Source organism: Stenotrophomonas sp. YJH_SMC_4 (assembly GCF_059371575.1).
The window spans coordinates 104,640-217,509 of record NZ_JCAFUR010000001.1 but is presented as its reverse complement, the minus strand read 5'-3'; the positions used below and the strand labels follow the sequence as shown (position 1 = coordinate 217,509).

At 67.4% G+C, this 112,870-nt stretch carries 95 protein-coding genes, 3 tRNA genes and 3 pseudogenes (2 of these 101 only partly in view); 42 read left to right on the top strand and 59 right to left on the bottom strand.

The window, feature by feature from the left end; all coding sequences use genetic code 11:
• The 9 genes from pyrH to AC5P9F_RS01090 form a co-directional block, all read right to left on the bottom strand.
• Positions 1-659: the 5' portion of a UMP kinase gene (gene pyrH, locus AC5P9F_RS01130; protein WP_005408745.1), read on the bottom strand. The gene continues 70 nt to the left of window position 1, outside the view; the window shows 659 of its 729 coding nt (coding positions 1-659); it begins with the start codon at positions 657-659; its stop codon lies beyond the left edge, outside the window.
• A 121-nt stretch (positions 660-780) separates the two neighbouring features.
• Complete coding sequence (locus AC5P9F_RS01125) at positions 781-2,319, bottom strand: GGDEF domain-containing protein (protein WP_005412741.1); 1,539 nt, start codon at positions 2,317-2,319, stop codon at positions 781-783.
• A gap of 224 nt (positions 2,320-2,543) precedes the next feature.
• Complete coding sequence (gene tsf / locus AC5P9F_RS01120) at positions 2,544-3,419, bottom strand: translation elongation factor Ts (RefSeq protein ID WP_005408747.1); 876 nt, start codon at positions 3,417-3,419, stop codon at positions 2,544-2,546.
• A 125-nt stretch (positions 3,420-3,544) separates the two neighbouring features.
• On the bottom strand, positions 3,545-4,351 hold the full coding sequence (rpsB, locus tag AC5P9F_RS01115; RefSeq protein ID WP_005408748.1) for a 30S ribosomal protein S2: 807 nt from the start codon (positions 4,349-4,351) through the stop codon (positions 3,545-3,547).
• 220 nt (positions 4,352-4,571) lie between these two features.
• Positions 4,572-5,270: a fimbrial biogenesis chaperone gene (locus AC5P9F_RS01110; protein WP_062607492.1), complete on the bottom strand. Its 699-nt coding sequence runs from the start codon at positions 5,268-5,270 to the stop codon at positions 4,572-4,574.
• 416 nt (positions 5,271-5,686) lie between these two features.
• Positions 5,687-6,721, bottom strand: coding sequence for a Csu type fimbrial protein (locus AC5P9F_RS01105; RefSeq protein ID WP_005408750.1), 1,035 nt, complete (start codon positions 6,719-6,721; stop codon positions 5,687-5,689).
• Positions 6,718-9,096, bottom strand: coding sequence for a fimbria/pilus outer membrane usher protein (locus AC5P9F_RS01100; protein WP_262101699.1), 2,379 nt, complete (start codon positions 9,094-9,096; stop codon positions 6,718-6,720). The genes AC5P9F_RS01105 and AC5P9F_RS01100 overlap by 4 nt, the downstream gene beginning before the upstream one ends.
• 7 nt (positions 9,097-9,103) lie before the next feature.
• A complete protein-coding gene (locus tag AC5P9F_RS01095; RefSeq protein WP_005412746.1) occupies positions 9,104-9,853 on the bottom strand; it encodes a fimbrial biogenesis chaperone in 750 nt (249 codons plus the stop codon).
• On the bottom strand, positions 9,853-10,383 hold the full coding sequence (locus AC5P9F_RS01090) for a Csu type fimbrial protein (RefSeq protein ID WP_005412747.1): 531 nt from the start codon (positions 10,381-10,383) through the stop codon (positions 9,853-9,855). The genes AC5P9F_RS01095 and AC5P9F_RS01090 overlap by 1 nt, the downstream gene beginning before the upstream one ends.
• 239 nt (positions 10,384-10,622) lie before the next feature.
• Here AC5P9F_RS01090 and map point away from each other — a divergent pair, with 239 nt between their 5' ends.
• The 8 genes and pseudogenes from map to AC5P9F_RS01050 all read left to right on the top strand — a co-directional run bounded on the left by map (position 10,623) and on the right by AC5P9F_RS01050 (position 20,725).
• A complete protein-coding gene (map, locus tag AC5P9F_RS01085; RefSeq protein WP_010486307.1) occupies positions 10,623-11,399 on the top strand; it encodes a type I methionyl aminopeptidase in 777 nt (258 codons plus the stop codon).
• A 20-nt stretch (positions 11,400-11,419) separates the two neighbouring features.
• Positions 11,420-14,029: a [protein-PII] uridylyltransferase gene (locus AC5P9F_RS01080; protein ID WP_448177696.1), complete on the top strand. Its 2,610-nt coding sequence runs from the start codon at positions 11,420-11,422 to the stop codon at positions 14,027-14,029.
• Positions 14,029-15,090, top strand: coding sequence for a 2,3,4,5-tetrahydropyridine-2,6-dicarboxylate N-succinyltransferase (dapD, locus tag AC5P9F_RS01075; protein ID WP_005408756.1), 1,062 nt, complete (start codon positions 14,029-14,031; stop codon positions 15,088-15,090). Before AC5P9F_RS01080 ends, dapD begins: the two co-directional genes overlap by 1 nt.
• A gap of 124 nt (positions 15,091-15,214) precedes the next feature.
• A pseudogene (locus AC5P9F_RS01070) lies at positions 15,215-15,481 on the top strand (hypothetical protein); the annotation flags it as partial.
• 31 nt (positions 15,482-15,512) lie between these two features.
• Positions 15,513-15,884, top strand: coding sequence for an arsenate reductase (locus AC5P9F_RS01065; protein WP_172711779.1), 372 nt, complete (start codon positions 15,513-15,515; stop codon positions 15,882-15,884).
• Positions 15,881-17,008: a succinyl-diaminopimelate desuccinylase gene (dapE, locus tag AC5P9F_RS01060; RefSeq protein ID WP_495231876.1), complete on the top strand. Its 1,128-nt coding sequence runs from the start codon at positions 15,881-15,883 to the stop codon at positions 17,006-17,008. Before AC5P9F_RS01065 ends, dapE begins: the two co-directional genes overlap by 4 nt.
• A 537-nt stretch (positions 17,009-17,545) precedes the next feature.
• Positions 17,546-19,237, top strand: a complete 1,692-nt coding sequence (asnB, locus tag AC5P9F_RS01055) for an asparagine synthase B (protein WP_043034866.1) — start codon at positions 17,546-17,548, stop codon at positions 19,235-19,237.
• 99 nt (positions 19,238-19,336) lie between these two features.
• Entirely contained in the window at positions 19,337-20,725 is a 1,389-nt protein-coding gene (locus tag AC5P9F_RS01050; protein WP_262101697.1) for a cation:proton antiporter domain-containing protein, read from the top strand.
• Between the two features lie 82 nt (positions 20,726-20,807).
• Here the strand turns inward: AC5P9F_RS01050 and AC5P9F_RS01045 are convergent, their stop codons facing one another.
• Positions 20,808-23,135, bottom strand: coding sequence for a penicillin acylase family protein (locus tag AC5P9F_RS01045; RefSeq protein ID WP_262101696.1), 2,328 nt, complete (start codon positions 23,133-23,135; stop codon positions 20,808-20,810).
• A 123-nt stretch (positions 23,136-23,258) separates the two neighbouring features.
• On the opposite strand from AC5P9F_RS01045, the gene bfr reads away from it, so the two are divergent.
• A complete protein-coding gene (gene bfr, locus AC5P9F_RS01040; RefSeq protein ID WP_005408763.1) occupies positions 23,259-23,747 on the top strand; it encodes a bacterioferritin in 489 nt (162 codons plus the stop codon).
• A 321-nt stretch (positions 23,748-24,068) separates the two neighbouring features.
• Here the strand turns inward: bfr and parC are convergent, their stop codons facing one another.
• Positions 24,069-26,312 carry a DNA topoisomerase IV subunit A gene (parC, locus tag AC5P9F_RS01035; protein WP_024957854.1) on the bottom strand — a complete coding sequence of 748 codons (2,244 nt, stop codon included), beginning with the start codon at positions 26,310-26,312 and terminating at the stop codon, positions 24,069-24,071.
• Between the two features lie 59 nt (positions 26,313-26,371).
• Complete coding sequence (locus tag AC5P9F_RS01030) at positions 26,372-27,253, bottom strand: helix-turn-helix domain-containing protein (RefSeq protein ID WP_005408765.1); 882 nt, start codon at positions 27,251-27,253, stop codon at positions 26,372-26,374.
• Positions 27,254-27,425: 172 nt separating this feature from the next.
• Between AC5P9F_RS01030 and emrR the strand changes: the two genes are divergently transcribed.
• From emrR to emrB, 4 genes are read left to right on the top strand one after another with little or no spacing between them, the layout of a single operon-like run.
• Positions 27,426-27,869, top strand: a complete 444-nt coding sequence (gene emrR, locus AC5P9F_RS01025) for a multidrug efflux system transcriptional regulator EmrR (protein ID WP_005408766.1) — start codon at positions 27,426-27,428, stop codon at positions 27,867-27,869.
• The gene (gene emrC, locus AC5P9F_RS01020) at positions 27,866-29,359 is read left to right on the top strand and encodes a multidrug efflux transporter outer membrane subunit EmrC (protein WP_043034872.1); all 1,494 of its coding nucleotides are present in this window, start codon (positions 27,866-27,868) and stop codon (positions 29,357-29,359) included. Before emrR ends, emrC begins: the two co-directional genes overlap by 4 nt.
• An 11-nt stretch (positions 29,360-29,370) precedes the next feature.
• Positions 29,371-30,552, top strand: coding sequence for a multidrug efflux MFS transporter periplasmic adaptor subunit EmrA (gene emrA, locus AC5P9F_RS01015; RefSeq protein WP_005408768.1), 1,182 nt, complete (start codon positions 29,371-29,373; stop codon positions 30,550-30,552).
• Positions 30,553-30,559: 7 nt separating this feature from the next.
• Positions 30,560-32,146, top strand: a complete 1,587-nt coding sequence (gene emrB, locus AC5P9F_RS01010; protein WP_005408769.1) for a multidrug efflux MFS transporter permease subunit EmrB — start codon at positions 30,560-30,562, stop codon at positions 32,144-32,146.
• 111 nt (positions 32,147-32,257) lie between these two features.
• Here emrB and AC5P9F_RS01005 read toward each other — a convergent pair whose 3' ends face one another.
• The 3 genes from AC5P9F_RS01005 to AC5P9F_RS00995 all read right to left on the bottom strand — a co-directional run bounded on the left by AC5P9F_RS01005 (position 32,258) and on the right by AC5P9F_RS00995 (position 33,895).
• The gene (locus AC5P9F_RS01005; protein WP_111173804.1) at positions 32,258-32,536 is read right to left on the bottom strand and encodes a hypothetical protein; all 279 of its coding nucleotides are present in this window, start codon (positions 32,534-32,536) and stop codon (positions 32,258-32,260) included.
• A 324-nt stretch (positions 32,537-32,860) separates the two neighbouring features.
• Positions 32,861-32,945: transfer RNA gene (locus AC5P9F_RS01000), tRNA-Leu, on the bottom strand.
• A gap of 50 nt (positions 32,946-32,995) precedes the next feature.
• Complete coding sequence (locus AC5P9F_RS00995) at positions 32,996-33,895, bottom strand: LysR family transcriptional regulator (protein WP_114618486.1); 900 nt, start codon at positions 33,893-33,895, stop codon at positions 32,996-32,998.
• A 99-nt stretch (positions 33,896-33,994) separates the two neighbouring features.
• Here AC5P9F_RS00995 and AC5P9F_RS00990 point away from each other — a divergent pair, with 99 nt between their 5' ends.
• Positions 33,995-34,741 carry a sulfite exporter TauE/SafE family protein gene (locus AC5P9F_RS00990; RefSeq protein ID WP_005408772.1) on the top strand — a complete coding sequence of 249 codons (747 nt, stop codon included), beginning with the start codon at positions 33,995-33,997 and terminating at the stop codon, positions 34,739-34,741.
• A 56-nt stretch (positions 34,742-34,797) separates the two neighbouring features.
• Here the strand turns inward: AC5P9F_RS00990 and AC5P9F_RS00985 are convergent.
• Positions 34,798-34,882, bottom strand: a tRNA-Leu gene (locus tag AC5P9F_RS00985).
• Positions 34,883-35,087: 205 nt separating this feature from the next.
• Positions 35,088-35,172: transfer RNA gene (locus tag AC5P9F_RS00980), tRNA-Leu, on the bottom strand.
• Between the two features lie 359 nt (positions 35,173-35,531).
• Here AC5P9F_RS00980 and rnr point away from each other — a divergent pair.
• From rnr to rlmB, 3 genes and pseudogenes are all read left to right on the top strand, one after another.
• Positions 35,532-37,760: pseudogene (gene rnr, locus AC5P9F_RS00975) on the top strand (ribonuclease R); the annotation flags it as partial.
• A 94-nt stretch (positions 37,761-37,854) separates the two neighbouring features.
• On the top strand, positions 37,855-38,337 hold the full coding sequence (locus tag AC5P9F_RS00970) for a GFA family protein (protein WP_043034876.1): 483 nt from the start codon (positions 37,855-37,857) through the stop codon (positions 38,335-38,337).
• A gap of 151 nt (positions 38,338-38,488) precedes the next feature.
• Complete coding sequence (rlmB, locus tag AC5P9F_RS00965; protein ID WP_005408775.1) at positions 38,489-39,232, top strand: 23S rRNA (guanosine(2251)-2'-O)-methyltransferase RlmB; 744 nt, start codon at positions 38,489-38,491, stop codon at positions 39,230-39,232.
• Between the two features lie 127 nt (positions 39,233-39,359).
• Here rlmB and AC5P9F_RS00960 read toward each other — a convergent pair whose 3' ends face one another.
• From AC5P9F_RS00960 to AC5P9F_RS00950, 3 genes are read right to left on the bottom strand one after another with little or no spacing between them, the layout of a single operon-like run.
• Positions 39,360-40,799: an efflux transporter outer membrane subunit gene (locus AC5P9F_RS00960; protein ID WP_005408776.1), complete on the bottom strand. Its 1,440-nt coding sequence runs from the start codon at positions 40,797-40,799 to the stop codon at positions 39,360-39,362.
• Positions 40,796-42,754, bottom strand: a complete 1,959-nt coding sequence (locus tag AC5P9F_RS00955; RefSeq protein ID WP_308680325.1) for a MacB family efflux pump subunit — start codon at positions 42,752-42,754, stop codon at positions 40,796-40,798. The genes AC5P9F_RS00960 and AC5P9F_RS00955 overlap by 4 nt, the downstream gene beginning before the upstream one ends.
• Complete coding sequence (locus AC5P9F_RS00950; RefSeq protein ID WP_087803304.1) at positions 42,751-43,995, bottom strand: efflux RND transporter periplasmic adaptor subunit; 1,245 nt, start codon at positions 43,993-43,995, stop codon at positions 42,751-42,753. The genes AC5P9F_RS00955 and AC5P9F_RS00950 overlap by 4 nt, the downstream gene beginning before the upstream one ends.
• 204 nt (positions 43,996-44,199) lie before the next feature.
• Between AC5P9F_RS00950 and AC5P9F_RS00945 the strand changes: the two genes are divergently transcribed.
• The 3 genes from AC5P9F_RS00945 to AC5P9F_RS00935 all read left to right on the top strand — a co-directional run bounded on the left by AC5P9F_RS00945 (position 44,200) and on the right by AC5P9F_RS00935 (position 49,548).
• Positions 44,200-44,928, top strand: coding sequence for a response regulator (locus AC5P9F_RS00945; RefSeq protein WP_005408779.1), 729 nt, complete (start codon positions 44,200-44,202; stop codon positions 44,926-44,928).
• A 6-nt stretch (positions 44,929-44,934) separates the two neighbouring features.
• Positions 44,935-46,344: an ATP-binding protein gene (locus AC5P9F_RS00940; RefSeq protein ID WP_005408780.1), complete on the top strand. Its 1,410-nt coding sequence runs from the start codon at positions 44,935-44,937 to the stop codon at positions 46,342-46,344.
• Between the two features lie 177 nt (positions 46,345-46,521).
• Positions 46,522-49,548 (top strand): ligand-binding sensor domain-containing diguanylate cyclase, encoded by a 3,027-nt coding sequence (locus tag AC5P9F_RS00935; RefSeq protein WP_308680329.1) that lies wholly within the window; start codon positions 46,522-46,524, stop codon positions 49,546-49,548.
• Positions 49,549-49,739: 191 nt separating this feature from the next.
• Here AC5P9F_RS00935 and rnt read toward each other — a convergent pair whose 3' ends face one another.
• The 15 genes from rnt to AC5P9F_RS00860 all read right to left on the bottom strand — a co-directional run bounded on the left by rnt (position 49,740) and on the right by AC5P9F_RS00860 (position 63,126).
• On the bottom strand, positions 49,740-50,390 hold the full coding sequence (gene rnt / locus AC5P9F_RS00930) for a ribonuclease T (protein ID WP_032965690.1): 651 nt from the start codon (positions 50,388-50,390) through the stop codon (positions 49,740-49,742).
• A gap of 169 nt (positions 50,391-50,559) precedes the next feature.
• The gene (locus AC5P9F_RS00925; protein ID WP_099474812.1) at positions 50,560-51,081 is read right to left on the bottom strand and encodes an HvfX family Cu-binding RiPP maturation protein; all 522 of its coding nucleotides are present in this window, start codon (positions 51,079-51,081) and stop codon (positions 50,560-50,562) included.
• 26 nt (positions 51,082-51,107) lie between these two features.
• Positions 51,108-51,863 (bottom strand): HvfC family RiPP maturation protein, encoded by a 756-nt coding sequence (locus AC5P9F_RS00920; RefSeq protein ID WP_111193296.1) that lies wholly within the window; start codon positions 51,861-51,863, stop codon positions 51,108-51,110.
• Positions 51,856-52,731: an HvfB family MNIO-type RiPP peptide maturase gene (locus AC5P9F_RS00915; protein WP_099474816.1), complete on the bottom strand. Its 876-nt coding sequence runs from the start codon at positions 52,729-52,731 to the stop codon at positions 51,856-51,858. The genes AC5P9F_RS00920 and AC5P9F_RS00915 overlap by 8 nt, the downstream gene beginning before the upstream one ends.
• Entirely contained in the window at positions 52,718-53,074 is a 357-nt protein-coding gene (locus AC5P9F_RS00910; RefSeq protein WP_005408786.1) for an HvfA family oxazolone/thioamide-modified RiPP metallophore, read from the bottom strand. The genes AC5P9F_RS00915 and AC5P9F_RS00910 overlap by 14 nt, the downstream gene beginning before the upstream one ends.
• Before the next feature lie 259 nt (positions 53,075-53,333).
• Positions 53,334-54,041: a phosphate signaling complex protein PhoU gene (phoU, locus tag AC5P9F_RS00905; protein WP_005408787.1), complete on the bottom strand. Its 708-nt coding sequence runs from the start codon at positions 54,039-54,041 to the stop codon at positions 53,334-53,336.
• A 65-nt stretch (positions 54,042-54,106) separates the two neighbouring features.
• Positions 54,107-54,937, bottom strand: a complete 831-nt coding sequence (gene pstB / locus AC5P9F_RS00900) for a phosphate ABC transporter ATP-binding protein PstB (RefSeq protein WP_005408788.1) — start codon at positions 54,935-54,937, stop codon at positions 54,107-54,109.
• A 19-nt stretch (positions 54,938-54,956) separates the two neighbouring features.
• Positions 54,957-55,820 (bottom strand): phosphate ABC transporter permease PstA, encoded by an 864-nt coding sequence (gene pstA / locus AC5P9F_RS00895; RefSeq protein ID WP_005408789.1) that lies wholly within the window; start codon positions 55,818-55,820, stop codon positions 54,957-54,959.
• On the bottom strand, positions 55,820-56,788 hold the full coding sequence (gene pstC / locus AC5P9F_RS00890) for a phosphate ABC transporter permease subunit PstC (RefSeq protein ID WP_005412771.1): 969 nt from the start codon (positions 56,786-56,788) through the stop codon (positions 55,820-55,822). Before pstC ends, pstA begins: the two co-directional genes overlap by 1 nt.
• A gap of 82 nt (positions 56,789-56,870) precedes the next feature.
• Entirely contained in the window at positions 56,871-57,959 is a 1,089-nt protein-coding gene (pstS, locus tag AC5P9F_RS00885) for a phosphate ABC transporter substrate-binding protein PstS (RefSeq protein ID WP_005408791.1), read from the bottom strand.
• A 690-nt stretch (positions 57,960-58,649) separates the two neighbouring features.
• Complete coding sequence (gene pstS, locus AC5P9F_RS00880; RefSeq protein ID WP_005408792.1) at positions 58,650-59,666, bottom strand: phosphate ABC transporter substrate-binding protein PstS; 1,017 nt, start codon at positions 59,664-59,666, stop codon at positions 58,650-58,652.
• Positions 59,667-59,888: 222 nt separating this feature from the next.
• Positions 59,889-61,100, bottom strand: coding sequence for an OprO/OprP family phosphate-selective porin (locus AC5P9F_RS00875; RefSeq protein ID WP_005408793.1), 1,212 nt, complete (start codon positions 61,098-61,100; stop codon positions 59,889-59,891).
• A gap of 196 nt (positions 61,101-61,296) precedes the next feature.
• Entirely contained in the window at positions 61,297-61,986 is a 690-nt protein-coding gene (gene nth, locus AC5P9F_RS00870; RefSeq protein ID WP_005412772.1) for an endonuclease III, read from the bottom strand.
• Positions 61,986-62,339: a hypothetical protein gene (locus tag AC5P9F_RS00865; RefSeq protein ID WP_005408795.1), complete on the bottom strand. Its 354-nt coding sequence runs from the start codon at positions 62,337-62,339 to the stop codon at positions 61,986-61,988. The genes nth and AC5P9F_RS00865 overlap by 1 nt, the downstream gene beginning before the upstream one ends.
• Before the next feature lie 4 nt (positions 62,340-62,343).
• Positions 62,344-63,126, bottom strand: a complete 783-nt coding sequence (locus AC5P9F_RS00860; protein WP_012479639.1) for an enoyl-CoA hydratase/isomerase family protein — start codon at positions 63,124-63,126, stop codon at positions 62,344-62,346.
• A 167-nt stretch (positions 63,127-63,293) separates the two neighbouring features.
• Here AC5P9F_RS00860 and AC5P9F_RS00855 point away from each other — a divergent pair, with 167 nt between their 5' ends.
• The 3 genes from AC5P9F_RS00855 (at position 63,294) to AC5P9F_RS00845 (ending at position 65,915) form a co-directional block, all read left to right on the top strand.
• Positions 63,294-63,995 carry an FKBP-type peptidyl-prolyl cis-trans isomerase gene (locus AC5P9F_RS00855; RefSeq protein ID WP_005408797.1) on the top strand — a complete coding sequence of 234 codons (702 nt, stop codon included), beginning with the start codon at positions 63,294-63,296 and terminating at the stop codon, positions 63,993-63,995.
• Between the two features lie 217 nt (positions 63,996-64,212).
• Positions 64,213-65,016 (top strand): CoA pyrophosphatase, encoded by an 804-nt coding sequence (locus AC5P9F_RS00850; RefSeq protein ID WP_049395294.1) that lies wholly within the window; start codon positions 64,213-64,215, stop codon positions 65,014-65,016.
• Positions 65,013-65,915 (top strand): sulfurtransferase, encoded by a 903-nt coding sequence (locus AC5P9F_RS00845; RefSeq protein ID WP_076739118.1) that lies wholly within the window; start codon positions 65,013-65,015, stop codon positions 65,913-65,915. The genes AC5P9F_RS00850 and AC5P9F_RS00845 overlap by 4 nt, the downstream gene beginning before the upstream one ends.
• A 270-nt stretch (positions 65,916-66,185) precedes the next feature.
• On the opposite strand, the gene AC5P9F_RS00840 is transcribed toward AC5P9F_RS00845, so the two are convergent.
• On the bottom strand, positions 66,186-66,752 hold the full coding sequence (locus tag AC5P9F_RS00840; protein ID WP_005412776.1) for an N-acetylmuramoyl-L-alanine amidase: 567 nt from the start codon (positions 66,750-66,752) through the stop codon (positions 66,186-66,188).
• 72 nt (positions 66,753-66,824) lie between these two features.
• On the opposite strand from AC5P9F_RS00840, the gene AC5P9F_RS00835 reads away from it, so the two are divergent.
• Positions 66,825-67,352: an alpha/beta hydrolase gene (locus AC5P9F_RS00835; protein WP_005412777.1), complete on the top strand. Its 528-nt coding sequence runs from the start codon at positions 66,825-66,827 to the stop codon at positions 67,350-67,352.
• Between the two features lie 145 nt (positions 67,353-67,497).
• Entirely contained in the window at positions 67,498-69,636 is a 2,139-nt protein-coding gene (gene rlmKL / locus AC5P9F_RS00830; RefSeq protein ID WP_005412778.1) for a bifunctional 23S rRNA (guanine(2069)-N(7))-methyltransferase RlmK/23S rRNA (guanine(2445)-N(2))-methyltransferase RlmL, read from the top strand.
• A gap of 120 nt (positions 69,637-69,756) precedes the next feature.
• Here rlmKL and AC5P9F_RS00825 read toward each other — a convergent pair whose 3' ends face one another.
• From AC5P9F_RS00825 to aptA, 6 genes are all read right to left on the bottom strand, one after another.
• Positions 69,757-70,086 carry a DUF3325 domain-containing protein gene (locus AC5P9F_RS00825; RefSeq protein ID WP_043034395.1) on the bottom strand — a complete coding sequence of 110 codons (330 nt, stop codon included), beginning with the start codon at positions 70,084-70,086 and terminating at the stop codon, positions 69,757-69,759.
• On the bottom strand, positions 70,083-71,720 hold the full coding sequence (locus tag AC5P9F_RS00820) for a PepSY-associated TM helix domain-containing protein (protein WP_005412780.1): 1,638 nt from the start codon (positions 71,718-71,720) through the stop codon (positions 70,083-70,085). The genes AC5P9F_RS00825 and AC5P9F_RS00820 overlap by 4 nt, the downstream gene beginning before the upstream one ends.
• A complete protein-coding gene (locus AC5P9F_RS00815) occupies positions 71,717-72,031 on the bottom strand; it encodes a DUF3649 domain-containing protein (RefSeq protein WP_005412781.1) in 315 nt (104 codons plus the stop codon). Before AC5P9F_RS00815 ends, AC5P9F_RS00820 begins: the two co-directional genes overlap by 4 nt.
• 246 nt (positions 72,032-72,277) lie before the next feature.
• Positions 72,278-73,564 (bottom strand): DUF445 domain-containing protein, encoded by a 1,287-nt coding sequence (locus AC5P9F_RS00810; RefSeq protein ID WP_005412782.1) that lies wholly within the window; start codon positions 73,562-73,564, stop codon positions 72,278-72,280.
• Positions 73,565-73,682: 118 nt separating this feature from the next.
• Positions 73,683-74,561 (bottom strand): hypothetical protein, encoded by an 879-nt coding sequence (locus AC5P9F_RS00805; protein WP_005408807.1) that lies wholly within the window; start codon positions 74,559-74,561, stop codon positions 73,683-73,685.
• A 63-nt stretch (positions 74,562-74,624) separates the two neighbouring features.
• Positions 74,625-75,977, bottom strand: coding sequence for an omega-aminotransferase AptA (gene aptA / locus AC5P9F_RS00800; protein WP_005412783.1), 1,353 nt, complete (start codon positions 75,975-75,977; stop codon positions 74,625-74,627).
• Positions 75,978-76,033: 56 nt separating this feature from the next.
• Here aptA and AC5P9F_RS00795 point away from each other — a divergent pair.
• A pseudogene (locus tag AC5P9F_RS00795) lies at positions 76,034-77,323 on the top strand (aldehyde dehydrogenase family protein); the annotation flags it as partial.
• A gap of 80 nt (positions 77,324-77,403) precedes the next feature.
• On the opposite strand, the gene AC5P9F_RS00790 reads toward AC5P9F_RS00795, so the two are convergent.
• Positions 77,404-78,045 (bottom strand): hypothetical protein, encoded by a 642-nt coding sequence (locus tag AC5P9F_RS00790; protein WP_005408810.1) that lies wholly within the window; start codon positions 78,043-78,045, stop codon positions 77,404-77,406.
• A 156-nt stretch (positions 78,046-78,201) separates the two neighbouring features.
• Here AC5P9F_RS00790 and AC5P9F_RS00785 point away from each other — a divergent pair, with 156 nt between their 5' ends.
• The gene (locus tag AC5P9F_RS00785; RefSeq protein ID WP_174842179.1) at positions 78,202-79,494 is read left to right on the top strand and encodes an MFS transporter; all 1,293 of its coding nucleotides are present in this window, start codon (positions 78,202-78,204) and stop codon (positions 79,492-79,494) included.
• On the opposite strand, the gene AC5P9F_RS00780 is transcribed toward AC5P9F_RS00785, so the two are convergent.
• The 5 genes from AC5P9F_RS00780 to AC5P9F_RS00760 all read right to left on the bottom strand — a co-directional run bounded on the left by AC5P9F_RS00780 (position 79,475) and on the right by AC5P9F_RS00760 (position 86,146).
• Positions 79,475-79,936 (bottom strand): bacteriohemerythrin, encoded by a 462-nt coding sequence (locus tag AC5P9F_RS00780; RefSeq protein WP_004151683.1) that lies wholly within the window; start codon positions 79,934-79,936, stop codon positions 79,475-79,477. The two genes, AC5P9F_RS00785 and AC5P9F_RS00780, sit on opposite strands and share 20 nt — an antisense overlap.
• Positions 79,937-80,021: 85 nt before the next feature.
• A complete protein-coding gene (locus tag AC5P9F_RS00775) occupies positions 80,022-81,365 on the bottom strand; it encodes a diguanylate cyclase (RefSeq protein WP_005408813.1) in 1,344 nt (447 codons plus the stop codon).
• Positions 81,366-81,461: 96 nt separating this feature from the next.
• Positions 81,462-83,015 carry an MASE1 domain-containing protein gene (locus AC5P9F_RS00770; RefSeq protein WP_043034387.1) on the bottom strand — a complete coding sequence of 518 codons (1,554 nt, stop codon included), beginning with the start codon at positions 83,013-83,015 and terminating at the stop codon, positions 81,462-81,464.
• Positions 83,016-83,213: 198 nt separating this feature from the next.
• Positions 83,214-84,818 (bottom strand): MASE1 domain-containing protein, encoded by a 1,605-nt coding sequence (locus tag AC5P9F_RS00765; protein ID WP_005412787.1) that lies wholly within the window; start codon positions 84,816-84,818, stop codon positions 83,214-83,216.
• Between the two features lie 50 nt (positions 84,819-84,868).
• A complete protein-coding gene (locus AC5P9F_RS00760; RefSeq protein WP_005412788.1) occupies positions 84,869-86,146 on the bottom strand; it encodes an NAD(P)/FAD-dependent oxidoreductase in 1,278 nt (425 codons plus the stop codon).
• 161 nt (positions 86,147-86,307) lie between these two features.
• Between AC5P9F_RS00760 and AC5P9F_RS00755 the strand changes: the two genes are divergently transcribed.
• The 3 genes from AC5P9F_RS00755 (at position 86,308) to AC5P9F_RS00745 (ending at position 89,664) form a co-directional block, all read left to right on the top strand.
• Entirely contained in the window at positions 86,308-87,069 is a 762-nt protein-coding gene (locus AC5P9F_RS00755) for a gamma-glutamyl-gamma-aminobutyrate hydrolase family protein (protein WP_005412789.1), read from the top strand.
• Entirely contained in the window at positions 87,066-88,463 is a 1,398-nt protein-coding gene (locus AC5P9F_RS00750) for a glutamine synthetase family protein (RefSeq protein ID WP_005408818.1), read from the top strand. Before AC5P9F_RS00755 ends, AC5P9F_RS00750 begins: the two co-directional genes overlap by 4 nt.
• A 91-nt stretch (positions 88,464-88,554) precedes the next feature.
• Positions 88,555-89,664, top strand: coding sequence for a polyamine ABC transporter substrate-binding protein (locus AC5P9F_RS00745; protein WP_005408819.1), 1,110 nt, complete (start codon positions 88,555-88,557; stop codon positions 89,662-89,664).
• Between the two features lie 38 nt (positions 89,665-89,702).
• Here AC5P9F_RS00745 and AC5P9F_RS00740 read toward each other — a convergent pair whose 3' ends face one another.
• Positions 89,703-91,103 carry a flavin-containing monooxygenase gene (locus AC5P9F_RS00740; protein WP_005412790.1) on the bottom strand — a complete coding sequence of 467 codons (1,401 nt, stop codon included), beginning with the start codon at positions 91,101-91,103 and terminating at the stop codon, positions 89,703-89,705.
• A gap of 273 nt (positions 91,104-91,376) precedes the next feature.
• Between AC5P9F_RS00740 and AC5P9F_RS00735 the strand changes: the two genes are divergently transcribed.
• From AC5P9F_RS00735 to AC5P9F_RS00720, 4 genes are all read left to right on the top strand, one after another.
• Positions 91,377-92,513, top strand: a complete 1,137-nt coding sequence (locus tag AC5P9F_RS00735) for an ABC transporter ATP-binding protein (protein ID WP_005412791.1) — start codon at positions 91,377-91,379, stop codon at positions 92,511-92,513.
• On the top strand, positions 92,510-93,442 hold the full coding sequence (locus AC5P9F_RS00730; protein ID WP_005408822.1) for an ABC transporter permease subunit: 933 nt from the start codon (positions 92,510-92,512) through the stop codon (positions 93,440-93,442). The genes AC5P9F_RS00735 and AC5P9F_RS00730 overlap by 4 nt, the downstream gene beginning before the upstream one ends.
• Positions 93,439-94,281: an ABC transporter permease subunit gene (locus AC5P9F_RS00725; RefSeq protein WP_005408823.1), complete on the top strand. Its 843-nt coding sequence runs from the start codon at positions 93,439-93,441 to the stop codon at positions 94,279-94,281. Before AC5P9F_RS00730 ends, AC5P9F_RS00725 begins: the two co-directional genes overlap by 4 nt.
• A gap of 83 nt (positions 94,282-94,364) precedes the next feature.
• On the top strand, positions 94,365-95,729 hold the full coding sequence (locus AC5P9F_RS00720; protein ID WP_049417555.1) for an NAD-dependent succinate-semialdehyde dehydrogenase: 1,365 nt from the start codon (positions 94,365-94,367) through the stop codon (positions 95,727-95,729).
• 206 nt (positions 95,730-95,935) lie between these two features.
• Here AC5P9F_RS00720 and AC5P9F_RS00715 read toward each other — a convergent pair whose 3' ends face one another.
• The 8 genes from AC5P9F_RS00715 to AC5P9F_RS00680 all read right to left on the bottom strand — a co-directional run bounded on the left by AC5P9F_RS00715 (position 95,936) and on the right by AC5P9F_RS00680 (position 102,553).
• The gene (locus tag AC5P9F_RS00715; protein ID WP_005408825.1) at positions 95,936-96,958 is read right to left on the bottom strand and encodes a magnesium and cobalt transport protein CorA; all 1,023 of its coding nucleotides are present in this window, start codon (positions 96,956-96,958) and stop codon (positions 95,936-95,938) included.
• Between the two features lie 6 nt (positions 96,959-96,964).
• Positions 96,965-98,215: a lipoprotein N-acyltransferase Lnb domain-containing protein gene (locus AC5P9F_RS00710; protein ID WP_005412793.1), complete on the bottom strand. Its 1,251-nt coding sequence runs from the start codon at positions 98,213-98,215 to the stop codon at positions 96,965-96,967.
• Entirely contained in the window at positions 98,212-99,093 is an 882-nt protein-coding gene (locus AC5P9F_RS00705) for a CorC family transporter (protein ID WP_005412794.1), read from the bottom strand. Before AC5P9F_RS00705 ends, AC5P9F_RS00710 begins: the two co-directional genes overlap by 4 nt.
• Positions 99,094-99,157: 64 nt before the next feature.
• A complete protein-coding gene (locus AC5P9F_RS00700) occupies positions 99,158-99,745 on the bottom strand; it encodes a hypothetical protein (protein ID WP_172798061.1) in 588 nt (195 codons plus the stop codon).
• Complete coding sequence (locus AC5P9F_RS00695) at positions 99,745-100,353, bottom strand: hypothetical protein (RefSeq protein WP_005412796.1); 609 nt, start codon at positions 100,351-100,353, stop codon at positions 99,745-99,747. Before AC5P9F_RS00695 ends, AC5P9F_RS00700 begins: the two co-directional genes overlap by 1 nt.
• 74 nt (positions 100,354-100,427) lie before the next feature.
• Positions 100,428-101,036: a hypothetical protein gene (locus tag AC5P9F_RS00690; protein ID WP_005412797.1), complete on the bottom strand. Its 609-nt coding sequence runs from the start codon at positions 101,034-101,036 to the stop codon at positions 100,428-100,430.
• Positions 101,037-101,084: 48 nt separating this feature from the next.
• Positions 101,085-101,570 carry an rRNA maturation RNase YbeY gene (ybeY, locus tag AC5P9F_RS00685; protein ID WP_032966554.1) on the bottom strand — a complete coding sequence of 162 codons (486 nt, stop codon included), beginning with the start codon at positions 101,568-101,570 and terminating at the stop codon, positions 101,085-101,087.
• On the bottom strand, positions 101,567-102,553 hold the full coding sequence (locus AC5P9F_RS00680) for a PhoH family protein (RefSeq protein WP_033834734.1): 987 nt from the start codon (positions 102,551-102,553) through the stop codon (positions 101,567-101,569). Before AC5P9F_RS00680 ends, ybeY begins: the two co-directional genes overlap by 4 nt.
• A 481-nt stretch (positions 102,554-103,034) precedes the next feature.
• Between AC5P9F_RS00680 and AC5P9F_RS00675 the strand changes: the two genes are divergently transcribed.
• Genes AC5P9F_RS00675 through AC5P9F_RS00665 form a run of 3 tightly spaced genes read left to right on the top strand, consistent with a single transcriptional unit; the run spans position 103,035 to position 106,044 of the window.
• On the top strand, positions 103,035-103,991 hold the full coding sequence (locus AC5P9F_RS00675; RefSeq protein ID WP_005412799.1) for an HlyD family secretion protein: 957 nt from the start codon (positions 103,035-103,037) through the stop codon (positions 103,989-103,991).
• A gap of 20 nt (positions 103,992-104,011) precedes the next feature.
• Positions 104,012-104,935 carry an ABC transporter ATP-binding protein gene (locus tag AC5P9F_RS00670; RefSeq protein ID WP_005412800.1) on the top strand — a complete coding sequence of 308 codons (924 nt, stop codon included), beginning with the start codon at positions 104,012-104,014 and terminating at the stop codon, positions 104,933-104,935.
• Positions 104,932-106,044, top strand: coding sequence for an ABC transporter permease (locus tag AC5P9F_RS00665; protein ID WP_164173235.1), 1,113 nt, complete (start codon positions 104,932-104,934; stop codon positions 106,042-106,044). Before AC5P9F_RS00670 ends, AC5P9F_RS00665 begins: the two co-directional genes overlap by 4 nt.
• 157 nt (positions 106,045-106,201) lie before the next feature.
• Here the strand turns inward: AC5P9F_RS00665 and miaB are convergent, their stop codons facing one another.
• Both miaB and AC5P9F_RS00655 read right to left on the bottom strand, forming a co-directional pair.
• On the bottom strand, positions 106,202-107,620 hold the full coding sequence (miaB, locus tag AC5P9F_RS00660; protein WP_005412802.1) for a tRNA (N6-isopentenyl adenosine(37)-C2)-methylthiotransferase MiaB: 1,419 nt from the start codon (positions 107,618-107,620) through the stop codon (positions 106,202-106,204).
• A gap of 148 nt (positions 107,621-107,768) precedes the next feature.
• Positions 107,769-108,389 carry a glutathione S-transferase family protein gene (locus AC5P9F_RS00655; protein ID WP_005408837.1) on the bottom strand — a complete coding sequence of 207 codons (621 nt, stop codon included), beginning with the start codon at positions 108,387-108,389 and terminating at the stop codon, positions 107,769-107,771.
• Positions 108,390-108,469: 80 nt separating this feature from the next.
• On the opposite strand from AC5P9F_RS00655, the gene AC5P9F_RS00650 reads away from it, so the two are divergent.
• The 5 genes from AC5P9F_RS00650 to AC5P9F_RS00630 form a co-directional block, all read left to right on the top strand.
• Positions 108,470-109,438, top strand: coding sequence for a helix-turn-helix transcriptional regulator (locus tag AC5P9F_RS00650; RefSeq protein ID WP_005412803.1), 969 nt, complete (start codon positions 108,470-108,472; stop codon positions 109,436-109,438).
• 46 nt (positions 109,439-109,484) lie between these two features.
• Positions 109,485-110,405, top strand: coding sequence for a lytic transglycosylase domain-containing protein (locus tag AC5P9F_RS00645; RefSeq protein WP_005412804.1), 921 nt, complete (start codon positions 109,485-109,487; stop codon positions 110,403-110,405).
• 229 nt (positions 110,406-110,634) lie between these two features.
• On the top strand, positions 110,635-111,255 hold the full coding sequence (petA, locus tag AC5P9F_RS00640; RefSeq protein WP_004151998.1) for a ubiquinol-cytochrome c reductase iron-sulfur subunit: 621 nt from the start codon (positions 110,635-110,637) through the stop codon (positions 111,253-111,255).
• Positions 111,255-112,514: a cytochrome b gene (locus AC5P9F_RS00635; protein WP_005408840.1), complete on the top strand. Its 1,260-nt coding sequence runs from the start codon at positions 111,255-111,257 to the stop codon at positions 112,512-112,514. Before petA ends, AC5P9F_RS00635 begins: the two co-directional genes overlap by 1 nt.
• On the top strand, positions 112,507-112,870 hold the beginning of the coding sequence (locus AC5P9F_RS00630) for a cytochrome c1 (protein ID WP_005408841.1). 386 nt of this gene lie beyond the right edge of the window; 364 of the gene's 750 nt are visible here — the first part of the coding sequence; the start codon lies at positions 112,507-112,509; its stop codon lies beyond the right edge, outside the window. The genes AC5P9F_RS00635 and AC5P9F_RS00630 overlap by 8 nt, the downstream gene beginning before the upstream one ends.

Here is a 112,870-nt window from a genome sequence, read left to right as displayed (position 1 = left end):
GGCTGGCCCATGTCGAACACGCGCATCGGCAGGTCGCTGTCGCGGGCCAGTGCGAAGGCGGCGGTATCCATCACTTCCAGGCCGCGGCGGATCACTTCGTCATAGCTCAGGCTGTCGAAGCGGACCGCATCGCTGTGCTTGTTCGGGTCCTTGTCGTACACGCCATCGACCTTGGTGGCCTTCAGCAGCAGGTCGGCGCCGATCTCGATCGCGCGCAGGGCGGCGCCGGAGTCGGTGGTGAAGAACGGGCTGCCGACGCCGGCGGCGAAGATCACCAGGCGGCCCTTTTCCAGGTGGCGGATGGCGCGGCGGCGGATGTAGTCCTCGCACACGTCGTTGATCTTGATCGCGCTCATCACGCGCGCCTTGGCGCCCAGCTTCTCCAGGGCGTCCTGCATGGCCAGGGCGTTGATGACCGTGGCCAGCATGCCCATCTGGTCGCCGGTGACCCGGTCCATGCCGCCTGCGGCCAGGCCGGCGCCGCGGAAGATGTTGCCGCCGCCGATCACCAGCGCCACTTCGGCACCGGCCTGCTGGGCTTCGATGACCTCACGGGCCAGGCGGTTGATGATCTTCGGGTCGATGCCGTAGTCCTCATCTCCCATCAGCGCCTCCCCGGACAGTTTCAGAAGGATGCGGCGATAGGCGAGCTTGGACATGGGGACCTCGGGTGCGTGGAAATCGCGGGCGATTCTACGCGCATGCGGCGTCGGGCCATAGTGTTTTGTGCACTGCGGCGTAAAATCCTGGCGTTCGCCCTGGTCATCCGGGGCTTCCGGTTCAGCCCAGCTCGGCGCCCGCGGTCGCTGACAGCTCGTCGTGGCCGAGGGCGCCGGGGGAGCGCGCGATCACCCGGTTGCGGCCGAGGTTCTTGGAGCGGTACAGCACGTCGTCGGCGGCGCGCAGCAGGTCCTGCACGTCGGCGAAGCGTTCGTAGCCGCCCTGGGTGGCCACGCCGGCGGAGAAGGTGACGAACAGCGGGCCGCCTTCCAGTTCGGCCATCGGCGTGGCAACGATGTTGGCCAGTACCCGGCGGATCACGTCCAGTGCTACCGTTTCGCTGGTGTTGGGCAGCAGCGCGACGAACTCCTCGCCGCCGAAGCGGGCCACGGTGTCGCTGTGGCGCAGCTGGCCCTGCAGTTTGCCGGCAAAGGCCCGCAGCACCTCGTCGCCGGTCAGGTGGCCATGGGCGTCGTTGATCTTCTTGAAGTCGTCCAGGTCGATGAAGGCCACCGACAGCGGCCAGCCCTGGCGACCGGCGCGCAGGAATTCCTGCTCCAGCACGGCTTCCAGCTGGCGCCGGTTGAGCACGCCGGTGAGGGCATCTCGATGGGCCTGGTCGGCCAGGCGCTTGGCCCGGGCTTCGAATTCGTCAGCGCGGCGACGGGCCTGGTCGGCATCCTGCAGTTCGCGCAGGTTGCGCAGGGTGGCCAGCTCCTGCGCGTGGTCGATCAGCTCGCGCACCCGCGAGGGGGAATTCAGGCCGGCCTCGAACAGGCTGGCGATGTCCGGCAGGGCCTCGCTGATGCGGGTCAGGACCTGGTCGAAACGGGCGCTGTCCAGTTCAAGGCGGTCATGCACCTGCTGCAGGGCGCGCTCGCGGGCGGCATCGGCGTCATCGTCCAGCCAGATGTCGGCCACGGCACCGGACAGCTGCACGCAGGCCTGGAACGGCGACTCCGCGGCGTCCAGGTCTTCGCTGTGGCTGATGCTCTCCACCAGGTAGCGCGGCAGGCCCCACTGCTCGGCCACCCAGGCGCCGACCTCGGCGTGGCTGCAGCCCAGTTCGTCGCGCTCGCGCGCGACCAGATCGATGTTGTCGCGTGCTTCGCGCAGCAGCGGCAGGTAGCGCTCCGATTCGGCCTGGGCCAGGCACAGTACGCCCAGGTCCTGCAGCAGGCCGGCCAGCATCAGTTCTTCCAGCCGGCGCAGGCCGCGTGCCTGGCCCAGCTGGCTGGCGGCCAGCGCGCTGAGGATGCTGCGCTTCCAGGCGCGTTGGCGCAGGTCGTGGTCGGCGCCGGTGCCGCCGGTCAGTCCCTGGGTGACGGTGAAGCCGAGGGCCAGGCTGATCGTGGCATTCAGGCCGAGCATGGTCAGTGCCTGGCCGAGGTTCTCGATCCGACGGCGGCTGGCGTACAGCGGCGAATTGGCGATGCGCAGCATGCGAGCGCTCAGCGCCATGTCGATGGCGATGATGTCGGCGGCGGTGGCGATATCCGCTTCCGGGTCCTGTGCCAGTTCGATGATGCGCAGGGCAATACCGGGTGGCGAGGGCAGGTTGCGGCAGAGCGCCAGGGCAGCTGTCAGCTCGGGAGGCATGTCGGGTCGTTCAATTCCATTGGGACAAGAATACCTAGGAATGCATCACAGTCCGCGATTTTCGTTCCTGCTAAATGACTGTTGATTCCCTGTGCCGAGTATCGGCTTGATTCGCGCGCAACGCAAAGGTGCCGCTGTGCGCACCCCACAGGGCCGCCGGCATAAAAAAAGAGCCGCGGTCTCCCGCGGCTCCTTCTGGTTGCTTCACAGCCGGAAGGCTGGAATCAGACCTGCATCGCCTTGGCAACTTCGGCGGCGTAGTCTTCCACCACCTTCTCGATGCCTTCGCCGACGATCAGCAGCTTGAAGCCAGCAACATCGGCGCCAGCGGCCTTGACCACCTGCTCGACGGTGGTGTCGCCCAGCACGTAGGTCTGGCCGTACAGGGTCACGTCGCTGACGATCTTGTTGATCTTGCCGCTGATGATCTTTTCCAGGATGTCGGCCGGCTTGGCCTTGTCCTTTTCGGACATCTTGGCCAGCTCGATTTCCTTTTCCTTCTCGACGAAGTCGGCCGGAACGTCCGCAGCCTTGTTGTGCGGCGGCTTCAGCGCAGCCACGTGCATGGCCAGGCCACGGGCCAGCTCGACGTCGCCGCCGATCAGATCGACCAGCACGCCGACCTTGCCGTTGGTGTGGACATACGCACCGATGTTGCCGGTGGTGTCGACATTCACCATGCGACGGATCTGGATGTTCTCACCCAGGGTCTGCACGGCGGTGGCGCGGGCTTCTTCAACGGTGCGGCCATCGGCCAGCTTGGCAGCCTTCACGGCTTCGACGTCGGTGGCGCCCGATGCCAGGGCGGCAGCGGCAACGGCATTGACGAAGGACTTGAAGTTGTCATCGTTGGCGACGAAGTCGGTTTCCGAGTTGACTTCGACCAGCACGGCCTTGCCGCCATCCTGGGCCAGGCCCAGACGGCCTTCGGCGGCCACGCGGTCAGCCTTCTTGTCGGCCTTGGCGGCGCCGGACTTGCGCATGGCTTCAGCAGCAGCGTCGATGTCGCCGTTGGCTTCGGTGAGCGCCTTCTTGCATTCCATCATGCCGGCGCCGGTGCGCTCGCGCAGTTCCTTGACCAGGGAAGCAGTGATTTCCACGGGATTACCTCACGAAAGAAAGGGGTTGGGCCGGCATGGTGGCCGGCCCGTGTGACACGGTCCTGTCACGCGCCAAAGGCTGCGCGCAGGGAGGGTGGACGCCGGGCGTCCACCCCGGGCCTGGATCAGGCCTGGGCGTCGTCGCCCTTCTTGGCAGCCTTCTTGGCCGGAGCGCGGCGGGCCGGCTTCTCTTCGCCTTCAGCAGCGGCTTCAGCGAACTCTTCCTCACGCACCGAAGCAGCGTGCGGAGCAGCAGCCTTGCCTTCCAGCACGGCGTCGGCAGCGGCGCGGGCGTACAGCTGCACAGCGCGGATGGCGTCGTCGTTGCCCGGGATGGCGTAGTCCACCAGTTCCGGGTTGTAGTTGGTGTCGACCACGGCGATGACCGGGATGCCCAGCTTCTTGGCTTCCTTGATCGCGATGTCTTCGTGGCCGATGTCGATCACGAAGATGGCGTCCGGCAGGCGGTTCATGTCCTTGATGCCGCCCAGCGAGGCTTCCAGCTTGTCGCGCTCGCGACGCAGGCCCAGCACTTCGTGCTTGACCAGCTTCTCGAAGGTGCCGTCGGTTTCACCGGCTTCCAGTTCCTTCAGGCGGGCAACCGACTGCTTGACGGTACGGAAGTTGGTCAGGGTGCCGCCCAGCCAGCGCTGGTTCATGAACGGCATGCCGCAACGCTCGGCTTCTTCCTTGATGGTTTCGCGGGCGCTGCGCTTGGTGCCCAGGAACAGGACGGTGCCGCGCTTCTGGGCAACCGACGAGATGAAGTTCATCGCGTCGTTGAACAGCGGGACGGTCTTTTCCAGGTTGATGATGTGGATCTTGCCGCGGGCGCCGAAGATGTACGGAGCCATCTTGGGGTTCCAGTAGCGGGTCTGGTGGCCGAAGTGGACGCCGGCTTCCAGCATCTGACGCATGGTGACCTGGGGCATTGCAATACTCCTGATATGGAACCAGCGATTCCGCCCGCAGGGATAGGTATGCGGGACGCGTGGAAGCGCGATCGGTTCCGGGGTTGGGCTTCCCTGTTGCCTCCGTGGCCGAACTCCTTGCGGAGCACCCCGGCACGGATGGGGGCAGCAGGTGTGGATTCACCGGTGACGTCCGGTGTGGACGGGTTCCCGCGCACGCAGGCGGCAGGAATCCGGTCGATTATAGCCCGCTCGGTGCGCTGGCTGCAATTGCCGGGCCTGGAGCGACCAGATCGATCACGCGGCCATCCTGCAGCCGGGCCTGGAAATGACCGCCGGCGTAGCCATCAGCGCGGGCGGGCAGGGCCCAGCGGCGCTCATGGCCGGCCAGCAGATACCCGGCCAGGCCGGGCAGCAGCAGGGTGCGCTGACCGCCGCTGGTGATGTAGGCGAGATCGTTCAGGCGTGCGTGCAGGGTACCGGTGTTGCTCAGTCGCAGGAAGGTATGTGACTGGCCGGGTTCGATCCCTGCATGCAGCCGCGATTGGGTCATTGGCGTGGCGTGCCCGCGGAACAACGGCAGCGAATAGCGCTGCAGGCCTGGCGTAGTGGGGGCCAGGACGACCCGATAGGCCTGTTCGCCGACAGCGGATGCCGGCTGGCGTGGCAGCAGCCAGATGCGCTGTCGGACGCCGGGCGGGATGTCGAGCAGGGTGGGGCTGGCGAGCACCTGGTCGGTGGGACGCAGCATGTCCGCGTCGGTCTGCTGGTCCCACGCAAGGATCTGTACCCGGCCCTGCCAGCGGCCGGGACCGGGGTTGAAGAGCCAAAGTTCGCCCTGGCCACCTTCGGCGGGCAGCTGCAGTGTGGTCGGCAACAGGTCCAATGCCGCGGCAGGCAACGCCAGCAGCATCGCCAGCAGGGTCAGAAGTGCCCGCATCAGTAGATGACGGTCACGGCGGACGTCGTGTCTTCGCCGTCGGCGGGAGGCGCGAGCTCGCGGACCTGGGGCGGAAGTTGCGGTGTGTCGCTGCGCTGGTGGGGGGCGGGGCAGTGGGTGCTGCCGGGGTCATCGCGGCAGGCTTCGACCACGGTCAGGCGGATCTGCAGGTTGCTGGGGCCGGGTTCGGCCCACGCCGATGTGCTGGCGAACAGTATCGCCCCTATCAGAAATGCGCGAGCCACCTGGCAACCACCGTGCTGAAAGATCTCGCTGCGCGGTATCGGCTGGATCGGCCGAATCTGTAGCGTCGACTGTCAGTCGACTGCTCCTGGCACAGGAATGATGCGCGCATCCACGCATGACGTGGATGTGCCGAACCCCCGGTGGGTGTCGACCGTTGGTCGGCATGCAGGTCAATAGGTGATGGTCACCTGCACCACATCGTTGTAGATGCCGGCCGGGGGCTGGCCGGTGACCGGCGGCACCCGGCCATAGATGGTCAGCTGCTGCGCGCTGCCACTTCCGGTGCCGCCAACGGTATCGACGTTGAGGGTGTTGCCCCAGCGCAGGCTGCGCGCGGCATTGCGGTACAGCTCGTAGGTGAGGTAGTAGGTGCTGCCGCCGATGGTGGTGGCCATGCGCCGCGTGCTGGTGGCGGAGGGGTTGTTCTGGCCGTTGTTGAGGCTGACCTGGTAGGCCGTGTTCTTCAGGCAGGTCAGGGTCAAGGTGGCGGTCCGGTCGATGTTGGCGGGAATGCCGCCGGTGACGTTGCCGAAGTCCATGTTGGTGGTGACGTAGCTGCCGCACTGCGGCAGCACGTTGGCGGTGGCGGTGAAGCTGAAGGCGTTGCTGATGCTGTTGGTGCCGGTGGCGCCGCCGTTGCAGTTGGCGGGCACCGTGGCATTGCCGAGCAGGACCTCGTTCCAGGCCCAGGTCAGCACCACGTTGGCGCCGTTGAAGGTGCTGCTGTAGGCGCCTGACGCCAGGATCTGATTGGCGGGGATCTGTGCGGACAGCTGCGTGGTCTGCGTGCCGCTGCCGCCGGTCAGGGGCACGTTGTAGGTCAGGGTCAGCTCCTGCGCCGGCGGCGAGCCGCGCGGGGTCAACCCGGTCACCTGGCTGAAGTTGGAGGTGTTGTAGAGCTGGAAGTTCATGCTGTCGCTGGTGCTGGTCTTCATCGTCCGCCAGCTGGAGCTGCTGCCGCCGCCACTGCCGGCGCCGATGCCCACGCAGACCCGCACGCCGGTAGTGGCCAGCACGCTCAGCGCGGCAGTGGTGCAGGTCACGGTGATGTTGAGCGTGCCGGTGGTTGCGCCGGGGGCATTGCTGTTGACGTTGCCAAACGGCAGCGTCGGGTCGGCGACGGCGGCGCACACCGCGACGGCGCGGGCCGGTGCCGCCGCCAGCAGGCCGGCGACCAGCAGCAGGCCGAGCAGCAACGTCCTCATGGCGCTACCTCCGGGATGCACGCCAGCGGTGCCGGCTTCGGCCGCGCGCCGGAAGCCACCACCTTGGGCACGTCCGGTACCTTCACCCTGCATTGCCCGCGGCTGGTGGTGATGTACAGCACGCTGCCGGCGGACACGTCTTCCAGGTACAGCAGCCCGTCATAGCCCACCAGCGCCTGTCGCCCGTCCGGCAGCTGCACCTCGCTGCCGACCTCCAGCGGTTGCCCGTCCATGCCGTGCAGGGTCAGGTTCAACGACGGCCGCGAACGCAGCGCGAAGGTCACGCGGGTGCCGGCGCGTTGGCGGGGTGTCACCCAGTCTTCGATGCGATCGGCGCGCATGTCCTCGGGCAGGTCCAGGGTGTCGATGGAGACGCGATTGCGCTGCCAGGACAGCAGTGGGCTGACCAGCAGCAGGCCGCGATCATCGGTCACGCCGATCAGCCGGTTTTCCAGCCGCACCGGCACGCCGCCCACGCCGTTGGTGCTGATGACTGCGAACGCGTCGGAGACTTCGCGGGTGGCGAAGGCATGCCCGCCCATCCACACCAGGCTGCCACTGGCGCTGGCGTAGGCATAGTTCAGGCCGCCCTGGCGCGAGGCGCCGAATGAGTAGCGACCGACGTCATTGAGGATGCCGACTTCGGCCAGGCCGCCATTGCCGTCCTCGCCATGGCGCACCTGCGCGCGCCAACCGACGCCGCCGGCGCTGCCGTCGCCGGGTACCGGCTGGGTCACGTCCGCTACCCAGCTCTGGCTGTCGCCGTTGCGCTGGCTGGAGAGGCTGGCCTGGCGGTTGTTGCCCAGGCTGGCGGTGACCGACAGGTAGATGCTGCGGTCATCGCTCTTGTCCAGGTTCTGGTTCACCGACAGGTAGGCCGACCACCGCTGGCTCCAGGTGCGTGACCAGAACAGGCTGGCGTAGCGGTTGTCGTCTCCGTCGGGATAGCGCAGGCGCAGGTAGCTGGCGCTGAGCGTGCCCAGCCGCAGCAGATCGGCGCCGACCGTGGCCTGTTCACTGATGCTCGGCGGCAGGTTGCCCTGCAGTGCGCCCAGGTCGCGGTAATCGCCATGGCTGCGCACGCTGCGCAGATTGAAATTGAGCCGGCGGTTGTTCCAGCTGTAGCCCAGTGCCCATTGCCCGCCCCGCAGGCCGTGATAGTCACTGTGCGCATAGGCGGCGTTGAACACGCCCGCGCCGCCGAGCAGCCACCAGCCGCCGATGCCGGCCTGGGCCAGGCCGCCGCCGCCTTCGGCATGTGCTTCGCCGGTAAAGGTGTCGCTGATACCGCCTCGCCAGCTGGCACTGGCCACGGTGCGATCGTCGTAGGCGAAGGAACGCTGGCCGAAATCCTCACGCAGGCGGCCAACGCCGGCCGACCAGTCCGACAGGCCCTTGGCCAGCAGCTGCTGGGTGCCGTAGAAACTGAAATCCAGCGTCTGCATGCGCCCGAATGCATCGGTCACCACCACCTGTGCGCTGCCGGTGCCGCTGATGCCGGGTTGCGCGGCCAGCTGGAACGGACCGACCGGCACCTGCCCGCTGTACTGGCGCAGGCCATCGACGTACAGCTCGACCGTGGACGGCACCACCGCCTGGCCGAGGAAGCTGGGCGTGGGGGTGAGTACGCGATACGGCTGCAGGCCGTAGTTGCGGCCGATCTGCAGGCCGCCCAGGCGCACCGGACGGGTCCAGTCGACGAAGCCGCTGTAGAAATCGCCGACCTCCAGCGTCATCGCCTTGCCGGGGAAATCCAGGCTCCAGCGCGTATCCAGGCGCACGCTCTCACCGCGCCAGCGACGATCGCCGGGCTGCTGGTAGCGCCGGCTGATCGCTGTGTTCTCGATGGTGCCGTTGCCGATCCCGAACAGGCGCAGCTCCGAGCTGAGGCTGAGGTTGCCGAGCATGTCGACCCGGCTGCCATACATGTCGTAGTTCAGCAGCAGGCCGGGCGAGGCGGTGCTGGCCGGTGCCCGGGTCTGCGGCTGGCTGAGCACGGTGGTCGGCAGGGTCAGCTGGTCCAGCGGCACGTCCAGGGCCAGGGTCTGCATATGCGCGTCGTAGCGCACAACGGCCCCGCTGATCTGGTCCAGATAGACCGGCGCATCGCCGCGGGCGCTGAAGCCGAGCTGGCGCAGCACTTCCGGACTGGCCTGCAGCCGGCCACGGGTTTCAGTGAACGGCAGCAGGCCGCGGGGCGTGCTGTTGAGCGAGACGTCCAGGTACAGGGTCTGGCTGGCGGTCAGGGGCGTGGGGGCGGGCAGGATCGCGTCGGCCGACACCCCGGAGACGTCCGCAGCCCCGGCGGCAGCCACGCCGGACACATCGGCGGCTTCGGTCGCCGCAGGAGCCAGGGCAGCAAACAGCGCGCCCATCAACGCCTCAGCGAGCCGGTGGTGGCGACAGCGGCGTCTGTTCCGACTCGCCATTGAGCTTGGCCGTGATCTGGTCGTTGTCGCGGTCGATGGCCGTGCGCTCGATCGGCCAGCGCATCACCTGCCCGGGCAGTACATAGCCCAGCAGACCGGGGTGCACGATGCGCGGGCGCTGGACGCTGCCCAGCGCCAGGTCGGCGATCTGTGCATAGCTGTTGCCGGTGTTGGCCACCTCCACGCCGTTGCGTCCGTCCTGCAGCCGCACCAGGCTGGCCTGCAGGCGCGGCGCCAGCTTGCCGCCCGAGGGTTGCACGAACACCGGAATCGAATAGCGCAGCACGAACTGCATGCCGTTGGCGCGGGTCGCCAGATCAGGCACCTCGTCGACGATCAGCCGGTAGTACTGCTGTGCCGCAGGCGGTTCGTGGTTCGGGCGCATGACCCGTACCAGCTGCTGCTGGCCCGCGCCCAGTTCCTGCATCGGAGGGGTGGCCAGCAGTTCCTCGGTGGGCAGCAGTTGTTCCTGGCCATCCTGCTGTACCCAGCGGAAGACCCGCACCTGCAGCCTGACCGGCGAGGTGCCACTGTTGGTCAGCCACAGTTCGCCAGCGCGCTGGCGGGCCTCAAGCTGCAGGCTGGTGGGGGCGACCTGGAGGCTGGTGGCACCGGCAGGGGCTGCGGCCAGCAGGGAGAGGGCGAGCAGCGCCACGCCGGTGGCGCGCCACGGGCGGGGTCCGGCCATGCGGGCGTGCTCCATCAATAGGTGATCGTGGCGGTGACCGTATCCAGGTAGTTGCCGGTGGCCGGGTTGTTGGTGCTCAGGTTCAGGATCTGGCCGTAGACGATGTAGGGCACGGCCAGGCCAGTGCCGATGCCGGCCTGGGTGTTGGTGCCCGAGGTCGCACCCCAGACCAGGGTATGTGCGGCGTCCTGGTAGAGCTGGTAGCCAACGAAGTTGTTGGCGGTCACCGCGGCGTTGGTGTTCTTCATCCGGCGGGTGGTGACGTCGTTGGCGGTGCTGGCATTGGCGCCAGCGTTCAGCGAAATCGTGTACGGGGTCAGGGCCGAGCATTGGGCGGTCACCGTGCCCTGGCCCAGGGTGGGGGTCGCCGTGGTCGAGGCCGCCGTGCCGAAGTCAACGTTGGTGGCCGCCGCCGCCGTGATGGTGCAGGCCTTGGTGACCACCAGGGTCACGTTGAAGGTCGTGGTGTCGGCGGCCAGTGCGGGGCCGGCCAGCAACAGTCCGGTCAGGACCCAGGCGAGCGGTGAGCGGAACGTGGATCGCATGGACAACCTCCCTGACCCGAAGGTCTGTTGAACAAGGCGAAGGCGGCAGGTTCGGGCCGCTTTGACAACGGTCGTGGCCAGCTTCTGCGGGTAAGTGTCTGTAATCCGTGATAAACAGGCGTGCGAAAGGGTGGAGATCGTCACGCTTTCACTTTCCTTGCCGGAACCGTGCATGCCCCCGGATCGCCAGTTGGGTGGCGTTCGTTCAGATTGCAGCGGGATCGGCGATAATGGGCGCCATGAGCGTGAATCTGAAAACCCCGCAGGAAATCGAGATGATGCGCATCGCCGGCCGCCTGGCCAGCGAAGTGCTCGACATCGTCACCCCCCACGTCAAGCCCGGTGTCACCACTGAGGAGCTGGACCGCATCTGCCACGACCACATCGTGAACGTGCAGGGCGCGATTCCGGCCAACGTCGGCTACCGCGGCTTCCCGAAGACCGTGTGCACCTCGGTCAACAACGTCATCTGCCACGGTATTCCCAGCGAAGGGAAGGTGCTGAAGGATGGCGACATCATCAATATCGACGTTACCGTCATCAAGGACGGCTGGCACGGCGACACCAGCCGCATGTACTTCGTCGGCACGCCGTCGGTGATGGCCCGCCGCCTGGTGGAAACCACCTACGAAGCGATGTGGCGCGGCATCCGTGCGGTGCGTCCGGGCGCAACCCTGGGCGACATCGGCCATGCCATCCAGAGCTATGCCGAAGGCGAGCGTTTCAGCGTGGTGCGCGAGTACTGCGGCCACGGCATCGGCAAGGTCTACCATGACGAGCCGCAGGTGGTGCATTACGGCCGCCCGGGCCAGGGCCTGGTGCTGCAGCCGGGCATGACCTTCACCATCGAACCGATGATCAACGAGGGCACCCGTTACAACAAGGTGCTGCCGGATGGCTGGACCGTGGTGACCAAGGACCGCAAGCTGTCGGCGCAGTGGGAGCACATGATCGCGGTCACCGAGACCGGCGTCGACGTGCTGACGCTGTCGCCGGGCGAGTCGCAGGTCTCCTGAGGATGCTGCCGGCGAGTTCGCTGCTGGACACGCCGGCCGCGTCGCTCAACGACCCGGACTGGGCTGCTGCCGCGCGCCAGGCGCTGCAGCAGGCTGACGCGCGCCTGTACCGCCGTTTCGACCAGGGCGACAACATCGAGCGCCTGCTGGCGTTGCGCGCGCGTGCCGCCGACCATCTGATCCGCCTGGCGTGGCAGCGCTGCCTGCCAGTCGATAGTGGCCTGTCGCTGTTCGCGGTGGGCGGCTATGGGCGCGGTGAGCTGTTCCCGCGCTCGGACATCGACCTGCTGGTGTTCGGCGGCCCGCCGGCACAGCTGGCGCACGAAGCGGCACTGGCGCGCCTGTTTGCGCTGCTGTGGGATTGCGGGCTGGCGGTCAGCCATGCGGTGCGTTCTGCATCCCAGTGCCGCGAGGCGGCGACGGACCAGACCGTGCTGACCGCGCTGATCGAGGCGCGCCCGATCCTGGCTGATGATGCAGCGCGCCGCGCGCTGCGCGAGGCCACCGACGACCGCGAGCTTTGGCCGGCACGCACCTTTTTCCTGGCCAAGCTGGAAGAGCTGCGCAACCGCCACCAGCGCTTCGGCGATACCGCCGACAACCTGGAGCCGGACCTGAAGGATGGCCCCGGTGGCCTGCGCGATCTCAATACGCTGGGCTGGATGGCGCTGCGCGCCTTTGGCGTGCGCGACCTGGAAGCCCTGGTCGGGCTCGGCCATCTGGGTGCCGACGAAGCCGCGGCGCTCAAGCGCGAACGTGCGGTGCTGGCGCGGTTGCGCTTCGGCCTGCACCTGGTAGCACGTCGCCCGGAAGAGCGCCTGCGTTTCGATTACCAGAAGACCCTGGCCGCGCGCCTGGGCTTCGAAGACGACGCCGAGAACCTCGGTGTCGAGAAAATGATGCAGGGCTTCTACCGCGCCGCGCTGGTGGTGCGGCGGATCAGCGACCGCCTGCTGCAGCGCTTCGAGGAACAGTTCGATGGCGAAGCGCAGCCGGAACCGCTGACCGTGGGCTTCTCCCTGCGCCGCGGCTACCTGGCCGCCAACGAGGCCGACTGGCCGCGTGGCGATATCGGCCAGGTGTTTGCGCTGTTCTCCAGCTGGGCCAACAATCCGCAGGTACGCGGCCTGCATTCGCTGACCGCGCGCGCGCTGGCCGAAGCGCTGCCGCTGCTGCCGGCCTACGACCAGGCCGATACCGACGCGCGCGAGCAGTTCATGACCCTGCTGCGTGGCCAACGCCCGGTCGATACGCTTTCGCGCATGGCGCGGCTGGGCGTGCTCGGCCAGTGGATTCCCGCGTTCGCCCAGGTCAGCGGGCGCATGCAGTTCGACCTGTTCCATGTCTATACCGTCGACCAGCACACGCTGATGGTCCTGCGCAACATCGGCCTGTTCGCCAGCAGCCGTGCCGACGAACGCTTCTCGATCGCCCATGAAGTCTGGCCGCGCCTGCGCAAGCCGGAGCTGCTGCTGCTGGCCGGCCTGTTCCATGACATTGCCAAGGGCCGCGGCGGCGACCATTCCGAACTGGGCGCGGTCGATGCGCGCGCGTTCTGCCAGGCGCATGCGCTGAGCACGTCCGATACCGAACTGGTAGCGTGGCTGGTCGAACAGCACCTGCGCATGTCGGTGACCGCGCAGAAGCAGGACATCGCCGACCCGGTGGTGATCCATCGCTTCGCCACCCTGGTGGGCAGCCGCGACCGCCTCGACTATCTGTACCTGCTGACCTGTGCCGACATCGCCGGCACCAGCCCGAAACTGTGGAATGCCTGGAAGGATCGCCTGCTGGCCGACCTGTACTTTGCCACCCGGCGTGCGCTGCGCGAGGGGTTGGAGCATCCGGTACCGGCCGCCGAGCGCGTGGCCGAGGCGCGTGACAGCGTGCGCGCACTGGTGCGCGAGCAGGGTTACGACGACGCCACCATCGACCGCCAGTTCGCCGTGATGCCGGATGAGGGCTTCATTCGCCTGCGCCCCGAGCAGCTGGCCTGGCAGGCCGCGGCGCTGGTACCGGTGAAACAGGGCCAGACGCTGGTGAAGGTGCGCCGCATCAGTGTCGACGACCCGGCACTGGAAGTGTTCGTGCATTCGCCGGACCGCGACGGACTGTTTGCCGCCATCGTGATGACCCTGGACCGCAAGGGCTACGGGATCCATCGCGCGCGCGTGCTGGATGGCCCGGCCGACACCATTTTCGATACCTTCGAAGTGAATCCGGCCGACAGCTTCGCCGATGGCAGCAGCGCCAACCTGGAGGCCGCGCTGCGCGAGGCACTCAGTGGTGACCTGTCGCGCCTGCGCCCGTCGCGTCGGGTGGTGCCACGCCAGCTGCGCCATTTCCGCTTCGCGCCGCGCATCGAGTTCCGCGATGAACCGGGCGCAACCCGTTTTGCCCTGGTCGCACCCGACCGCCCCGGCCTGCTGGCCGACGTGGCGTTCGTGCTGCGCAACCAGGGCCTGCGCGTGCATGATGCACGCATTGCCACGTTCGGCGAACGCGCCGAAGACACCTTCGTGATCAGTGACGAACACGACCTACCCCTGACTGAACCTGCCCGGCAGCAGCTGCATGACGCGATGCTGGCCTGCCTGGACCCTGATCGAAACGCCGGAGACCCCGCCTGATGGCCACCAAGCCTGTTAAGAAGACTGCTGCCACCGCCAAGAGCGCAGCGGCCAAGAAAACTGCCGCCGTGCCGGCCGCGAAGAAGGCTGCCGCGCCGAAGAAAGCCGCGGTGGTGAAGGCGCCGGCGAAGAAGGTGGCAGCACCGAAGAAGGCCCCGGCCAAGAGCGCAGAAGCCGCACGCGCCGAAACCATCGCCCGCAAGTCGCTGCGCAAGCCGGCCGCGCCGGGCGTGGAAGAACTGAAGTTCGGCATCGAAAGTGCCTTCGAACGCCGCGCCACGCTGACCCTTCACGAACTGGAAGGCTCGACCAGGCCGCTGGTCAACCGTGTGATCGACGGCCTGGAAAGCGGCGAATTCCGCGTTGCCGAACCGGACGGCCACGGTGGCTGGAAGGTCAACGAGTGGCTGAAGAAGGCCGTGCTGTTGTACTTCCGCGTCAACGACATGGCCGTGGTCGACGCACGTCCGGCGCCGTTCTGGGACAAGGTCGAATCGCGTTTTGCCGGTTATGACGAAGCGAAGTTCCGCCGTGGTGGCGTGCGCGTGGTGCCGGGCGCCATTGCCCGCCGCGGTACGTACTTCGGCAAGGACGTGGTGCTGATGCCGAGCTTCACCAACATCGGTGCCTATGTCGGTGAAGGCACCATGGTCGATACCTGGGCCACCGTGGGTTCGTGCGCGCAGATCGGCCAGCACTGCCACCTGTCCGGCGGTGCCGGCATTGGCGGCGTGCTGGAACCCCTGCAGGCCAGCCCGACCATCATTGAAGACCACTGCTTCATCGGTGCGCGTTCGGAAGTGGTGGAAGGCGTGGTGGTCGGTCACCACAGCGTGATCGGCATGGGCGTGTTCCTCAGCCAGAGCACCCGCATCTACAACCGTGCCACCGGCGAGATCACCTACGGCTACATCCCGCCGTACAGCGTGGTGGTGTCCGGCTCGCTGCCGAGCAAGGACGGTACGCATTCGCTGTACTGCGCGGTGATCGTCAAGCAGGTTGATGCCAGGACCCGCAGCAAGACCAGCGTCAACGACCTGCTGCGCGGCCTGGCCGACTGAAGGTGGCTGCGCCGGAGGATCTGGCGCAGTCCGCGATCTACCGGCATCCGTCCGACACCCTGTTGGGGCGGATGCTGTACGCCCCGCGCTGGACCCGGCTGGGCCGCGCGCTGTCGCGGCGCTGGCCGATGCCGGCGCCGCCTTCGGTGGCCATCAGGCCCCCCTGCGTTTCCTCACCTGCCAGGACGAGGCCATCGCCCGCACCTGCGACTGTCGCTGGGCCAGCACCCGCATCGCGCTGCCGGTAGACCTCGACAGCCTGCAGCCGCTGCGCCTGGAACGCGAGCTGCAGTGCCCGCGCCTGCAGGCGATGGGCGTGGCGCTTGCATCGGGCCTGGCCTTCCGCTTGCCGAGAGTGCCGTTCCGGGTCGTGTCCGAGCGCCTGTTGTGAGATTCTGGCCCTCTGTTTTCCAGCATCACAGATGGCCATGAGCACCACTGTCTACGGTTTGAAGAACTGCGATACCTGCAAGAAGGCGACCAAGTGGCTGGACCGCTTCGGCGTGCCGTACACCTTCGTCGACTACCGCGACAACAAGCCCAGCCCGGAAATGCTGCTGGAATGGGCCGCGCAGCTGGGGGGGCTGGCGGCGATGGTCAACAAGTCCTCCACCACCTGGCGGCAGCTGCCGGACAATCGCAAGGCCGCGGACTCCGAGGCCGAATGGAAGCTGCTGCTGCGCGAGTATCCGCAGCTGATCAAGCGCCCGCTGGTGGTTACCGCCGACGGCACGGTCAGCCAGGGTTTCAGTGACAACGGCTTCAAGGCCCGCTTCGGCGTGGGTGCTGCGTGAGCGCGGTCCTCGACCTGACCTGCGAGCTGATTGCGCGACCTTCGGTAACGCCGGACGATGCTGGTTGCCAGGCGCTGTTGGCGGCGCGGCTGAAGCAGGCCGGATTCCAGTGCGATCATCTGCGTCTGGGCGACGTTGACAATCTATGGGCGACCCATGGCCAGGGCGCGCCGGTGCTGGTTCTGCTGGGCCACACTGACGTGGTGCCCACCGGCCCGCGCGAGTCCTGGACCAGCGACCCGTTCACGCCGCAGATCCGCGATGGCGTGCTGTATGGGCGCGGTGCCGCCGACATGAAAGGCAGCGTGGCGGCGTTCGCGGTGGCCGCCGAGCAGTTCGTCGCCGACCATCCCGACCATCCCGGCACGCTGGCGGTACTGCTGACCAGCGACGAGGAGGGCGATGCCATCGATGGCGTGCGCCACGTTGCACGCCTGTTCGCCGCACGCGGGCAGCGCATCGACTGGTGCATCACCGGTGAGCCGTCGTCGACCGCGACGCTGGGCGATCTGCTGCGCGTGGGGCGTCGTGGCAGCCTGTCGGCCAAACTGCGCGTCCACGGCGTACAGGGCCATGTGGCGTATCCGGAGAAGGCACGCAACCCGATCCACCAGGCGGCGCCGGCCCTGGCCGAGCTGAGTGCGCGGCGCTGGGACGAAGGCTACGAGAGTTTCCCGGCGACCAGCCTGCAGATCTCCAACATCCACGCCGGCACCGGTGCCAACAACGTGATTCCCGGCGAACTCGAGGTGGATTTCAACATCCGCTACAACCCGCACTGGGATGCGCCGAAGCTGGAAGCGGAGATCACCGCGCTGCTGGAACGGCATGGCCTGCAGTACACGCTGAAGTGGCATCGCAGCGGCGAGCCGTTCTACACCCCGGAAGGCACGCTGCGCGCCGCCGCGCGTGCGGTGCTGGCCGAACACATCGGCCGCGCGCCAGAAGAAAGCACCGGCGGCGGCACCTCCGATGCACGCTTCATCGCGCCATTGGGCGCGCAATGCATCGAAGTGGGCCCGGTCAATGCCAGCATCCACCAGGTGGACGAGAACGTGCGCGTGGACGATCTGGAAGCGTTGCCGGGGCTGTACCAGCGGCTGGTGGAACGGCTGCTGGTGTGAGGATGGTGGATGCCGATCGTCGGTCGGCACACCTTCCGCAGGACTGCAGCCGGGCCCTGGTCCGAAAAGATGAGTAACGGCGGCATGATCGCCTTTTCCCAGTAGCTTGGCGCGGCCATGTAGGAGCGCTGCGCCTGGGGCCTGGCGAACAAGCCGGCCGCCGCTGGCAGGGCCGAAGGCGGGTGAGGGTCTGGCAGGCGCCAGGCCCAGGCAGGGCAGGGCAGGGCAGCCAGTGCCCCGGTGCCTCGGTTGCCGACGCAACTGTTGCGCCGCGCTGGAAACCGGGGTAGGGTCGATGCCATGTCGATCCGCCAAGCCACCGCCGTCAACAACAACCGCAATAATCTGCGCGCGAATAATCGTGCGCGGCCGATGCGGGACTGCGCCCTGGGTAGATAGACAGCAACACACGCCCGGACACCAGAAAACCCGCATCAGCCGATGCGGGTTTTTTTGTGCCCGGGCGCAGCCTGCCCGGGCCTGGATGGCCGGTCGAACACCTTCCCACCCGTGAAATTCCCCAACAGGAGCTCCCCCATGTGTTCGATCTTCGGAATCTTCGGCCTGCAGGCCGGTGACGATCTTCCCACCCTGCGCCGCCACGCGCTGGAACTGTCGCAACGCCAGCGCCACCGTGGCCCGGACTGGAGCGGCGTGTACCTCGACGAAGGTGCGCTGCTGGTCCATGAACGGCTGGCCATCGTCGATCCGGCCGGTGGTTCGCAACCGCTGCTGTCGGCCGATGGCCAGCTGGCGCTGGCGGTGAACGGCGAGATCTACAACCACCAGGCGTTGAAGGCGGCGCTGACCACCCCCTACGACTTCCAGACCGGCTCGGACTGCGAGGTGATCAACGCGCTGTACCGCCAGGGCGGCGCGCCGGCGCAGTGGCTGGAACAGCTCAACGGCATCTTCGCCTTCGCGCTGTGGGACCGTGACAGTGGACGCGTGCTGGTGGCGCGCGACCCGGTCGGTGTGGTGCCGCTGTACTGGGGCCACGACGCCCAGGGGCGCTTGCGCGTGGCCTCGGAAATGAAGGCGCTGGTCGATACCTGTGCCGATGTCGCGCAGTTCCCGCCGGGCCACTATTTCGACAGTGCCAGCGGTGAACTGGTGCGCTACTACCAGCAACCGTGGCGTGACTATGCCGACGTGCAGGGTCGCCAGGCCGATCTGGCCGAACTGCGCCAGGCCTTCGAGCACGCGGTGGAACGCCAGTTGATGAGCGACGTGCCGTACGGCGTGCTGCTGTCCGGTGGCCTGGACTCGTCGCTGGTGGCGGCGGTAGCCGCGCGCTATGCACGTCGCCGCATCGAGGATGGCGGGCAGACCGAAGCCTGGTGGCCGCGCCTGCATTCGTTCGCGATCGGCTTGAAGGGCTCGCCCGATCTGGCTGCCGCTGCCATTGCTGCCGAAGCGCTGGGCACCGTGCATCACGGCTTCGAATACACCTTCGAGGAAGGCCTCGATGCGCTGCCGGAAGTGATCCGCCACATCGAAACCTACGACGTCACCACCATCCGCGCCTCCACGCCGATGTTCCTGCTGGCGCGGCGGATCAAGGCGATGGGGGTGAAGATGGTGCTCTCCGGCGAGGGCAGCGATGAGATCTTTGGTGGCTACCTGTATTTCCACAAGGCACCGGATGCGCGTGAGTTCCACGAGGAGCTGGTGCGCAAGCTCGACGCGCTGTACAACTACGACTGCCTGCGTGCCAACAAGTCGATGATGGCCTGGGGCGTGGAGCCGCGCGTGCCGTTCCTGGATCGTGAATTCCTCGACGTGGCGATGCGCTTCGATGCCGCGCACAAGATGGTGGGCGCCGGCTTTGGCGGTCGCCGCATCGAAAAGGCGGTGCTGCGCGAGGCGTTCGACGGCTACCTGCCGGACAGCATCCTGTGGCGTCAGAAGGAGCAGTTCAGCGATGGCGTCGGCTATGGATGGATCGACGGCCTGAAGGCGCATGCCGAGGCGCAGGTGAGTGACCGCGTGCTGGCGGCGGCCGACAAGCGCTTCCCGCACAACCCGCCGCAGACCAAGGAGGCGTATTACTACCGCCACCTGTTCGAGCAGTTCTTCCCCAGCCGTGCGGCCGCGGAGACCGTGCCGGGCGGCAAGTCCATCGCCTGCTCCTCGCCGGCGGCCATTGCCTGGGACGCCAGCTTCGCCGCCGCTGCCGACCCTTCGGGACGCGCGATCGCCGGCGTGCACGAGCAGGCACTGGCCTAAGCCCCCAAAAGGGGACGGAGGGGATTAAGTCGTAAGTGGCACAAACGACTTAATCCCCTCCGTCCCCTTTTTGTATGATCGCCCCCTGCGCATTGGGGAATGTTCATGGACGTACAGGCAGGCGGCAACGCGCCGCCCACGAAATGGGGATGGCGTTATCTGGCGTGGGCCGGGGTGCCGTTGCTGGCCGGCGTGCTGCTGGCGCGGTATGCCGGGCCGGCGGCGCCCGAGATGGTCGCCCGTGCCACGGTTGCTGCCGAAGGCAGCTGGGCGCAGCATCTGGCGTCACCGCTGGGCCTCTTCCTGCTGCAGCTGCTGGTGCTGTTGCTGGTAGCCAAGGGCGCCGGTGCATTGCTGAAGCGGCTGGGCCAGCCGGCGGTGATTGGCGAGATGGCGGCCGGCCTGATGATGGGCCCGCTGGTGCTCGGCAGCCTGCTGCCGCAGTTGCATGGTGCGCTGTTCCCGGCCAGTTCGCTGGGCCCGCTGGGCATGCTCAGCCAGCTGGGCGTGCTGATGTTCCTGCTGGTGGCCGGTGCCGAGCTGGACCTGGCGGCACTGCGCGGCCGCCGGCGTTTCGCCTTCACGGTCAGCCATGCCGGCATCGCGGTGCCGTTCGTGCTCGGCGTCGCGTTGGCGATCTGGCTGTATCCGCAGCACGGCCCGCAGGGCGTGGGCTTCACTGCCTTCGCACTTTTCGTCGGTATTTCGATGAGCATCACCGCGTTCCCGGTGCTGCTGCGCATCCTTGCCGACCGCGGCATCGCGCAGACGTCGCTGGGGCAGACCGCCATCGCGTGCGCGGCATTGGGCGATGCCACCGCATGGTGCCTGCTGGCACTGATCGTGGCGGCTGCACAGGCCAGTGGATGGCTGTCGGCCAGCCTCAACCTGCTGTGCGTGGTCGCCTTCGTGGCGCTGATGCTGGGGCTGGTGAAGCCGTGGTTCGCCCGCCAGCAGATCGCGCCGGGCCGTGAGGGGCGCTGGCTGCTCGGCATCCTGCTGCTGTCGTTGGGTAGTGCCCTGATCACCGAAATGCTGGGCATCCACGCGCTGTTCGGTGCCTTCGCGGCGGGCGTGGCGGTATCGTCCAACGCGCAGCTGCGCGACCTGTTGATGGCCCGCGTCGAACCGTTCGCGGTGACGCTGCTGCTGCCGTTGTTCTTCGCCATGACCGGGTTGCGCATGCGCGCCGATGCGCTGCAGGCCAGCGACATCGTGCTGTGCGTAGTGGTGATCGCGGTGGCCACGACCGGCAAGCTGCTGGGCACCTTCAGTGCCGCGCGCAGTGCCGGCATGCCCACGCGCGAGGCGTGGCGGTTGGGCGCGCTGATGAACACCCGCGGCCTGATGGAGCTGATCGTGCTCAACCTGGGTTACGAACTGGGCCTGCTCGGCGACCGCCTGTTCGCGGTGCTGGTGATCATGGCGCTGGTGACCACGGCGATGACCGGGCCGCTGCTGAACCTGATCGAGCGTCGCAGGGCTTGAGCGTTGAACGGTGGTGCCGGCCGCTGGCCGGCAACCTCATGATGCTGGACACACCTGCATGGATGCCGGCCAATGGCCGGCACTACCGCGCCGGCACCAGCGTCATCGTGTGCTGTGCCTTGCCGGGCAGGAAGGGCGTCGGCCGTCCATGCACCCAGTCCTCGTGGCCGGCGCCCCAATAAGGTGACAGTGGATGGCCGCTCTGGCCGCCCGGCATGTGCACGATGCCGTCGGCCTCGTGGCCGGGCGAGACCACCATGCGCTCGGAAGCACCGAAGTTCGGCGTCTGCACGCGTGGCATGTCACGGTCGCCGGGCAGCTGGTCGGCGGGCATGCACAGCCAGCGCTTGGCGATGCCCGGCAGCGCCCGTGCGATGGGGTGGCAGATCGCCGCAGTGTTGCGTTCGCCCCAGCTGCGCTTGGACAGCGGTCCCGGCTTGGCCAGCTCGCTCTCGGTACGGCGTGCCGCGTCGATCAGCAGCGCATCCCAGCTGTCGAAGGCCGGTGGCAGCAGATGGGCCGGACGCTGTTGCAGCATCGGCCAGGCCACGCCTTCCAGCTGCGCCAGTCGCGGGTCGAGGTAGTCATCACCCAGCTGCGCATTGGCCGGTGCCAGCAGTGCATCGGACAACGTCTCCATCACCTGGGTGCGGAATTCACGTACTACCCGGTAGCTGACCGAACTGGCCGCGGCACGACCGCCCCATTGATGGCTGACTTCCTTCAAACGCTTCAGTGCAGGGTCGTCACTGCGCTCGATGACGTCGTGCAGCAGGGCCCACCAGCGCTGCAGGAACACCGCGCGATCGTCGAGCTGGATCGCCAGCAGGTCGTGCTCGTCGAAACGGTCCTGGATGGCGAGCAGATCACGGATCTGCCGCGCGCGGGCGCCAAGGTCATAACCACCGTTGCCGACATTGGCCAGTGCCTCGCCGTCGAGGACGCGGCCGTTGGCGGTCCACAGGCGATGGTTCGGTGGGTCGATCAATGCCGGCGAGGCGTCGCTGCGGATCGGCCAGGGGGCGCAGTCCTGGTTGTTGGCGGCGGTGAAGCCGGCCGGTGCACAGCCCGGACCGCGGTCGGGGCGGGCGCCGATCAGGCGCCAGGCGATGCGTCCGCTGCGGTCGCCGACCACCAGGTTCTGTGCGGGGATGCCGGCGTGGTCGGCGAAGCGCAGGGCAGCGTCCAGGTCACCGGCGCGCGCCAGGTCACCGAAGTCCAGCCGCACCGCGCCGGGCAGGTGGGCGACCCAACGCAGCGCATCGCCACTGCCATCGGCATGCGTGTGCAGGATCGGCCCCCAGGCGGTTTCGCGTACCGGGAACCGCACATCGCCCTGGCCGGCCACGGCGATGCGTTCTTCATGCACGGTCACCGTGGCGTTGGCTGGTTCAGTGCGGTAATCGGCGGTGTCTATGTAACTGTTGGTGAAGCCCCAGGCGACGTGGCCATTGCTGCCGACGATCACCGCCGGCAGGCCAGGCAGCGAGAAGCCGGTGACGTCGACCTGGCCGCCAGCGGCCTGTGGATCGGGGTAGCGCAGGCGCACGCGGAACCACAGGCCCGGCGCGCGCAGGCCCAGGTGCATGTCGTCGGCGACGATCGCGCGACCGTCCGCGGTAAGCGCACCGGCCACCGCGAAGTTGTTGCTGCCGACGGCGTCGACCTCTTCCTGCGCGGTGCCGGATTTTCCCTTCAATGTGCGCAGGTCGAGCTGGCTGGCATCGGGCAGGGCGGCGTTGCCGGTGGGTTCGCCGAACAGCGGTGCATCCCATTCGGTGCCGTCGTGGGCGATCAATGTGTACAGCGCCGGCGGCACCACTGCGCGGATGCGGCTCAGTGCAAGCTCGGTCTGGTTGCCGGGGTCCTGCAGGTCGGCGTACATGGCCAGCCCGGTCAGCACGCTGTCGCTGGCCTGCCACGGTTGCGGCGACTGCCGCAGCAGCAGGTAGGCCCATGGCCGCACGGAGAGGCCGGCCAGGCCCTCATTGACCCCACCGACATAGGCGCTCACGGCGTCGACGTTGTCGCCCAGCGCAGCCTGCATGTTCGCCTCGGTGCGCGCGCGCAGCCGATGCACGCGCATGCGCTTGTCGGCATCGATCGCCTTCGGGCCAAACAGTGCGGACAGTTCGCCGGCCGCGCTGCGGCGCATCAGGTCCATCTCGAAATAGCGTTCCTGCGCATGCACGCGGCCCAATGCGCGCATCGCGTCGGCCTGGCTGGTGGCGGTGATGGTGACCACGCCCAGCGCATCGCGCTCGATGGTGACCGGCCTGGCCAGGCCGGGCAGCGCATGCTCGCCGTCCAGGTCGGCCAGGCTGCCGCGCAGCAGCAGCCACAGGACCAGTGCGGTGACCAGCACGATGGCGACCAACACGCCCAGCACCCAACGCCATGTACGTCGCATCGCACGTCCTTTCCGAACTCGTGGGCCGATTGTAGCCGCAGGCGCAACTGCGACTGATTCCGATTAGATCACCGTATTTTGAAATGCGGCACCCTATGCCGCATCGATTCACAGGAGCCCCCCATGAAAGGCAATCCGGACGTCATCGCCTGCCTGAAGGAACTGCTGCGCGGCGAGCTTGCTGCCCGCGACCAGTACTTCATCCATTCCCGCCGCTACGAGGACCAGGGCCTGTTCGCGCTGTACGAACGCCTGAACCACGAGATGGAAGAGGAAACCCAGCACGCCGATGCGCTGCTGCGCCGGATCCTGTTCCTGGGCGGCGACCCGGACATGCGCCCGCATGCCACCGAGCCGGGCAAGACCGTGGAAGAGATGCTGCAGAAGGATCTCGACACTGAATACGCGGTTCGGAACAATCTCGCCGCCGGCATGAAGCTGTGCGAGGAGAAGGGTGACTACGTGAGCCGCGACATCCTGTTGGCCCAGCTGAAGGACACCGAGGAAGACCACGCCTGGTGGCTGGAGCAGCAGCTGGGCCTGATCAAGCGCATCGGCCTGGAGCTGTACCAGCTGAGCAAGATCGACGGCAACGGCGCCCCGGCGCACTGAGCCGGAGGTGGCGCCGGGCAATTCCCGGCGACCACCCGGTAGAGCCGACCGCTGGTCGGCTGCTTTTCGGTAGAGCAGCCGACTGACAGTCGGCTCTACCAGGAGCAAAAGGCAGCCGACCAGCGGTCGGCTCTACCGGCAGCACAGCGTTCTGTCGCCCGCCAGCACCGGAGCACCGCCAGCCAGCCTTCGCCAGCCAGCCGCTCCACCGCCCGCCAGCCGACAACGAAAAAGCCGGGGAATGCCCCGGCTTTTTCGTGTCTGATCTCCCGCAAGGCGTGTCAACCAAGGTTGACACCCGCCAGGGGCAGGGCCCAGCCCTTATTCCACCGACAGCCCTTCCACCTTCTGCCAGCCGCGCGGCAGCAGGTGGCCGCGGGTGGCGCGGGCGCCGAGGTAGGCGTCGAGCTCGTTGAACTTCAGCCCCATCGTGCGCTGACCGCTGCGCACCTGCAGGGTCTGCCCCGGGCTGATCGCCACGATGGCGACCACGCGTTCAGTGGCGAGCTTGGCCTTCGGGATCTCGATGATCTTGTTGCCCTTGCCCTTGTCCAGTTCCGGCAGGTCGTTGGCGGCGATGGCCAGCAGGTTGCCGGAACTGGTCACCGCCACGATGCGGTCGGTGGCCACGTTGGCGACCATCGACGGGGTGAGCACCGACGAGCCGGACGACAGGTTCAGCATCGCCTTGCCGGCCTTGTTGCGACCGATCAGGTTCTCGAAGCGGGTGACGAAGCCGTAGCCATGGCTGGAGGCCAGCACGAAGCGGGCATCCGGCTCGGCACTGGCCAGGGTCACGAAGCTGGTGCCCGGTGCCGGCGAGAAGCGGCCGGTCAGCGGTTCACCGTTGCCACGCGCGGAGGGCAGGGTGTGCACCGGTGTCGAGTAGGCGCGGCCCTCGCTGTCGAGGAACGCGACCTGCTGGGTGCTGCGCGCACGCACTGCACCCTGCAGGGCATCGCCGTCGCGGTAGGAGAGGGCGGACGCATCGACGTCGTGGCCCTTGGCGGCACGGATCCAGCCCTTTTCCGACAGCACCACGGTCATCGGCTCGCTCGGCACCAGCTCGGTCTCGTCGATGGCCTGCGCGGCCTGGCGCTGCACCAGCGGCGAACGGCGCGCGTCGCCGAACTTCTTGGCGTCGGCCGTCAGTTCGTCGCGGATCAGCTTCTTCAGCTTGGCTTTGCTGTCGAGGATGCCGAGGATCTTCTCGCGTTCCTTGGCCAGCTCGTCCTGCTCGCCGCGGATCTTCATCTCTTCCAGGCGGGCCAGCTGCTTCAGCTTGGTTTCCAGGATGTACTCGGCCTGTTCCTCGGACAGGCCGAAGCGCGCGATCAGCGCCGCCTTCGGTTCGTCCTCGGTACGGATGATGTGGATCACCTCGTCCAGGTTGAGGAAGGCGACCAGCAGGCCTTCCAGCAGGTGCAGGCGGCGCTCGACCTTCTGCAGGCGGTGCTGCAGGCGGCGGGTGACGGTGTTGCTGCGGAAGGTCAGCCATTCGCTGAGCAGCATCTTCAGGTTCTTCACCTGCGGACGGCCGTCCAGCCCGATCACGTTGAGGTTGACGCGGTAGCTGCGCTCCAGGTCCGTGGTCGCGAACAGGTGGCCCATCAGCTGGTCGGCGTCGACGCGGTTGGAACGTGGCACCAGCACCACGCGCACCGGGTTGGCGTGGTCGGATTCGTCGCGGATGTCTTCCAGCCACGGCAGCTTCTTGGCGCGCATCTGCGCGGCGATCTGCTCGATCACCTTCGACGGCGACACCTGGAACGGCAGCGCCGTCACCACGATGTTGTTGGCTTCCTTGTTGAAGGTCGCACGCGCACGCACGCTGCCGTTGCCGGTCTCGTAGATGTTCCGCAGATCGTTGGCGGCGGTGATGATCTCGGCGCTGGACGGGTAGTCCGGGCCCTGCACGTGCTCGCACAGGTCGCGCACGGTCGCATCGGGGTTGTCCAGCAGGTGCAGCAGTGCGCTGACGATCTCGTTGAGATTGTGCGGCGGCACGTCGGTGGCCATGCCCACGGCGATGCCGGTGGTGCCGTTCAGCAGCAGGTGCGGCAGCCGCGCTGGCATCCAGGTCGGTTCCTGCAGGGTGCCGTCGAAGTTCGGTGCCCAGTCGGTGGTGCCCTGGCCCAGTTCGCCCAGCAGTACTTCGGCGATCGGGGTCAGCTTGGATTCGGTGTAACGCATCGCCGCGAACGACTTCGGGTCATCGCTGGAGCCGAAGTTGCCCTGGCCCTCGATCAGCGGGTAGCGGTACGAGAACGGCTGCGCCATCAGCACCAGCGCCTCGTAGCACGCGCTGTCGCCGTGCGGGTGGTACTTACCGATGACGTCACCGACGGTGCGCGCGGACTTCTTCGGCTTGGACGCGGCATTCAGGCCCAGCTCGCTCATCGAATAGATGATGCGGCGCTGCACCGGCTTCAGGCCGTCGCCGATGAACGGCAGGGCGCGGTCCAGGACCACGTACATCGAGTAGTCGAGGTAGGCGCGTTCGGCGTACTCGCGCAGCGGCAGTTGTTCGAATCCGTGGAACACGGGGCGGGCAAGTTCGGTCATGCGGCGTTGTTACCTATGTCGGGAGGCGGCGACGGCGGTCGCCGCTCGCAATCCTGTGATTATCCGGATGCGGCGGGGGATGCCAAGCCACGTGCAGGGTCCAGCCCGGTTTCGAGGCCATGCCCGGCCCGCGCCAGATAGCGCCCCGGTGGCAGCCCGAAGTGGCGGCGGAACACGGTGACGAAGGCACTGGCGCTGCTGAAGCCCAGTGCATGGGCGATGTCGGCCACGCTGCGGCCATCGGTCAGCTGGCGCAGGGCTTCGGACAGGCGGGCCTGTTGCCGCCACTGGGCGAAGCTGAGCGTGGTCTCGTCGCGGAAGTGACGGGTCAGGCTGCGCGGCGACAGGCCGGCCCAATGCGCCCATTCGGCCAGGCTGCGCTCGTCGGACGGGTCGGCCAGCAGCTGCGAGGCGATCTTCAGCAGGCGCCGGTCGTGCGGCATCGGCAGGTGCATGCGCTGGCGCGGCGCGGTGCGGATCTCGTCCAGCAGCACCTCGATGATGTGCTGGCGCTCGGGCGTGGTGTCATAGCCCAGCGGCCATTCGCAGATGCGGTCGGCCAGCGCCTGCGCCAGCTTGGACAGGCCCAGTACGCAGGGATCGGCGGGCAGGGTGGCGCAGGCCGGCGCGGCCAGTGCCATGCCCCAGCCGCGCAGCGGACCGTCCAGGGTCACCGTATGCGGCTCCAGCGGCGGCATCCAGCCGGCCGAGCCCGGCGCCAGCGACCACGTCCCGTGCGAGGTGCGGGTGGTCAGCAGGCCACGCTCGACACAGATCAGCTGGGCGCGCTGGTGGTGGTGCCAGTCCACTTCCCGGACCAGCCCCTGCGGGCTGTCGAAGCGGAAAGCGACCACCGGTGGGCCATCGTTGCGCTCGAACCAATCCAGTGCGTCGTCCCTGAGCAGGCGCTTGGGAGCGGGAATTTCTGCCTTGTTCATCATGTCCGCTGGCTGAAATGTGTCATCCATTGTCTGAATTGTACTACCGGGCCACCTGACCAGATCATTAAGGTAGGCGCCTTCATTGATCCAGCCCACTGCTGCAACACAGCATTCGATGCCAGATCGAATATTTCCATTGAGAAATATTTTTTTTGGAAGAGAATGCTCCCCCATGATCTGTCCTGCAACCACTCCCCCCAGTTTCGGCCTGCTGCTGCGCCAGGTGCGCGACGGCCTGGTCCGGCAACTCGACGCGTCCATGGCTGAAGAAGACCTGGGTATCGGCTTCACCCACTACATCGGGTTGAAGGTGCTCTCGCACATGGCCCCGTGCACGGCCAACGAACTGGCCCAGGCCATCGACCAGGTACCCAGCGCAGTCACCCGCCTGCTGGACAAGCTCGAGGCACTGGGCTGCGTCCGCCGCGAACCGCATGCGCAGGACCGGCGTGCGCTGCAGATCGTGCTGACCGATGAAGGCCGCGCATTGTGGGCGCGGTTGAAGCTGCGTGGCGACGCGGTGATGGATTACGCCCTGCGTGATCTTTCCGCCGACGAGCGCACGCTGCTGCTGTCCCTCCTTACCCGAATCCGCGATTCCCTGACGACCCCATGAACCCGATCCCGCATTCCACTCTCCTCCGGTCCGGGCGCGCGCTGCTGGTGTCAGCGCTGGCCCTGGCCCTGGCCGCCTGCGCCAGCAGTCGTGGCCTCAACCCGCAGGGCCACGTGCTTGACGTGGACAGCCTGCACAGCGAACGCACCCTGGCCGACACCGACCTCAGCGCCACCGGCTTCCCGGCGCAGGACTGGTGGAAGGCGCTGGGCGATGCGCAGCTGGACGCGCTGGTCGCCGAGGGCCTGGCCGGCCACCCGAGCCTGGACGCCGCCGACGCGCGCCTGCACCAGGCCCAGGCCCAGGTCGGCACCGCACGTGCCGATGAGCTGCCCAGCCTGTCGGTGTCCGGTGGCTATACCGGGCTGCGCCTGCCTGAGTCGATGGCAGGCAGCGAGATCGGTGGCCATTACGCCGGCAGCAGCCAGGTCGCCTTCGACTTCAGCTATGGCGTGGACCTGTGGGGCGGCAAGCGCGCCGCCTGGGAAGCGGCGGTGGACGGCGCGCATGCGGCCACCGTCGAGGCCCAGGCCGCACGCCTGAACCTGTCCACCGGCATCACCCAGGCCTATGCCGACCTGGCCTACGCCTGGCAGCTCAACGATGTGGCCGAGGAAGAGCTGGCCCGTTCGCAGAAGTCGCTGGAACTGACCCGCCAGCGCCGCCGCGCCGGCATCGACAGCGATCTGCAGGTGCGCCAGGCCGAGGCCCGCGTACCGGCGGCGCAGCAGCAGGTGCAGGCCGCACAGCAGCGGATCGACGCGGCCCGCACCGCACTGGCCGCGCTGGTCGGCAAGGGCCCGGACCGTGGCCTGTCGATCCAGCGCCCGCAGCCGCTGAACCCGGTGGCGCTGCAGCTGCCGGGCGTGCTGCCCAGCGAACTGCTGGGCCGTCGCCCCGACATCGTTGCCGCACGCTGGCGCGTTGAAGCGGCCGACAAGCAGATCAAGGTTGCCAAGACAAGGTTCTACCCGAGCTTCAACCTGACCGCGCTGGCCGGCGTGGTCGCCCCGAACGTGGGCGACCTGCTGAAGAGCAGCTCCACCTTCGCCTACATCGGCCCGGCGCTGAGCCTGCCGATCTTCGAAGGCGGCAAGCTGCGCGCCAACCTGGCCAACACCGATGCGCAGTACGACCTGGCGGTGGCCAACTACAACCAGGCCGTGCTCGACGCACTGCGCGACGTCGCCGACCAGGTCAACGCGGTGCGCTCGCTGGCGCAGCAGGCGCACTCGCAGCAGCAGGCGGTGGATACCGCACGCTCGGCCTTCGACCTGGCCCAGCAGCGTTACCGCGCCGGCATCGGCAGCTACCTGGACGTGCTGACCGCGCAGTCCACCCTGCTGCAGTCGCAGCAGCAGCTGGCCGGCCTGCAGTCGCAGCAGGTGCAGTCCTCGGTGCGCCTGAGCAAGGCGCTGGGCGGTGGTTTCCAGCCCGCTGACGCCGACCGCGCACCGATCGCCTCCCATTCCGATTCCTCGCATTCCTGAAGACGCCCGCCATGAGCCAGACCCAAGACACCGCGGCCCCGGCCGCCCCCAATCGCCGCGGCAACCTGCTGCGCGGCCTGTTCGTGATCGTCGTGCTGCTGCTTGCCGCACTGGCGCTGTGGTACTTCATGTTCGGCCGTTGGTTCGAAGAGACCGACGATGCCTACGTGCAGGGCAACCAGGTGCAGATCACCCCGCTGGTGGCCGGTACCGTGGTCGCCATCAACGCCGATGACGGCATGCGCGTGGAGCGCGGCCAGCTGCTGGTGCAGCTGGACCCGTCCGACACCGCGGTGGCACTGCAGCAGGCCGAAGCCAACCTGGCCAAGACGGTGCGCCAGACCCGCGGTCTGTACCGCAGCGTGGAAGGCGCCCAAGCGGACTTGAACGCCCGCCAGGTGACCCTGAAGCGCGTGCGCGAAGACTTCGCCCGCCGCAAGGACCTGGCCGCCACCGGCGCCATTTCCAACGAAGAACTGGCCCACGCCCGTGACGAGCTGGCTGCCGCCGAAGCGGCCGTGGCCGGCTCGCGCGAGACCGTCGAGCGCAACCGCGCGCTGGTCGACGACACCGTGATCGCCACCCAGCCGGACGTGCAGGCGGCTGCCGCGCAGCTGCGCCAGGCCTTCCTCAACAACGCCCGCGCCGGCATCGTCGCGCCGGTCACCGGCTACGTCGCCCGGCGTTCGGTGCAGGTCGGCCAGCGCGTGCAGCCGGGCAATGCCCTGATGGCCGTGGTGCCGACCGAGCAGATGTGGGTCGAGGCCAACTTCAAGGAAACCCAGCTGCGCCACATGCGCCTGGGCCAGGAAGTGGAACTGAAGTCGGACCTGTACGCCGGTGACGTGAAGTACAAGGGCCGCATCCAGAGCCTTGGCCTGGGCACCGGCTCCGCGTTCTCGCTGCTGCCGGCGCAGAACGCCAGCGGCAACTGGATCAAGATCGTGCAGCGCGTGCCGGTGCGCATCGCCATCGATGCCAAGCAGCTGGCCGAACACCCGCTGCGCATCGGCCTGTCGATGAAGGCTGAAGTGAGCCTGCGCGACCAGAAGGGTGAAGTGCTGCCGAGCACTCCGGCCAAGGGCACGGTGTTCGACACCGACGTGTATGCCAAGCAGCTGCATGATGCCGACGAGGTGATCCACACGATCATCCAGGGCAACCTGCCGCAGCAGCAGGCGAAGGTGGGCTGAGGTCGCCATGTCCGCACAAGCTCCAGCCGCGCCCGGCGCTCCGGGCGCACCGGCGGCGCCGGGTGCGGCCTCCGGGTTCCTGCCGCCCAGCGTCGCACTGTGCACCGTGGGCCTGGCGATGGCCTCGTTCATGCAGGTGCTCGACACCACCATCGCCAACGTCTCGCTGCCGACCATCGCCGGCAATCTCGGCGCCAGTTCGCAGCAGGCGACCTGGGTCATCACCTCGTTCGCGGTCAGCACGGCCATCGCGCTGCCGCTGACCGGCTGGCTCAGCCGCCGCTTCGGCGAACGCAAGCTGTTCGTCTGGGCCACGCTGGCCTTCGTCATCACCTCGCTGCTGTGCGGCCTGGCGCAGAGCATGGGCATGCTGGTGCTGTCGCGTGCGCTGCAGGGGTTCGTTGCCGGCCCGATGTACCCGATCACGCAGTCGCTGCTGGTCTCGATCTATCCGCGCGAGAAACGCGGGCAGGCATTGGCACTGCTGGCGATGATCACGGTGGTTGCGCCGATCTGTGGCCCGATCCTTGGTGGCTGGATCACCGACAACTACAGCTGGGAGTGGATCTTCCTGATCAACGTGCCGCTGGGCATCTTCGCTGCGCTGGTGGTCGGCAACCAGCTGAAGGGGCGACCGGAGCAGATCGAGAAGCCGAAGATGGACTACGTCGGCCTGGTCACCTTGGTGATCGGCGTCGGTGCGCTTCAGCTGGTCCTCGACCTGGGCAACGACGAGGACTGGTTCTCGTCGATGAAGATCGTGGTGCTGGCCTGCGTAGCGGTGGTGACGCTGACGGTGTTCCTGATCTGGGAGCTGACCGACAAGGATCCGATCGTTGACCTGAAGCTGTTCCGGCACCGCAACTTCCGCGCCGGTACGCTGGCGATGGTGGTGGCCTACGCGGCGTTCTTCAGCGTGGCGCTGCTGATCCCGCAGTGGCTGCAGCGTGACATGGGCTACACCGCGATCTGGGCGGGCCTGGCGACGGCACCGATCGGCATCCTGCCGGTGATCATGACCCCGTTCGTGGGCAAGTATGCGTCGCGCTTCGATATGCGCATGCTGGCCACGGTCGCGTTCATCGTGTTGTCGATGACCAGCTTCCTGCGATCGAACTTCAACCTGCAGGTGGACTACATGCACGTGGCCGGCGTACAGCTGATCATGGGCATCGGCGTCGCGCTGTTCTTCATGCCGGTGCTGCAGATCCTGCTGTCGGACCTGGATGGACGCGAGATCGCGGCGGGCTCCGGCCTGGCCACGTTCCTGCGTACGCTGGGTGGCAGTTTCGCGGCGTCGCTGACGACGTGGCTGTGGGCGCGGCGCACCCAGGTGCACCATGCCGACCTGACCGAGCATATCTCGGCCTATCAGCCGGGCATGCAGGACCAGGTCACCGCGATGGGGCAGGGCGACCTGCAGCACGGCGCAGCGGTACTGAACAACATGATCAACCACCAGGCATCGCAGATGGGCTTCAACGACATCTTCTTCCTGCTGGGCTGGATCTTCCTGGCGATCATTACGTTCCTGTGGCTGGCCAAGCCGCCATTCGGCGCAGGCGCAGGTGCGGCCGCCGGTGGTGGACACTGAAACTCCCTGGAAACACCGTGCTGTACTTTGACCCCGCCGCGAGGCGGGGTTTTTGTTGGGGTGACGCTGGTCGCACGGGCATTGCCATCGGGCTGGTGCAGCGGCGCAGGTTCAGCGCGTGCGATAGACGCGCTTGAACACCAACCGATCACGGAACAATCGGGAAATGGCCCACATGCCCGCCACAAGTACGGCGCCACACGTGAGCCAGCCGGCAGTGGCCTGCAATCGGCTGCCGACCAGGGCGCCGCAGATGATGGCGGCGACAAAGACGAGCATTACGGCCTCCTTTGATGCGCCGTAGTGGACCTCGGCCTGGCATCCCACGCATACGCTTACGCCGTGGTTCGAGCCGGTATGGCAGTGTGGGCAGATGATGCTGCGCTGCATTGGTGCGTCCTTTTGGGGAGAGGAGGGGCGCTGGTCAGGTCGTGGCGATACACCTGCAACCGGCTCCCGCAAATCTGCCTCCCACCGAAAAGGAATCGGGTGGATCTCGACTAGGAAAAGTACGAATTGAATGGGGAACGTGAAATGCGCCCCAAAAGGGGGCCGTTCAAGGTCTGGTGACGACGCGCCCGGAGGAGGTATGCACCCGCAGACGACGCCCGGGCGGTGCGAGATACGACAGTCCGAGTGGCGGTTGCGATGCCAGGATCGCCAAACCCCGGAAACGAAAAAACCCGCTTTCGCGGGTTTGATCATCTTGAGTCGTGGTGCCCAGGAGAGGACTCGAACCTCCACGGTTTTACCCGCTAGTACCTGAAACTAGTGCGTCTACCAATTCCGCCACCTGGGCGACTCAGGAGATGAATTGTGCGGGAAGGCAGAGAGTGTGTCAACAACATTTCACACATTTTTCTGCGGCTGCACGCCCAGGTGAAGCAGCAGGCTGCGCATCGCCGGTGACAGCTGCGCCCATTCGGCGAAACAGGCGCACAGGCGGCGCTGTGCCCACGCATCTGCAAGCGGAACCGCGACAGTACGGGTATTGCGTCGATGCTGGCGGGCGATGGTACGCGGCACGATGCCGACACCAATGCCGTGGCCGACCATGATGCACACGCCTTCGAACGTCTTCATGCGGATGCGCACGTCCAGGCGTCGCCCGATGTCGCGTGCCTGGTCTTCGATGTAGGCCTGCAGTGCATTGCCGTCGGTCAGCGCGACGAAGGTCTCGCCGGCAACATCGGCGAAGGCTACGCTGCGCCGCGATGCGAAGCGGTGTTCCGCAGGCAGCAGCATCACCAGTGGATCTTCGGCGACCACGTGCTGCTGCAGGCCGGCAGCGTCGACCGCATCACTGATGATGCCGGCTTCGGCCTGGCCAGCGTTGATCGCACGCACGACTTCGGGGCTGGTGCGCTCCAGCAGTTCCACGTGTAGGCGCGGGCGTTCGGCCAGCCACGGTGCCAGCCGCGAAGGCAGGTAGTTGGTCAGTGCTGCGGTGTTGGCATACAGATGCAGTGTGCCGCGCGCGCCGTGCGCGAACGCCTGCAGTTCACCGCGCAGCTGCGCCTGCTGCTGCAGGATCAATCGTGCATGGTGGGCGAGGGCGGCGCCGGCTTCGGTCAGGCTGACGCCGCGGGGGTGCCGGTTCACCAACGCGGTGCCGGCATCGGCTTCGATCGTGCGCAGGCGTTCGCTGGCCGACGCCAGTGCCAGGTTTGCCTGCGCTGCGCCGGCCGTGATGCTGCCCGCCTCGGCAATCGCCAGGAACAGGCGCAGGTCGGCGATATCCATCCGCATGTGATGCCCTCATCGCAACGGCTGCGCCTTCGGATCAGTCGAAGGCAAGTCCGGAAACACCGCATTGTGCGCCGAGCGGCCCGCCGATCCAATGAAGGCATGAATGAATCGATGTACTTCTACGTGCTGCTGGTGGTGGTGTTCGTGCTGGCCGGTGTGGTCAAGGGTGTGACTGGGATGGGGTTGCCGACGGTGGCGATGGGGCTGCTGGGCAGCACGCTGTCGCCGGTGGCGGCGGCGTCGATGCTGTTCATTCCCACTTTCGTCACCAATGCGTGGCAGCTGTTGTCCGGGCCGTCACTGGACCGCATCGTGCGGCGCCTGTGGCCGATGATGCTGGCCGTGGTGGTGGTGACGCTGGGCTCGGCCGCGCTGCTGGTGCGGGTCGATCGCACTTGGTCGCGCGTTGCGCTGGGCGTGGCATTGGTGGTCTATGCCGCCTATGCGTTGCTTGCGCCGGTGTTCCGCGTGCAGCAGCGGCGCGAGCGTTGGCTGGGGCCGCTGGTGGGGGCGTTGTCGGGCGTGGTGACCGGCGCCACCGGCGTGTTCGTGATGCCGGCGGTGCCATACCTGCAGTCGCTGGGGTTGCAGCGCGAGGAGCTGGTGCAGGCGCTGGGCCTGGCGTTCACGGTGTCAACGATTTCGCTGACCGCCGGCCTGGTGCTGCACGGCGCATTCGGCATCCAGCAGCTGGGGCTGAGTGCGCTGGCGGTGCTGCCGGCATTGCTGGGCATGTGGCTGGGGCAGGTGATCCGGCAGCGCATCAGTGCGAGGGTGTTCCGGGGCTGCTTCCTGGGTTTCCTGCTGCTGCTCGGGCTGGAACTGGTGCTGCGGCCGCTGCTCTGATGCCGGATTCCGGGCATGAAAAAACCCGCTCTCGCGGGTTTTTCTCATTCTCGACGTGGTGCCCAGGAGAGGACTCGAACCTCCACGGTTTTACCCGCTAGTACCTGAAACTAGTGCGTCTACCAATTCCGCCACCTGGGCGTCGAGGAGCGAGATTATGGGGTGTTGTTACGGGGGTGTCAACACTTTTTCTGGATCCGGTGTCGGACCTCGTTTCGCGTGCGGAGCGGGCTCTGACCCCATCTCACTCGCTTGGGGTCGGAGCGCTTTCCTTCGGAAAGAAATTCGGCCCCGTTGCTGGATTGCAGGCAAAAAAAATCCCCGCCGAAGCGAGGAGTTTTTTCGTTGGTGCCCAGGAGAGGACTCGAACCTCCACGGTTTTACCCGCTAGTACCTGAAACTAGTGCGTCTACCAATTCCGCCACCTGGGCGTTCCAGAGGCGCAATTGTGAAGATGAATCCGCAGGCTGTCAACGACTTCCTGAATATTTTTCACGCAAGGCCTTCAAGACGGCCACTGACCCGTTCTGCACGCCGTCAACGGCTACCATGTAGGGCGATGACTACCAAAAAACCAAGCAAGGGCGGGAGCACCTCCCGCAGCCAGGCCCCGAAGAAGGGCGCCAAGGCGGGCACGGCCCGCGCCACCAAGCCGGGCAAGCCGTTGCCGGGCTGGTTCCCTGAATTGAATGAAGGCGGCGCACCGCCGCGTGGCCGCAAGGTCCGCAGCAGCGACGCACCGGGCCCGGCCCCGGGCCGCAAGTTGCCGCCGACCGGCAAGGTGATCGACGATCCCTATGCCGCCCGCGAAGCAGAGAAGTACGAACAGCCCATCGCCAGCCGCGAAGCCATCCTGGCCCTGCTGGAGCGTTGCGAAGGGCCGCAGACGGCAGAGGAACTGGGCGCACGCCTGGGCCTGACCGCCCCGGACCGTGCCGAAGCACTGTCGCGCCGGCTCGGCGCCATGGTCCGCGACGGCCAGCTGGTGCAGAACCGCCGCGGCGGCTTCGCCCCGATCCAGACCCTGAACCTGGTCACCGGCGTGGTGATCGCCAACCCGGAGGGGTTCGGCTTCCTGCGCCCGGTCGAGGGCGGCGACGACCTGTTCCTGCCGCCGTATGAAATGCGCAAGGTCATGCACGGCGACAAGGTGCTGGCCCGCGTGACCGGCATCGACCACCGTGGCCGCCGCGAAGGCAGCATCGCCCGCGTGCTGGAGCGCGGCATGACCCGCCTGATCGGTCGCTTCAGCATCGAGATGGGCATCAACTACGTGGTGCCCGACGACAAGCGCGTGCAGCGCAACGTGCAGGTGCCGCCGGACCAGACCGGTGGTGCGCGCGACGGCCAGCTGGTGGTCTGCGAACTGACCCAGGCGCCGGACAGCCGTCGCCCGCCGATCGGCCGCATCATCGCCGTGCTCGGCGACAAGCTGACCGCCTCGCTGGTGGTGGAGACCGCCATCCACGGCCATGAACTGCCGTTCGAGTTCCCGCAGGAAGTGCTGGACGAAGCCGCCTCGGTGCCGCTGGTGGTCGAGCCGGCGATGATCGGCGACCGCGTGGACCTGCGCAGCATGCCGCTGGTCACCATCGATGGCGAGGATGCCAAGGACTTCGACGACGCGGTGTACTGCGAGCCGAACGCCGATGGCTTCCGGCTGGTGGTGGCGATTGCCGATGTCTCCAACTACGTCCGGCCCGGCACGCCACTGGACGAAGAGGCGCAGAAGCGTGCCACCTCGGTGTACTTCCCGGGCTTCGTGGTGCCGATGCTGCCGGAGACGCTCTCCAACGGCATCTGTTCGCTGATGCCGAAGGTCGACCGCATGTGCTTCGTCTGCGACATGCAGATCGACCGCGACGGCCTGGTCACGCATTCGCGCTTCTACGAAGCGGTGATGAACTCGCATGCGCGCCTGACCTACACCCAGGTGTGGAAGGCGGTGGGCGAGGACGATGCCGATACCAAGGCCTGGATGGGCGACCTGCTGCCGCAGGTGCAGCGCCTGCACCAGCTGTACAAGGTCCTGTCCAAGGCGCGTGCCAAGCGTGGCGCCATCGAGTTCGAAAGCAGCGAAGTGCGCTTCGTGCTGGACAACCGCGGTGAAGTGACCCAGGCCGGCATGCTGGTGCGCAACGACGCGCACAAGCTGATCGAGGAATGCATGATCGCGGCCAATGTGGAGGCGGCGAAGTACCTGCTGTCGCGCCATGTGCCGGCCCCGTACCGCATCCACGAGAAGCCGCCGGAAACCAAGTACGCCGACCTGCTGGAATTCCTCAAGGAGTTCAAGCTGAGCCTGCCGCCATGGTCGAAGGTGCGCCCGGGCGATTACACCAAGCTGCTGAAGAAGATCCGCGACCGCCCCGATGCCACGCTGCTGGAATCGGTGCTGCTGCGCAGCCAGAGCCTGGCGATCTACAGCCCGGAAAACCACGGTCATTTCGGCCTGGCACTGGAGGCGTACGCGCACTTCACCTCGCCAATCCGTCGTTACCCCGACCTGCTGGTACACCGCGCGATCAAGCACGCGTTGTCCGGCAAGCCGCTGGACAAGTTCACCTACAACGCGCGCGAAATGGCTGCGCTGGCGCTGCAGTGCTCCGAGCGCGAGCGCCGTGCCGATGAAGCCGAGCGCGAGGTCGACGAGCGTTACCGCGCGGCGTGGATGGAAAAGCACGTGGGTGGCCAGTTCGATGGCGTGATCAGCGGCGTGACCAGCTTCGGCCTGTTCGTGGAGCTGGATGAGTCGAAGGTGCAGGGCCTGGTGCACGTGACCCAGCTGCCGCAGGACTATTACAAGTTCGACGCCACGCGCAAGACGCTGACCGGCGAGCGCCGCGGCAGCAGCTACCGGCTGGGTGACCGCGTGCGGATCCTGGTACTGAAGGCCAGCATGGAAGAGCGCAAGATCGACTTCCGCCTGGTCGAACACAAGGGCGAGGACGAAGGCGATGGCCTGCCGCCGCTGCCCGAGCGTGGCAAGCCGGCCAAGCGGAAGAAAGAGAAATACTGATGACCGTGGTAGTGCCGGCCGCTGGCCGGCATCCATGGCACCCTCGGCACCGACGGGTTGCCGGCCAGCGGCCGGCACCACCAGGAGACATCGCATGCAAGGCCAACCCGAATACAGTGGCGGCTGCCAGTGCGGCGCGATCCGCTTCCAGGTGCGTGGCGCGCTGACCGACAGTTCGATCTGTCATTGCCGGATGTGCCAGAAGGCCTTCGGTGCCTATTACGCACCGCTGGTATCGGTGCGTGGCGTGCAGTTCAGCTGGACCCGTGGCCAGCCGCGCTATTTCCAGTCCTCCAACGTGGTGCGCCGGGGCTTCTGTGCCGACTGCGGCACGCCGCTGAGCTACGAGGCGCCGGACGGCGTGGCGGTGGCGGCCGGCGCGTTTGACGAACCCGAACGCCTGCCGCCGACGATCCAGTACGGGGTCGAGCGCAAGCTGCCCTTCGTCGACAGCCTGGCCAGCCTGCCGGCCCGTCGTACCGAGGAAGACATCGCGGCGCTGGAGTTCCTGGCCACCATCGTGTCCCATCAGCACCCGGACCACGACACCCCGCACTGGCCGCCGCGCAGCCGGTAACGCCCCTGTAGCGCCGAGCCCAGGCTCGGCTGGCAGGTCGCCGCGGCCTCAGCCCGGCAGCGAGCGCAGGCTCGGCTCAACAGGGGCCCCGCCGCAGCGCGCGGCCCGCCGATGCTCTACCATAGCCACCCCCTTTCCGGTCCCCGCCCGCATGAGCAAGAACAGCCAGTGGATCGTCGGCGTCAACGCCGTCGCCTCCTCCATCGAGAACGACGCCGAGAACGTCCGCGAAGTGCTGGTCGAGGCCGGTGCGAAGAACCCGCGCCTGACCGAGATCGAGGAAAACGCCCGCCGCAAGGGCATCGACGTGCGCAAGGTGAACAGCCAAGCGCTGGATGGTGTCGGCGGTTCGGTACGCCACCAGGGCGTGGCCGCGCGCTATGCCGCCGCCCGCACCTACAGCGAGAACGAGCTGGAGGGCCTGGTCACCGCAGCCGAGGGCAAGGCCCTGCTGCTGGTGCTGGACGAAGTGCAGGACCCGCACAACCTTGGCGCTTGCCTGCGCTCGGCGGCTGCCGCAGGCGCCACTGCCGTGATCATCCCCAAGGACAAGTCGGCCACGGTGAACGCGACCGTGCGCAAGACCTCGGCCGGTGCCGCCGATCTGATCCCGGTGGTGGCGGTGACCAACCTGTCGCGCTGCCTGAAGGACCTGCAGAAGCAGGGCGTGTGGATCTACGGCCTGGCCGGCGAAGCCACTGCGTCACTGTACCAGCTGGACCTGAAGGGCAACATTGCCCTGGTGCTGGGTGGCGAGGCCGATGGCCTGCGCCGCCTGACCCGCGAGAACTGCGATGGCCTGGTCAAGATCCCGATGCCGGGCGAGATCGAGAGCCTGAACGTTTCCGTTGCCGCCGGCGTCAGCCTGTTCGAGGCCGTGCGCCAGCGCGGTTGATTTCGAGGTCGGATCCCTTTTCCATGTGCCGTGTCGACCAAGGTCGACACCTACCGGGTCGTTGCCGTGTCGACCAAGGTCGACACCCACCGGGTAGTCGCCAACCTGGGTTGGCGCTCTTGCCGCCTCACCCCGCGCTGCCGCCCAGTGCCTTGAACAGGGTGACGTCGTTGTTCAGCTGGCCCTGGCGCACGCGCGCCAGCGACAGCTCGGCATCACGCCTGGTCTGCTGGGCCTCCAGCCAGGTGCGCAGGTCGGTGGCACCTACGCGGTAGCGCACTTCCTGCGCGCGCTCCACTTCCACTGCTTCGTCATACGAAGCCTGCGAGGCCGCCACCTGGCGCGCCAGCTGCTCGCGTGCCGACAGCGCGTTGTCCACTTCCGACAGCGCGGTGTACAGCGTCTTGCGGAAATTGGTCGCGGCGATCTGATAGCTGGTGCCGGCGATGTCGGTATCCAGCTGTGCGCGCTGCAGGTTGAGGAACGGCAGCGACAGGCCGGCGCCCAGCGTGGCCACCGGGTTGCGCAGCACGTCACCCAGCGACGTTGCACTGGAGCCGAGGCTGCCGGTCAGGCTCAGCGCCGGGTAGTACTGGGTAGCGGTCACCTTGATGGTCTTCAGGCTGTTGCGCAGGCGAAGTTCGGCCGCGCGCAGGTCGGGACGGCGGCCGAGCAGCTCGGCCGGCAGGCCTTCGTTGATCCCCGGGCTGCGTGCGTCCAGCAGGTCCTGCGGTTCGTCCTGCTGCGGCCAGGGCGTGCCGTCCAGCAGCACGGTCAGTGCATTGCGCACCTCCACCCGCTGCTGTTCCAGCGCGCTCTGCGAGGAACGCTGCGACTGCAGGTTCTGCAGCGCCTGGCGCACTTCCAGGCGCGATACCGCACCAGCGTCGAAGCGGGCCTGCACCAGGTCGCGGGTGCGCTCCAGCCGCTCCAGGTTGGCCTGGCCGGTGGCGATGGACTGGTTGAGATAGGCCAGGTTCCAGTACTGGGTGATGGTGTCGCCGATCACCAGCAGCGCGGTGTTCTGCCGGTCTTCCTCGCTGGCCTCGGCTTCCCAGCGGGCGATGTCGCGCTGGGTGCGCAGACGGCCCCACAGATCGACCTCCCAGCCCAGCGAGACGCCGGTGGAATAGCTGCGGCGCCAGTCGTCGGCCTGATCGGTGGCGCGGCTGGCATTGCCGCTGACGCCGGACGACGAGGGCTGCGGCCACAGCGCATTGCTGGCCAGGCCGGCCTGCAGGCGCGACCGCTGCACGGCCAGGCCAGCGGCGGCCAGATCGCTGTTGGCGGCCAGCGCCTGCGCCACCAGGCGGTTCAGTCGTTCATCGCCGAAGCCCGTCCACCAGCTGTCCTGGCGGATGTCGCGGCCCGGTGTATCCAGGCTGCTGCGCGGGTCGTCGGCCGGTGCGTTGAGGGTGGCATCGCCACGGCCGTAGCTGGCCGCCACATCGGGGGCCTGCACCGGGTAGCGGCCCACCGAGGCACAGCCTGAGAGGGCAAGCAGAACAGCGCCCACCAGCAGCAGGCGCGAGGGAGCAGGGAAGGGCAGTCGGGTCATCATCTTCATTCGCGGGCCAGGGCCTCCACCGGGTCCAGCTGCGCGGCGTTGCGCGCGGGCAGGAAGCCGAATGCCACGCCGATCAGGGTCGAGCAGGCGAACGCGGCAACGATCGAGGCGGTGGAGAACAGCACCTGGAAGTCACTGGCGAAGCGGCCGATCATCGAGCCCAGCAGCAGGGCCAGGCCGATGCCGAGCAGACCACCGAGCAGGCACACCAGCACCGCTTCGATCAGGAACTGCTGGCGGATGTCACTCTGCCGTGCCCCCACCGCCATGCGCACGCCGATTTCGCGGGTGCGCTCGGTCACCGAGACCAGCATGATGTTCATCACGCCGATGCCGCCGACCAGCAGCGCGATGGCGGCGATGGCGCCGATCAGCAGGGTCATCGTGCGCGTGGTCTGCTCGATGGTCTGGCGGATCTCGGCGCTGTTGCTGAGGAAGAAGTCCTCGGTGCCGTGGCGCAGGGTCAGCAGGCGGGTGATCGCTTCCTGCGCCGCATCCATCGGCGTGTCGTCGTCCACGCGCACGGTGATGCTGGAAACGTGGCTCTGGCCGAGCATGCGCGACATCACCGTGGTGTAGGGCACCCACACGCTGAGGCTGGTGCTGCCACCAAAGCCGAAGCTCTGGCGCTTGGCCACGCCGACCACGCGTGCCGGTACGTTGCCGAGCAGGATCACCTGGCCGACCGGATCGACATCGGGGAAGAACTGGGTCTGGGTGTTCTCGTCGATCACCGCCACCTGGCCGAGGCCCTTCACCGCGTCGGTATCGAAGAAGCTGCCGCTGAGCAGGGTCACGCCCTTGACCCGGAAGAACTGCTCGCCGACGCCACTGACCTGGGCGGTGGAGGACTGGTTGCGGTAACGCGCGGTGACCGAGGTCGACACGCTGGGGGTGGCGCTGTCCACGTAGCTCTGTTTTGCCAGTGCATCGGCATCGCTGGGCTTGAGCGTCTGTACCCGCGCCGAGCGCATGTCACCGAAACCACGGCCGGGATAGACGTCGATGGTGTTGGTGCCGAGCGCGCTGATGTTCTGCAGGATCTGCTGCTGTGAGCCATTGCCCAGCGCCACCACCGAGACCACCGAGGCGATGCCGATGATGATGCCGAGCATGGTCAGGAAGGTGCGCAGCCGATGTGCGTTCATCGCCAGCAGGGCCATGCGGAACGCTTCGGTGAAGCGGTCACGGGCCGCCCGCCAGCTGTTGCCGCGGGCCACGCCGGTGCTGGCCTCGCGCTGCGCGCGGTAGGTCGGTGCGTTCGGATTGGTGCGGTCGGCGATGATCTCGCCATCGCGGATTTCGATGATGCGCTGCGCGTGTTCGGCCACGCTCATGTCGTGGGTGACGATGATGATGGTGTGGCCTTCGGCGTGCAGCTCGCCGAGGATCGCCATCACTTCCTCGCCGGACTTCGTGTCGAGCGCGCCGGTCGGTTCGTCGGCCAGGATCACCTCGCCGCCGTTCATCAGCGCACGTGCGATCGACACGCGCTGCTGCTGGCCACCGGACAGCTGGCCCGGCTTGTGGTGCATGCGGTCGCCCAGGCCCAGCCGCTGCAGCAGCTGCTCGGCACGCGCGTTGCGCACCGGGCCGGGGCTGCCGGCATACACCGCCGGTACCTCCACGTTGCCGCGCGCATCCAGGTCGCCCAGCAGGTGGTAGCGCTGGAAGATGAAGCCGAAATGCTCGCGGCGCAGTTCGGCCAGTTCATCCGGCGCCATCCTGCCGGTTTCGCGGCCGGCCACCTGGTAGCTGCCGCGGGTAGGGCGATCGAGGCAGCCGAGGATGTTCATCAGCGTCGACTTGCCCGAGCCGGACTGGCCGACGATCGCCACCATCTCGCCGGCGTGGATATCCAGGTTGACGTCGCGCAGGACGGCGATCACATCATCGCCAGCCGGGAATTCGCGTCGCAGGTCGCGCAGGCGCAGCAGCGGCGCCTTCGTGCTCATCGGCGCGGACCCATGCCCGGGCCGCCGACCCGCATCTGCATGCCGCCGCGGTTGCCGCCGCCGGCGCTGGCACCGGCCGCACCGGCTTCGCCCACCACCACGCGTTCGCCTTCCTTCAGCCCGGACAGGATTTCGGCCGAGGCGCCGTTGTTGATGCCCACGGTGACCTTGCGCGGTTGCGGCTGGCCCTTGTCGTCCAGCACCCTCACCATGCGCTCGTCGCCGCGGCGCTTCGGTCCCAGTGCCACCGCCGGCACCATCAGCACGTCCTTGGCCTGCTTCAGCAGTACCGAGACCTGCGCGGTCATGTCGATGCGCAGGGTGCCGTCCGGGTTTTCCACGTCGAACAGCGCGTTGTAGTAGACCGCGCTGCTGGAACTGGAGCTGGACGAACTGCTGGAGCTGGACGAATTCTCGTTGGCGATCGAGGCCGGCGCCGGATTGATCTGGCGCAGCGTGGCGTGGTACTTGCGGTCGGGGTCACCCAGGGTGGTGAAGTACACCGGCATGCCGGCCTTGATCTTGACCACGTCGGCCTCGGAGATCTCGGCGTTGACCGTGACCACGTCCAGCCGCGCCAGCATCACGATGGTGGGCGCGGTCTGGTTGGCGTTCACGGTGCGGCCTTCCTCGGCCACCACCGCCACCACGGTGCCATCCATCGGCGCGGTGATGCGGGTGTAGGCCAGGTTGGCGCGGGCGGTGCCCAGCTCGGTCTGGCGGCCCTTGATCTGCGCCTCGTAGGACTGCAGCTGGGCGCGGGCAGTTTTCAGCTGTGCTTCGGCGGCATCGTATTCCTGGCGCGAGGTGGCCTCGGCCGCCAGCATCTGCTGCTGGCGCGCGAACTCCAGTTCGGCCTGGCGCAGGGTGGCCTGCTGCACGGCGCGCTGGGCGGTGACCTGGTCCAGCGAAGCCTGCGCATTGAGCACCTGGTTCTGCTGAGTGGTGGCATCGATCTCGGCGATCAGGTCGCCTTCCTTCACGGTATCGCCCAGCTGTACCTTCAGCGACTTGATCTGGCCCGAGGCCTGCGCACCGACGCTGACCAGCTTGTAGGCGTCGATCACGCCGGTGGCTTCCACGGTCTGCTCGATGTCGCCGCGGCTGACCGGCGTGGTCGCCACCGCCGGGGCGGCGGGTTTGCGCAGCAGCCACCAGGCGGCGACGGCCACGATGAGGGCGAGCAGGGCGATCAGTATCAGGCGACCATGGCGGGTCGCGGGCAACAGGCGGAACGTCACGTCGTGGCTTCACTCTCGGGGCCGCGGCGGCGGCGTTGGTGGGCATTGTGAAGACCGGGCGACAGGCGGCTCAATCCTCGGGGTATGTCTCTATGTAACACTGTCGGCGAATACGCGTAACCACAGGTATCCCGCTCATGGCTGGATACACTGGTACGCATTGCCCCGGATGCGGTTCAGCTGCCGACACGGGATGATCGCGACATGGAGACTGAAAACACGATGCATCGACTGCTGATCGTCGACGACGACAACGACATCCGCACCCTGCTGGCCGAGCAGCTCGGCCGCGCCGGCTACCAGGTGAGCACGGCCGCAGACGGCACCGCCATGCGCCAGCTGCTGGACCGCGAACACGTGGACCTGATCGTGCTCGACCTCAACCTGCCGCGCGAGGATGGCCTGACCCTGTGTCGCGACCTGCGGGCGCGCTCGAACACGCCGGTGATCATGCTGACCGCGCGCGCCGAGCCGATCGACCGCGTGCTCGGCCTGGAAATGGGCGCCGACGACTACCTGGCCAAGCCGTTCGAACCGCGCGAGCTGCTGGCGCGCATCCGCAACGTGCTGCGCCGGACCGAGGCGCTGCCGGCCAACCTGGAGCCGCTGGCGGTGCGCCGTGCGCGTTTCTCGCGCTGGGTGTTCGACCTGGAGCATCGCCACCTGGTCGATCCGGACGACCGCGTGGTGGTGCTGTCCGGTGCCGAGTTCCGCCTGCTGCGCGTGTTCATCGCCCATGCCAACAAGGTGCTGTCGCGCGAACAGCTGGTCGCGCTCAGCAGCGGCCGCAACTACGAGGCGCAGGATCGCGCGATCGACCTGCAGGTCAGCCGCCTGCGCAACAAGCTGGGCGATGACGGTGGGCCGGATGGCCTGATCAAGACCGTGCGCAACGAAGGCTACGTGCTGGCCTCCTCGGTGAACCTGGAATAAGCCGTCATGAAGCGCCTGCGCCATTTCCTGTCCTCGATGGTCGGGCGGTTGTTCGTCATCCTGCTGTTGGGCATGAGCGTGGCTGCGATCGGCGCGACCATGCTGGCCACCTCCAAACGCCAGCAGGAATTCGAGCGGCAGAACCTGAACCGCATCGCCGACCGCCTGCAGGGCTACGTCAACCTGCTCGATGGCAATCCCGAACTGCGCGAACGACTGCTTGAGATCGGTGGGCCCAGCGTGCGTGCGCTGCAGCCCGGCGCGCGCCTGGGGCGGGCGGATACCGCACTGATGGAAGTCCTGGATGACCGGCCCGGCCCGGTGTCGCGCGCGCATGTGCATTTCACCTCGTTCCGTTCCTGCATTCCCAAGCTGCAGGATCTGCTGCCGCCACCGCCGCCGGGGCACCGACGGCATCCGCGTGAGCGCGATCCGGCCTTCATTCCGCCCAAGTGCCGCGCGGTCGATGTGACGCTCAACGACGGTACGTTGCTGAAGCTGGCGCTGGATTCGCCAGCAGTGGCCCACAACGGCATTCTGGCCGTGGACCCGTGGTTCCTGACCCTGCTGGTGCTGGCGATTGCCGTGCTGGCCTATATCGTTGCGCGCATGGCCAGTGCGCCGCTGCAGGAGCTGGCGGCGGCCGCGGAGGATCTCGGCGACGATCTGCAGCGCGATCCACTGCCGTTGCGCGGGCCGCGCGAGGTGCAGCGCGCCGCCGAGGCCTTCAATGCCATGCAGCACCGCCTGCAGCGGCACCTGGCCGAACGCACGCAGATGCTGGCGGCGATCACCCATGACCTGCAGACCCCGTTGACCCGCCTGCGCCTGCGCCTGGAGAACGTCAGCGACGAGGTGCTGCGCGAGCGCCTGATCGGCGATCTGGCGGCGATGCAGGCACTGGTGCGCGAAGGGCTGGAGCTGGCCCGCAGTGCCGAGAGCGCCGAGCAGCGCGCCGCGCTGGATCTGGATTCGCTGCTGGAAAGCATCGTGGAAGACGCCGCAGAGGGTGGTGCCGACGTGGTCTTCGAGGGCGGCACCGGTGCGGTGCTGATGTTGCGCCCGCTGGCCATGCACCGGCTGTTCTCCAACCTGGTGGATAACGCCGTGATGTATGCCCACCGCGTGCGCGTGCGGGTGGAACGCAGCGGCGGCACGATCACGGCGATGGTGTCCGACGATGGCCCGGGCCTGGCGGAAGACCAGCTGGAGGCCGTGTTCGACCCGTTCGTGCGGGTGGAAACCTCGCGTTCGCGGGAAACCGGCGGCGCCGGGCTGGGCCTGACCATCGCGCGCGCCCTGGCCGAGAAGGATGGCGCGCGGCTATGGCTGCGCAACCGTGCCGAGGGCGGTCTGGAGGCGGTGGTGCAGTGGCCGGCCAGTGCGCAGGTGGTGCCGCCTGGCCGGCCCGGCTGAGCCCCGCCGGACGCACGCGATGACGCCGGGGCCAGGGTTTGGCCTATCATCTGCGCATCTCCCCAGTTTCTCCCCGATGAGTCAACCCGTTCCTGACGGCACGCCGTTCCGCGTTGCCCGGTCGTTCCCGCTTGCTGCCATGCCCTGCAGCCGTTACCGGCCACTGCCGCCGAGCTGATGGGCAGGTCAGGGGACAACGGGTGCTGGGTGGAGCGCCGCGTTTCGAAGGCCAGGCAGGCACTGCAGCGCGGTCTGCTGTGGGTGTTGCTGGTGCTGGCGCTGCCGCTGGCCGCGCAGGAGGGCGCGCCGCCGCTGCGCGACTACGCCATCGACGTGTGGACCTCGCGCAATGGCCTGCCGCACAACTCGCTGCGCGATATCGCGCAGACTCCCGAGGGGCACCTGTGGTTTGCCACCTGGGAGGGCCTGGTCCGCTACAACGGCCTGGATTTCACCGTGTTCGACCGCAGCACCCGCCCGGGGCTGCGCGACAACGGCATCGGCGCACTGCTGGTCGATCGGCAGGGAGGGCTGTGGATCAGTGATTCGCGCGGTAACGTCAGCCATCGTGGCAACGACGGCCAGTGGCGGGTCTGGGAGCATCAGGCCGACACCCCGCAGGTGCTGATCCAGTCCATGCAGATGGACAGCCAGGGGCGCCTGTGGCTGCTGTACGAAGGCAAGGGCATCGGCTATCTCACGCCGGACAAGGGCATCGTCTACCAGGCGCCGGCGGCCGACCTGCCGATGGCGATGAGCTTCACCAAGCTGGTGGTCGATGCGCAGGACCGGGTCTGGGTTGGCACGCTTGACGGGCTGGTGCTGCGCGACAACGACGGCGTGCTCAAGCGCGCGCCCGCGGCGTGGGGCCTGGGTGCCGGCACCGGCCTGTCCTGGCCGTACCGGGCTCCTGATGGCGCGCTGTGGATCGTCGCTGGCGAGCGCCTGTACCGCGTGGAGGACGATCAGCTGGTGCTGGTGCACCGGCTGCCGGGACAGCTGCACATGACCTCGATGCTGCAGGACCGGCACGGCGACCTGTGGCTGGGAACCGAGAACCAGGGCCTGCTGCGGATCTCGGCGCATGGTCTGGAACGATTGCCGGCCGGCCTGAACCTGCCGGGCGGGCGCGTGGTCAGCCTGCGCGAGGATGCCGAAGGCAGCATCTGGGTGGGGGCCAACGGTGGCCTGTACCGCCTGCGCGAAACACTGTTCAGCAGCTACACCGAGCGTGATGGCCTCAGTGGCGACTACGTGCGCACGGTGCTGGAGGACCGCGACCGCCAGTTGTGGGTCGGTAGTGCCAGTGGTCTCGATCTGCAGACACCCGATGGCCGCTTCCGCGCGGTTCCGCTGCACAACCGCGGCGGCAAGGCGCCATCGGTATTGAGTCTGGCGCAGGGGCCGGACGGCGACCTGTGGGTGGGTACGTTCGGCGACGGCGTTTACCGGCTGGGCCGCGATGGCAGTCTCCGCCACAACTATGCGGCGGCCGACGGCATGCCGGGTGGCAACATCCGCGCGATCAGTGTCGACCCGCGGGGCAGGGTCTGGGCGGGTACGCAGAAGGGCGTGGTACGCATCGACGGCGACCGGGTGCAGGTGCCGAATGCCCCGGGCATGCCCGGTGGCCTCATCACCGCACTTGAGCATGACCACCAGGGCAACCTGTGGATCGGCACCATCGAGGGCATCCGCGTGCTGCGTGGCGACCACGTGCAGTCGATCGACCTGGCACCGATGGGCGGGGGGCGCAGCGTGTTCGGCTTCCATCAGCTGGGCGATGCGATGTGGGTCAGCAGCGACCGCGGCCTGTACCGCTGGCGCGACGGAAAGCTGGCACGCGTCGGCCTGGAGCAGGGCATGCCGGTGGATGCGGTTTTCCAGCTGGTGCCGGATCGTCTTGGCAACGTGTGGATCAGCAGCAACCGTGGCGTGCTGCGCACCGACATGGCGACCCTCAATGCCGTGGCAGATGGCCGCGCACCACGAGTGGTGGTGGAGCGCTACAACGAGATCGACGGCATGGCCAACGCGCAGGCCAACGGCAGCTCCGGGCCATCGGCCATCCTGCGCCAGGACGGCACCTTCTGGGTGGTCACCGCCGGAGGCCTGAGCACCGTCGACCCGCAACGCCTGCAGCGCTTCCGCGAGCGCCCATCACCGCCGGCAGCGATCGAGAGCGTGCAGGTGGATGGCGCACCCGTGCATTGGGAGGGCCCGGATCGCAACTACATTCCCGGCGGCCGACGTCTGGCGGTGAGCTATGTGGGCCTGAGCTACCTGATGTCGGACCGGATCCGCTATCGCACGCGGCTGGATGGCCTGGACACCGGCTGGGTCGAGCGCGGCCCGCAGCGCAGCGTCGAGTTCGTCGGCCTGCCTCCGGGTGACTACACCCTGCACGTGTCGGCGGCGCATCCAGGCGGGGCCTGGGGCCAGCAGGAAGCCGTGTGGAGCTTCACGGTGGAGCCGTTCTGGTGGCAACGCCGCAGCGTGCAGCTGCTGGGCGGGTTGTTGCTGCTGGCTGGGCTGGTGGTGCTGTACCGCCTGCTGCTGCAGCAGCTGAAGGCCAGCAACCTGCGCCTGGCACGGCGCGTGGACGAGGCAACCTTCGACCTGCAGGCCAAGACCGTGCACCTGCAGGCGCTGAACCAGGAAAAGACCGAGCTGGCCGAGCGCCTTGCACGGCAGGCCGAGGCCTTTGAGCGGCAGGCGCGCGAGGATGCGCTGACCGGGCTGGCCAATCGCCGTGCCTTCGACGAAACGCTGGCGCGCGACTTCGCCCGTTCACAGCGCAGCGGCCACCCGCTGTGCCTGGTGGTGCTGGACATCGACCACTTCAAGGACGTCAACGACCGCCACAGCCACAGCATTGGCGATGCGGTGCTGGTGCAGGTGGCCAGGCTGATCGCCGCGGCCTGCCGCGACTCGGACCTGCCCGCGCGTACCGGTGGCGAGGAGTTCGCGCTGCTGCTCAACGACACCCGCCTGGAAGAAGCCGCGCAGCTGTGCGCGCGCCTGCGCGGCCTGTTCCATGACCACCCCGACTGGGCCGGTGTAGCGAGCCTGCGCGTGACCTTCAGCGCAGGCCTTGTGGAACTGGATGCCGATGACCGCACCCCGGCGCTGCTGTACCAGCGCGCCGACCGCGCGCTGTACCGCGCCAAGAGCGACGGCCGCGATCGTACGAGTATTGGTTGATCGCATCCACGCATGGCGTGGATCTACTGGTGTTGTCGTACCAACCGGCGGTGCCGACCAACGGTCGGCACCCACCAGAGAAGTGCGGCTAAGCCCCCAGGGGCGGGTTCACGGCGTCCCCCGCGAACCCACCTTGTCCGGCCCGACCGCTGATTTGCTTCACGCCACGAGGGGCTCCGCCGCTGGCTGTCTTACCGCGGCCAGGCGTTGGCGATGGTGCAGAACAATCGTGCGGTCTGTTCGGTGTCATACACCGCACTGTGCGCTTCGTTCGCATCCCAGCCCAACCCGGCGGCCGTGGCTGCACGCGCCAGCACCGTCTGCCCGTAGGCGATGCCGGCCAGGGTGACGGTGTCGAACACGCTGAACGGATGGAACGGATTGCGCTTGTGGCCGGTCCGGGCCACGGCGGCGTTGACGAAGCCCAGGTCGAAATGGGCGTTGTGGCCGACCAGGATCGCGCGCTGGCAGCCGTACTTCTTCATCGCCGCGCGTACCGGGGTGAAGATGTGGTCCAGTGCGGCCTTCTCTTCCTTGGCCAGCCGGAACGGGTGGTCGAGGATGATGCCGGTCACTTCCAGCGACTTCGGGTCGATCTCCAGGCCCTCGGCCGGCACCACATGGGCACTGGCGGTCTGGCCGGGGTAGAGCAGGCCGTTCTCGTCCATCTCGATCGGCACCGCGGCGATTTCCAGCAGGGCGTTGCGCTGGCTGTCGAAGCCGCCGGTTTCCACGTCCACCACCACCGGCAGGAAGCCGCGGAAGCGTTGTGACATCGCGCGCTGCGCCTGGGGGATTGCGGAATCGGAGGCGGCGGCAGGTGCGGGAGTGGGGTCATTCATGCGTGAATTCTAGCAGAGCGACCCTGAGCGCCCGGCCAGCCCGTGGCGCACGGGTTCCCTGCGCAGGAGCGTGTCGACCAAGGTCGACACCCACCGGTGCACCGCGCGCCCACGATTCCGGTAGGTGCCAACCTGGGTTGGCACACAACGCGCCGACCAGGGTCGCCATCTACCGGACTGCGGGCCGTGCCGTCGTGCCCGATGGCTGCCACCGTGCCAACCACGCATCCACGCTCGGCCTGCCGGCGCCGCTGAAAATCAACGGCAGCAGCATCGCCATGAACAGCACCGGCAGCTTGAAGTTGCCGAAGCCCTGGTCAGTGATCGCATAGCCCATCGCGAGGTCACCCAGCGAGTCCCATTGCATCGGCCAGTGCACGGCGTAGGTGGCCACCACGGTCAATACCAGCAGGCTGGCGGCGGCGAAACGCGTACCGAAACCCAACAGCAGGCAGGTCGCGCCGACCAGTTCGAACCAGGTCGCCAGCTGCCAGTTCAGCGTGCTCGGCAGCTGATCGAACGGGAACGGAAAGGCATCCTGCAGGTCGGCGAACCAGTTCTGGCCGTACAGTTTCTCGCGGCCGGATTCGAAGTATTCCCAGGCCAGCAGCAGGCGCAGGCCGAGCGGGGCCAACCAGGGGGCGAGACGGTCCAGCTGGCCACGCGCGGTGGCCAGGGTCGGAAGGTTCATCAGGGGGTCTCCGCGAATGAGGTGTGTCAGGGAGGGGCTGTGAGCGGGCCGATCACGCCGGCCTGCAGGAACTGCCGCAGCAGCGCGGCGCCGGGTCCGGCCAGCGCGTCCTCGGCCAGGCCGTGCGCGGCGGCCAGACGCTGCAGGTAGGCCTGACCATCAAGGCCGGGCTGTTCGCCGATGCTGGACAGCAGGAACACCGCCAGAGGGCTGAGCGTGGCGAATCGCACCTCGCCGTCGGCATCGCGGCGGACCAGAAGGCCAGTCGGCTCGGCCGGCGGCTCGGTCGGTGCGTCCTCGGCACCGAGCCGGTGCACCGGCCACTGGTACAGCAGCGGCCATGCCAGCGGCGAGCGCTGCAGCGGCACCCGCAGCGGGTCGGTGTCGTCCTGCGCCGGCAGCGGTTCGGCATCCAGCTGGTACAGCGCGGTTTCCACCCACTCGTAGTGGGCCAGTTCGGCCAACGCCGGATGCGGCAGCTGTGGCTGCGCCTGCAGCCACTGCACGAATTCGGCGGCCAGTTCGGTGAACAGCGGTGTCTGGCAGCGATGGGTCGCGAAGTAATGGCGCACCAGTCCGCTCCAGGCCGGTTCGCCGAGCAGGCGCACGCAGACCGGGAAGCCGTTGCTCAACAGGCCGAGCAGGTTGTTGAAAAGCAGTCGTTGGTATACCGCGACCCGGCGTGATTCCAGCCCGGCCGGTGGCGGCACGCCCTGTGGATCACGCAGATGGGCAGTGAATGCGTGCTGCTGCGCGCGCAGCGTGTCGGGAGCATCAGCCATGTGCGCCCCTGGCGTGCGTCGCCTGCAGGCGCCGGATGGTCTGCAGCTCGCCCTGCAGTTCGGCGTAGGGCGGGAAGTTGAAATCGCGCTCAAGCAGGGTGGGGCGCGGGCCGATGCGCGCATAGGTGCGTGCCAGCAGCGCCCAGACCGGGTCGATCACCGCACTGCCATGGGTATCGATCTTCAGGTCCGGTGCCTCGTCCAGGTGCCCGGCCACGTGCAGGCAGACGATGCGATCTGCGGGCAGCCCGGCAATGAAGGTGTCGGCGTCGTAGCCGTGGTTGCAGGCGTTGACGTAGACGTTGTTGACGTCCAGCAGCAGGTCGCAGTCGGCCTCGGCGAGCACGGCGTTGGTGAAGGCCAGCTCGTCCATCGCCGGCTCCGGCGCCAAGTAGTAGGACACGTTCTCCACTGCGATGCGGCGACCCAGCAGGTCCTGCACACGGGCGATGCGTGCGGCGGTATGGCGCACCGCTTCGTCGGTAAATGGAATCGGCAGCAGGTCGTACAGGTGGCCGTCGTCGCTGCAGTAGCTCAGGTGCTCGCTGTACAGCGGCACGCGGTGCTTTTCCAGGAACTGGCCGACCTGTTCCAGCAGCCGGGTATCCAGCGGCGCACTGCCGCCCAGCGACAGGGACAGGCCGTGGCAGCTCAGCGGATGGCGCTGTGCCAGCTCGGTCAGTGCATCCCCGGCAGGACCACCGACATGGATCCAGTTCTCCGGTGCGCATTCGAGGAAATCGAAGTCGCCCGCCGGTGCATCACGCAGCTCCTGCAGCAGCGCCCTGCGCAGCCCCAACCCGGCGGCCGCCGCACGAAGCGGCGACCGCGGGCTGACGACGCTGGCGCGGACGTCAGTGCTTGCCACCGCACTTGCCTTCGCCACACTTGCCTTCGGCCGCCTTCTTGTCGCCGGACGTGGCCTTGGCGCCTGCCGCAGCGCCGGCAGCCTTGCCCTTGTCGGCGCCGCACTTGCCTTCGGCGGTCTTGCCGTCGGCGCCACACTTGCCTTCGGCATGCTTGGTCGCGTCAGCGGCCATCTTGGTGTCGGCGGCCTTGGCGTCGGTACTGGCCTTGGCTGCCTGTCCGGCAACCAGGTAGCCCTGGGCGAGGTCGCTCATGCTCAGGGCCGAGGCACTGGCGGTCATGCCCAGGCCGGCGGCCAGGGCGGTAGCAGTCAGCAGGGACAGGGTCTTGTTGGAACTGCTCATCGGTCGTGCTCCTGGGTGGTGTGGGCGGGTGCCCGGATGGCCGGCAGGGATGCCGGTGGAAACGATGGTGCAGCGATCCTACTCAACGAATCCTCGCCAAGAACTCAAATTTTCGTGAGGTTTGTTACAGAAGCATCCGGAAGGTTCGCACCGGGCACGCCCGGCGCCCACAACGCGGGTGGAACGCCCAGAAACAGGAAGGCCGCTGTCACCAGGACAGCGGCCACCTTGGAGTCGACTCCGGTGTTGCAGTGCAGCGTCAGGGCTGGCCGGTGCTGGAGGTCTCGTCGCGCTTCTCGCGCGGCGGCAGCGGCTGCTCCCCGTGCACCAGGAACCATACGTTCTCGGCGATGTTGGTGGCGTGGTCGCCCACGCGCTCCAGGTTCTTGGCCATGAACAGCAGGTGCGTGCACGGGGTGATGTTGCGTGGGTCTTCCATCATGTAGGTCAGCAGCTCGCGGAACAGCGCGGTGTACTGCGCGTCCAGGCGAGCGTCGTCCTCGCGCAGTTCCAGTGCGGCGTCGGCGTCGTTGTCGCGGTAGGCGGCAATGGCACGACGGACCTGCTGCGCGGCCAGGCGGCCCAGCGCACGCAGGCCCTGGATCTGCGGCAGCGGCGGCACCTTGCCCAGCGCGATCGAACGCTTGGCGACGTTGGCCGCGTAGTCGCCGATACGCTCGATGTCGGCCGGGATGCGCAGGCCGGCGAGGATCTCGCGCAGGTCGCGCGCCATCGGGCCGCGCAGGGCCAGGCGCATCACGTCATGGCTGATCTGCTGCTCCAGCGCATCAATGGCTTCGTCGTTGGCGATGATGCGATGGGCGGCGTTCTCGTCGCGCTTCTCGATCACGTCCATCGACGCTTCGAGCTGGGCGACGGCCATCTCGCCCATGCGCACGATCTCGGCCACCAGGCGCTGCTGCTCTTCGTCGTAGCTCTTGACGATGTGGTCGTTGGGAAGGTTCATGGTCTGCAATCCGGGTAGAGCCAGGCCGTGCCTGGCTGGGACATGTGGCGAAGGATCAGCGTCGATCAGCCGAAGCGACCGGTGATGTAGTCCTCGGTCTGCCGCTGCGACGGCTGCGAGAAGATCACTTCGGTGCGGTCGTGCTCGATCAGGTCGCCCAGGTACATGAAGGCGGTGTAGTCGGAAACGCGCGCGGCCTGCTGCATGTTGTGGGTGACGATGACGATGGTGTACTCGTGCTTGAGCTCCTCCACCAGCTGCTCGATGCGGCTGGTCGAGATCGGATCCAGCGCCGAGGTCGGCTCGTCCAGCAGCAGCACCGACGGGCGCAGCGCCACGGCACGGGCGATGCACAGGCGCTGCTGCTGGCCACCGGACAGGCCCAGCGCGCTCTGCCCCAGCTTGTCCTTCACTTCGTCCCACAGTGCGCCCTGGCGCAGTGCCTGCTCGACGCGGTCGGCCATGTCGGCCTTGCTCAGTTTCTCGTGGTGGCGGATGCCGTAGGCCACGTTCTCGAAGATGGTCATCGGGAACGGCACCGGCTTCTGGAACACCATGCCGACCTTGCTGCGCAGGCGGTTCATCGGGTACTTCGGCGACAGGATGTTCTCGCCGTCCAGCAGCACTTCACCGCGCGCTTCCAGCTTCGGGTACAGCGCGTAGATGCGGTTGAAGATGCGCAGCAGGGTCGACTTGCCGCAACCGGAGGGACCGATCAGCGCGGTCACGCGCTTTTCCGGAATCTCCAGGTTGATGCCCTTCAGGGCGTGGAACTTGTCGTAGTAGAAGTCCAGTCCACGTGCAGCCAGCTTCACCGGCGACGGCGTGTGCAGGCTCTCGTGCGAGGACGGCACGGCGATGCGCTGCATCGGCACGGCGTTGGAAAGGTCGTTCATGGCGTTGTCCACGGAAAGGTCAGTCATGGGAGATACGGTTGCGCAGCAGGATGCCGCGGGCGGCAAGGCTGACCAGCAACACGAAGACAGTCAGCACCAGGGCACCGGCCCAGGCCAGCACCTGCCAGGATTCATACGGGCTGCCGGCGAACTGGTTCATCACCACCGGCACCGAGGCCATCGGCTGGAAGATGTTGTTGTTCCAGTACTGGTTGCCGAAAGCGGTGAACAGCAGCGGAGCGGTCTCGCCGGAGATGCGGGCCAGCGCCAGCAGGATGCCGGTGATGATGCCGGCCGACGCGCTGCGGTACAGCACCTGCACGATCACCTTCCACTGCGGGATGCCCAGCGACAGGGCCGCTTCGCGCATCTGCGAGGGCACCAGCCGCAGCATCTCGTCGGTGGTGCGCACCACCACCGGCAGCACGATGAAGGCCAGCGACAGGGCACCGGCGAACGCCGAGAAGTTGCCGCCGGTCTGCATCACGTACAGGGTGTAGACGAACAGGCCCAGCACGATCGACGGTGCCGACAGCAGGATGTCATTGACGAAGCGGACCACGGTGCCGGCCTTGCGGGCGTTGCCGTACTCGGCCAGCCAGGTACCGGCCAGCACGCCCAGCGGCGTGCCGATGCCGATCGCCAGCGCACACATCACGGCACTGCCGAAGAAGGCGTTGGCGAGGCCACCGTCCTGCATCGGCGGCGGCGTCATCTTGGTGAACAGGTCCCAGTTGATGCCGGCCAGGCCTTTCGAGGCCAGGGTGAACAGGATCCAGCCCAGGAAGAACAGGCCGAACAGCGCGGTGGCGCAGGAGGCGGTGATCGCAACGACGTTGCCGATGCGGCGGCGCAGGTACAACGAATCAGCGGTGGTGGACATCAGTTGCCCTCCTTGCGGGACAGGCGCATCAGCATCAGGCGGGCGATGGCCAGCACCACGAAGGTGACGATGAAGAGGACGAAGCCGAGCAGCAGCAGGGCCGAACGGTAGGTTTCAGTGGCTTCGCCGAAATCGTTGGCGATCAGCGCGGCGATGGTGGTGCCCGGCTCCAGCAGCGACGGCGACAGGCGCACGCTGTTGCCGATCACGAAGGCCACCGCCATCGTCTCGCCCAGGGCGCGGCCGAGGCCGAGGAAGATGCCGCCGATCACTGCCGAGCGGGTGTAGGGCAGGACGATGTCCCAGCTCACTTCCCACTTGGTGGAGCCCAGCGCGTACGCCGACTCCTTCAGGCGGGTCGGCACGGTCAGGAACACTTCGCGCATCACCGAGGAGATGAACGGAATGACCATGATGGCCAGCACGAAACCGGCGGTGAGCATGCCGATGCCCAGCGGCGGGCCCTGGAACATCGGGCCGATGATCGGCCATTCGCCCAGGGTCTCGTTGAGGAACGGGGTGACGTACTCGGTCATCACCGGCACCAGCACGAACAGGCCCCACATGCCGTAGATGATCGAGGGAATGCCGGCCAGCAGTTCGATGGCGGTACCGACCGGGCCACGCAGCCAGCGCGGCGCGACTTCGGTGAGGAAGAAGGCGATGCCGAAGCTGACCGGCACGGCGATGACCATCGCGATGACGGCGGTGACCAGGGTGCCGTAGATCGGGGCGAGCGCACCGAACTTGTTTTCGACCGGATTCCAGTCGGCGGAGAAGAAGAAGCTCAGGCCCTGCATCTGCAGGGCATGGCGGCCGCCCCACAGCATCGACAGCGCGGCGCAGGCCAGGGCGATCAGGACGAAGATGACGGTGCCGACCAGCACCCATCGGAACAGTTTGTCGTTGCGGGCATCACGCGCATCACGCGTGGACGGGGCGGCTACAGGCTGGGCGATGGCATTCATGGGGACGGCAGGGCCAGGAAGGGGCGGGGCGGCACGGCGTGGAAGAAACGGTGCCCGCGTGGGGCGGGCACCGTCGTGTCCATCACTTCAGGTCGGTCGCCCAGTAGGCCTCGATCTGCTTGACCAGTTCGGCCGGCAGCGGCACGTAGTGCAGCTCGTTGGCCTGCGCCTGGCCGTTTTCGAAGGCCCACTTGAAGAAGGCCAGGGTGTCCTGGTTGCGCTTGGCGTCCTTCGGCTTCTTCTGCATCAGCATGAAGTTGGTGGCGGTGATCGGCCACGCCTGCTCGCCCGGAGCGTTGGTGATGACCAGGTTGAAGTCCTTGGCGCTGGCCCAGTCGGCGCTGGCGGCCGCGGCGGCGAAGGTTTCCGCGCTCGGCTCGACCCAGTTGCCGGCCGCGTTCTGCATGGCGGTGTACGGCATGCCGTTCTGCAGCGCGTAAGCCAGTTCGACGTAGCCGATCGAGCCCTTGATCTGCTTCACGTAGGAAGCGACGCCTTCATTGCCCTTGCCACCGACGCCGTCCGGCCACTGCACCGAGGTGCCTTCGCCGACCTTGCTCTTCCACTCCGGGCTGACCTTGGACAGGTAGTTGGAGAAGTTGAAGGTGGTGCCCGAACCGTCCGAACGGTGGACCAGGGTGATCTTGCCGTCCGGCAGCTTCACGCCCGGGTTGGCGGCGACGATGGCCGGGTCGTTCCAGGTCTTGACCTTGCCCAGGAAGATGTCGGCCAGCAGGGCGCCGCTCAGGCGCAGCTTGCCGGCTTCCAGGCCTTCGATGTTGACCACCGGCACCACGCCGCCGATGGCGGACGGGAACTGCGCCAGGCCGGCCTGGGCCAGCTCTTCGCTGCTCAGCGGCTTGTCGGAGGAACCGAAGTCGACGGTGCCGGCCTTGATCTGGGCAATACCGCCGCCGGAGCCGATCGACTGGTAGTTGATCTTGGCGCCGGTGCTGGTGTTGTAGTCAGCCGACCACTTGGAGACCAGCGGGAAGATGAAGGACGCGCCCGCGCCGGACACTTCGGCGGTCACCTTGGCACCGGCAGCGGCCGGGGCGGCGGCGCCGTCGGCAGCCGGCTGCTGCGCGGCCTGCTTGTCGCCACCGCAGGCCGACAGGCCCAGGGCGATGGCCAGGGAAAGGGCGGCGAGGCCGGCCGAGTGCAGTTTCATGGTCACTCCATAGCGGGGAAGAGCCGACGTGGTCGGCGGATGCGGCTATGAAATGATGTTTTTGTTACAGCCGTATTACGACCATGACAGGGGTGTCCTGGATCACGTTCTGACAAGGGTTTCACAGGATTGGCGCCGATCCGGCAGGTGCCCGGAAACCCCCGATCTGCGCACCGATATGACGGTCGGTTGGCCCTTGTAGAGTTGAGCCATGCTCGACTGCTCCCTGTTCTCGGTAGGTGCGGACCGTTGGTCCGCACGCTCCAGCACCCAGCCGAGCGTGGGCTCGTCTCTACAGACGCTCCTGCCTTTGCTCCTGCCTTCCATGACCCCACCGCGCCCCCGATGAACTGTCCAGAGTCGGTGCAGGGCCCAGCCCGGGACCGTTCCCGCCATGGATGGCGCGATCGAGCCCCCAAGGGTGAGGGCGGTTTGCCTGCGAGGCACTGCCTCGCAAGCGCCCGAACGCACAGCCGCCAGCGGCTGGGCCGGACCGCGGAGCGGGGTTTACGGCGTGTCCCGGGCTGGGCCCTGCGCCGACTCCGGGCAGTAGATTGGAAGCGCAGCGCTCTTCACGACCCATCCCCCAAAAACAAGAAGAGCGCGAGATCTCGAGGATCTCGCGCCCGGGTGGGAGCGGCGGGGGAGAGAGGACCCGCCGCCCCCGTTCCTGCGGGGGAACGCGCTTGCTTACTTCAGGTTCTGCGACCAGTAGGTCTCGATCTGGCGGACCAGGCTGTCCGGCAGCGGCACGTAGTCCAGCTGGCGGGCCTGGGCGTCGCCATTCTTGTAGACCCAGCGGAAGAACTCCTGGGTCGCCTTGCCATTGGCAGCATTCTTGGGCGTCTTCTGCACCAGGATGAAGTTGGTGGCGGTGATCGGCCAGGACTCGGCGCCCGGCGCGTTGGTCATCACCAGGTAGAAGTCGCGGGCGTTGGCCCAGTCGGCGCTGGCGGCAGCGGCTGCGAACGAGGTGTCGCTCGGCTGCACGAACTTGCCGGCGGCATTCTTCATCGCGGTGTAGGAGAGCTTGTTCTGCAGCGCGTAGGACAGTTCGACATAGCCGATGCCGCCCTTGATCTGCTTCACATAGGCGGCAACACCTTCGTTGCCCTTGCCGCCGATGCCGGCGGGCCACTGCACCGAGGTACCTTCACCGACCGAGCTCTTCCACTCCGGGCTGACCTTGGACAGGTAATTGACGAAGTTGAAGGTGGTGCCCGAGCCGTCCGAACGATGCACCACGGTGACCTTGGCGTTGGGCAGGGTCACGCCCGGGTTCAGCGCGGCGATGGCCGGGTCGTTCCAGGTCTTGATCTTGCCCAGGAAGATGTTGGCCAGCACCGCGCCGTCCAGCTTCAGCGCGCCCGGCGCGATGCCGGCCACGTTGACCACCGGCACCACGCCGCCGATCACCGACGGGAACTGCGCCAGGCCCGCAGCAGCCAGGTCTTCCGGCTTCAGCGGCGCGTCGGAGGAGCCGAAATCAACGGTCTTGGCCTTGATCTGGGCAATGCCGCCGCCGGAACCGATGGACTGGTAGTTGACCTTGTTGCCGGTTGCGGTGCTGTAGTCGGCCGACCACTTGGACATGACCGGGTAGATGAACGATGCGCCCGCGCCGGTGATATCGGCGGCGTTGGCGGCGAACACGGACGATGCGGCCAGGATGGCGACAGCGGCGCGCGACTTGAAGGCGTGGATCACGGGGAGACTCCTGGGGTGGTGGTCGAAGGGCGGTTGCCCGACGTTTCGGTGCACATTCCATAACGGTTGCGTGACACCCCCGCGTCTGTCATATGACGCGGGCGTGACACGCGTCATGAGCGATGTCACGTCCGCTGCGCCGGCAGGGCAGCGCGGCTACCGATGCAACGACGAAGGCACGGCCGGGGCCGTGCCTTCGCGGGTCAACGCAGGGGGCTGGACTTACCAGAAGAACTGCGCGCGGGCTTCCAGGATGTTGGGATCGTCGTTGACGAAACCGCGCGCCGTGGAGCTGTACTTCTTGCTGTCGACCATCACGTAGTTGAGCATCAGCTTGAAGTTGGAACGCAGGTACCAGTTGGCGCCCACGGTCCAGATGTCCATCTTGCCACCCAGCACGCCATCGACGATCGGCGGGCGACCGGCAACCGGGTTGGCGGCGAGGTTGCCGTCATTGAGGTCCATGTGGTCGTAGCGCACGCCCAGCTGCCACTGGCCGCCGGCCGGGTTGTTCGGCAGGCCGGTGCCCGGGGTGCCGCCCTTGTAGCTCCAGGTCTCGCCGGTGACGTTCCACACGCCGCTGATGTAATAGCCGTCGCTGGTGTAGTTGTCGTGGTCGTAGCGCTTGGCCTTGCTGGTGTAGTACTCGGCCTGGGCCTTGAACGGGCCCTGGAAGTACATCGCTTCTGCACCGATGGTGCTGACGCGGTCGGTGTCGGTCAGGTTGCCACTGTCGACCAGGCGGGCAGTGGCGAGGTCGGCATTCGGACGTGCACGCACGCGCAGGGTGTCGGCGTCGGTGTCGTAGTTGACGTAGCTCAGGCCGAAGTGCAGGACCTGGCCCTTTTCATTGATCGGGGCCCAGGTGCCACGCGCGCCGTAGCCGCTGCCGTGGGCCAGGTTGCGGGTCAGCTCGCGGCCGAAGGCGCTGGCAGTCACCGACCAGTTGTCCTGGCCGTAGCTGTACGCGCCGCCCAGGCGGCGGGCGATGGCATAGGTGTTGGTGACCGCTGCCTTGGAAATGAAATCGTTGTTCTTGGTGCTGGACAGTTCTTCCAGGCTGTTGGGCTGCTTGAACTGGCCCAGCTGCAGGAAGTGGTTGGCGTTGCCCAGCAGCTTGTACTTCACGTTGGTGTCGAGGAACTTGTCGGCCTTGGCGTCATAGCCGACCACCCACTCCACGTTGCCCGGGCCCTTGCCCTTCAGCACCAGCTCGGCGCGACGCAGTTCGAATTCGCTGTTCTTGCCGTTGCCGGCGTCGCCACCGTTGAGGTCGACCACATCGTTGTGGAACCAGTTGCCATCGGCCTGGACCAGGCCTTCGAAGGTGATTTCCGAACCGCCGATCACGTCGATGGCGACTTCGGCGTGTGCAGCCGGCACATACAGCGCAGCAGCCACGGCCACCGTCAGGAGTTGGTGATGCAGTTTCATGGAGAGGAGCCTTGCAGGCAGGTGGGAAGATGCGCGCAGGCTAGAAGGTAAAGATTGCGTAAATGTGACAGTTCACGCGCGGCAGACATCCACCGCAGGCCCCGTCACGGCAGGGCCTGCCATTGAACCCGCTTGCGTATGACGCCCGGATTGCGCCTTGGTTGCAGTCGATCCACGCCCTGCATGGATGCGGCCGTCACTCGGCCGGGGTCTTGTCCTTGAACCGGCACAGGTCGGCGATCACGCATCCCGGGCAATCCGGCTTGCGCGCCTTGCACACATAACGTCCGTGCAGGATCAGCCAGTGATGCGCGTCGAGCAGGAATTCGGCGGGGATCACCGTCACCAGCTTGTCTTCCACTTCGCGCACGTTCTTCCCCGGGGCCAGGCCGGTGCGGTTGGAGACGCGGAAGATATGCGTGTCCACCGCCATCACCGGCTCGCCGAACGCGGTGTTGAGCACCACGTTGGCGGTCTTGCGGCCCACGCCCGGCAGTGCTTCCAGCGCATCGCGATCACGCGGCACTTCACCGCCATGCTTTTCCAGCAGGATCGCGCAGGTGGCGATCACGTTCTTCGCCTTGGCGTTGAACAGGCCGATGGTGGCGATGTACTGCTTCAGTCCTTCTTCGCCAAGCGCGAGGATCTTCGCCGGCGTGTTGGCCACCGGGAACAGGCGGCGCGTGGCCTTGTTGACGCCGACGTCGGTGGCCTGCGCCGACAGCGCCACCGCCACCAGCAGCTCGAACGGCGAGCTGTACTCCAGTTCGGTCTTCGGGTGCGGGTTGAGTTCGCGCAGGCGGGTGAACATTTCCACCACGTCGGCGCGCGGCATCGTGCCGCCACGCCGCGCCGGGGCGCGTGCGGTTTTCTTCGTGGTGGCCATTACTGCTCCTTGCCGCTGGCGCGGGCCTTGGCCCGGGCGAGGATGGCGGCGGCCGCGGCGGGCAGGGCGGGCTTCACGTCCGGCGCCGGGGCGGGCGTGCGCCGCGCGTCGCGTTCGGCTTCGCGGCGGGCCAGTCGCACCGCACGGGCGCGGTAGCGTTCGCGTGCCGCCCAGGCGGCCTGAAGCTGCTGCTGGGCCTGCTGCAACCGCTGCGGGAGTTCCGGGTGGCCGGGCAGCAACTGCGCGTCGTCGGCGCGGGCGACATAGTCCATCAGCCCGGCCTGCAGGGCGCCGTCGAGATCGTCTGCCTGGACCCGGGCAAACAGCTGCGCGGGGTTGGGTCGGGATGCCATGGCGTCAGCGGTTCTGGAAGGCCGGCGGGCGGCGCTGCAGGAAGGCGCTGGTTCCCTCGCGCATGTCCTCGGTGGCGAACAGCAGGCCGAACTGTGCGCTTTCGTATTCCAGCCCGGCTTCCAGGCTGCATTCGCCGCCCACGTGCACCGCATCGAGCAGGCCGCGCAGGGCCAGCGGCGCCGAGCGTGCCAGCTGCCGGGCGATGTCCTGCACGCGGTTGTCCAGCGCGTCGGCCGGTACCACCTCGTTGACGATCCCCAGTTCCAGCGCACGCGCGGCATTGATCGGTGCACCCAGCAGGCATAGCTCCAGGGTGGCGGCGCGGCCGCACAGGCGCAGCAGGCGCTGGCTGCCGCCGAAGCCGGGAATCAGCCCGAGATTGATTTCCGGTTGGCCGACTTTGGCGGTATCGGCGGCAATGCGCAGGTGGCAGGCCATGGCCAGTTCCAGGCCGCCGCCCAGGGCAAAACCGTTGACGCGGGCGATGACCGGTTTGGGCATGCGCTCGATCTGGCGCATCAGGGCCTGGCCCAGCAGCGAGAAATCACGTCCCTGAACCGCGCTGAGTGTGTTCATCTCGGCGATGTCAGCGCCAGCCACGAACGCCTTCGGGCCGGCACCGGTCAGCACCACCACGCGGATCTCCGGGTCTGCGGCGGCGGCGCTGAAGGCCTCGGCCAGGGCCTGCAGGGTCGCGGCGTTCAGGGCGTTGAGCTTGTCCGGGCGCTGGACGGTCACGGTGCGGATGGCGCCGTCGTCGGTGACAGCGATCAGGGCATCGGCCACGGGGAAACTCCTGGAACGTTAAAAAAAAGTGATATTGAACTCCGCGAACGCAGACGGGTCATAGCCTGCATCGTGAGTAGCGGTTACACGTTGCGCCCGTTATCCTAACCCGTCGCCTCAGGGCGGCGCAGAACGTCCCTGAGTTACCACCCCTGGAGAACTGTTTGATGAAGTTGCGTTCTATCGCGGTCGCCGTCGCGGCCCTGGCCCTGACGGGCAATGCCTTCGCCCAGGACGTCTCGTCCGAAAAGGGCAAGCTGAGCTACTACTTCGGTTACGACTACGGCAACAACCTGGCGGAGCTGACCGGTCGTGGTGAGCAGCTGGACATCAACTCGGTGGTGAAGGGCCTGCAGGATGCCTACGCCAAGAAGCAGCCGGCGATCACCGCCGAGCAGCTGAAGCCGGCCGTTGAAGCGTTCCAGAAGCGCGAGCAGGGCCGTGCCCAGGCTGCCAAGGCCGAGTACGAGAAGGCTGCTGCCGAAAACAAGACCAAGAGCGATCAGTTCATCGCGGCGAACAAGGCCAAGGCCGGCGTGCAGTCGCTGCCGAGCGGCGTCCAGTACCGCGTGATCGAAGCCGGCAAGGGTGCCAAGCCGACCCAGGCCAGCACCGTGCAGCTGGAAGTGGCCGGTCCGTTCCCGTACGGCCAGCGCCCGACCGAAGCCCGCCCGGCCCAGCAGATCCCGTCGATCAAGGTCAGCGAAGTCGAAATGAAGGCCATGCGCGAGACCCTGCTGCAGATGCCGGCCGGCTCGAAGTGGGAAGTCACCCTGCCGCCGGACCAGGCCTACGGTGCGGACCCGCGCACCCCGTTCCCGCCGAACGTGGCTGTGCAGTTCGAGATCAAGCTGGTCAGCGTCAAGTAAATCGAAGCAGTAAACCAAACGCGCCGGTGATCCCACCGGCGCGTTTTTGTTTGCGCAGTGCCTGACGGTAGAGTCGACTGTCAGTCGACTGCTCTTGGGTCACATCGGGGAAACGCCCGCGCTGCGCGCGCGAGTCGACTGACAGTCGACTCTACCGTCCGACCGGCCGACCCGCGCAAATTCAGCCCGTTCGCGCTACTGTTGCCGGGTGCAAACAATGGAAGAAACGGCGCGTGTTGTCGCAAGTCCCTGCATCGGAGTGTGCACGCTGGATCCGCACCGGCGGTGCACCGGCTGCGGACGTCATATCGATGAAATCGCACGGTGGCCGTCGATGAGCAACGACGAACGCAGTCGCATCCTGCATCGCGTGCAGCCGTTGCGGGCGCAGCTCCAGCAATCACTGCGCGGCTCGCTGGCCGACCACGAACGTTTGATGCGCGCGCTGCATCCGTTGGCCGATCCGCCGGCCGGCGATGGCTGGAACCGCAGCGAACTGATCGATCTGCTGCCGCCCGGGCCTCCGGTGGAAGCGGCCGTGCTCGCGGGAATCGTGCCGCGCGCCAGTGGCGCGCAGGTGATCCTCACCCGTCGCACCGAAACCCTGCGCACGCACGGTGGCCAGGTCGGATTCCCCGGCGGCCGCACCGAGCCCGACGACCGCGACGCACTGGCGGCAGCATTGCGCGAGAGCCAGGAAGAAATCGCCTTGGCTCCGGGCCAGGTGCAGGCGCTGGGCTATCTCGATCCCTTCGTGACGATCACCGGCTATCGGGTCACCCCGGTGGTGGCGGTGGTCGATCCGGACTTCGTGCCGGTGCCGCAGCCCAGCGAAGTGGCCGAGGTGTTCGAGGTGCCGCTGGACTACCTGATGGCGGCGGACAACCTGCGCCAGGTCGAAATCAACCATCGCGGCCGCATCCGTCACGTCCTTGAGTACAGCTGGCCCGGCCAGCGCATCTGGGGTGCCACCGCGGCCATTCTCTACAACCTGCGTCGCCGCCTGGAGCAAGTGCAATGAACCCGATCGATCCGCCGTGGACCACCCTGGTCGATGTCGCCACCCTGGCTGCCGCGTTGGGCGAGGGCATCCGCGTGGTCGACGCACGCGCCACCGCCAGCACCGCGGTGCGCGTGGTTGATGCGCGTTCCTCGCTGGCCGATCCGCAGGCGGGTAGCGGCCAGTACCTGGCAGGTCATATCCCGGGTGCGGTGTATGCCGATCTGAATCGTGACCTGTCCGATCTGTCGCGCGTCGGCCATGGTCGCCATCCGCTGCCGGACAGCGATGCCTTCGCCGCGAAGCTCGGGCAGTGGGGCATCGGCCCCGACACGCAGGTGGTGGTCTACGACGGCAGCGACGGCAGCATGGCCGCCTCGCGCCTGTGGTGGCTGCTGCGCCTGATCGGGCACAGCAAGGTGGCCGTGCTCGATGGTGGTATCGCCGCGTGGCAGGCCGCAGGGCAACCTTTGGCGACGGGGCCGGACGAGGTGACCACGCTGCCGGCTTACCCTGGCCGTTTCGACACCACCCGGATCGCCAATGCCGAGGAGATCAGCGCACGCCTGAAGCACGCGCCGGGCTGGCTGGTCGACGCACGCGCGGGCGAACGCTTCCGCGGCGAAGTCGAGCCGCTGGACCCGGTCGCCGGCCACGTACCCGGCGCGGTCAACCGTCCGTTTGCGTTGAACGTCGCCGACGGCCGGCTGCGCGATGCACAGGAACTACGCGTCGAACTGCAGGGTGTGATCGGCAACCGTGATCCGCAGCAGGTGGTGCTGATGTGCGGCTCCGGCGTGACCGCCTGCCACCTGCTGCTGGCGATGGAAAGCGCAGGCCTGAGCGGCGCACGCATCTACGCCGACTCCTGGAGCGGTTGGGTGAGCGACAGCAGCCGCCCGGTGGCGACCGGCGCCTGAGAAGCGCGGGGTCGGATCCGTTTTCCAACGGAAAACGGCTCTGACCCCGTGCCGACCAAGGTCGGCACCCACCAACAGCGGCATAAATCTGTCGAAGGCGGGGTGGGTCCGGTTGCGGGGGTGTCCGCGGCATGGATGCCGCGGCCAAGCCCCCATGGACGGGTTTACGGCGTCCCCCGCAACCGGACCCACCCCGCCATCCCCCGGAATGCCAGCTCTTGACGTTGACGTTGACGTTGCTTCTGCGGGTGCAGGGCGCAGCCCTGCCGCTTACCCAACCGGCTGCAGTGGCACCTTCGCCAGCACCCGCGCCCACGGGAACAACGGCCCCGGATCACGCTTGCGCGCCACCATCAGCGTCGGATCATCGCTGGCCGGCACCTGCTCCCGATCAAGCTGGTCATGCCCGGCAATCCGCTGCAGCGACGGATAGCGTGCCACCAGCGCCAACAGCAGCTGCTCCAGCGCTTCCAGCTGCGCCTCGGTGTAGGCCTCGTCCATCGCCTGGTGACGGCTGTCGAACCAGTGCGGGTAGCGCCCGGTATTGACCAGTTCGATACCCAGCGTATGCGCGTTCATGCCGCGCACGTGGTGGGCCACCCGTTCCGGTGCCACGTACTGCACCACGCTGCCATCGCGGTCGATGTAGAAATGCCCGCTGTTGCCGGCACCACTGTCGTACAGCACACGCTCGCCGTACTCGCGGGCCATCGCCAGGTCGGGCAGCTCGGTGCAGTGGATCACCACCATCTCCAGCGTGGCCGGGTCGCGCAGTGGCAGGCGGTCTTCGTAGGGCAGGGGCTGCAGCTGCAGGCCGGGCAGGAGCGGGTTGGGCATCCGGCGATGCTAGCATTGCGGCATGAACCTGCCTTCTCTTTCCTGGTTGGCCCGCGCCCACGGAGCGCGCGCATGAGCCGCGGCCACTGCATCCTGTCCCACGGCTTCGAGAGCGGCCCGGAGGCGACCAAGGTCACCGCGCTGGCCGACGTGGCACAGCGCCTGGGCTGGACCCATGAGCGCCCGGACTACACCGACCTGGACGCGATGAGCGAGGTCAGCCGGGTGGGCGACGTGCCGACCCGCCTGCGCCGCCTGGTTGAACGCACCGCCATCGCCGCCCGGCAGGGCCCGGTGGTGCTGGCCGGCTCCAGCCTGGGCGCCTACATCTCCGCCATCGCCTCGCTGCAGGTGCCGGTGGCCGGCCTGTTCCTGATGGTGCCGCCGACCACCATGGGCCCGATGCCGGTGCTGGATGCCGCCGCCGTGCCGATCACCGTGGTGCAGGCCTGGCATGACGATGTGGTCCCGGCCGCCGGGGTCATCGCCTGGGCGCAGGCGCGTTCGGCGCAGCTGCTGCTGGTCGACGACGGCCACCGCCTGGAACGCCACGTGGAGGCCTCCGCGCAGGCCTTCGAGCGCCTGTTGCGGCAACTGTGAAGCCCGGGCGCACGGCGCGCCCGCCCGCATTGACTACAATGGCAGCCCCGCCGCCCCTGGCGCGGGCCTGCCGGCCGTGCCTACGGCCCTCCTTTCCGACCGGCCCGGCCCCTGTGCCGCGCCCGACCACCTGCGAACCGATCCCGTGAAATTCTTCGTCTCCTGCGCCAAGGGCCTGGAATACCTGCTTGCCGATGAACTGTCGGCCCTGGGCCTTGGCAAGGCCACTGCCACCATTGCCGGCGTCAACGCCGAGGGCGAACTGGAGCAGGCGCTGCGGATCGTGATGTGGTCGCGCCTGGCCAGCCGCGTGCTGTGGCCGATCGACGAGTTCGAGTGCCCGGACGAGCAGGCCCTGTATGACGGCGTGCGTGCGCTGCCGTGGCACGAGCACATCAAGCCGGAGATGACCCTGGCGGTGGACGCACACGTGTCCGGCGACAAGATCACCCATGCCCGCTTCGCCGCGCAGCGGATCAAGGACGCCATCGTCGACCGCATGCGCGATGAAGGCCTGGAGCGCCCTTCGGTCAACACCGATCTGCCCGATGTGCGCGTCAACCTGTCGCTGCGCAAGGGCCGCGCTTCGTTGTCGATCGACCTCGGCGGTGGCCCGCTGCACCGCCGTGGCTGGCGCGGTGCTGCCCACGAGGCACCGCTGAAGGAGAACCTGGCAGCCGCGCTGCTGCTGCGCGCGCAGTGGCCGCGCCTGCACGCCGCCGGTGGCGGCCTGCTGGACCCGATGTGCGGCAGTGGCACGCTGCTGATCGAAGGCGCGCTGATGGCCGCCGACGTCGCTCCCGGACTGATGCGCCATGGCAGCCTGCCGCCGAGCCGCTGGCTGGGCTTCGACAAGGCGGCCTGGAAGACTATCCAGAGCGAAGCGCGCGATCGCGAGGCCGCTGGCCTGGCCGCGCTGAAGCCGGTCATCCACGGCAGCGACATCGATCCGACCGCGATCCAGGCGGCACGCGAGAATGCCGAGGTCGCGGGCGTCGCTCATGCGATCCGCTTCACCCGTGCCGATGTGGCCGACCTGGCCGCGCCGGAGCAGGAGATCGGTGCGGTGGTCTGCAACCCGCCGTACGACGAGCGCCTGGCCGCCGATCCGGCGCTGTACCGCGCACTGGGCAACGCCCTGCAGAAGGCGGTGCCGCAGTGGCGTGCCAGCCTGCTGTGCGGCAACGACGAGCTGGCCTTCGCCACCGGCTTGCGCGCCAGCAAGAAGTACCAGATGTTCAATGGTGCGCTGGAATGCGCGCTGATCGTCTGCGATCCGATTGCCGTGCCGGGCCGTGATCCGGCACAACCGCGCGAGCTGAGCGAAGGTGCGCAGATGGTGGCCAACCGCCTGCGCAAGAACCTGAAGAAGTTCAAGAGCTGGCGCACCCGCGAGCACATCACCTGCTTCCGTGCCTATGACGCCGACCTGCCGGAATACGCGGCCGCCATCGACGTCTACGAGGAAGACGGTGGCAAGCGCCGTACCTTCCTGCACGTGCAGGAATACGCCGCACCGGCCGCGATCCCGGAGAACGACGTGCGCCGCCGCCGCAACGAACTGCTGGCTGCCGCGCGCGAAGTATTCGGCGTGCCGCCGGAGCAGGTCTCGATGAAGTCGCGCGAGCGCGGCAAGGGCGGCAGCAAGTACGGCCGCTTCGAGCAGCGAGATGAGTTCATCGTGGTGCGCGAGAACAACGCACTGCTGCAGGTGAACCTGTTCGACTACCTCGATACCGGCCTGTTCCTCGACCATCGCCCGCTGCGCCGGATGATGGCCGAGCAGGTGCGTGGCAAGCGTTTCCTCAACCTGTTCTGCTACACCGGCGTGGCCAGCGTGCAGGCCGCCGTGGCTGGTGCCGCCAGCACCACCAGCGTCGACCTGTCGGCCACTTACCTGCAGTGGTGCTACGACAACCTGGCGTTGAACGGGCAGGGCGGCAACCAGCACCTTCTGGTGCAGGCCGATGCGATGGCCTGGCTGGAAGGTGACCGTGGCCAGTACGACGTGATCTTCTGTGACCCGCCGACCTTCTCCAACTCCGCACGCGCCGATGACTTCGACGTGCAGCGCGAACAGCTGAAGCTGCTGCGTGCGGCGGTGGCGCGGCTGGCCCCGGGGGGCGTGCTGTACTTCTCGAACAACTTCCGCCGCTTCAAGCTGGAAGAAAACGCCATTGCCGAATTTGCCCAGTGCCGCGAGATCACCGCGCGCACCATCGGCCCGGACTTCGAACGCAACGCGCGCATCCATCGCGCGTGGGAGCTGAAGCGGTTGGGGTAACGCGACGTCTGGGGTCGGATCCCCTGCGCGAAGCGCAGGGGCTCTGACCCCATCTGGATCTACGTACCAGGGGTCAGAGCCCTTGCGCTTCGCGAAAGGGATCCGACCCCGGTGGCCCGGCTACAGCAACGCCACCACCAGCCCCAACACCGGCAGCGCGATCGCCAGTGGCACGATCCACTTCGGCTGGTACGGATGCAACCCGAACGACAGCGCCAGACCGCCCAGTGTCATCGTTCCCAGCCACAGCACCGGGCCAATCGCCCAGCCGTGGTCGGCCACGCACAGTGCGAACGCTACCGCCAGCAGTACCCAGCCCAGTACCCGCCACTGCGTGCGCCGTGCCGGGGGGGCTGCAGCCTTGCCGTGCAGATCGTGCTGGTGCTTTTCCATCGCCAGCGACAGCGCAGTAAACGCAGAGAACGACAGGGTCAGCGCCAGCAGCATCATGCGCTGGCCTCCGCTTCGGCCGCGTCTGCAGTGTTCACCGATGCCTTCGGCGCAGCCGCAGCGGCCGCACGCTTCTTCTTCTCGGCCGCACTCAGCGGTGGCGTCCAGCGCTGCATGCGCCAACCGCACAGCGCCAGCATCGCGCCGAACGCGATCATCGACAGATCGAAGCCAGCCAATACCCAGTCGCCGTTGCGCAGGGTGTTGCCCAGGTGCGCATGCGTGGTCAGCGCATTGACCACCGGTACCAGTGCGAACGCGGCCGCGCCCAGGTAGAGCTGCCACGCCCACATCATCCGCTTCGGCCAGATGAAGGCGGCCAGCAGCGCGCCGGCCCAGGCGTAGAAGAACACGTTGGCCTCCGCACTCGAGCGCTCGGCGATGTCCAGCGGCAGCAGGCGGTTGCCCCAGAAGTAGGCGGCGAAGGCGATCGGCAGGCCGGCCACGGTGCCGATGTTCAGCGCATCGACCAGGCGCAGGCCGAAGCCGGTGCGGCCACTCTTGGCGTGCCTAGGCCGTTCCTTCACCGCCCACAGCACCACGCCGCTGGCCACCATCAGGCAGCCGACCAGGCCGGACAGGAAGAACAGTGCACGCAGGCCCCAGTCGGCAAAACGCGCCAGGTGCAGGCCGTACAGCACGCCGCGGGTGGCGGTGGCACCGCCGGAAGGCGGCGTTTCCTCAAGCAGAGCACCGCTGACCATGTCGTAACGCACGGCCGGGGTGTCGATGGACAGGCGCTTGCCGTCGCGCTGGCGGATGTCGATCACCGCATTGGCCGCGCCCGGATTGGACACGGTGAAACCGGCCACCTCCACGCCGTGCCAATGCGCGCGCGCGCTGTCCAGCAGTTGTGCGATCGGCAACGGCGTGGCGTGGCCCTCGGCGGGCGCGGTCACTTCCGGGAGGCCGCCGAAGGCCTCGAAGACGAACGCGTCCTCGTCCTGCGGGTAGGCCACCTTCACCCCCCACGGCAGGTACATGATCATCAACGTCACAATGCCGGTGTAGGTGATCATCGCGTGGTAGGGCAGGGCCATCACCGCGCTGACGTTGTGGAAATCAAGCCAGGAACGCAGGCCCTTGTCCTTGCGGAACGTGAAGAAGTCCTTGAAGATTTTCTTGTGGGTGATGACGCCGGTGATGATCGCCACCAGCATGAACATCGCGCAGAAGCCGACCAGATAGCGTGCCCACAGCACCGGGATGTAGTGCAGGTCGAAGTGCAGGCGGTAGAAGAAGTCGCCGCCGCGGGTCTCGCGCGCCTTCAATGCCTGGCCGGTGTTGGGGTCCAGCGTGGCGTCGCCGAAGCCACCGCGGCGGCCACGGCTGGGATCGGCCAGTTCCGGCGGCAACCGCCAGAACATCTGCATGGCCGGGTTGCGCGGCTGCGGCAGTGTGACGAACCAGTTTTCGGCCTGCGCGGCGTTGGCCTGCAGGTAGTCCACCGCGCGCTGTGCGGCGACGTCGATGCTGACGTTGCTGGACGGCAGTTCCGGACGCATCCAGCGGCTGATTTCCTCGCGGTAGTAGCTGGCCGTGCCAGCCATGAAGATCAGCAGCAGCAACCAGCCAACCAGCAGCCCGGTCCAGGTGTGCAGCCAGGCCATCGACTGGCGGAATCCGTTCTTCATGCCCAGGCCCCCATCAGGCGCGCAATGGCGGCCATCAGCAGCGCGGGCGCGAGGATGCCGACCCAGGCGCGCAGCGCGCTGCGGGTGGCGAATGCCCACAGTGCCGCACAGGCGGCGACCAGGATGGCCAGCAGCATGCCGGTCAGCACGGTCTGGCCACGTGCGCCGGGCAGGGCCACGGCGCAGAACACGCTGGTCATCGAGGCCAGTGCGTAACCGCCGAAGATCGCGGCCAACGAGCGTGACAGCACGCCCCAGCGCGGGTTGGAAAAGAAGGTGCGGGGGCTGGCGGTTGCGGGCGAGCGGTCCACGGCATTCCTGCAGGTAGGAGAGGGAATGGAACGCGTCCGCGGCCCCCTTGCGCCCTGCGCATGTCGCCCAGCGTGTCCCATCGACAAAGCACGGCCCGCGCAGACGGGCAGTCCAGAGGTCGGGGATGTACACGGGCGATGGGTGCGTCTTCCGCACCCGATTGGCTAAGCGTACAACCGATCAGTAAATGATAGGCATTCGCATTTTATGAATCAAGCGTGATGACCCGAGGGGCGCGTTGAGGCCTAGAACCTGAGCACCACTGTCGCCGCATGCAGCAGCAGGCCGATCAGGCCACCCACCAGGGTGCCGTTGAAGCGGATGAACTGCAGGTCGCGGCCCACGCTCAGTTCCAGCTGTTCCACCAGATGGCGCTCGTCCCAGCCCTTCACGGTCTGCGCGATATGCGTGGTCACGCCTTCGCGCAGGCGGCCGGTCAGGCGTTGCGCGCCTTCCAGCAGGTGCTGGTTGAGGGCCTCGCGCAGCGCCGGGTCGGCCTGCAGGCTGGCACCGAGCGAACCCAGGCTGCGCTGCAGGTGGCCGACCAGCGCCGAGTCCTCGCGCTGCAGGTCCCCGCGCAGGCTGGCGTGGATGCGCGCCCACAACCCCTGCACGTAGTCCTGCAGGGCCGGATGGTCGATCATTTCCTGCTTGAGCTGTTCGATGCGCTCGGCCAGGGCCGGGTCCTCGCGCAGGCGCTGCACGTAATTCTGCAGCCAGCTCTCGTAGTCCTGGCGCAGCGGATGCTGCGGCTCGGCCAGTACCTGCTGCAGCTCTTCCAGTACCGCGCGGGCCAGGCGCTCGGCCAGGCTGTCGCCGATCTCGTCAATCGGCTTGACCCAGTTCACCGTGCTCGACAGCGTCGGCCATTCGCGCTGGATATAACGCACGATCAGCTGCGAGGCGCGTTCTTTCACCTCGGGCTGCTCGAGCCAGCGGCCCAGCCGCTGCAGGCCTTCGTCCAGCACGCGCTGGTGGCGACCATCGGCGGTCAGCAGGGCCAGCAGTTCACCGGCAGTGGCAGCGGCATTCCACTGCCGCAACTGCTGCACAACGAAGCCGTGCAGCTGCCGGCGCACGGCGGTTTCGTCGAAGAAATCCAGTGCCTGCAGCGCCCAGCCGCGGGCCATGTCGGCCAGCATGCGCGAGCGTGCCGGGTCGGCCAGCCAGCTGCCGAGGCGGCTGGCCGGATCGAACACCTGCAGCTTGGCCAGCAGCACGCCCGGCTCCAGGAACTGGTCGCGCACGAACAGCGCAAGGCTGTCGCCGATGCGTTCCTTGCTGCGCGGGATGATCGCGGTGTGCGGGATCGGCAGGCCCATCGGCCGCCGGAACAGCGCGACCACGGCGAACCAATCGGCCAGTGCGCCCACGGCTGCGGCCTCGCAGAACGCCGAAACCCAGGCCCAGATGCCGCGCTCGCCCTGCCAGTGGCTGACCGCGAAACCGGCCAGCATCAACAGCAGCAGGCCCAGCGCGAGGGCTTTCAGGCGCCGCAGCTGAGCGCGGCGCGGATCGTTGGCAGACGTCATGCCGGAAGTCTAACCGGCACGGCATGAGCATCTGGTAGTGCCGGCCGCTGGCCGGCATCCTCAACGCACCCGATACGTTCATGGCGTTGCCGGCCAGCGGCCGGCACTACCCCTTGGTTCAGAGCGCTTCCAGTTGCTTGCGCAGCGCGGCCAGTTGCGCGCGCAGGGTGTCGTTCTCGCGGGTCAGCGCGACCACCCGACGGCGCAGCGCCGGTGCGTCCTCGCCCAGCTGCTCCAGCGCCGACAGCACCTCGGCATCGCGGCTGGCGATCTCGTCCTCATTTGCCTCCTCGAAATCCATCTCGGCTGCTTCCGGCTTCGGCGCACGCGGCTTGCGCTTGGACTCGCGCACGCGCTTGGCGGCCTGCTTCAGCTCGTCCTTGCCACCGGCGGCGGCGGCGCGCTGCTCTTCTTCCGGCAGGTCAGCTACGGCGGCGGCGGCGCTGATCGAGATCACGCCGGCCTTGACCGCTTCCACCACCTCGGCCGCGGCCTGGGCGTGGATGCGCTCGATCATGCCAACCTGGCTGGTGCTCAGCTTGGCTTCGCGGGCCAGCTCGGCGCGGCTGATCTTCGGCGCCGGTTCCCACGGCGGGCTGTCTTCACCGGCCTCATCGGTGGCGTCGGCAGTGCCATCGCTCTCGCGCTGCAGCTGCGCCTGCTCGATCTGCTTGCGGGCGGCCAGGATGTCGCGCTTGCGCAGCGCCAGCACGCCGCGCTGGAAGTCGGACACGCTGCGACGGCCCAGGTGCTGCTCGATCATCCACAGGTGCACGTCTTCCATGCTCTGGAAGCGGGTGTTCTGTACGGTGTTGAAGGGCAGGCCATGCTTCTGGCAGATGCCGAAGCGGTTGTGGCCGTCGACCAGTACGTTGCCCCACAGGACCAGCGCGTCACGACAGCCCTCGGCCAGGATGCTGCGCTCCAGCGCGTCATGTTCGTCCGCAGTCAGCGGGTCGATATAGGCCTTGAGTTCTTCTTTGACGACGATATCCATGGGCACGGCAGCGAGCAGGAGCGGAACCGCCCATTGTACCCGCTCGCCGCCGCCGGCCAGGGCTCAGGCAGTGGCCCGGATCATCTCGCCCAGCGTGCCGGTGATCTGGTCGATCTGCGCCTTGTCCACGATCAGCGGGGGCGACAGCGCGATGATGTCACCGGTACAGCGCACCAGCAGCCCGCCGTCGTGGAAGCAGCGCCGATAGACCTCGTAGCCCCGGCTGCCCGGCGCATCGCGGCGAGGCGCCAGCTCGACCGCGCCGACCAGGCCGAAGTTGCGGATGTCGATCACGTTGGGGAGGCCCTGCAGCGCATGCAGCCGTTCCTGCCAGTACTCGCCCAGCTCGATGGCGCGCTCGAAAAGGCGCTCCTCGGCGTAGACCTCCAGCGTGGCCAGTGCGGCCGCGCAGGCCAGCGGATGCCCCGAATAGGTATAGCCATGGAACAGCTCGATGGCCTGTGGCGGTGCCTGCATCAGGGTTGCATGCACGGCGTCGCTGGCCAGCACGCCGCCCAGCGGCACTGCGCCGTTGCTGACTGCCTTGGCGAAGGTCAGCAGGTCGGGGGTGACCCCGAAGCGCTGTGCGGCGAATGGCATGCCGACCCTGCCGAAACCGGTGATGACCTCATCGAACACCAGCAGGATGCCGTGGTGGTCGCACAGCTCGCGCAGGCGCTGCAGGTAGCCCGGCGCCGGCAGAATTACCCCGGCGGAACCGGCAATGGGTTCGACGAAGACCGCCGCGATGGTTGAGGCGTCATGCAGTGCGATCAGTCGTTCCAGGTCATCGGCCAGCTCGGCGCCCTGGCGCGGCAGGCCTTTGCTGAACGCATTGCGCTGCAGGTCCAGGGTGTGGCGCAGGTAGTCCACGCCGCCCAGCTGCAGGCCGAACGCCCTGCGGTTGTTGGGCAAGCCGCCCAGCGCCATGCCGCCGAAGCCCACGCCGTGGTAGGCCTTCTCGCGGCTGATGAAGCGCGTGCGCTGGCCCTCGCCACGCTGGCGGTGGTAGGCCAGCACGATCTTCATCGCGGTATCCACCGCCTCCGAGCCGGAGCTGGTGAAGAACACATGGTTCAGTGGCGTCGGCGCCAATGCGGCCAGTCGCTGCGCCAGCGCGAAGGCCGGCGGTGAGCCCATCTGGAAGGCCGGCGAGTAGTCGAGCGTGCGTGCCTGCTCGACGATGGCCTCGACGATGCGTGGGCGGGCATGGCCCGCGTTGCAGCACCAGAGGCCGGCGGTGCCATCGAGGATCTGGCGACCGTCGACATCCTCGTAGTGCATGCCCTCGGCACGCACCAGCACACGCGGCGCGGCCTTGAACTGGCGGTTGGCGGTGAACGGCATCCAGTACGCCTCCAATGACTCCGGGCGTTGGGTAGCCAGATCGTGCAGGTCGCTCGCGGAACGCTTCATGCCAGCTCCATCGGGTCCGATGGGGGAAATGTAGCGCAGCCACGTCACGGCGGAGTAGCGGCCGCGCGGGCCACTGGTCAGAGGCCAGCCCGGCCCATCGCAAGCGGGTGTTACTGGCCTTGGCGGTATTGGTGGAAAAGCACGCTGATGAGTTGGCCCTGCTGGAAACCCTGGACATGGGCAAGCCGGTGCGCGACGCACGCCGTATCGACCTGCCCGGCGTGGTGCGCTGCCTGCGCTGGACCGCCGAAGCGGTGGACAAGCTGTACGGCGAAGTCGCACCGACTGGCCCACACGAGCTGGGCCTGGTCACGCGCGAGCCAGCCGGCGTGGTCGCAGCGATCGTGCCATGGAACTTTCCGTTGCTGATGGCCTGCTGGAAGATCGCGCCTGCGCTGGCCATTGGCAATTCGGTGGTGCTCAAGCCTTCCGAGCGGTCGCCCTTGAGTGCGTTGCGATTGGCCGCGCTGGCCGCTGAGGCGGGCCTGCCGGACGGCGTGCTGAACGTATTGCCAGGCCACGGTACGCGCGTCGGTGAACCGTTGGCGCTGCACATGGATGTGGACGTGCTGGCCTTCACCGGTTCCACCGCCACCGGCGCGAAGCTGCTGGAGCATGCGGGACGGTCCAACCTCAAGCGGGTCTGGCTGGAATGCGGTGGCAAAAGCCCGCACCTGGTGTTCGCCGACGCACCGGACCTGGACGCAGCGGCCAAGGCCGTGGCGCAGGGCATCTTCTTCAACCAGGGCGAAGTCTGCACCGCCGGCTCGCGGCTGCTGGTGCAGCGCTCGATCCGTGAGGACTTCGTGCACCAGGTGATTGCCTACGGCCAGCATATGCAGCCGCAGCATCCACTGGAGGCCGATGCACCGATGGGCGCGCTGGTCGATGCCGCGCACGTGGACAAGGTGCTGGCCGATATCGCACGGGCCGAAGGCGAGGGCGCCCGCCTGCTGCTCGGCGGCCATCGGGCCGAGGTGGAGGCCGGCGGCTGCTATGTGCAGCCCACGGTGTTCGACCAGGTGCGTCCGGACCACGCGTTGGCACGCGAGGAGGTGTTCGGCCCGGTGCTGGCGGTACTTGGTTTCGAGGATGAAGCGGAGGCAGTGCGCGTGGCCAATGACAGCCGCTATGGGTTGGCGGCGGGCCTGTGGACACGCGACCTCGGCCGCGCCCATCGTGTCGCACGCCAGCTGCGCGCCGGCAGCGTGTGGGTGAACGGCTGGGATGGTGGCGACATGACCGCACCGTTCGGTGGCTACAAGCAGTCCGGCAATGGGCGCGACAAGTCACTGCATGCGTTCGACAAGTACAGCGAGATCAAGGCCACCTGGATCCAGCTGTAACGACGTGGCTGCTTGACCGCTGTTCGTTCTTCGTAGCGTCGAGCCTTGCTCGACTCTACAGAAGGCAGACAGCCGTCGAGCTACCGGCAGCGGGCACTCACCTGCAGCACTGCCGCACGCAGCATGTCGCGGTCGGCTTCTTCGACGGCATTCTGGAAGTAATCCATGTCCTGCCGGCCCAGTTCGCACGGGTCGACGATGTATCCCGGCGGCCACAGCCCCAGCAGTTGCGCCACGCCATGCACGATCTGCTCGGGGCTCATCTGCCGACGGATCCGGAAGTAGTTGCGGCGAGGCCCGAACGCAGGATGGACCTCTCGCCGACCGATCAGGCGAGGCGCCACGCCAGCTGCGCTGATGCCGTCACCGCCGTCGATGCTGCCCGCAGGCAGGCTCAGGATCAGTGGCGCCACTGCAGCCACGTTCCCCGGGGCAGGCAGGGCGCTCTCTGCCTGTGCAACCGGGGCAGGGCGGGGCATCATCGATGCGGCCGGACGCATCATCTTTGCGGAGGGCAAGGCGGGCTGTTGAGGTACCGGCGCCGGCGGTTCCGGTGGCAGCCAATGCAGCGAGATCCGCGGGCCCTCACCGCTACGCAGTTCGATCCGGCCGCTGTCCAGCAGCCACAGAGCGAGCCCGCCATGCATCAGCAGTACCACCAGCCATGCCGCCATCCGCGGCAGCTTCGGCGAATCGGAGCATGACAACGCAACTGCAGCCATGGGCAAGGCATCCATGCAGGGACCGGTGGCGCAGCCTAGCCGGCGGCCGGAAAAATTCCGTTGGCATCGGTGTCGGCTGAAACCATCGTCCCGTGCGGCCATCGGCCCGTGGCAGAATCGGGCGATCCGCCGTTACCCGTGTTGCCGATGTCGACGATCACTGCTGCCGCGCCGCCCGTGAATTCCCCCCGTCGTGTCCTGCTGGCCAGCCTGATCGGCACCACCATCGAATTCTTCGATTTCTACATCTACGCCACGGCCGCGGTGCTGGTGTTCCCGCACCTGTTCTTTCCGGACAGCAGTGAGCAGGCGGCCCTGCTGCAGTCACTGGCGACCTTCGCGGTGGCGTTCATCGCGCGTCCGGTCGGCTCGGCGGTGTTCGGCCATTTCGGCGACCGCATCGGCCGCAAGGCCACCCTGGTCGCCGCGCTGCTGACCATGGGCCTGTCCACGGTGCTGATCGGCCTGCTGCCGACCCACGCGCAGATCGGGCTGTGGGCGCCGGCGCTGCTGGCGCTGTGCCGCTTCGGCCAGGGCCTGGGGCTGGGCGGCGAGTGGGGTGGGGCGGTGCTGCTGGCCACCGAGAATGCGCCGCCGGGCAAGCGCGCCTGGTACGGCATGTTCCCGCAGCTGGGCGCACCGCTCGGCTTCCTGCTGTCGGCCGGCATCTTCCTCGTGCTCGGCCGCTGCCTGAGCCAGAACGACTTCCTGCAGTGGGGCTGGCGCATTCCGTTCGTGGCCAGCGCGCTGCTGGTCGGCCTCGGCCTGTGGGTGCGCCTGAACATCCACGAGACGCCGGACTTCAAGAAGGCGCTGGAGCGCAAGGCGCCGGTGCGGTTGCCGATGTGGACGGTACTGCGTGACCACCCGGTACCGATGCTGCTCGGCACGCTGGGTGCGTTCGCCACCTTCGTGCTGTTCTACCTGATGACGGTGTTCAGTCTCGGCCATGGCACCGCGGTGCTGGGCTACAGCCGCGAGCAGTTCCTGCTGATGCAGATGGCCGGCATGCTGTTCTTCGCGCTGGGCATCCCGCTGTCGGCGCGCTATGGCGACCGTTGGGGCACGCGGCGCACGATGATTGTTGCCAGCGTACTGATCGTCGGCTTCGGCGTACTGTTCGCACCGTTGTTCCAGCCGCACAGCCCGTGGCTGGTCACCGCCTTCCTGTGCCTGGGCCTGTTCCTGATGGGGCTGACCTACGGCCCCTGCGGTACCTTCCTGGCCGAGATCTACCCGGTGGAGGTGCGCTACACAGGTGCCTCGCTGTCCTTCAATCTGGCCGGCATCCTCGGTGCGGCACCGGCGCCGTACCTGGCCACCTGGCTGGCCGAACGCTTCGGCCTGGTCGCGGTCGGCTACTACCTGTGCCTGACTGCGGTGGCCACCCTGTGCGCGCTGGTGGCACTGCACCGGCGCGCGCTGCGGCTCAACCAAAGAAGCGCTTGAGCGTGCGACCCAGCCAGCCGCCGCCCTGGTGTTCGCGGGCGAACTGGTTCAGGTGCGCCTTGACCTGTTCGGCATAGGCCTGGTCGTCGCCGCGGATGTGGTTGAACAGCCAGCGCGAGAGCATGGTGCGCAGCTCGTCACTGATGTCCTCGCCGGCCTGGAAGCGCATGCGGTACTCCGAGACACGCTTGATGAAGACCTCATGCACGCGTTTGTGCGCGGCACAGAACGGGTAGCCCGCTTCCTCCATCAGCTCTTCCTCGAACGCGAAGTGCGACATGGTGTAGTCCACCACCTCGTCGATCACTTCACCCACTGCGGCACGCTGCATGCTGGCCTGGGCCACGTGCAGGTGGTTGAGCATTTCGATGATGCGGCGGTGTTGTTGGTCGATCACATCGATGCCGATGTTCAGATCATCCTGCCAGACCAGTAGTGCCATCCCCGGCTCCCCTTCATGCGTATGTCGGGGCCGACTGTAGAGCCGCCCGGCGCGGGCGGCGTTGATCTGGATCAAAGCGTACCGGTCAGGGCAGCGCCGGCTCGCGTGGGCGCAGCGGGCTGGCGACCGTGGTGCAGCTGACCCGGTTGCGGCCACCGGCCTTGGCCAGGTACAGCTGGCGGTCGGCTTCGGAGATCAGCCGGTGCAGTGCATCGCGCTGCGGGCGCAGGCAGCACAGCCCGATGCTGACCGTCATGCGCAGCGTGGCGGTGCCGATGTCCACCTCCAGCGCGGCGATGCGCTGGCGCAGCTCCTCGAAGTACAGCAGCGCCTCGTCCTGCTCCATGTCCGGCACCAGCAGGCAGAATTCCTCGCCGCCGAAGCGCGCGATCAGGTCGTGGCTGCGTGCATGCGTGGCCACCGCGCCGGCCACCGCGCGCAGCGCATCGTCGCCGGCTTCGTGGCCATGGGTGTCATTGATGTGCTTGAAGTGGTCGATGTCGATCATCGCCACCGCCACGCACTGGCCGTGCAGCTGCAGCTGCGGCAGCTGGCGCTGGCTCTGCTCCAGGAAGCAGCGGCGGTTGGGCAGGCCGGTGAGGAAATCGCGGGTGGCCAGGTCCTGCAGGGTGCCGATCAGCTCCAGCTGGTCCACATTCTGCGAGACCCGGCAGAAGAATTCCTCGCGCGAGAACGGCTTGCGCAGGAAATCGTTGGCGCCGTTCTTCAGGAAGCGCGGAATCAACGATGCATCGGTATTGCCGGAGATGCCGATCACCGCCACCTTGTCGCGCGAGCGCAGGGTGCGCAGGCGGCGGGTGAACTCCACGCCCTGCATGCCCGGCATTTCCTGGTCGACCACGGCGAGGCGGATCGCCGGATGCGCCTCGATCGCGGCCAGGCCTTCGTTGCCATCGGCCGCTTCGTGCACCTCATGGCCGTACATGCGCAGCAAGGCTGCGGCGTAACCGCGCGCGGACGGTGAGTCGTCCACCACCAGCGCGGCGATGCGCCGGTTGCGCTCCAGCCGCTGCACCAGCCACACCAGGTAATCGATGCTGCCGGGAGTGTTCTTCAGCACGTAGTCGATGATCTGCTGCTGCAGCACGCGCTTGCGCAGGTCCTCGTCGTAGACGCCGCTGACCACCACGGTGGGCAGGTCGCGCTTGAGGAAGAACTCGACCACCGCGTCGCGGTCGCCATCGGCCAGGACCAGCCCGGTCAGTACCAGGAACCAGCCGCCACCTTCGCTCAGCAGGCGGTCGGCCTCGGCCAGGGTGGAGGCGATCACCACCGGCAGTTCCAGGCGCTGCTCGATGGCCTCGCGCAGCATGCCGGTGAAGGCGCGGGAGTTTTCGACCAGCAGGATCCGCTGCGGCAGCGGATCGGCCAGGTCGCCATCGACGGCGGCCTGCGGCAGGACGGGCATGATGCGGTGGCTCACGAGGGAGGGGCTCGGCACGGATAACGGCGGTTTCGGGTGTAACTTTAGCGGCGAACGTTGCGCGCCGGGCCAGATTCCGCGTCAGGCCGCCGCTGGCGACGCGTGGGTGATCGGTTCATGCAGGACCAGCCGCAGCCGATTGCCGCGGCAGTGGACCGTTCCGCCGTAGGCAAGCATCCGTCCGGCCAGGCGCTCGACGGCCTGTTGGGTGGTACGCGTGGAAAGCGGGCAACCACGGTCGAGCAGGCTCACCACGGCAACAATGCCGCGATGCTTGCCTGCCCGACCGCTTCGGGCGCGCACGCAGACCTGCCCGGTTTCCAGTTCCAGCAGAAGTGAAACCGCCTCGATCAGCGAGCGATAGATGGCCAGTTGCAGATCCACGGTCAGCAGGCAGGGATTGCCCGCCAGCCTGGGTGGAATGACGCGATGCGTGTTGTTCCAGATTTCGCATGCACCGCCGGCTTGCAGCGCGATGTAGAGCCCGACCTGCTCCAGTCCGGTGGGATAGACCAGGCTGGCCTGTTCGCGAAACAGCCGTGAATGTACCGACGACGCGTGCTGCAGGCTGTTTGCGACCGCATGGTGGCCTTGGGACTTCAGCCAGCTGACCATCTCGCTGAGCGAATTGTCCATGCCCTCGCCCAGGTGCTTCAGGTGGACGGCCCGTTCACGCAGCTCACGCTCGCTGGTCTGAAGTGAGCCGCGTGCCAGGCGCAGCGTGGTTGCCTCGGCCAGGCCGCGGGACCGGGCGCGCTGATGGTGATAGCTGATGCTGGAACCGAGTGCCAGCAGTGCGACACTCATCACCGCCATGTTCTGTTGGGTGGCGAACGTGCCCAGGTCGAACGAGGAAGGCAGGCCAGTGCTGGGCGTTGCGCCGTGCAGGGGGAGGTTCAACAACGGAATCGCGATGGCTGCGCCGCGCCACCCGTGCATGAAGGTCAGGGCGATGGCGGGCAGGGCGGCCAGCAGCACCATGTGTGTCCGCGTCGTGTGGGCGTCGGCGCGTGTCAATTGCATGCACAGGCCCAGCACCAGCATCACCAGGATCGCCGAGGCGGTAGGGGCGACGAAACGGTCTGTCCAACCGGGGTCGGCCTGCCGCCGCGACCAGAGGAATGCCAACGGCACCAGGGTGATGATGGCGGCGAAGTGGCCAAAGATGGTCCGGTCGACCGCGTCCAGCAGGTTGCTGGGTGGTGGGTTCGACCATAGGACATATGAAATGCCCAGGTTGAGACCCGGCACGAACAACGCTGTGCAGAACGACAGCGACAGCAGCCACAGACCGGTGGCTGCTTCGGACGGCATTCTCATCCGATGCAGGTAGACCACCAGCATCGCCATCGGCATCAGCAGCGTCGAAGCCAGGATGACCCAATCCAGGCCGTAGGTGTCGATCATGGGGATGCGCAGCGTTGCAAAGTACGCGTACTCGCCCAGCAGCAGGTAGGGCCACAGGCGGGTCGGGACGATCAGCAGTGCCGCTGCGCGGATGCCCGCCGGCAGGAAGAACTGATCCAGCGAAAACTGACGCGAGCCGAGGCAGCTCAGCGCATAGACGGCCGCGAGTGCGATGCCGGCTGGCCGGATACGGAAGCTCAGTTCAACTGCCTTCTTGAATCGGTCCAAACCCGAGCCTCCCTTGCTCGTGACATGGCAGCGGCCGTGCGGGTTGCTTGAACGCGCCATGACGCGCCATTGGATGACAGTATCGATGGAAGCAGGGGGGCGCAATTGCACGCCGGCGCCAGATCCTGACGGGGTGGGTTCGGCGCCGACCAAAGATCACTTTCGCGCAATGATCTGCAGCTCCTTTCACCGGGATAGTCAGATCGCGGCCCGGGGGGCGCCAGCGTCCATGGAGCGTGTGCTTTCCCTCAAGGCTTCAGTAGCGCCTGCCTGGCGGGGAGCGTCCCGTGCTTCGGTCAACACCATCCTGAGCCTGTTGCCACTCAGGTCCATGTGGCCAGCGTGTGCGAGCACTCGGCCCAGCAGCTGCTCGTTTGCCAGCGCCTTTGCACGGCTTCCCAGTGATGCGTGGCGGTCCAGAAGAGCCACGCAGATGAAGGCACCACGCTTCCGGATGGAGCTTCCGCAGCGGATACTGACCGAGATCTGTCCACACTCGCACTTCAATAGAAGCGAGACCGCATCGACCACGAGTCGATAGGCAGCAAGCTGCAGGCCGACCCCGAGTGCGCAGGGGTCACCCTTCAACCTCGGCTGGCCGATGCGATGCGTAGCATTCCATGCCTCGCGCACCCCGCCAGCCTGCAACGCCACGTACAGGCCCAGCTGTTCCAGGGCGGCGGGATAGATCATGCTGGCCTGGGCCCGGAACAGGCGCGAATGCACCTCCGAGGTATGCCGCAGGCTGTCGGCCACGGCGTGATGACCCTGCGCATGCAGCCAGTTCACCATTTCGTTCAGCGACAGGTCCATGCCATCGCCCAGCTGGCGCAGATGGGCCGCGCGCTCACGCAGGTCCATCTCGCTGGCCAGGTGTGAATTCCGCGCAAGCTGCAGGGCCGCTCTACCATCTTCCTCGCGCAGCCGGTGCTGGTTCTGGAAGTGGGTGATGCGCGCACCCAGCAACAGCAGGGCGATGCTGGCGATGGCCATGGCCTGCTGGGTAGCGAAGGTAGCCGGGTCGAATGCGGTCGGATGGTCGGCGGGGGTGCTGAGGCCAAGAATCATGTTGACGGCGGCGACACCGATGGCCGCACCGCGCCATCCCAGCAGGCAGGTCAGGGCGATCGCGGGAATAGGCAGGATCAACAGCAGCTGCAGCGAGCCGGGGGCCGTGATCGAGGCCGGTACCGGCGTCGCCTGCAGGCCAATGACCAGCATGGCGCCGAGTGCTGCGACCGTGGCCGCGACAGACCCGGTTGTCCATTTTTCCTCGGCGCGGCGGATCCACAGCAATGCCAGGGGTGCCAGGATCAGGATGCCGGTGAAGTCTCCCAGCGCATAGCGCAATACGTTGGTGATGAATGACGCGTTCTGCAACGGCTCCCAGAGCAGGTACGAGATTCCCAGGTTGAGCAGACTGATGACCGTCGCGGCGCATACCGCAATGGAGATCACGCCGACGATCGTGGTGCGTGCCAGCAGTTTCCGGTGCAGGCGCACGATCAGCATCACGGCAGGCATCAGGAACACCGAGGCCAGGATTACCCAGGTCAGGTTGTATTTGCTGATCAGGGGGATGCGCAGATGCGCGAAGTAGGCGTATTCACCCATCAGCAGGTAGGGCCAAAGACGGGGCGGACACAGCAACAGCGCGGCCACCCGCACGCCGGCAGGCAGGAAGAACTGGTCCAGTGACAGCTTGCGCGCACTCCAGCAGGCGAGGGCATAGAGCAGCGCCAGCGCCAGCCCTTCGGGGCTGACCCGTATCCTCACCAGCAGGCCGTCTTTCCACCACTGCATCCACGTGCTCCCCAGCTCCTGCGCCGATTATGTGGCTGGGAAGGGCCCCGCTACCACAACGCATCCCGCAGCTTGTACCACGACATCGCCGCCACCAGCAGGGGCGTGCGCAGCAGCCGGCCGCCGGGGAAGGGCGCATGCCGCAGGCGCTGGAACACGTCCAGACGCTCGCTCTGGCCGGCGATGGCGGCGGCGATCACCTCGCCGGCCAGTCCGGCGGCGGCCACCCCATGGCCGGAGAATCCCTGCGCGAAGTACAGGTTGCCGTCCAGCCGGCCCCAGTGCGGGGCGCGGTTGCGTGTGATGTCCACGTAGCCACCCCAGACCTGGTCCAGCACCACGTCGGCCAGCTGCGGGAAGACGTCGTGCATGCGTCGCTGCATCACCCCGCGCAGGCCGGGCGGGGGCAGTGCCGAGTAGCTGGCGCGGCCGCCGAACAGCAGGCGGTGGTCGTGGCTGAGGCGGAAGTAGTCCAGTGCCCAGGCGGTGTCGGCCACGGCCATGTTGTTGCCGATCAGGGCGCGGGCACGTTCTGCGCCCAGTGGCTCACTGGCACCGATATAGGTACCGACCGGCATGATCCGCCGCTCCAGCTCGGGCAGCAGGCCCTGCAGCCAGGCATTGCCGGCCACCACCAGATGCATGGCGCGTACGCTGCCCTGGGCAGTGTGCAGGCTCGGCCGTGGCCCGCGCTGGATGCGCACGACGGGCGAATCCTCGTGGATGACCACACCTGCCGCGCGCGCTGCATCGGCCAGACCGCGTGCATACGCCAGCGGGTGCAGGTGTGCGCTGAGCGGGTCGAACATCGCGGCGCGGTAGCGCGGGCTGTCCAGCTGCGCGCGCAGAGCGTCACGGCCCCACCACTGCATGGGGTAGTCGTAGTGGCGTTGCAGGTGCTCGCAGTTGGCGTGCAGGTCACGCTCGTGGCGTTCACGGATGGCCACGCTGGCGTGGCCTTCAACCCAATGGCAGTCGATGCGGTGGCGATCGATGCGCGTGCGCATCGCCTGCACCGCGTCGCGCGACCAGTCGAACAGGTGGCGTGCATCATCACGACCCAGCTGACGCTCCAGTTCGTCCACCTCGCAGCCGTAGCCGACCAGCGCCTGGCCACCATTGCGGCCGGACGCGCCCCAACCGATCCGCTGCGCCTCCAGCACCACCACGCGCTGGCCACGTGAGGCCAGTTCCAGGGCCGCGGTCAGGCCGGTGTAGCCCGCACCAAGCACGGCGACATCGGCCTGAACCTCGCCCTGCAGCGGGGGCAGCACGGGTGGTTCGGGCAGGCTGGCGGCATACCAGCTGGGCGGGAACGCGGCACTCACCGCAGGCCTCGCGGGCGCAGTGCGGTGGAGGAGAGCGGGGGAGGACGATCAGCATTCACCCGAGTAGTTTCGCCGATGCGTGACAGCCATGGTGTGACGGCGACGACTTGCCGCCTTCGCCGGACGGCGGGTAACGTGTCGGCACGCCAAGGAGTTTTCCCATGCGCCGCCTGCCCTGGGTGGGCCTGCCCACCGACAGCACCGTGCTCGGCCATCACCGTTTCGCGGTGGCCGGCGAGAAGTACGTGCGCGCGCTGGCCGAAGCCGCCGAGGTGACCCCGGTACTGTTGCCGAGCGTGCAGCCGCCGCTGCCGGCCGGCGACTGGCTGCAGGGGCTCGATGGCCTGCTGTTGACCGGTGCGGTCAGCAACATCGAACCGCAGCATTACGACGGCGGTCGCAGCTGGCCGGGCAATCCGCATGACCCGGCCCGTGACGCCAACGCGTTCGCGCTGCTGCACGAGGCGCTGGCGCTGGACCTGCCGGTGCTGGCGATCTGCCGCGGCCTGCAGGAGCTGAACGTTGCGCTGGGTGGCACGTTGCATCCGCAGGTGCACGCGGCGCCCGGTCTTTCGGATCATCGTGAAGACCCGAAGGCGCCGGTTGATGTGCAGTACGGGCCGGCCCATGCGGTCGCCCTGGCGGCGGATGGCTGGCTGGCGCAGTGGCAAGGCGGTGACCGCGCACAGGTCAATTCGGTTCACGGGCAGGGCATCGACCGACTGGCACACGGGCTGCAGGTCGAGGCCGTGGCCGATGATGGACTGGTCGAGGCAGCGCGCAGCCCACACCATCGTTTCGTGCTCGGCGTACAGTGGCACCCGGAGTGGCGTGTCATGGACTCGCCGTTCTATCACGCTATTTTCCGTGCGTTCGGCCAAGCTTGCCGGCAGCACCAACAGAACCGACTGGATTCCCGATGAGTTCCCGAACGCGCCCGCGCAAGACGGCTACGCCCCCCGCACCGCAGGAAAGCAGCCTGCTGCGCTGGCTGAAGGAGCGGCGCATCACCGAGGTCGAATGCCTGGTGCCGGACATCACCGGCAACGCGCGCGGCAAGATCATTCCCGCCGACAAGTTCTCGCATGATTACGGTACGCGGCTGCCCGAAGGCATTTTCGCCACCACCGTCACCGGCGAGTTCCCTGATGACTACTACGAGCTGACCTCGCCGTCGGACTCGGACATGATGCTGCGTCCCGATCCGGACACGGTGCGCATGGTGCCGTGGGCGGCCGACGCCACCGCGCAGGTCATCCACGACTGTTACACCAAGAACGGTGAGCCGCACGAGCTGGCGCCACGCAACGTACTGCGCCGCGTGCTGGCGGCCTACGCCGAGCTGGGCCTGCGCCCGGTGGTGGCGCCGGAGCTTGAGTTCTTCCTGGTGCAGAAGAACACCGACCCGGACTTCCCGCTGCTGCCACCGGCCGGCCGCTCCGGGCGCCCGGAAACTGCGCGGCAGTCGTACTCGATCGATGCGGTCAACGAATTCGACCCGATCCTCGACCTGATGTACGACTACGCCGATGCGATGAAGCTGGATGTGGACACGCTGATCCACGAATCCGGTGCGGCGCAGCTGGAGGTCAACTTCACCCATGCCGATGCGATGGACCTGGCCGACCAGGTGTTCCTGTTCAAGCGCACCATGCGCGAGGCGGCGATGCGCCACGGCGTGTATGCCACCTTCCTGGCCAAGCCGATGGAGAACGAGCCGGGCAGTGCCATGCACATCCACCAGAGCCTGGTGCGGGTGAGCGACGGCAGCAATGTGTTCGCTGGCGATACCGATGCCGAAGGCGAGTTCAGCCCGGTGTTCGGCCACTATCTGGGCGGCCTGCAGAAGTACGCGCCGCAGGCGATGGCGTTCTTCGCGCCGAACGTGAATTCCTACCGCCGGCTGGTGTTCGGCGAAGTCTCGCCGAGCAACGTGCACTGGGGCTTCGACAACCGCACCTGTGGCCTGCGCGTGCCGCTGGACACGCCGGAAAACATGCGCGTGGAGAGCCGCTTCGCCGGTTCCGACGCCAACCCTTACCTGGCGATGGCGGCGACCCTGGCCTGCGGCCTGCTGGGCATCCGCGAGCGGTTGGCACCGGATGCGCCGGTGACCGGCAGCGCCAAGGAACTGGGCTACAACCTGCCGCGCTCGCTGGGCGAAGCGCTGGATGGGCTGGAGCAGTGCAGCGAACTGCAGGCCCTGCTGGGCGAGCGCTTCTGCCGGGCCTACATCTCGGTGAAGCGCAAGGAATACGAGACCTTTTTCCGTGTCATCAGCTCGTGGGAGCGCGAGTTCCTGCTGCTGAACGTCTGAGCATCCGGAATAGAAAAATCCGCCGCCGGGGGGTAGGCTGGCACCCGTCGCCGGCACCGCCGGCCCCCCTTCCCGCATTCTGGAGCACCCGATGAAGCTGCGTATCCTCACGCTCGGCCTGGCCTCCGCCATGCTCGCCGCCTGTGGCGGTGGCAATGGCGGCGCGCAGGACAGCCAGGTCCTGAACGTCTACAACTACAGCGATTACATCGCCGAGGACACCATCCCGACCTTCGAGAAGGAGAGCGGCATCAAGGTGACCTACGATGTGTTCGACAGCGATGAGATGGTCGAGACCAAGCTGCTGGCCGGCAACAGCGGCTACGACGTGGTGGTGCCGACCCTGAACTTCTTCGGTCGCCAGATCCAGGCCGGTGTGTTCCTGCCGCTGGACAAGAGCAAGATCCCGAACCTGGCCAATCTCGATCCGGCGGTGATGAAGCGCATCGCCACCCAGGACCCGGGCAACCAGTACGGCGTGCCGTACATGATCGGCACCACCGGCATCGGCTACAACGTGGAGATGCTGAAGCAGCGTTTCGGTGGCAGCACCGACATCGCCAACAGCTGGGACCTGGTGTTCAAGCCGGAGAACATCAGCAAGATGAAGGACTGCGGCGTGACCATCCTGGACACGCCGGCCGACATGATCCCGATCGCGCTGCATTACCTGGGCCTGGACCCGCACAGCGGTGACCCGGCCGAGCTGCAGAAGGCGGCCGACCTGCTGAAGTCGATCCGACCGTACGTGCAGAATTTCCACTCCTCGCAGTACGTGGGTTCGCTGGCCAATGGCGGCACCTGCCTGGTGGTCGGCTGGTCGGGTGACATCATCCAGGCCCGCGACCGCGCCGAGGAAGCCAGCAATGGCGTGCACGTGGCCTATTCGATCCCGAAGGAAGGCGCCCCGCAGTGGTTCGACATGCTGGCGATCCCGAAGGACGCCAAGCATCCGGAGGCCGCTTACGCCTTCATCAATTACCTGCTGCAGCCGAAGGTTGCCGCGGCCAACACCAACTTCATCCACTACGCCAACCCGGTGCCGACCGCGACCCCACTGGTGGATGAGGCGATCCGTACCGACCCGACCATCTACCCGCCGGCCGACGTGGCCGCGAAGATGTTCACGTACTCGATCAACACGCCGGAAACCGACAAGCTCTACACCCGGCTGTGGACCGAGGTGAAGACCGGCCGTTGAGCCGGCCTGGTGCCGCCGGGTCATGCCCGGCGGCTGCCTTACCCTGGGTCGATGCCGGTACTCCCGCTTCGGCCCAGGTGCCGCAGGATGGCAGGCAGCAGGTCGCGTGCATCGCGACCGCCGTTGCACAGGAACGATGAACTCATCCGCTGCAGGTTGTGCATGCCGATGAAGAACAGCCCCGGTTGCGGTGAAACACCGAAGTCGCCGAGCGGGTAGCCATGTGCATCCAGCGCGCCCGGTACGTCGAGCCAGGGCCATTCGGCGACGAAGCCGGTGGCCAGCACCACCGAGCGGATGCCTTCCGCCTGCAGATCCAGTTCACGCGGGGCGGCGTCCGGCTCCCAGTGCAGATAGACCTCCTCCGGAATGTAGCGGGCATCGTCGGTGCGTGGCTCGGGACGCGTGGCGTAGTACGCGCTGGCCAGCGAATCAAGATAGGCGTACTCGGCCTGCGTGGCCTCGATCGCGGTACGCAGCTGCGGGCGCACATCGGCGAAGCGGGCGACGTTTCCATCGAAGCCCTGCAACCGGCCCAGCAGCCTGATGCCCGCGCGGTGCATCGCCAGCAGGCTGATCGAGCTGCCCAGGCCACCGTTTCCCTTGCCGGAAATAAGCGGGAACTCTGCGGTGCGGGCCTTGCGCAGTGCATCCGGTTCCCCGGCAAGTACGCCCGCCGCTTCACTCACATGTTGATGGATGCGCCCGGCCATGTCCCACCAGGTCATCGAGTCCTTGCCGCGCAGCCGGCGGGTATGCGAATGCCGCTGGGCCAGTGACCAGTGCACGCTGCGACCGCTGTCGCGCAGGTCCTGGGCGATCTGCGCGCCGGACTGCCCACCCCCGATGACCAGCACGGCGCCATCGGGCAGCTGGCGGGCACTGCGGTAGTCGCCCGAGTGCAGCACGGTCAGGCCTGGCGCGGGCGCGAACGGGACCCGGGGCATCCGTGCGCGGCGGTATTCACCGGTGGCGACCACCACTGCGCGGGCATGGATCAGCCCCTGGCTGCTGTGGATGGCGTAGCCACCGGGCCCAGGCCCAACCCGATGCACCCCGCATCCCTCGTTGATCGGCAGGGAACGCTCGTGGGCATAGTCGCGGAGGTGCCGGATCACCTCCGGGGCGCCCATGAAGCCTTCCGGGTCGTCACCCGCATAGGCATGGCCGTGCAGGGCCATCGTCGCGTTGGCGGTGTTGGTCTGGAACGACTCCCAGCGCCGCTGCCAGCTGGCGCCTACGGTTTCGGCCTCCAGCACGCGATGCTCGACGCCGGCTTCCTGCAGGAGCGCGCTGAGGGACAACCCGGCCTGGCCGGCGCCGATGATGACCAGCGGCAGCCTTGCAGGCAGGGAGCCGGGCAGGCGGGGCGGGAAAGGGGAGGGGCTGTCCGGGGAAATCACCAGTGTGGGTCCATGCAAGGCCTTGATCAGGGCCATTGCGCGGGGAATGCCCCGGGCCTTCAACAGATCCGGTTCTGAAAAACGTTGCAGATCGAGGCGTCGCCTGTGGTGTCTGGCCGGGACGGCCGCAGGGTCGTCCCGGGGAGCCCGGGCCTTTGCGCGGGCAGGCCACCATGGCGGGGGAAAACCGACACTCCTGGGGCCCCCGGAGCCGGCCAGCGGCCGCTTCCGCCTGCCGCCGTCATATCCCCTGGGCCCCCCGGCCGTTAGAATGGCGGCCGCTGTCCACCGCCCGCTCCCGGAGCCCCCATGCCCGTTGAAGCCCAGCCGGTAGCCGCCGTCGTCGACACGACCGGTGTGCCCGGCTATCTCTCCATTCGTGACCTGCGCAAGGAATTCGACGGTTTCGTCGCCGTCGACGACGTCAACCTGGACGTGCGCAAGGGCGAGATCTTTGCCCTGCTCGGTGGCTCCGGCAGTGGCAAATCGACCCTGCTGCGCTGCCTGGGCGGCTTCGAGACGCCCACCAAGGGCAGCATCACCCTCGATGGCCAGCGCCTGGACGCGCTGCCGCCGTACCAGCGGCCGGTCAACATGATGTTCCAGTCCTATGCGCTGTTCCCGCACATGACGGTCGAGCAGAACATTGCCTTCGGCCTGAAGCAGGATGGCCTGGGCAAGGATGCGATCGGCAAGCGCGTGGGCGAGATGCTCGACCTGGTGCAGATGGGCCACCTGGGCAAGCGCAAGCCACACCAGCTGTCCGGCGGCCAGCAGCAGCGCGTGGCGCTGGCGCGGTCGCTGGCCAAGGGGCCGAAGCTGCTGCTGCTGGACGAGCCGATGGGCGCGCTGGACAAGAAGCTGCGCTCGCAGATGCAGCTGGAACTGGTCAGCATCATCGAATCGTCGGGCGTGACCTGCGTGATGGTCACCCACGACCAGGAAGAAGCGATGACCATGGCCACCCGCATCGCGGTGATGGATGCCGGCTGGATCCAGCAGGTCGGCAAGCCGGACGAGGTCTACGAGCAGCCGGCCAACCGCTTCGTCGCCGAGTTCATCGGTTCGGTCAACCTGTTCGACGGGGTGATCGACGAGGACCTGCCGGAGTACGTGACCGTACGCTCGCCGCTGTTCCCGGCGCCGATCTACATCGCCCATGGCATCACCGGTTATGAAGGGCAGCCCGTCGCGTTCGCGCTGCGCCCGGAGAAGGTGATGATCGGCAAGGACGAACCGGAAGGGCACACCAACAAGGCCCAGGGCGTGATCGAGGACATCGCCTACTTCGGCAGCCATTCGGTCTACCACGTGCGCCTGCCCAGCGGCGCCAAGGTACTGGCCAACTTCGCCAATTCGCAGCGCTGGGCCAGTGATGGCCTCACCTGGGGCGACGAGGTGTGGGTGCACTGGCGCGACAACGACGGCGTGGTGCTCACCTCATGAGCACCGCCGGCCTGAAGCGCTGGCTGCCGGGGCTGCGTGCCACGGTGATCGGCATTCCGTACCTGTGGCTGCTGCTGTTCTTCGCAGTGCCGTTCCTGATCGTGCTGATGATCAGCTTCTCGCTCAGCCGGGTCGGCTCGCCGCCGTACACCTGGCTGTTGCAGTACGCCGATGGCGGTTTCTCGCTGAAGCTGAACCTGGAAAACTACCTGGCGCTGTTCCGCGATTCGATCTATGCCCAGGCGTTCCTGAGCTCGATCAGGATCGCGGCGATCTCGACCTTCCTGACGCTGCTGATCGGCTATCCGATGGCCTATGCCATCGCGCGCCTGTCGCCCGCCGCGCGCAACGTGGCGATGATGCTGGTGGTGCTGCCGTCGTGGACCTCGTTCCTGATCCGCGTGTATGCATGGAAGGCGATCTTGGACCGCAACGGCCTGCTCGACCAGTTCCTGCAGTTCACCGGCCTGCAGACGCTGATGACGTCGATGGGCCTGCCGAAACTGCAGCTGATCGACACCCCGACCGCCGCCTACATCGGCATCGTCTACTGCTATCTGCCGTTCATGGTGCTGCCGCTGTACGCCAATCTGGTCAAGCATGACCACCGCCTGCTGGAAGCGGCCTACGACCTCGGTGCCAAGCCGTGGCAGGCGTTCCTGCGCATCACCCTGCCGTTGTCCAAAGCGGGCATCATCGCCGGCTGCATGTTGGTGATGATTCCGGCCATCGGTGAATTCGTGATCCCGGAAATGTTGGGTGGCTCGGAGACGCTGATGGTGGGCCGCCAGCTGTGGAACGAGTTCTTCAACAACCGAAACTGGCCGGGCGCCTCGGCCATGGCGGTGGCGATGATCCTGTTGCTGCTGGTGCCGATCCTGCTGTTCAACCGTTCCCAGCAGCGCCTGCTGGAAGGGAAGCAGGCATGAGCCCGCGTAGCGCAAAGGGCCTGGGGCTGGGCGTGCTGCTGCTCGGCTTCGCCTTCCTGTACCTGCCGATCCTGCTGTTGATGTTCTATTCGTTCAACAGCTCGCGGCTGGCGATGGTCTGGGCCGGGTTCTCCACCCGTGCCTACAGCGACCTGTTCGCCGACCGCGCGCTGATGGATGCGATGTGGACCAGCCTGGTGGTGGCGTTCTGGACTGCCTGCACGGCCACCGTGCTGGGCACGCTGGCAGCGATGGTCATGACCCGCTTCAAGCGCTTCCGCGGCAAGCCGCTGTTCGGCGCGCTGGTGACCGCGCCGCTGGTGATGCCGGATGTGATCCTGGGCTTCTCGCTGATGGCGCTGCTGGCCTCGATGGGCGCGATTCCCGGCTTCCCGGCACGCGGCCTGGCCACCATCTGGATCGCCCACGTCACCTTCACCCTGTGCTTCGTCACCGTGGTGGTGTCCTCGCGGCTGCAGGAGATGGATCTGTCGCTGGAAGAAGCGGCGATGGACCTGGGTGCGAGCCGGCTGACCGTGTTCGGCCGCATCACCCTGCCGATCATCGCGCCGGCGCTGGTGGCGGGCTGGCTGCTGGCGTTCACCCTGTCGCTGGATGACGTGGTGGTGGCCAGCTTTGTCGCCACGCCGGGCTCGACCACGCTGCCGATGAAGGTGTTCGCCTCGGTGCGCATGGGCATCAGCCCGAAGATCAACGCGTTGGCCACGCTGCTGGTGTCGGCGGTGTCGATCGCCGCGGTGATCGGCTGGTACATCAACGCCCGCGCCGAGAAGCGGCGCCAGCGCGACCTGCAGCTGGCGCGGCAGGATAACGGCTGAGGACACGGTCTGCCGACAACGCCGGCAACACCCGGCTCACAGCCGGCGGCGCACAATGGGGGTCTTCCAGATGGAGATCCCCCATGACCGTCGAGATCGTCGACCCGGCCACCGGACAGGTGACCTACCGCCATGAACTGATGGGCGCAGCCGACATCGAGCAGCGCCTGCAGGCCGCTGCCGATGCGTTTCCGGGCTGGGCAGATCGCTCGCTGCAGGACCGCGGCGCCATCCTGCGCCAGATCGCCGCGCAGCTGCGCACGCGGCGCGACGACCTGCAGCAGGCGATGACCCACGAGATGGGCAAGCTCAAGGCCGAGGCGCTGGCCGAGGTCGACAAGTGCGCTGCCGCCTGCGAGTACTATGCCGATCACGCGGCCGACTATCTCAAGCCGCAGCTGATCGATACCGAAGCCCAGCGCAGCTACGTGCGCTACGAGCCGATCGGCTGCGTGTTCGCGGTGATGCCGTGGAATTTCCCGATCTGGCAGGTGTTCCGTTTCCTCGCCCCGGCGTTCATGGCTGGCAACGTCGCCCTGCTCAAGCACGCCAGCAACGTGCCGCAGTGCGCCGACCTGATCCTGGCGGTGTGCCGTGACGGCGGCCTGCCTGATGGCGTGTTCGACGTGCTGCACATCGACAACGACCAGGCCGCCGACGTGCTGCGCGACGCACGGGTGAAGGCGGTGACGCTGACCGGCAGCGAGCGGGCAGGGCGCTCGATCGCCTCCAATGCCGGCAGCCAGCTGAAGAAGTCGGTGATGGAGCTGGGTGGCAGCGATGCCTTCGTGGTGCTCGACGATGCCGACCTCGACAAGACCGTGGCCGCGGCAGTGAAGTCGCGCTTCGACAACAGCGGGCAGACCTGCATCGCGGCCAAGCGCTTCATCGTGGTCGAGGCGGTGGCCGATGAATTCACCCGTCGCTTTGTACAGGCGGCGGGCGAGCGCCAGTACGGCGATCCCGATGAGCGCGGTACCACGCTGGCGCCGATGGCTCGCGCCGACCTGCGTGACGAACTGCACAAGCAGGTGCAGGCCAGCGTGTCCAAGGGCGCGCGGGTGCTGATCGGTGGTGAGCCGATTGCCGGCACCCATGCCGGCTATCCGGCCACGGTGCTCGACCAGGTCGGCCCGGGCATGCCGGCGTATGACGAGGAGCTGTTCGGGCCGGTGGCCGCAGTGATCCGGGTCAAGGATGAGGCCGAGGCACTGCGCGTGGCCAACGACACCCGCTTCGGCCTGGGCGGCAGCGTGTGGACCGGCGATCCGGTACGCGGCGAGCGCTTCGCGCAGCGCATGGAATGCGGTGCGGCGTTCGTCAACGCCATCGTCAAGAGCGACGCGCGGCTTCCGTTCGGTGGCAGCAAACAGTCCGGTTTCGGTCGGGAGCTGGCCGACCATGGCATCCATGAGTTCATGAACATCAAGACCGTCTACGTGGCTTGATCCCGAACGGTAGTGCCGGCCGCCGGCCGCCGGCCGCCGGCCGGCATTGCCGGGTTGCCGGCCAGCGGCCGGCACTACCAGAAGCGGGCCATGCGCCACGACCAACGGTCGTGGCCTACCGGATTGCAGGGTATCGACGCCCCCCCGTGCATGGTGGGTATCGACGCCCACGTGCTTGGTGGGTATCGACCGTTGGTCGATACGCGCTACAACCACTTCGCGCGCTTGAACAACCGGTACAGCCCCACGCACACACCGCCCACGCCAACAATCATCAGCGGGTACGACCAGGGTTCGCTCAGCTCCGGCATGTGACTGAAGTTCATGCCGTACCAGCTGGTGATCAGCGTCGGCGCGGCGAGCAGGGCAGCCCAGGCGCCCAGCCGCTTGACCGTCTCGCCCTGCGCCAGTGTCACCAGCGAAAGGTTCACGCTCAGCGCGGTGCCCAGCATCTCGCGCAGGGTGTCGATCACATCGCTGATGCGCACCGCATGGTCATGCACGTCACGCACGTAGAGCTTCACTTCATCGGGAATCAGTTCGCCCTGGTAGCGGCGCAGCTGCGCCAGAACGTCCTGCAACGGCGCCACCGCCATCCGCATCTTGTTCAGTTCGCGCTTGAGCTCGTACAGCCGCACCACCGTGCTGCGCTTGTAGGTGTCGGCGAAGATGTCCTTTTCCAGCAGGTCCAGGGTGTCGCGGAAGCGGTGCACGATCGGCAGGTAGTTGTCGACCACGAAGTCGGTCACCGCGTACAGGCAGTACGACGGGCCCATCTTCAGCAGCTGCGGCTCGCGCTCGACGCGTGCGCGCACCGGCGCGTAGGACAGCGAGGCGCCGTGGCGGACCGTCACCAGGAAGCGCGGGCCGAGGAAGGCATGGGTTTCGCCATACTGGATGCGTTCGTCGACCATCTGCGCGGTGGTCACCACCACGAACAACGAGTTGCCATAGGTCTCGACCTTGGGCCGTTGGTGCGCATTGCGCGCATCCTCGATGGCCAGGTCGTGCAGGCAGAATTCTTCCTGCAGTTTCAGCAGCACGTCTTCGTTGGGGTCGTACAGGCCGACCCAGACGAAGCCGTTGCCGCTGGCAATGACATCGCTGATGGCATCCAGGCTGATGTCGTGGCGCTTGCCCTCGTCATCGTAGTGGACGCAGTTGATGACGCAGGTAGGGTTGGCCGAAGCGGGGGCGGAAGCGGAGGCGGGCAATGACATGCCCGCCATCGTGCGTCAGGGCCGTGTTTCGGACAAGTGAGGACGACGCGCCAGCACCCACGCCAGTGCCACGTGCACCGGCAGCAGCAGCACGATCCACTGCACGTTGTACTGCGCCTGCAGGCTCAGCCAGTGCAGCACCAGCGCGGCCACCGCCTGTACCGCCAGCAGCCACAGCACGATCCTGAACATGCGTCCCGGCACGCGCCGGCGCAGCAGTGCGATCGCGCCCGGCAGCAGCAGCACGGCCAGTGGCGAAAGCAGCAGCAGGTTGCGGTTGGCCCATGCAGCGTAGTGGATGCTGAAGCCCCACAGGAACACCAGCACGCCACCGAACAGGGCGCACAGCAGCCAGAACGGCAGGGCCAGCCCGGCCAGCAGGCGCGGGCGGTTGCGCAGCGCCAGCACGCCAGCGGCGATCACCAGGCCGCACAGCAGCCACGGCCACCAGCGGCGTGCGAACTCCTTCGGCTCCGGATCGATGCGGTGCGGCAACAGTTCCTGTTCGGACTGCACCAGCGGCCGGCCATCGCTGTTGCGTGCCTGGCGCAGGGCATCGGCCAGGCGCATCGGGACGAACGCTTCCTGCCAGCGCGACAGCGGCTGGTCGGCGAACGGTCCGAGGCCCACATCGAAGCCCAGCCACATCCATGGTGCCGGCGAGGCCAGACGGACCGATTCACTGCGATAGGTGTTGCCACGCGAGCGCCCCGACAGCTGCGACTGCAGGCCGCCGCCGAGCGCCTTGTCCAGCGTGTCGCGCACCATCGTGGCGCAGTTGGCGGTGTAGTAATCGTAGTGGTAGCGCGCGTTTTCCGGCTTGGCCCGCTCGGCCAGGCCGGCGGCCAGCGAGCGCGCCTGGTCCGGGCGCAGGTCCAGCCATTGCACGCTGGCGCCACGGCCGGTCTCGTCGTAGTACGACAGGTCCTGCTGCAGCGGCAGCGCCACCAGGTAGTACATCATGTCGCCGCGCGCGAAGCGGCTGATGAAATCGTCCTCGGACGGATCGAAGTAGCCGAAGTTGTACGAGGTCGCTTCACCGCTGAGCGGATCGACCACCACGATGGCGTCATGGCCGAAGCGTTCGAAGAACACCGTGCCCGGCTGCATGGTCACCACGCCGATGCGCGGAGCAGGGGCTTCAGCGCTGGCCGCGGGCACGGCAGGTGTGGCCGGCGCCGGCTGCGCGAAGGCGGCCAGCGGCAGGGCCAAGGCCAGCACGTAGAGTGCCAGCCACACCATGAGGATCAGGCCGCGGCGCTTCAAGCGTCGTCCTGCGCGTCCGGCGGCAGCACGGTCACGTGGAAGGCCTGTACCCGGCGCGCATCGGCGCGGGCCACGCGGAACATGAAGCGGTCCAGCGCCAGCTCGTCACCGACTTCCGGCAGGTGGCCCACGGCCTCGGTGACCAGGCCGCCGATGGTGTCGTAGTCCTCGTCGGAGAACGTCGCGCCGAAACGCTCGTTGAAGTCGCCGATCGGGGTCAGCGCGTCGACCACGTACTGGCCGTCGGACTGGATCGCGATCTGCGCCGAGGGATCCTCGGCCTCGTCATGCTCATCGTCGATCTCGCCGACGATCTGTTCCAGCACGTCCTCGATGGTGACCAGGCCGGCGACACCGCCGTACTCGTCCACCACGATGGCCATGTGGTTGCGCGACAGGCGGAATTCCTTCAGCAGCACGTTGAGCTTCTTCGCTTCCGGGATCAGGACCGCCGGGCGCAGCAGCTCACGCACGTTGGCCGGACCGTTGTCGGCGACCACGCCGCGCAGCAGGTCCTTGGCCAGCAGGATGCCAAGGATGTCGTCCTTGTTCTCGCCGTGTACCGGGAAGCGTGAATGGCCGGATTCGACCACCTGCTTCATCAGTTCCAGGAAGGGCGCTTCAACCGGCAGCGAGACCATCTGCGAGCGCGAGATCATCACGTCGCCCACGGTCAGCTCGGACACCGAAATGGCGCCTTCCATCATCTTCAGGGTATCGGCGGCGATCAGACCCTCTTCCTGCGCGGTGTGCAGGACAGCGACCAGCTCGTCGCGGGTATGGGGTTCGCCGGAGAAGGCGGAGGTCAGGCGTTCAAGCCAGCCGCGCTTCTTTTCACTGTGCTCCGCAGGGGAGCTACTACTGTCGTCTTCTGACATCTCTGGAAAAAAGGCACCCGGCAGGCCGGGCGTTGACCCAAGTCTAGCAGGATGTGACGGCCTGTCAGTGACTGCCGGTGGCCGGGGCTGCGGCGGCCGCGGCCGGCGCCTCTTCGGGCAGGTCCAGGCTGTAGGTGCAGCCGGCCAGGGTCTTGCCCGGGTGGGAGGCCACGGTGGAGACGCTGAGGATGATCGACTCGATCTGGGCCTCGCCGGTCTTCGGGTCGGTCACGTCGCGGCTGACCAGCTCGCGGCCGGCCATGAACTTGCCGTCCTGGTCGTAGCCGGTCTCCAATTCCAGCCGTTTGGCCAGCGGGCGTGGGTCGGCCTGGTCGAGGACGGCCATGACGCTGGCGCCGGCCACCGCCACCCGATCGGTCTGTTGGCCGAAGACGGTGATCGGGCTGGCCAGCCGGAACTCGCTCATGAACTGGTTGCCCTGCGGCAGCGGCTGCAGGCCCTGGGCCACGGCCTTCAGCGGATCGGCCAGCAGCGGCGCCAGCGCGGCCTGCTCGGCCACGCCCTGGCGGCATTCGATGAGGGCCGGCAGGTCCAGGCGGGTGGCGAAGGCGGAGGGAGCGGCGAGGGCACAGAGCAGGGGCAGACAGCAGCGCAGTGACACGGTCGGTTTCCGCAGGCGAGGGGCCGCCATCATAGCCCCGGCGAGCGTCGGAACAGCCCGCTTAGAAGGCGCAGGAAACCGGTCATCGCCCGCCGTACGACCATCAGTGAGAGAGTCAGCACGACCGCAAGCATGGCGACCTGCATCGATTGCCCCGCGATGCGCGCCACCGCCGGCCACAGGCCCGGGCTGGTCAGCCAGGGCATCAGTTCCGCCGCGGCTGTCCTGGCCACTTTCATGTACATCACGGCCAGCACGAACAGCACCAGCAGCGAGGTGCGGCTGGCGTGGAAGAACGGCAGTGCATTGACCGGCCTGCCAAACCGCTGCTGCAGCAGCGTTCGCCACAGCACTGGCAAGGTCAAGGCACCGACCAGTATCAGCACCATCGACGTTTCCCACAGCCCCGGCAGGTGGGCGGGTTCCGCTCTACCTGTGAGGTGCGGGCCGAACATGCCGATCGCCAGCCCGGCCAGCAGGCACACGGGCGACAGCAGGGCCAGGCTGCGCAGCAGCCAGTGCCTGCCGCCGGGGTCGCGGGCGCTGATGCGGCGCACGGTGTGAGCGCCCAGCACCAGCAGGCCCGCGAGCAGGCCGGCGGCCATCGCAAACGTCGTGAAGCTGTTCCCTGGGTTCATCCTTTTTCCTTCCGCGTCCTGGCCGGTGTTGAACAGTAGCTCAGCGCATGGCGGGCACTCCAGCCGTGGCGCAGTCAGGGCGGACTCCAGCGCGTGGCCGCTGGGTACCAGCGCAGCCTGACCGGGTAGCCCAGTCGCGCCTGCAGGTGGTCACGCACGGCCGCCGCCGTCGCGCGGTTGGCTGGGGTATCCCGCAGCTCCACCTCCAGCTCCCCGGTCTTGACATCCAGGCCATGGCCGAACAGGTCGGGCAGCTGGGCCCGCAGCCAGTCCTGCTGTGCGTGCAGGCGGCGCGTCATCTCCGCTTCGGTCATCGCGGCGCCGGTGATGTAGCGCACACGTTGCGGGCCATCCGCCCCTGGATGTGTCTCATCGGCCTCGGGTGCGGCGCCTGTCAGTCGCACGACAACGTTCCAGCCCCTCGCATTGTCCACCCAGATGCCGGCCAGACGTGCCGCGTGCCGCGCTTCCAGGCGCTCGATCAGTGCCCGTTGCTGGGCAGTGGCGACGATGTTGCGGGTGTCGCGCTCGCTGCTGCCGAAGAACGCCCGTAGTTCGGCGATCTTTGCGGCGATGTCGGCCTCGCTGTCGCTGGCGGGGAACGGTGAGGGACGGTCAGGATCGGGCATCAGGCCTGCCCCGGACTGCAGTAGCGCGGCAAGCACAAGTGCGGGCAGGGTCATGCTGCGCTCCTCTTCCGTGAGTGCGTGGGCTCGGAACAGGGCCCGGTGTCAGCGCTCGCCCGCGTAGGGGTCGTCGATGCCCAGCTCGGCCAGGATCTCCCGTTCCAGCTGTTCCATCGCTTCGGCTTCCTTGTCGTCCTCGTGGTCCCAGCCGAGCAGGTGCAGCACGCCGTGCACGGTCAGGTGCGCGTAGTGGGCGTTGAGCGCCTTGCCCTGTTCGTCGGCCTCCCGCGCTACGACAGGTGCACAGATCACCAGATCGCCGAGCAGCGGGAACTTGACGCCCTTGGGCAGGCCTTCGGGCACTTCGGCCGGGAAGCTGAGCACGTTGGTGGCGTAGTCCTTGCCACGGTAGTGGCGGTTCAACGACTGGCCTTCCTTGGCGTCGACCACGCGGATGGCCAGGTCGGCCTCGCGGATGCGGCCCTTCAGCGCGGCAGCCACCCACCTGCGGAAGCTCACTGCCGCCGGCAGACCGGCACGCGGCAGGGCATAACTGACGGCGACGTCCAGTCGCACGGGACCACGGGTCATGGAGTTGCTCCAGGTTGGATCTGATGCAGGTCGCGGCGGTCGTAGGCGCTGACGATACGCGCCACCAGCGGGTGGCGGACCACGTCGCGGGATTCGAAGAAGGTGAAGCTGACACCCTCCACGTCGCGCAGCACATCGATGGCGTCGCGCAGGCCCGACTTCACGTGCTTGGGCAGGTCGGTCTGGGTCAGGTCACCGGTGACCACTGCGGTGGAGCCGTAGCCGAGGCGGGTCAGGAACATCTTCATCTGCTCGATGGTGGTGTTCTGTGCTTCGTCCAGGATCACGAACGCATCGTTGAGCGTGCGGCCGCGCATATAGGCCAGCGGCGCGATCTCGATGACGTTCCTTTCCAGCAGCTTGACCACCTTCTCCACGCCCATCATCTCGTACAAGGCGTCGTACAGCGGTCGCAGATAGGGATCGACCTTCTGGCTCAGGTCGCCGGGCAGGAAGCCCAGCTTCTCGCCGGCTTCCACCGCGGGACGGACCAGGATCAGCCGCTGCACCCGCGATTCGTTCAGCGCTTCGACTGCGCTGGCCACGGCCAGGAAGGTCTTGCCGGTGCCGGCCGGCCCGATGCCGAAGTTGATGTCGTGGGTTGCGATCTGGTGCAGGTAGCGGGCCTGGTTGGCACCGCGCCCGCGTACCGTGCCGCGCTTGACCTTGATCGCCACCTCCTGCGCTTCGTAGGAGCGTTCGGCGATCTGCTCGACATTGGCCTGCGCCAGGCGCAGGTGGATGGCGTGGTTGTCGAAGGTGGTTTCGCCGGCTTCGGCGTACAGCGCTTCAACCAGCTTCTGCGCCTCGACGATGGCTTCGTTCGGCCCGCTGATGCGGAACACGAAGCCACGGTTGGCGATTTCCACGCCGAGTTTCAGTTCGATCTGCCGCAGGTGCCCGTCGAACGGGCCACACAGGTTGGCCAGCCGTTCGTTGTCTTCCGGCGACAGGGTGAAGTCTCGATGCTCGATGCTTTTCATTGCTTCGGGTGGGGCGGACGCCTTCCACCGCAGTGTATTCAGGGGAGACAAGGGTAGCGCGCGTGCGGGGCACACGGCCAGCAGACGGTCGATACAGCGTTTTCCACACCCGGTGTGGACGGGGGGCGCGAAAACCTGTGGATAGACCTTCGCAATGCTTGTGCCACAAGGCCCATGAGGTCCTGGTGAAAAAAACGTCATGGTCGCTCGTCGCTTCGGCAGCACTGCCACGGGGGCCTGCACGGGGGCATTCATCGTGACGACAGTGCAGGTTTCGTTGCCGGGTGAGCAACAAAGCCGGGCGCTGGCGGATTTCCACAACGGTTGTGGAATGATGCCGAATCAACCTGTGGATAGGTGGTGCGGAGCCTTGCAGCAAAAGGCGTGCCGGCGTGTGGCGAAAAAACCGCCAGGGCTGATCGGAATCATTGAGGGTGCACGGGGCACATGGCACCGTGTCGCCGTCGCAGGAGGGGATGGCATGGGCATCGGCAACGGGATGCGAGGAGTCGGACTGGCGGGCATCGGCCTGCTGGCCGGGTGTGTGCAGTCAACACCGACTGCACTGGGCACGCTGGAGTGGGACCGGATCACGGTGCCGGCGCCGGCGGCCGAAGTGATCGCCACGGTGGAGGTGCGCGAGGGACAGCAGGTCAAGGCCGGCGCCGTGCTGATGCAGCTCGACCCGGCCCGCGGCGACGCGCAGTTCGCCGCAGCGCAGGCTGATACGGCGCGTGCGCAGGCGCAGCTGGAAGAACTGAAGATCGGCCCACGCCAGGAGCAGATCGCGCAGGCCCAGGCGCAACTGGCCGCGCTGCGCGCACAGGCTGCCGAAGCAAGTGCCTATTACCGGCGGGTCCAGCCGTTGGCACAGCAGCGCTTGATTGCCGCCGCTGAGCTGGATCGTGCACGTGCCGCCGCCGGCAATGCCGAGGCCAGCGTGCGTGCTGCCGAGCAGGCCTGGCTGGAGCGGGTGCACGGCAGCCGTGTGCAGGATATCGCCCAGGGCCAGGCCGTCGCCGATGCCGCGCAGGCGCAACAGGCAGTGCAGGCCGTGAACCTGCAGAAGCTGCAATTGCGTGCGCCGCGCGACGGCGTGGTCGATGCCTTGCCTTACCGGCAGGGCGACCAGGCGCCGGTCGGCGCGCCGCTGGCGGTGATGCTGGTCGGCGAGCGCCCCTATGCGCGCGTCTACCTGCCGCAGCCATTGCGGTTGCAGGTCAAGGTCGGGCAGGTCGCGCAGGTGCACCTGGAAGGGCAAGGCACTGCGTTGAAGGGGCATGTGCGCTCGATCCGCAGCGAGCCTTCATTTACTCCGTACTACGCACTGACCGGTGACGACGTCGCGCGCCTGAGCTACCTCGCCGAGATCGAAGTGGACGCTCCCTCCGACATGCAGAAGCTGCCGGCGGGAATGCCGGTGCAGGTGAGCTTCTGAACACCGGCAACGACATCGCGGTGCATGCCCAGGGCCTGACCCGCCGCTTCGGCGATCTGCTGGCCGTGGACAATGTCGACCTGACCGTGCCGCGTGGCCAGGTCTATGGCTTCCTGGGCCCGAACGGGTCGGGCAAGTCGACCACCATCCGCATGCTGTGCGGCCTGCTGGAACCGAGTGCCGGCCAGATCGAGGTGCTCGGCCTGGCCGTGCCGGAGCAGGCCGAGGCACTGCGCCGGCGCATCGGCTACATGACCCAGCGCTTCTCGTTGTATGAAGACCTTTCGGTGCGCGAGAACCTGGAATTCCTCGCCGCCATCCAGGACCTGCCGCGTATGCAGGCCCGGCAGCGGGTCGACGAACTGCTGCAGCAGTACCGTCTCCTGGACCGGCAGCCGCAGCTGGCCGGCACCCTCAGTGGTGGCCAGAAGCAGCGCCTGGCGCTGGCCGGCGCCGTCGTGCACGCGCCCGAGCTGTTGTTCCTGGACGAGCCGACCAGCGCGGTCGACCCGGAGTCACGCCGCGATTTCTGGGAGGCCCTGTTTGAACTTGCCGACGCCGGTACCACCGTGCTGGTATCGACCCACTACATGGACGAAGCCGAGCGCTGCCACCGGCTGGCGATCCTCGATCGAGGCGCGCTGGTCGCCGATGGCACGCCGGCCGAACTGTGTGCACGGCTGGACGGCCGCACGCTGCAGGTCACGTCGGCGCAGCCGCGGCAGGCCAGCCGCGCATTGTCTGAGCTGCCCGGCGTGCTGAGCGTGGCACAGATCGGCACGCAGCTGCGCGTGCTGTGCAGCGAGGCGGCCGCCGATACGCCAGCGTTGCGGCGCGCGCTGGCCAACGCCGACCCGCAGGCCCGCATCGAGGCGGTGGCGCCGAACCTGGAAGACGTCTTCGTCGCCGCCACCCGCGGCCGTGGCCGGGAGCCAGCGGCATGAACCTGCGCCGGCTGTGGGCGATCATGCTCAAGGAATTGCGCCAGCTGCGCCGCGACCGCATCACGCTGGCGATGATCGTCGGCATTCCGGTGATGCAGCTGCTGCTGTTCGGCTACGCGATCAATCTCAATCTGCGCCACCTCGACGCCGGTGTCGCCGACCAGGCCAACAGTGCGGCGTCACGCGCGCTGGTGCAGGACATGGTCGCCACCGGCGTGATCACGCCGCGCAGCGAAGCCTATACGCCCGACCAGTTGATGCAGGCGCTGCGGCGTGGCGAGATCAGTGTCGGCATCGTGGTGCCGGCCGACTTCGAGCGCCGTCGCTTCGATGGACGCGAGGCGGTGCAGGTGCTGGTTGATGGCAGCGACACCGTGGTGCAGAGCGCGGCGATCCAGCTGGCGCAGGTGCCGCTGGAGACGCGACCGACCAGCAACACGCGGCCGCTGCGCGAAGGCAGCATCGCCGGGGGTCCAATCAGCGTGACCAGCTTCTACAACCCGCAGCGGCGTTCGGCGGTGAACATCGTGCCAGGCCTGATCGGGGTGATCCTGACCATGACCCTGGTGATGTTCACGGCGGTGGCGGTGGTGCGTGAACGCGAGCGCGGCAACATGGAGCTGCTGATCGCCACGCCGGTGTCAAGCAGCGAACTGATGGTCGGCAAGGTGCTGCCCTATGCAGCCATCGGCCTGCTGCAGACCACGCTGGTGCTGGCGCTGGGCACCTGGCTGTTCCAGGTGCCGATCCGCGGCAGCCTGCTCGATATCTACCTAGCCGCGGTGCTGCTGGTGCTGGCCAACCTGGCGCTGGGCCTGCTGATTTCCACGCGCGCTCGCTCGCAGTTCCAGGCGATGCAGATGACGTTGTTCCTGTTCCTGCCGTCGATCCTGCTGTCGGGCTTCATGTTCCCGTTCGCGGGCATGCCGCGGCCGGTGCAATGGCTGGCCGAAGTACTGCCGCTGACCCACTTCCTGCGCCTGGTGCGCGGCATCATGCTGCGCGGCGCCTCGCTGTGGGAGCTGTGGCACGACGCGCTGGCGCTGCTGGGCTTCATCGCGGTGATGATGACCCTGGCGATCCTGCGTTTCCGCAAGCGTTTGGATTGAGGCATGCCGACCAACGGTCGGCATCCACCCTGGTAGGTGCCGGCCGCCTGCCGGCATCAACTCCGGCAGGTGCCGGCCACTGGCCGGCATCAATTCGGTGGGTGCCGACCGTTGGCCGGCATCAATTCGGTGGGTGCCGACCGTTGGTCGGCGCACCTTATTCCGCCACCACGCGGGCGCGCAGCGAATTGGTCAGCGCCTCGGTGATCACCACATCCACGAACTGGCCGATCAGCCGCGCCGGCGCCGGGAAGTTCACCGAACGCATGTTCTCGGTCTTGCCGGTCAGTTCGTTCGGGTTCTTGCGCGAAGGGCCTTCCACCAGCACGGTCTGCACGGTACCGACCATCTTCTCGGAGATGCCGGCAGCGTGCGCATTGATGCGCGCCTGCAGGCGCGACAGGCGCGCGTGCTTCTCGGCATCGCTGATCGTGTCCTCCAGGTCGGCCGCCGGGGTACCCGGGCGGCGCGAATAGATGAAGGAGAAGCTGTGGTCGAAGCCGATGTCCTCGATCAGCTTCATGGTCTTCTCGAAATCGGCATCGGTTTCGCCGGGGAAGCCGACGATGAAGTCCGAGCTGATCGAGATGTCCGGGCGCACCGCGCGCAGCTTGCGGATCTTCGACTTGAATTCCAGCGCGGTATAGCCGCGCTTCATCGCCGACAGTACGCGGTCGCTGCCGGCCTGCACCGGCAGGTGCAGGAAGTTGGCCAGCTGCGGCACGTCGCGGAACGCATCGATCAGCGAGTCGCTGAACTCCAGCGGGTGCGAGGTGGTGAAGCGGATGCGGCCGACGCCGTCGATCTCGGCGATGGTCCGGATCAGCAGGCCGAGATCGGCGAACTCGCCATCTCCATAGGGGCCGCGATAGGCATTGACGTTCTGCCCGAGCAGGTTGATTTCGCGCACGCCCTGCGCGGCCAGCTGCGCCACTTCCACCACCACGTCCTCGAACGGGCGGCTGACTTCGGTGCCGCGGGTGTAGGGCACCACGCAGAACGAGCAGTACTTCGAGCAGCCTTCCATGATCGACACGAACGCCGAAGCGCCTTCGGCACGCGGTTCCGGCAGACGGTCGAACTTCTCGATCTCGGGGAAGCTGATGTCCACCTGCGGGCGCTTCTGCTCGCGTCGGGCGCGGATCAGCTCCGGCAGCCGGTGCAGGGTCTGCGGGCCGAACACAAGGTCCACGAACGGCGCACGCTTGATGATCGCCTCGCCTTCCTGCGAGGCAACGCAGCCGCCCACGCCGATGATGACCTCGCGGCCCTTGTTCTTCAGGCCCTTCCAGACGCCCAGCTGGCTGAACACCTTCTCCTGCGCCTTCTCGCGGATGGAACAGGTGTTGACCAGGATGACGTCGGCGTCTTCCGGGGTATCGGTCAGTTCCAGGCCATCGCTGGCGGCGAGCACGTCGGCCATCTTGGCCGAGTCGTACTCGTTCATCTGGCAACCGTGGGTCTTGATGTACAGCTTGCCTTTCACCTGGTCGGGCTTGCGCGGACCGGCGGGCAGGGCAACGAGCGGGGCACCGCCCGGCGGGGCGGGCGGAAAGACGTCTGGCGTCCCGGTCATGGCGCTTAATCCATTCGGGTGGCGGGAAAGCCGGCAATTCTACCTGCATCCCGGCGCGTACGCCGCGCTGTGCGCTCGCGGGGCACGGCCCCGCGCTACCCGCATCCCGCCGGCCCCGGTAGCGCCGGGCGGTGCCCGGCGGGCGCCCTTACGCCGCCGCCAGCTCCGCATCGATCTGCCGCGAACGGTCGAACGCGGTCATCGCGCTCATCCGTGCGATGTAGTCAGCCGTGGCCGGCGCCGGCTGTACCAGGCCAAAGGCCGTGGTCCACGCCAGTGCATTGCCCCACAGCACGTCGGCGGCGCTCATGACCTCGCCCAGCAGGTACGGGCCCTGCGCCAGCTGGGCCTCGACCACCTGCAGCACGGTCTCGGCATCGTTGTACGGCGACATCAGGCGCGGCGGCGGCTCGCGGTGCATCGCCTTGTCGATCATCGCCGGCTCGAAACAGGCGCCATAGAAGGCCATCCAGCGCAGGTAGGGGCCGCGCAGGGCGTCGCCGATCGGCGGTGCCAGCCCGGCTTCCGGGTAAAGGTCGGCCAGGTACAGATAGATCGCCACCTGCTCGGTCACCAGTGCGCCGTTGTGGACGATGGCCGGCACCTTGCCCATCGGGTTGATGGCCAGGTAGGCCGGGGCCAGGTTGGCGCCGGCTTTCAGGTCCAGCACCTGCATGCGGTAGTCGGCACCCAGCGCTTCGAGCAGGGCCACGGCGCCGCTCGAGCGGGAACGGGCGGCGTGGTAAAGGGTGATCTGGCGTGAATTCATGGCATTGCTCCTTGCGGTGGGTGGTGAACTGGAGGCCATCCTGGGGCACTATTGCGGACGACTTCTGTCCTCGATCCTTCATGCGCCATACCGCCCATCGTCTGCTGCGCCTGATCGCCCTGCTGCAGGCCCGCCGCCAGTGGTCCGGGGCCGAGCTGGCCGAGCGCATGGGCGTGGACCGGCGCAGCATCCGCCGTGATATCGAGCGCCTGCGCGAGCTGGGCTATCCGGTGCAGGCCTCGTCCGGGGTCGGCGGCGGCTACCAGTTGGGGGCCGGGGCCCCGGTGCTGCCGATGCTGCTGGACGAGGAGGAGGCGACCACCCTGGCCATCGCCCTGCGCGCAGCCTCGGCCACCGTTGCCGGGATCGACGACACCGCGCGTGGCCTGTTGTCCAAGCTCGATCCGCTGGTGCCGACCCGTCGTCGCCAGCAGGCCGGCGAGGTGCATGCAGCGACGGCCACCCTGTCCGACCTTCCGTCCACCGACGCACGCCTGCTCGGGCGGCTGGCCCAGCACTGCCGACAGGCGTCACGGCTGGCCTTCGAGTACCGCAGCGCGCAGGAAGCCGTCACCCAGCGCGAGGTCGAGGCCCAGCACCTGGTCAATTACGGGCGACGCTGGTATCTGCTTGCCTGGGACCTGGGGCGGCAGGACTGGCGCACCTTGCGCGTGGACCGCATGGGCGCCGTACGTGAGTGCGCCGGGCCGGGCCTGCACCGGCGCGCCCCGGCGCCGCCTGATGTGATGGTGCGGCAGGCGGTCAGCCAGGCGCCGTTCGCGCTGCAGGCCATCCTCCGCCTGTCCGGCAGCCATTCCGAGCTGGAAGGCCGCATCCCGCCGTGGTGTGGAGTACTGGAAGCGGATGGCCCCGACCACTGCCTGCTGCGCATGGGCGCCGAGAGCCGCGGCATGATGCTGGCGCAGATTCTCAGCCTGGACCGCCTGCCCGTGGCGCTTTGGACCACCCCGCCGGGCCTGCGCGACGAACTGGCACAGCGCCTGGCGGGCCTCGGCCAGCTGCTGGCTGTGCCGCCGGTCACAGGCTGAGCCACGTCGCTTGGCAAGCCCCGGCGAAGCTGGGACACTCGCCGCCATGAAGGGGATACTGGGGACAACGGCGATCATCATCGCTGCGCTGACCGCTGCGCCGGCCAGCGCTGGAACCCTGTACAAGTGCCAGGGGCCTGATGGCGTTACCAGTTATGTGAGCAAGCGGGTGGCGGGTGCGCGCTGCAGCACCATCAGCTACACCCGTGACACCCGCCCGGCACCTCGACCGGTGGTGGCCGCGCCCAGGCCGGCACCGACCACGGTGGCCAGCATCGAACGCAATCCGGTGGCCGTTGCCGCGAGTGCCGCAGCGCCGGCAACGGTCGCGCCTGCGTCCGTGCCGGCATCCGGTCCCGCACAGCCGGTCGCCTCGCGCAGCGGGCGCATGGTCAGTGGCCAGGTGTATTCCTTCATGAAGGATGGCGTGCGCCACTACACCAGTGCGCGCCCGACACAGGTGGCCAACCTCGGCCCGGTCCGGACCATCCGCTACAGCTTCATGGAGCGCTGCTATGCCTGTGGGGTCAATCCACGCGTGGACTTCGGCACCGTGCGACTGAACACCTCGGCCTTCCAGGCCGAGATCACCTCGGCCGCGCGCGAGTTCGGTGTGGAGGAGGCGGTGGTGCGCGCCATCATCCATGCCGAGTCGGCCTACAACCCGACCGCGCTCAGCCGTGCTGGCGCGCAGGGCCTGATGCAGCTGATGCCGCCGACCGCCGCGCGCTTCGGTGTAAGCGATTCCTATGACGCCGGGCAGAACATCCGTGGCGGCGTGCAGTATCTTGCGTGGTTGCTGAAACGCTTCAATGGCGACCTGACCCTTGCCGCAGCCGGCTACAACGCTGGCGAAGGCGCGGTCGACCGCCACGGTGGCGTGCCGCCCTACAGCGAGACCCAGTACTACGTGCGCCGGGTCGGGCAGCTGGCCGAGCGTTACCGCACCGCCCTGAGTCACCAGTAGGTGCCGACCGTTGGCCGGTACTCCTTGAACGGTAGGTGTCGACCGTTGGTCGGCACTCCTTTGAAAGGTCGTGCCGGCCGCTGGCCGGCAACCCCGCAATCAATGTTGTTGCAATGCGTTGTGTGGCGCGCGACGGTTCCGCTACACTCGACCGTGATTCAATGCGGCTCTGGCCCCCACCGGATCCGCTGGCAGCCTTAAAGCTACCTAATCAATATCGGAGTGCCGGATGGCCAACGATGGGGTACACGATCCAGTCAACACCGGACGTCGGCGTTTTCTTTCTGCCACCACAGCCGTGGTGGGCGCCGTCGGCGTCGGATTCACCGCAGTTCCTTTCATCAAATCCTGGAACCCCAGTGCCCGCGCCAAGCTTGCCGGCGCACCGGTGGTGGCCGACATCAGCGCCCTGCAGGAAGGCCAACGCCTGATCGTGGAATGGCGTGGCCAGCCGATCTGGATCGTCAAGCGGTCCAAGGCCATCCTCGATGCGCTGCACGGGCTGGACGGCCGGCTCAAGGACCCCGAGTCCGGCGAGAAGGACCAGCAGCCGGACTACGTGCTGAAGCAGAACCCCGAACTGCGCTCGATCAAGCCGGATATCTCCGTACTGGTCGGCCTGTGCACGCACCTGGGCTGCTCGCCGGAAATGGTCGCCGAAATCCGGCCTGAGCCCTACGACCCGCAGTGGAAGGGCGGTTACTTCTGCCCGTGCCACAAGTCGCGCTTCGACATGTCCGGACGCGTCTTCAAGGACGTGCCGGCGCCGATCAACCTGAAGGTGCCCGCGCACCATTACCAGGACGACAACACCATCATCATCGGTGTCGATCCGCAGGGGGCTGCCTGATGGCCAATATCCTCAGCCGTACCGCCAGCGGCGTGGCCGACTGGGTCAACGCCCGCGCGCCCGGCCTGATGCCGGTCTACCGGAAGCACGTCAGCGAGTACTACGCACCGAAGAACTTCAACATCTGGTACTACTTCGGTTCGCTGGCGCTGCTGGTGCTGGTCAACCAGATCGTCACCGGCATCTTCCTGACGATGCACTACAAGACCAGCGCCGCCGAGGCGTTCGGCTCCATCGAATACATCATGCGCGATGTGGAGTGGGGCTGGCTGATCCGCTACATGCACTCCACCGGTGCCTCGCTGTTCTTCATCGTGGTCTACCTGCACATGTTCCGTGGCCTGCTGTACGGCAGTTACCAGAAGCCGCGCGAGCTGGTGTGGATCCTCGGCATGCTGATCTACCTGGTGTTGATGGCCGAAGCCTTCATGGGCTACGTGCTGCCGTGGGGCCAGATGTCGTTCTGGGGCGCCAAGGTGATCATCTCGCTGTTCGGCGCGATACCGGTGATCGGCAACGGCCTGACCGAATGGATCATGGGCGATTACCTGCCCAGTGACGCCACGCTCAACCGTTTCTTCGCGCTGCATGTCATCGCTCTGCCGCTGGTGCTGTTGCTGCTGGTGGTACTGCACCTGGGCGCGCTGCACGAAGTGGGTTCGAACAACCCCGATGGCGTGGAGATTAAGAAGGGGCCGAAGGGCAACCGCTGGTCGCCGAACGCACCGGCCGATGGCATTCCGTTCCACCCGTACTACACGCTCAAGGATGGCGTCGGCGCCGGTTTCCTGCTGATCATCGCCGCCTTCATCATCTTCTTCGCGCCCGGTTTCGGCGGCCTGTTCCTGGAGCACGACAACTTCACCGAGGCCAACCGCCTGGTGACCCCGGAACACATCAAGCCGGTCTGGTACTACACGCCTTACTACGCGATGTTGCGCGTGGTGCCGAACAAGCTCGGTGGCGTGCTGGTGATGTTCTCGGCCATTGCGATCCTGTTCCTGGTGCCGTGGCTGGACAAGGCCAGGGTGAAGTCGGTGCGCTACCGCGGCTGGATATCGAAGGTGATGCTGGGCGTGCTGGCGGTGTGCTTCGTGTGGCTGGGCGTGATTGGTTCCGGCCCGGGCACCGACGTGCACGAGACCTACATCGGGCGGGTGCTGACCTTCCTGTACTTCGCGTTCTTCATCACCATGCCGCTATGGACACGGTTGGACAAGACCAAGCCGGTACCGGAGAGGGTGACCACCCATGACTGATCGCTGGATGGTCCGGTTGGCCCTGACGGCCACCCTGATGCTGGGCAGTTTCCTGGCCTCCGCCGCCGAAGGTGGCACCAAGCTGCTGCAGGCCGGCAACGATCTGGGCGACCGCGCTTCGCTGCAGCGCGGCGCGCAGCTGTACATGAACTACTGCTCCGGCTGCCACGCGCTGAAGTACCTGCGCTATTCGCGGATGGCGCAGGACCTGGGCCTGACCGAGGAAGAGGTGATGAACAACCTCAACTTCACCGGCTCGGCGATCGGCGACCCGATCCCGGTGGCGATGCCCAAGGAGAACGCGGAGAAGTGGTTCGGCAAGATGCCGCCCGATCTCAGCCTGATCGCGCGCGTGC

Excerpts from the sequence above, each read along its gene's own strand:
- AC5P9F_RS01125 (WP_005412741.1), bottom strand. The coding sequence starts at position 2,319 with ATGCCTCCCGAGCTGACAGCTGCCCTGGCGCTCTGCCGCAACCTGCCC.
- rpsB (WP_005408748.1), bottom strand. The coding sequence starts at position 4,351 with ATGCCCCAGGTCACCATGCGTCAGATGCTGGAAGCCGGCGTCCACTTC.
- AC5P9F_RS01110 (WP_062607492.1), bottom strand. The coding sequence starts at position 5,270 with ATGCGGGCACTTCTGACCCTGCTGGCGATGCTGCTGGCGTTGCCTGCC.
- AC5P9F_RS01105 (WP_005408750.1), bottom strand. The coding sequence starts at position 6,721 with ATGAGGACGTTGCTGCTCGGCCTGCTGCTGGTCGCCGGCCTGCTGGCG.
- AC5P9F_RS01100 (WP_262101699.1), bottom strand. The coding sequence starts at position 9,096 with ATGGGCGCGCTGTTTGCTGCCCTGGCTCCTGCGGCGACCGAAGCCGCC.
- AC5P9F_RS01095 (WP_005412746.1), bottom strand. The coding sequence starts at position 9,853 with ATGGAGCACGCCCGCATGGCCGGACCCCGCCCGTGGCGCGCCACCGGC.
- AC5P9F_RS01090 (WP_005412747.1), bottom strand. The coding sequence starts at position 10,383 with ATGCGATCCACGTTCCGCTCACCGCTCGCCTGGGTCCTGACCGGACTG.
- map (WP_010486307.1), top strand. The coding sequence starts at position 10,623 with ATGAGCGTGAATCTGAAAACCCCGCAGGAAATCGAGATGATGCGCATC.
- dapD (WP_005408756.1), top strand. The coding sequence starts at position 14,029 with ATGGCCACCAAGCCTGTTAAGAAGACTGCTGCCACCGCCAAGAGCGCA.
- AC5P9F_RS01065 (WP_172711779.1), top strand. The coding sequence starts at position 15,513 with ATGGCCATGAGCACCACTGTCTACGGTTTGAAGAACTGCGATACCTGC.
- asnB (WP_043034866.1), top strand. The coding sequence starts at position 17,546 with ATGTGTTCGATCTTCGGAATCTTCGGCCTGCAGGCCGGTGACGATCTT.
- AC5P9F_RS01050 (WP_262101697.1), top strand. The coding sequence starts at position 19,337 with ATGTTCATGGACGTACAGGCAGGCGGCAACGCGCCGCCCACGAAATGG.
- AC5P9F_RS01045 (WP_262101696.1), bottom strand. The coding sequence starts at position 23,135 with ATGCGACGTACATGGCGTTGGGTGCTGGGCGTGTTGGTCGCCATCGTG.
- bfr (WP_005408763.1), top strand. The coding sequence starts at position 23,259 with ATGAAAGGCAATCCGGACGTCATCGCCTGCCTGAAGGAACTGCTGCGC.
- parC (WP_024957854.1), bottom strand. The coding sequence starts at position 26,312 with ATGACCGAACTTGCCCGCCCCGTGTTCCACGGATTCGAACAACTGCCG.
- AC5P9F_RS01030 (WP_005408765.1), bottom strand. The coding sequence starts at position 27,253 with ATGATGAACAAGGCAGAAATTCCCGCTCCCAAGCGCCTGCTCAGGGAC.
- emrR (WP_005408766.1), top strand. The coding sequence starts at position 27,426 with ATGATCTGTCCTGCAACCACTCCCCCCAGTTTCGGCCTGCTGCTGCGC.
- emrC (WP_043034872.1), top strand. The coding sequence starts at position 27,866 with ATGAACCCGATCCCGCATTCCACTCTCCTCCGGTCCGGGCGCGCGCTG.
- emrA (WP_005408768.1), top strand. The coding sequence starts at position 29,371 with ATGAGCCAGACCCAAGACACCGCGGCCCCGGCCGCCCCCAATCGCCGC.
- emrB (WP_005408769.1), top strand. The coding sequence starts at position 30,560 with ATGTCCGCACAAGCTCCAGCCGCGCCCGGCGCTCCGGGCGCACCGGCG.
- AC5P9F_RS01005 (WP_111173804.1), bottom strand. The coding sequence starts at position 32,536 with ATGCAGCGCAGCATCATCTGCCCACACTGCCATACCGGCTCGAACCAC.
- AC5P9F_RS00995 (WP_114618486.1), bottom strand. The coding sequence starts at position 33,895 with ATGCGGATGGATATCGCCGACCTGCGCCTGTTCCTGGCGATTGCCGAG.
- AC5P9F_RS00990 (WP_005408772.1), top strand. The coding sequence starts at position 33,995 with ATGAATGAATCGATGTACTTCTACGTGCTGCTGGTGGTGGTGTTCGTG.
- AC5P9F_RS00970 (WP_043034876.1), top strand. The coding sequence starts at position 37,855 with ATGCAAGGCCAACCCGAATACAGTGGCGGCTGCCAGTGCGGCGCGATC.
- rlmB (WP_005408775.1), top strand. The coding sequence starts at position 38,489 with ATGAGCAAGAACAGCCAGTGGATCGTCGGCGTCAACGCCGTCGCCTCC.
- AC5P9F_RS00960 (WP_005408776.1), bottom strand. The coding sequence starts at position 40,799 with ATGAAGATGATGACCCGACTGCCCTTCCCTGCTCCCTCGCGCCTGCTG.
- AC5P9F_RS00955 (WP_308680325.1), bottom strand. The coding sequence starts at position 42,754 with ATGAGCACGAAGGCGCCGCTGCTGCGCCTGCGCGACCTGCGACGCGAA.
- AC5P9F_RS00945 (WP_005408779.1), top strand. The coding sequence starts at position 44,200 with ATGGAGACTGAAAACACGATGCATCGACTGCTGATCGTCGACGACGAC.
- AC5P9F_RS00940 (WP_005408780.1), top strand. The coding sequence starts at position 44,935 with ATGAAGCGCCTGCGCCATTTCCTGTCCTCGATGGTCGGGCGGTTGTTC.
- AC5P9F_RS00935 (WP_308680329.1), top strand. The coding sequence starts at position 46,522 with ATGGGCAGGTCAGGGGACAACGGGTGCTGGGTGGAGCGCCGCGTTTCG.
- rnt (WP_032965690.1), bottom strand. The coding sequence starts at position 50,390 with ATGAATGACCCCACTCCCGCACCTGCCGCCGCCTCCGATTCCGCAATC.
- AC5P9F_RS00925 (WP_099474812.1), bottom strand. The coding sequence starts at position 51,081 with ATGAACCTTCCGACCCTGGCCACCGCGCGTGGCCAGCTGGACCGTCTC.
- AC5P9F_RS00920 (WP_111193296.1), bottom strand. The coding sequence starts at position 51,863 with ATGGCTGATGCTCCCGACACGCTGCGCGCGCAGCAGCACGCATTCACT.
- AC5P9F_RS00910 (WP_005408786.1), bottom strand. The coding sequence starts at position 53,074 with ATGAGCAGTTCCAACAAGACCCTGTCCCTGCTGACTGCTACCGCCCTG.
- phoU (WP_005408787.1), bottom strand. The coding sequence starts at position 54,041 with ATGAACCTTCCCAACGACCACATCGTCAAGAGCTACGACGAAGAGCAG.
- pstB (WP_005408788.1), bottom strand. The coding sequence starts at position 54,937 with ATGAACGACCTTTCCAACGCCGTGCCGATGCAGCGCATCGCCGTGCCG.
- pstA (WP_005408789.1), bottom strand. The coding sequence starts at position 55,820 with ATGTCCACCACCGCTGATTCGTTGTACCTGCGCCGCCGCATCGGCAAC.
- pstC (WP_005412771.1), bottom strand. The coding sequence starts at position 56,788 with ATGAATGCCATCGCCCAGCCTGTAGCCGCCCCGTCCACGCGTGATGCG.
- pstS (WP_005408791.1), bottom strand. The coding sequence starts at position 57,959 with ATGAAACTGCACTCGGCCGGCCTCGCCGCCCTTTCCCTGGCCATCGCC.
- AC5P9F_RS00875 (WP_005408793.1), bottom strand. The coding sequence starts at position 61,100 with ATGAAACTGCATCACCAACTCCTGACGGTGGCCGTGGCTGCTGCGCTG.
- nth (WP_005412772.1), bottom strand. The coding sequence starts at position 61,986 with ATGGCCACCACGAAGAAAACCGCACGCGCCCCGGCGCGGCGTGGCGGC.
- AC5P9F_RS00865 (WP_005408795.1), bottom strand. The coding sequence starts at position 62,339 with ATGGCATCCCGACCCAACCCCGCGCAGCTGTTTGCCCGGGTCCAGGCA.
- AC5P9F_RS00855 (WP_005408797.1), top strand. The coding sequence starts at position 63,294 with ATGAAGTTGCGTTCTATCGCGGTCGCCGTCGCGGCCCTGGCCCTGACG.
- AC5P9F_RS00850 (WP_049395294.1), top strand. The coding sequence starts at position 64,213 with ATGGAAGAAACGGCGCGTGTTGTCGCAAGTCCCTGCATCGGAGTGTGC.
- AC5P9F_RS00845 (WP_076739118.1), top strand. The coding sequence starts at position 65,013 with ATGAACCCGATCGATCCGCCGTGGACCACCCTGGTCGATGTCGCCACC.
- AC5P9F_RS00840 (WP_005412776.1), bottom strand. The coding sequence starts at position 66,752 with ATGCCCAACCCGCTCCTGCCCGGCCTGCAGCTGCAGCCCCTGCCCTAC.
- AC5P9F_RS00835 (WP_005412777.1), top strand. The coding sequence starts at position 66,825 with ATGAGCCGCGGCCACTGCATCCTGTCCCACGGCTTCGAGAGCGGCCCG.
- AC5P9F_RS00825 (WP_043034395.1), bottom strand. The coding sequence starts at position 70,086 with ATGATGCTGCTGGCGCTGACCCTGTCGTTCTCTGCGTTTACTGCGCTG.
- AC5P9F_RS00820 (WP_005412780.1), bottom strand. The coding sequence starts at position 71,720 with ATGAAGAACGGATTCCGCCAGTCGATGGCCTGGCTGCACACCTGGACC.
- AC5P9F_RS00810 (WP_005412782.1), bottom strand. The coding sequence starts at position 73,564 with ATGACGTCTGCCAACGATCCGCGCCGCGCTCAGCTGCGGCGCCTGAAA.
- AC5P9F_RS00805 (WP_005408807.1), bottom strand. The coding sequence starts at position 74,561 with ATGGATATCGTCGTCAAAGAAGAACTCAAGGCCTATATCGACCCGCTG.
- aptA (WP_005412783.1), bottom strand. The coding sequence starts at position 75,977 with ATGAAGCGTTCCGCGAGCGACCTGCACGATCTGGCTACCCAACGCCCG.
- AC5P9F_RS00790 (WP_005408810.1), bottom strand. The coding sequence starts at position 78,045 with ATGGCTGCAGTTGCGTTGTCATGCTCCGATTCGCCGAAGCTGCCGCGG.
- AC5P9F_RS00780 (WP_004151683.1), bottom strand. The coding sequence starts at position 79,936 with ATGGCACTACTGGTCTGGCAGGATGATCTGAACATCGGCATCGATGTG.
- AC5P9F_RS00775 (WP_005408813.1), bottom strand. The coding sequence starts at position 81,365 with ATGCCCGTCCTGCCGCAGGCCGCCGTCGATGGCGACCTGGCCGATCCG.
- AC5P9F_RS00765 (WP_005412787.1), bottom strand. The coding sequence starts at position 84,818 with ATGCAGTGGTGGAAAGACGGCCTGCTGGTGAGGATACGGGTCAGCCCC.
- AC5P9F_RS00755 (WP_005412789.1), top strand. The coding sequence starts at position 86,308 with ATGCGCCGCCTGCCCTGGGTGGGCCTGCCCACCGACAGCACCGTGCTC.
- AC5P9F_RS00750 (WP_005408818.1), top strand. The coding sequence starts at position 87,066 with ATGAGTTCCCGAACGCGCCCGCGCAAGACGGCTACGCCCCCCGCACCG.
- AC5P9F_RS00745 (WP_005408819.1), top strand. The coding sequence starts at position 88,555 with ATGAAGCTGCGTATCCTCACGCTCGGCCTGGCCTCCGCCATGCTCGCC.
- AC5P9F_RS00740 (WP_005412790.1), bottom strand. The coding sequence starts at position 91,103 with ATGGCCCTGATCAAGGCCTTGCATGGACCCACACTGGTGATTTCCCCG.
- AC5P9F_RS00735 (WP_005412791.1), top strand. The coding sequence starts at position 91,377 with ATGCCCGTTGAAGCCCAGCCGGTAGCCGCCGTCGTCGACACGACCGGT.
- AC5P9F_RS00730 (WP_005408822.1), top strand. The coding sequence starts at position 92,510 with ATGAGCACCGCCGGCCTGAAGCGCTGGCTGCCGGGGCTGCGTGCCACG.
- AC5P9F_RS00725 (WP_005408823.1), top strand. The coding sequence starts at position 93,439 with ATGAGCCCGCGTAGCGCAAAGGGCCTGGGGCTGGGCGTGCTGCTGCTC.
- AC5P9F_RS00720 (WP_049417555.1), top strand. The coding sequence starts at position 94,365 with ATGACCGTCGAGATCGTCGACCCGGCCACCGGACAGGTGACCTACCGC.
- AC5P9F_RS00715 (WP_005408825.1), bottom strand. The coding sequence starts at position 96,958 with ATGGCGGGCATGTCATTGCCCGCCTCCGCTTCCGCCCCCGCTTCGGCC.
- AC5P9F_RS00705 (WP_005412794.1), bottom strand. The coding sequence starts at position 99,093 with ATGTCAGAAGACGACAGTAGTAGCTCCCCTGCGGAGCACAGTGAAAAG.
- AC5P9F_RS00700 (WP_172798061.1), bottom strand. The coding sequence starts at position 99,745 with ATGGCGGCCCCTCGCCTGCGGAAACCGACCGTGTCACTGCGCTGCTGT.
- AC5P9F_RS00695 (WP_005412796.1), bottom strand. The coding sequence starts at position 100,353 with ATGAACCCAGGGAACAGCTTCACGACGTTTGCGATGGCCGCCGGCCTG.
- AC5P9F_RS00690 (WP_005412797.1), bottom strand. The coding sequence starts at position 101,036 with ATGACCCTGCCCGCACTTGTGCTTGCCGCGCTACTGCAGTCCGGGGCA.
- ybeY (WP_032966554.1), bottom strand. The coding sequence starts at position 101,570 with ATGACCCGTGGTCCCGTGCGACTGGACGTCGCCGTCAGTTATGCCCTG.
- AC5P9F_RS00680 (WP_033834734.1), bottom strand. The coding sequence starts at position 102,553 with ATGAAAAGCATCGAGCATCGAGACTTCACCCTGTCGCCGGAAGACAAC.
- AC5P9F_RS00675 (WP_005412799.1), top strand. The coding sequence starts at position 103,035 with ATGGGCATCGGCAACGGGATGCGAGGAGTCGGACTGGCGGGCATCGGC.
- AC5P9F_RS00665 (WP_164173235.1), top strand. The coding sequence starts at position 104,932 with ATGAACCTGCGCCGGCTGTGGGCGATCATGCTCAAGGAATTGCGCCAG.
- miaB (WP_005412802.1), bottom strand. The coding sequence starts at position 107,620 with ATGACCGGGACGCCAGACGTCTTTCCGCCCGCCCCGCCGGGCGGTGCC.
- AC5P9F_RS00655 (WP_005408837.1), bottom strand. The coding sequence starts at position 108,389 with ATGAATTCACGCCAGATCACCCTTTACCACGCCGCCCGTTCCCGCTCG.
- AC5P9F_RS00650 (WP_005412803.1), top strand. The coding sequence starts at position 108,470 with ATGCGCCATACCGCCCATCGTCTGCTGCGCCTGATCGCCCTGCTGCAG.
- AC5P9F_RS00645 (WP_005412804.1), top strand. The coding sequence starts at position 109,485 with ATGAAGGGGATACTGGGGACAACGGCGATCATCATCGCTGCGCTGACC.
- petA (WP_004151998.1), top strand. The coding sequence starts at position 110,635 with ATGGCCAACGATGGGGTACACGATCCAGTCAACACCGGACGTCGGCGT.
- AC5P9F_RS00635 (WP_005408840.1), top strand. The coding sequence starts at position 111,255 with ATGGCCAATATCCTCAGCCGTACCGCCAGCGGCGTGGCCGACTGGGTC.